Raw genomic sequence first — 82,009 nt, 5'->3', positions numbered from 1 at the left:
TTCCGATCTAGGAGAAAAGGTAATAAAGTTTTGTGAATTATTACAAGAAGAAACCAAAATAAAAATAGAATACTGGGATGAAAGGCTTTCTACAGTAGCAGCTGAGAGAACTTTAATAGAAGGAAATGTAAGAAGAGAAAACAGAAAAGGTGTTATAGATATGGTTGCAGCAGTAATAATTTTACAAGGATATTTAGATAGACAAAGAAATTTTTAAAATAGCTATAAAATTATAAACTTATGATATATAATATAAATAATAAATAAAAAAATCAGAGGTGAAGCAGATGCAAGAAAATATAATCAACTTAATAGACGAAAATGGTGTGGAAAGCGCATTTGAAATAATATTAACGCTAGAAGCTGAAGGAAAAGAGTATGCTATATTAGTTCCTGTAGAGGAAGAAGAGGCAGATGAGGCTTTAATATTCAGAATAGACCAAGATGAAGAAGGAGAAATATTAGTTCCTTTAGAAGATGATAAAGAATATGAAATAGTTGTTGATGTATATAATACATTAATGGAAGAAGAAGGATTAAACTTCGACGAAGATGAGCAATAATATATTAAAAACTACCTAGAAATAGGTAGTTTTTTTGTGAATTAAATTCTTAAAATATATCTTAAATGGTAAATATTTAAAAAGATAAGATACAGTGTAATTTATTTAATATAAGGAGAAAATATTTATTAAATAAAACATAAAAGGTAGTGATAAAATGAAAAAATTATTAGAACTTTTTTTATCAATTTCAATAATAATATTATTTGTACCAAGTATATACGCATTACAACATGAACAAACATATGAGATACCTAAACATAATAAAGTAGATAACATACTGTTAATAGGTAAAGATAGCTTTGATTCAAAGGGTCCTGCTAGGTCAGACACAATGATAATTTTAACCCTAGATAATTTAAACAAGTCTATTAAACTTACTTCATTAGCTAGAGATACACTGGTTAATATACCTAATAAAGGTAATGAAAAATTGAATCATGCATATGCATATGGAAAAGAAGAACTACTTTTACAAACGATAAATCAAAATTTCAAGTTAGATATAAAAGATTATGCTGTAGTTGATTTTATGTCTTTTATTGAGATAATAGACACATTAGGTGGAGTGGACGTAGAAGTTTATGAAAAGGAAATAAATCATTTAAATCAAATCATAAAATCTTCATATTGTTTAAATGAAGAAAATAGGGGCAAAATAAAATATATAGATAATTGTGGATTTCAAAACTTAAATGGTTATCAAGCTTTGGCTTATGCAAGAATAAGAAAAATAGACACTATATATAAAAGAGATGAAAGACAAAGAAAAATTTTAACTAATATAGCGTATAAATTATCAAATACACCTATAACTGAATATCCAGCTATAATAAAAAATATAGCTAAAAATATAGATGTTAATATTTCATTAGATAAGATAACTAAATTAGCTTTTTTATCTCACGAATTAGGTAGTTATGAAATAGAGCAACTGCAATTTCCTCTAGAGCAATATAGAGAAGAAGATAGGATAAATGGAGATGGGATGTATGTTGTTAAATGGAAAGAAGAAGAAAATTTAAAAGTATTACATGAATTTATATATGGAAAGTAGCATATGCAAAGAAATTATAATCCCTAATGTATTAAAATATTGACAAAACGTTCATTATCAACTAAAATAATTAATAAAGATTATCAATTGAAAAAATAAGGGTGATATTAAAATGAATACAATGGATATATTAAAAGATAAATTAAAAGAAACTGGGTTTAAAATTACTCCTCAAAGAAGAGCAATTGTAGATATACTTCTTAAGAATAGTACAGAACACTTAAGCAGTGAAGAAATATATGATTTAGTAAGAGTAGATTGTCCAGAAATTGGATTAGCAACAGTATATAGAACAATGCAATTGTTAGATGAAATTGGTGTAATATCAAAACTTAATTTAGATGATGGATGTATAAGATATGAAATAAGTTTAAATAAGAAAGATTGTCATAATCATCATCATCTTATTTGTAAGAACTGTGGAAAAATAATGGAAGCTAAAGAAGATTTACTAGATAATATAGAAAAAGAAATACAAGAACTATATAAATTTAAAATACTTGACCATGACGTTAAATTTTACGGATTATGTGGAGACTGTTCAAAGTAGCCAATAAAAATATAAGTCCTTATGGGCTTATATTTTTATTATAGAATAAATTATTGAACCGATTAAAAGTAATATGAATAATACTTCTAATATATTACTAAAAAAGCTACCTACTTTAAAGAATCCTAAAGAAATTTTTTTATTACTTATAGGATAAAAAAGAGGTATTCCTAATTTTGTAAATAAATCTCCTAAAAATATATGACTTGAAAAACTAATAGTTCCCAAAAATGCTAAATTAGATATATTAGTTATTAGTTCTATTTGTTTTAATAAAAAATATATTATAATCGTAGCAAAAAGACTATGAGAAAAACTCCTATGTTTAAGCCAAGGGAATGTAGATAGCATTAAACAAAAAATTGAAAAAGATATTTTTAAATTTATTAAATAAAGGCAGATTGCTAACAATATAAATATCAAGGATAAAAATACTTTTCTTAAAAAAGTATGACTTAATTTTGATTCTATAATTATAATTGCTATAAATGTAATTATAGAACTTAAGTAAAAATTATTATTTATTTTTAGAGATACAAAGAAAATTATTGTATTAATTAAATATATTATTGCTTTTAAGATAAATTTAGACACTTCTTTTTTTAGGAATATATCAGATACTATAGAATGAGACTCATCTAAATCTGGAAGTATTGAAAAAAAAGCAGAGAGTATAAGATTAAATATAGAAATAGGTATATTAAATAGTAGAGAAGCTTGAATAACACTTAAAACACCTATTGCACAATGGGTTTTTCCACGCATAAATCCTCCTAAATATTGTGTTTTATACTCAGAGAATAGCAGAATAGGATAACTTTGTCAAAATAATACAGTAAAGGTATTATAAATATGACTTAAATTATAGTAGAAATTATGGTACAATGATAATAACTGGTAAAGAGTGCGTGATTTGATATTATTTAAACAATAGAACGTGTTTAAATTTTAAGTAAAAACTGAATAGACAGAAGGAGATGATACAATTGTTCAAGAAAAACGCCAATAAAATAAAGATAATGGCACTGGGTGGGCTTGGTGAAATCGGTAAAAATATGACAGTTGTTGAGTATAAAGACGAAATAATTGTCATAGATGCTGGATTAAGTTTTCCAGATGATGATATGTTGGGGATAGATATAGTTATACCGGATGTAACTTATTTAATAAAGAATAAGGATAAAATAAAAGGTATATTTATTACACACGGACATGAAGATCATATAGGAGCGCTTCCATATATACTTAAAAAGGTAAATGTACCTGTATACGGAGCAAAACTTAGTATAGGGCTTATACAAGTTAAATTAAAAGAACATAAAATGAATAATGTTAAGCTAAACGTTATAACTCCAAAAGAAGTTATAAAGCTTGGGAACATGGATGTAGAATTTATAAGAAATAATCATAGTATGCCGGATGCTTGCTCTATAGCTATTCACACAGATCAAGGTATAATATTCCATACAGGAGACTTTAAAATTGATTTAACACCTATTAATGGAGAGGTTATGGATATTCATAGAATTTGTGAATTAAGTAAAAAAGGAGTACTTCTACTATTAGCAGACAGTACTAATGCTGAAAGACCAGGTTCTACTAAGTCAGAAAAGACTGTAGGGGCAGGGTTTGATGATTTATTTAGAAAAGCTACGAAAAGCAGAATTATAGTTGCTACATTTGCATCTAATATACACAGACTACAACAGATAATAAATACAGCGGAGAAATTTAATAGAAAAGTAGCAGTATCAGGAAGATCAATGATAAACGTAGTAAACGTAGCTACTGAATTAGGGTACTTAGAAATACCTGAAAAAATGTTAATAGACTTACATGATTTATCTAAATATGAAGATAATGAAATAGTTCTAATAACAACTGGTTCACAAGGAGAGCCAATGTCAGCTCTTGCGAGAATGGCAAGTGCAGAACATAAAAAAGTAGAAATAAAAAGTGGAGATTTAATAATAGTATCAGCTCATCCAATACCAGGGAATGAGAAATCAATATCAAAAGTAATAAATTCTTTATTTGCAAAAGGTGCAGAAGTAGTTTATGAAGATGAAGATATACATGTATCAGGTCATGCAAAGCAAGACGAGTTAAAATTGCTTCATAGATTAGTTAAGCCAAAGTTCTTTATGCCAGCTCATGGTGAATATAGAATGTTAAAAAAACATGCTGAATTAGCAGAAGAATTAGGTATGCCAAGTCAAAATATATTCTTAAATAAAACGGGAGATATTTTAGAAATAGATAGAAATTCTGCAAAAGTAGTTGGGACTGTACCAACAGGACATGTACTAGTTGATGGATTAGGCGTTGGAGATGTTGGGAATATAGTATTAAGAGATAGAAAACATTTATCAGAAGATGGACTTATGATAGTTGTTGTAACAATATCAAAAGAAAATGGAAAAGTTTTAGCAGGACCAGATATAATATCTAGAGGATTTGTATATGTTAGAGAATCTGAGGATTTAATGGATGCAGCTAAGAACATAATTAAACAAGTATTAAAAGAATGTGAAGATAAAAATATAAAAGAGTGGGCTTATTTAAAGAATAATATAAAAGAAAATTTAAAAGAACACTTATACCAAAAAACTAAAAGAAATCCTATGATACTTCCTATAATAATGGAGGTATAATTAACAAAGATTGAATATAATTTATTATATTCAATTTTTTTTTAGGAGGAATCTATGGGAGTTAACGATACAGCTATGAAGCTAGCTAATGAAATAAAAAATAGTAAAGAATATAAAGAATTTAGAAAATCTATGAAAGAAATAAAAGATGATAAAGATTCAGAGAAACTTTTAAAAGACTATAGAAATATTCAAATTCAAATACAAAGTTACTCTATAAAAAACCAGCAGATAGATAGAAAAACTATGAGCAAAATAGAAGGTACCCAAAATAGGGTAGCAAATAATAAAAAACTATGTAATTACTTAAATAGTGAACGAAAATTTACTTTAATGATGAATAACATAAATAAAATACTTGCTCAGGCTGTAGAAAAAGATTACAAATAACTATATAAATAATGGATAATATATAAATAAACAAAAGAAAGGTAATTTTATATGAAAATATTTATACTAAAAATTGACCTTAGAGCAAATTGGGTTCATTCTTTAAAAGAAAAAAGGATGGTAATAAAAAGTATAATGAAAAAACTTCAAAATACTTTTAACATTTCTGTTTCAGAGATAGAAAATCAAGATGTTCATCAAAGAATTACCATAGGGATAGCAGGAATTACCCTAGATTCTAGCCAATGCGACTCAGCAAAAGAAAAAATAATAAGCTTTATAGAATCAAATACAGAAGCTGAGATAATAGAAATTGAGGAAGAAACAATAAACTATTGAGCAATTAGTAAAATGATAAAAACAAAGATACAAAAGAAGGAATATCTGGTAATAAAGATATTCCTTTTTTAATATTACAAAAAATAACAATTATAAATGCCTTATATTAGCAGAAAATAAATACATATAAAAATTTATTAATAGGAGGTATGAATATGAGTAATAAAGGATCAAATAACAACGCAAGAATGGCTTTAAAACAACTTAGAATGGAAGTAGCAGCAGATTATGGTATGGACTATGAAGAAGCATTTGATATAATAGAAAATGCACACAGCAATGGAGCATTATCCCACCATTTCAAAACACTTGAAAATAGAAGGAATACATTTGCAAGTAAACCTAGCCAATCAGAATAAAAAATTTAAATAGTGAGAAAATAAGTTTAAAATAAATATTAAGAGGTGACAACTATGAAAAAATTGGCTAGTATAGTGGTGGCAATATTACTTGTCTTAATGCCTATGAATATGGCTTTTGCAAATGATAAAGGCGCACCAATAAATATCTCTTCAAAATCAGCTATACTAATGGATGTATCAAGTGGACAAATTTTATATGAAAAAAATGCCCATGATAAGCTACCTCCAGCTAGTGTAACTAAAGTAATGACGATGTTGTTATGTGTAGAAGCACTTGACTCTGGTAAAATAAAACTAGATGATAAAGTTCAAATAAGTGACACTTCAGCAGGCATGGGAGGAAGTCAAATATTCTTAGAACAAGGTGAAACGCAAGATGTAAATAGCTTATTAAAGGGTATTGCAGTAGCTTCTGCAAATGATGCTTGTGTAGCTATGGCAGAACATGTAGCAGGTAGCGTAGAAGGCTTTGTAGACATGATGAATGCTAAGGCACAAGAGTTAGGAATGAAAGATACTCATTTTGCAAATACAAATGGACTTCCAATTGATAACCATTATACTTCAGCGCATGATATTGCTTTAATGTCTAGGGAATTATTGAAACATGAGTCTATAAATAAATATCTTACAACATGGATGGATGAAGTTATAGTTGGTAAAAAACAAGTAAAAGTAGGCCTTGCTAATACTAATAAAATGATAAAGCATTATAAAGGCTCAACAGGAGTTAAAACTGGATTCACACAAGAAGCTAAGTATTGTTTATCAGCTTCAGCTAAAAGAGGAGAGACTCATCTAGTAGCAGCAACTCTTGGAGCTGAAACATCTCCAGAAAGATTTAAAGATGCTTCTGCTTTATTAAACTTTGGATTTGCAAATTATGAAAGTGTAAAACTATGTTCTAAAGATGATAATATGGCAACTCTTACATTAGATAAAGCAGAAGACAATAAAATAAATTTAATAGCTAAAGAAGATTTAACAGTTTTAATTAAAAAAGGTGGAAATAAAGATTTTACGAGAGAAGTAAAAATAAATGAAAATCCTAGTATACCTATTAAAAAAGGAACAATACTTGGTCAAGTTGAAGTTTACCAAGGTAAAAAAATGGTAGGTGCATTGGATTTAGTTAATACAAAAGATATAAATAAAGCAAGTTATTTACAAATGCTTCAAAGAGTAATAGATAGTATGCTTTAAAAAAATATAAATAAAAAAAGAAGTTTTCGAAACTTCTTTTTTTTATGGATAAATACATACTATAAATATTTTGATTATAATATTATTAATTGGTATAATAGTATTAAAATTGTAATTTAGGAGATGTAAATATGAACTTAAGTAATATATTAATAACCATAGTCGCGATAACAGTAGCTATATCTGTGCATGAGTTTGGTCATGCATATGTAGCACATTTATTAGGGGATGATACTGCTAAAATGGATGGAAGAATGACATTAGATCCGGCTAAACATATAGATCCAATAGGTCTTATTACAATGTTAATTTTTCATATAGGATGGGCAAAGCCAGTACCTGTAAATCCGAATAATTTTAAAAATTATAAAATAGGAAATATTTTAGTATCATTGGCAGGAGCTATAGGAAACATACTTGCAGCTATATTATGTGTGCTAATAATGAAATATGTTAGAATGGAAGCTATTCAAGATATCGGATATATGACAATGTTGTATAACGTAGGGTTTGCAGCATTTAATTTACTTCCAGTCCCACCACTTGATGGATGGGGTATAGTTTCATCATTTATCCCATATAAGTATAACGAAATAGTTTATAAATATGAAAGTATGAGTTACCCTATATTATTAATTTTAATATTTACAGGACTATACAGTATAATAGTATCTCCAATAAGGGATGTAATAATGAACCTAGTATGGTTATTTTATTAAATAATATAAGTTAAGAGGTAAACACATGAAATATAATATACAACTACAAGTATACGAAGGTCCTCTAGACTTATTATATGACTTAATTTCTAAACATAAAATAGATATAAAAGATATATCAATAATAGATATAACAAAACAATATATAAAATATCTAGAAATGTTAGAAAAAATGGACTTAGAAATAACTAGTGAGTTTATAACAATGGCATCTAAACTTCTTGAAGTAAAATCTAAATATTTGTTATATAAGCAAAAAGATGATGAAGAAGTAGAAGACCCAAGGTTAGAACTTATGGAACAGTTAGAGGAGTATAAAAAATTCAAATTAGCAGCAGAAAATTTAAAAGATAATGTTAGTTATGGAAATGAATTATTTTTTAGAAAAAAGGAAGAAATAGTTATAGATGAAAAAATAGATTTAGAAGAAATATCTCTAGAAGCTATAATGAACATACTTCCTCATATACTAAATGTTAAAAAATTAGAAGAAAAAGAAATAAAAGATGAAGGATTAAACAAAATAGTAAGAGGAAAAATTATATCAGTAGAAGAAAAAATCAGATATATAAGAAATATAATAAAAGAAGAAAAAGAAATCAGATTTACAAAAATAATACAAACTTGTGATAAAGATGAAGTAATAGCTATATTTTTATCGATATTAGAACTGATAAAAGCTAAAGAAATAGTAGTAGAACAAGACATATTTTTTGATGATATACTAATAAAGAAAAGCTCGGAGTGGTAAAATGAGACGTGAAGAAATAAAAAATATTATAGAGGCAGTTATGTTTGCATATTCAGAGCCTATAAGCATTGAGGAGCTAAACAACATAATCAATGAAGAGTTATCAAGAAAAGAAATAGAGTTGATGTTAAATTCATTGATAGATGAGTATAGAGAAAATAGTAGAGGTATACAAATAATAAAATTAGAAGATAAATATCAAATGACTACAAATAAAGATTATTGTGATTTTATAAAAAAAGTATTAGAGCCAAAGAAAAAGAAAAGTTTAAGTCAAGCTACTTTAGAGACTTTAACTATAATAGCTTACAAACAGCCAATAACAAAAGTTGAAGTAGAAGATATAAGAGGTGTTAAGTGTGATAGAGCTATACAAACTCTTTTAGAAAATGAATTGATAAAAGAAGCAGGAAGGCTTGAAAGAATAGGTAAACCTATAATATATAAAACTACAAATGAATTTTTAAAGTTATTAAGTATAGAAACTTTAGAGGATTTACCTCCTTTAGAAAACTATGAAGATAATAGCAATGAAAATAAATAAGAAAAATAGATTACTTTTATAGGTAATCTATTTTTTTATAGATAGTTATATAAAATTAATTTTAATAATAGTATACATAGCTATTTTTTAGAAGATAATAAGAGTATGAGATATAATGATATATTTGTAATTATTTTTTTCTTATCAATATTATTAGCATTATTTATATTGCCATTAGCATTAATACTCAAATCATATTTTAATATAATGCTTACATGTGATGTAAGTAATAATGATATAAATATTAAGCTTAATATAAAATATTTATTTAATTTAATAAATATAAAAGTACCAATCTACTCAAATAATAAAAATAAAAAAGTAAAAAACAAGAAAAATATAAAGGAGCTTATAAATAAAGGTATAAATAAAAAAGCAATAAAGATTGAAGACTTGAAAATAATTTATAAGGTAGTAAAAAAAATAAAAATACAAGAAATATATAGCGATATAAATTTTGGGAATGAAAATATAAATTTCACATGTTTTATATATGCATTTATAAATTGCATTTATGGAAATTTAATTAATATTATTAATCCAGAAAAGATTTACCTAAACGCTAACCCTAATTTTACAAAAAACTACATAAATGCAAGTATTAAACTACATGTAAAGCCAACAATTAAAGATATAACAAGTATGGCTATAGCGATATTTAAAATTTATAAAAAAACTAAAATGAAGAAAAAGGACGGTGGCGATAGTGAAATCAACAGGGTCAATACAAAGTCTTATGGAGACAACATTTGAAACAATTAAAGGTTCTATAGATGCTAATACTATAATAGGAGATCCTATACAAACTGATACTACAGTAGTTGTACCGATATCAAAAGTAACTATTGGATTTGGTATTGGAGGAGGAGAGTATTCTAAAGGATATGATGAAAAAAAATCAAAAGGAAATATAGAAGCGAAAGACGATACTAATTTTGCAGGAGGAAGTGCAGGAGCCATTTCTATACAGCCAGTAGCTTTTGTAGTAGTTGAAAATGGAGAAACAAGACTTATGAGCTTAGATAACAGTATCAATATGGTTGACAATATATTAGCGGTGACACCAAAGGTTATAGAAAAAATTCAAAAGTTGTCTAAGGAAAATACAGCTAATAAAAAAAATATATAATAAAAAACTATCTACAAGTCACTGCATTATACGGCATGTAGATAGTTTTTTATTATATAAATAAGTCTAAAATACTAAAGTTTTAAATTAAAACGATTTAAATAGATAATACTATATATGTATAGTATAATAAAAAAGAATACAAGTATGGAATCTTGATAGTAAAATACAAATAAAAAATTATTAATATATATTAAAGTGTAAAATACTATGGCATTGAGGTGAATATTATGGAAAATAACGAAATTTCTATGTTAATGATGGAGAATATGAATCATTTTACCAATTTAATAAAGATCGTAAATGATAAAAGATATAGCGGTAAAAAACTACTTACAGAGAGACAATTTTTTGCATTAGTTAGCATAAGAAAACATAATAAAATAGAGCTTAAAAATTTAAGTAAAGATTTATATGTATCAACTTCAAGTTTATGTATATTATTAAACAAACTAGTAGAACAAGGATATGTATATAGAGAAGAAGACTCAAAAGATAGAAGAAATACTTTTTACTGTATAACTGAAAAAGGAAGTGAAACTGTAAAGGATGAAATAGATAGATTCATAGCTATAATAGATGCAAAGATAGATAGATTAAACGAAGAGCAAAGGCATAAATTATTTAATTGTATGACTGAAGTAAAGTCTATAATGGAAGTGTTATATTAATACTAGGTATAATATAAAAAACATGTAACTACAAATCCAAGAAATAAAAATAAGTCGTTAGTTTTTAACGACTTATTTTTATTTCTTGGATTTAAAATTGAAGTTATCATGGTCAAAAATAATAACGGGTATATATACAGCGGTAGTCAATAATATAAAAGCAAGAATACTAATCAAGTCAAAATTTGAAAAACTATAATCATAATTAGCAAAAGTAAGTTTATTTAATAAAATTATAAATGAAAAATAAATCATACACATAATCAAGTTATCTCTTATAGCACTTTTATTAACTTTAAATTTTCTAACCTCAACCATATAAACATTAGCATAAATCAATAGAAGCCTAGAGAATATAAACAAGAAGTAAAGTATATTAGGAAATCTATATGGAATATACTTAAAAAATATTATCTCGCCTATAGAACAAATTAAGCTCCAAGAAAAAAACACATTGAATAATTGATACTGCTTAAAAAATAAGATAGCAATACAAATATAAGCACAAAATCTACCAATTCCAATAGGTAATGAGCTTAGCACATCATAATTACCCATGGATGCTATAGAGACTTGTTCAAAAACTATTTCTAAAATAATTAACCCACAAATTATTTTCTCCACAATATAGCTATAAGGTAGTAAATTTTTAGTTAGTTTAGGACAAAAATAAATAAATATAGCGAAAATCAATAGTATTATCAAATGTTCTTTAGAAAAAAGAAACGTATTGGCCATAAAATTCTCTCCTATGAATAGTTTTTATATATTTTATTTAAAAAATGAAGATTAATGTGAATAGTTTTTAATATATTATAGTATATTTTTTATTCAAAAAAAATAGAATCACTAAAAATATACAAACTAAAAAATATGAGTGTAACAAAATAGACTTAAAATAATAAATTAATAATATATGCTTTAAGACATTCTAAAATATCATTTTAAGGAAGTGGATAAGTTGAAAAAAGCTAACACTCAATTATGTGCTGATGCAGGGAGCAAGTACTGCCCATGTCATCTTGCATACTCAGGGGATTGTATAAAATGCCCGATTATATGTGGAAAGAAAACCTGTGATTGCTTATGGCAAGGAATATGTATATATAATGAACTACAACACAGCAAAAATACACCGATATGCGAAAGAAAAGAATCTCTTTGCAAAATCAAAGAAGTTTGTAATTTAGAAAATGATACTTTTTTGGTTAAAATACAAGTTCCAAGTAATATGCTAAGTGATTTATGTAGCCCGGGAGCATATGTATTAATAAAGAGTAAAGATAAAAATAAAGATATATTCAACACACCAATATCAGTTATGGATGTAGATTTCAGTAATTCTATCTTAGAAGTCGTAATAAAACCAAGGGGAATCAAGACTAAAAATATAATCAACTTCGATGAAGTGTGGGTTAAGGGGCCATATTTCAATGGTATATTTGGAATAAAACAAATCAAAGCTACTTATAAAACTAACACGGTAGTAGTATTAAACGGTTTATCGCAAGTTAATTCTATCAATATAGTAAAAAGATTGCTAGAAAACAAAAATAATGTAGAAGTATTTATTAATAATCAAGCGGCTATTTTAGACGTAGTAGTTGATAAACTAAAAGATTTAGGTGTTAATATCTATGATGTTAACTTGAATGAAGACAAAGATTTTTTAATAGACTATATAAGAAGAAATAATATAGAACTTGTATATAGTGGAGGTTGTGATAAATTTAATAAATATATAATGGATATTGTAAATTTAGTTGATGAAAATATTAATTTAGCTATTTCAAATAGCAATTTAATATGCTGTGGAGAAGGTGTTTGTGGTGCTTGTACTATAGATATAAATGGAGAAAAAGTAAAATCTTGCAAAGCACAAATAGATAGTAGAGTTTTTTTGAATTCTAAGAATTTATAGGGGGAATAAAATATGCCAAAAGTAATTGTGATCGGAGGCGGATGGGCGGGTTGTGCATCTGCCATATCTGCTAAAAAAGCAGGAGCTGAGGTTGTAATATTAGAAAAAACTGATTTATTATTAGGCCTTGGAAATGTTGGGGGAATAATGAGAAATAATGGTAGATATACAGCTACAGAGGAAGCAATTGCGCTTGGGGCTAAAGAGTTATTTGAGATTACTGATAAATATTATACTCATGAAAATATGGATTTTCCAGGGCATAATCATGCTACGATTTATAATGTTACTAAGATAGAAAGCCCTGTAAGACAAAAAATACGTGATATGGGAATAGAAATTAAATTCTTTAGTAGAGTTGTAGATGTTGAAATGGATGATAAGAAGATTACTGCGGTGATACTAGAAAATGGTGAGAAGATAAAAGGAGATGCATTTGTAGAAACTACAGGTTCAACAGGTCCAATGGGCAATTGTGTTAAGTATGGAAATGGATGTGCTATGTGTATACTAAGATGCCCATCTTTTGGTGGTAGAGTTAGTATAAGTGATAGATGTGGTGTTGAGGATATGCTTGGAAAAAGAAATAATGGTGATCCTGGTGCATTTAGTGGGTCTATGAAGTTATTAAAAGAATCATTAAGTGAAGAGATTCAAAAACAATTAAATGAAAAAGGATGTGCTGTAATACCTCTTCCAGAAGAATTTATAAATGAAGAAAAATTAGATATAAAAGTTTGTCAGCAATATGCACTACCTGCATTCGCCAATAACATAGTTTTAATAGATACAGGTCATGCAAAGCTTATGAGTCCTTTTTATAATTTAGAAAAACTAAGAATGATACAAGGGTTTGAAAATGCTTTAATTGTTGATCCCTATTCTGGTGGTAAGGGAAACTCTATTAGATATTTATCTGTAGCTCCACGAGATAATTATATGAGAGTAAAGGGTGTTAGCAATTTATTTGTTGCAGGAGAAAAATCAGGTTTTTATGTGGGTCATACAGAAGCTATATGCACAGGAAGTTTAGCAGGTCATAATGCAGCTAGAAATTGTGTAGGCATGTATTTATTGCAATTACCAACAAATCTTCTTATAGGTGATTTTATAGCTTATTCTAATAATGAAATGCATAAGCCAGATGGCGATACTCTTAGATTTACTTTTGCAGGAAGTATTTATTTCAATAGGATGAAAGAGTTAGATTTTTATACTATTGATAAAAATGTTATTGCTGATAGAGTTAAGAAAGCTAGCTTAGAAGGGATATATAATAAAATAATAATTAAATAATTAAAAACTGATGTATTAAGATAATTATAAAAAATTATTTTAATACATCTTTTTTTATAGTAAATTTATAAATATCTTAATAATATAAAAAATATATAAGTTTAGTCAAAGTATACTTGTATGCAAACTAAATTAAACCTGATATGTTGGAAAAACTCATGAAATAAAAAAATACTAAAAATAATTATTTGTTTTAAATTTACAAATACTAAACTTTGACTAAATTAATATAAACATAATTTGGTTAATTTGATTTAAGACTTTGAAAATAGGGGATTGTAAAGAAATAATAATAATAAAAAAAAAATAAAAAAACACTTGAAATATATATGATATATGAATATAATAAAAAAGGTCAGTTTAATAAAAGTAAATTTAAAAAATATATATGATAAATTTGTGAAATGAAAAAATGAAGGGAGGGGTTAAAATGACAGCTATAAATGAAGATTTTTTATATGAAATTAAATCTAGCCATAGCAATGCATATTTACTGGATGCACTAAAAAGTTATTCTCAAAAAAACATAGCATGTTTTGATGTACCTGGTCATGTTAGGAATCAAGGAGTAGACATATTAAATCAATATTTTGGAGAAGATATCATGAAAATGGATATAAATTCATCTCCTTTAATGGATAATGTAGCAAACCCGAACGGAGTTATAAAAAAAGCACAAAATTTATTAGCAAAAGCTTATTGTGCAGATGATGCATTTTTTATAACAAATGGAACTACAGGAGCAATACAGGCAATGATGCTAAGCGTTATAAATCCTGGTGACAAAGTACTTCTTCCAAGAAATATACATAAGTCGGTTATAAATTCACTTATACTTTGTGGAGGAGTTCCTATATTTATTCAACCAGAATTTGATAATAATTTGGGAATTAGTTTAAATTTAAACATAGATAAGGTTAAAGATAGTATAAAACATAATAATGATGCTAAAGCATTATTTTTACTTAATCCAACTTACTACGGTGCATGTGCTGATTTAGCAGAAATAGTGAGTATATGCCATAAAGAAAATATATTAGTTTTAGTGGATGAAGCACATGGAGCGCATTTTCCATTTAACGGAGACTTACCACCATCGAGTATGAACGTAGGAGCAGACATGTCTGCGGTAAGTATTCATAAAACAGGAGGAGCTCTTACTCAAGCCTCAGCACTTTTGATTAATAATAAAAATATAGATTCTAAAAAAGTTTTACAAACTATAAATATGCTTCAATCAACATCAGCATCATATTTACTAATGGCAAGTATTGACGGAGCAAGATATAATCTTGTGAATAATGGAGAAGAACAATTATCAAAAGCATTAAATCTATCTAGATATGCTAAAGGTAAATTAAATAAATTAAAAGGAATAAATGTTATTTCAACAGAGCTATTAAAAAATGATGGAGTAAAGTTTATAGATGAAACAAAATTATGCATAAATGTTAAAGAATTAAATTTAACAGGGCATGAAGTTTATGATTTATTATATAGAGAGTTTGGTGTTCAAGCAGAATTAGGAGATTTATATAATATATTAGCTCTTGTATCTATTGGAACTACTAAATGTGATATAGATAAACTTGTAAAGGCTTTGGATGTAATATCTAAGATCTATTGTAAAAATAAATCATTAAATAAAATTGAGATAAAGCAAATAAATCCAATTGTAAAGCTAAATCCTAGAAATGCTTTTTATTCAGATAAGGAAAGTGTTGACATAGAAAAATGCGTAAATAGAATTTGTGGAGAGTCTATAATGGCTTATCCTCCAGGCATACCTATAATTTCACCTGGAGAAATGATAACACAAGAAATTATAGATTATATAAATTTATTAAAAGAAAACAATGCACATTTAACAGATATGAAAGACAAGAGTCTTGAGACGATACTTGTCATAAAATAAGTAAAATAAATCCGTTTAGCTTATGCTACACGAGATATTTAAAGGAGATTGTAAATTATGAAATTCGAAACTTTAGGACGCCATATATTAGTAGAATACTACAACTGTGATGAGGAGATACTTAAAGACCCTAAGCTTATAGAAAAATACATGAATGATGCAGCATTAAATGCTAAAGCAACAATAGTTGATTCAGTTTTCCATCACTTTAACCCATGGGGAGTATCAGGAGCAGTTATAATTGCTGAATCTCATTTAACTATACACACTTGGCCAGAATATGGATATGCATCAGCGGACTTTTTCACTTGTGGAGATATAGATCCTTGGAAGAGTTTTGAATTATTAGAAGAATTATTAAAAGCTGAAAAAAGTGAATCAACAGAAATACCAAGAGGTTTAACAACAAAAATACAAAAATTTGCAAAAAAAGACTTAGGAATTATTACTCATAAGCCAGAAGCTATATAAATAAAGTGTATCTAAGTATGAATAAGTATTAAAATTATTAAGCATTATAATAATAAAGTTTTTGGAGAAATTTTAATATTAAAAACTAATGTTTAAATTATAAATATAAAAATAAAATAACATGGAGGACAAAAAAATGGAACTTTGGTATACGGAAGAGTGGACTGACAATGTACGTTTTTCAATAAAAGTAGATAAACATTTATTCAATGGACAATCGGATTTTCAAAGAGTAGATGTATTTGATAGTAAGGAATTTGGTAAATTTTTAACTTTAGATGGACTTATGATGGTAAATCATAAAGATGAATTTATATACCATGACATGATAGTTCATGTTCCTATGGCTACTAATATGAATATAAAAAATGTATTAGTAATAGGTGGAGGAGACGGAGGAACTGTAAGAGAGCTTACTCGTTATCCACAAATAGAAAAAATAGATATGGTTGAAATAGATAAGATGGTAGTTGATGTATCTAGAGAATATATAGATATATGTGCGTGTAAATTAGATGATTCAAGAGTTAATTTATACTTTGAAGATGGTGTAGCTTTTGTAAAAAATTCTAAGGATAAATCTTATGATTTAATAATTGTTGATTCAACTGATCCAATAGGACCTGGAGAAGGATTATTCTCAGTAGATTTCTACAATGATTGTTATAGAGTATTAAGTGATGAAGGTATACTTGTAAATCAAAATGAAAGTCCATACTTTGATTTCAATGCTAAAGAAATGAAAAGAGCTAATGAAAAAATAACAAGCTTATTCCCTGTAGCAAAAGTTTATCAAGCTCATATACCGACTTATCCATCAGGACACTGGTTATTTGGATTTGCATCTAAGAAGTTTGATCCTATAGAAGATCAAAATAGAGAAGCTTGGGAAAAGTTAAACCTAAAAACTAAATACTACAATAGCGATATACATACAGGAGCATTTATGCTGCCTCAATATGTAAAGGATATGTTAAATGAAAATAAATAATTTTTACCATATAAATACATTCATGGGTATGGATAACGAATATGACGAAGCTAATGTAGTAGTATTTGGAGCGGGATTTGATGGAACTACTTCAAATAGACCGGGAACTAGATTTGCAAGTAGCGCTATGAGACCAGAATTTTATGGACTAGAAACTTATAGTCCATTTCTAGGACTAGATCTAGAAGATTATAAGATATGTGATATAGGTGATTTAGAGCTAAGTATAGGAAATACTGATAAAGTATTAGAAGAAATATATGAAGGAACAAAAGAAATAGTAAGTGATAATAAGATACCTTTTATGATAGGTGGAGAACATTTAGTTACATTACCTGCATTTAAGGCAGTTCAGGAAAAATATGAAGATATCTGTGTGCTTCATTTTGATGCACATACAGATTTAAGAGAAGAATATAACAATAATAAAAACTCTCATGCAACTGTAATAAGAAGAATATGGGATATAATTGGAGATAATAGAATTTTCCAATTTGGTATAAGATCAGGAACAAAAGAAGAATTTGATTTTTCATTAAAACAAAATCATACTTATATGGAAGTAGGAAGTATAAATACTTTCGAAGACATAGTTAAGAAATTAGAAAATAAAAATGTATATTTAACTATAGACTTAGATGTACTTGATCCATCTATATTCTCAGGAACTGGAACACCAGAACCAGGTGGAGTTTTTTATAAGGAATTTGAAAATATATTTAAAGTACTAAAAAATTCGAATATTAAATTAGTAGGTTGTGACATAGTAGAGCTTAGTCCGGACTATGATAATACTAATGTTTCAACAGTTACAGCATGTAAAATATTAAGAGAACTAGCACTTGTGCTAAGCGATAATTATAATAAATAAACGAAGGAGAAAATAAAATGGCAAGACATTTATTTACATCGGAATCAGTAACAGAAGGGCATCCAGATAAGATCTGTGATCAAATATCAGATGCAATACTAGATGCATTACTAGAAAAAGATCCTTTATCAAGAGTAGCTTGTGAGACTACAGTTACTACAGGTTTAGTGCTTGTAGCTGGAGAAATAACTACTAACACTTATGTGGATATACCAAAATTAGTAAGAGAAACAGTAAGAGAAATAGGATACACTAGAGCTAAATACGGATTTGACTGTGATACATGTGCAGTTATAACATCTATAGATGAGCAATCAGGAGATATAGCTATGGGTGTTGACGAATCGTTAGAAAATAGAAGTAAAGAACAAATAGAAGATGAAATAGAAAAGGTAGGAGCTGGAGATCAAGGTATAATGTTCGGGTTTGCATGTAATGAAACAGAAGAATTAATGCCTTTACCGATATCATTAGCTCATAAATTAGCTAGAAGATTAACTGAAGTTAGAAAATCAGGATTATTAGACTACCTAAGACCAGATGGAAAAACTCAAGTTACAGTTGAATATGATGGAAAGAAAATAGTTAGAGTACACACTATTCTTATATCAACTCAACACGGAGAAGAAGTTGATAATGATACAATAAGAAGAGATTTAATAGAGCATGTTATAAAAGCTGTTATACCAGCTGAATTACTTGATGAAGAAACTATAATATACATCAACCCAACAGGAAGATTCGTTATAGGAGGACCTCAAGGAGATACTGGTCTTACAGGAAGAAAGATAATAATAGATACTTACGGTGGATACTCAAGACACGGTGGAGGAGCATTCTCAGGAAAAGATCCTACAAAGGTTGATAGATCTGCTGCATACGCTGCAAGATACGTAGCTAAAAATATAGTTGCTGCAGGACTTGCAGACAAATGTGAAATAGAGTTAGCTTATGCAATAGGTGTTGCTAAACCATTATCTGTATTTATAGATACTTTTGGAACTGGAAAAGTTGCAGAAGAAGTATTAGTTGAATTAGTAAATAAACACTTCGACTTAAGACCTGGAGCAATAATAAGAGATTTAGAATTAAGAAGACCTATATACAAGCAAGTAGCTGCTTATGGACACTTAGGAAGAACTGATATAGATTTACCTTGGGAAAAAACTGACAAAGCAGAACTATTAAAAAAAGAAGCATTAAATATAAAGTAATATAATAAAGAGATATTTATTACGAGGTTACTGAAAAAGTACCTTAATCTCAAAGAAGGCATAATATTTACATTAACATGTGAATATTATGCCTTTTTTATAGCACATAGGAAATTATATTCATTTTAAAACTGTGGATAAATATAAATTTCGTATATGTACTTCAAAAAAGTCTTCTTTATAGATATTCAATTGAAGACTTTTTTATAATACATAAATAACAATATAAAAATTTAGTATATAATAAAGGTAAAACATTCATAAAGATTAAAATATACTTAATAAAATAAAAATATTAAAGGATGTGTATATATATGGACATTACAGAAGTAAATTATAGAATGTTTGAAATATATGCTAGAGAGTATAAAAAACTTATAAATGAAAAAGAAGAATTAAAGATACGACATATAGAAAATAAAATGAAAGAAATTAGTGAAGAATTAACTAATTATGTAAAAGAGTTTTGTAAATTAGATGTAGAATTTAAACAAAACAGCTATGAAATACCAGATCCTATTAAGTACTTTATGGAAAATGGACAGCATCTAAACCCATATGATTATATAAATAACACATTATGGGAAGGATTTTGGAAAAAATGTAGTGGTAAAGATTTAGAATACTTTATATCGTACTTAGAATATCCAATAATATATTCCAAACATGAAAATTACTTAGATAATGAAAAAAACTTAATAAAAGTATTTAAACAAGAAACAGGTTTTTCAAAAGTCCCATATGGGATAGAATGCGCTCAAGTTATAAATGAGAAGTATTTTAAATAAATTAATAAATAATACAAAAAAAGTATAAAATCACTTCTGTTTCTGTCGTATATTATAAAATGAGTGTTTATAATATATCTATATGTATTAATTTGTATAATTAGGATAACTACAGATTATCGTAGATATAATTAATTAGAACATATAAGAGGAGGAAAAAAGTGAAGAAAAAAATTGCCCTAGCAACATTAGCTATGATACCTCTGGCAGTAAATACTGCACATGCATCAGCACAAACAGGTATAGTTACAGCTAGTTCTTTAAATATCAGAAGTGGACCAGAAACTAATTGTGCAGTTTTATTTACTGCTAAAAAAAATGATAAGGTTGATATAAATGAAACATCTAATGGATGGTATAAAATAAAAACAAGTTCAGGAAAAGAAGGATGGGCTTCATCTGCTTATATATCAAAGTCAAATAGTAATGATAACTCTAATGAATCAAATACATCAGAGTTAAAAAAAAGAGTTTTAATTAATGGGCTAAATATGAGAAATGGCGCTGGAACGAGTTACAGAGCTATAACTACTTTAAATAAAGGTACTGTAGTAGATGTAGTATCAGAAAGTAACGGATGGACAAAAGTTAAATATGATGGAAGATTGGGATATGTTTCTAGAGCATATTTAGAAGCAGTGAAACCTGAAAGTTCAAATAAAATTACTAAAGAAGTAAATATAGATAGTTTGAATGTAAGAAATGGACCGAATACTAGCTATGGAGTAGTTGGTAAGCTAAAAAAGTGTGAAAAAATAAGTGTATTATCAGAAAGTAATGGATGGTCAAAGATAAGTTACAATGGAAAAGAGGCGTATACATCTAGTAGATATTTAAAAGAGGTATCAAATTCTTCAAATCCGACACCAACACCAACACCAACACCACCGACACAACCATCAAATCCAGGTGAAGATACATCAGAAAATATAAATGGATCTACTGTAAATTATAAAGCATTAAGCTATACATTATATGATCATGTAAGTGTTCAACAAGAAAGAGCTAATATTGGTGCAAATGTTATAGATTCAAGTAAAGCAAGAAGCAGTCAAGTTATGACTACTTTTGCAATAAGAGAAAGTAGAGCATTTATACCAGCGAATAAAAATGATTTAGAATACTTCTTAAATCCAAATAATTTTACAAATAGCTCACAGGGAATGATGCAATTTTTAAGATTAGATAGCTATAAAGGTGGAATATCAGCTGATGAATTAAATTCATATTTAAATTCTCTATCTCAAGCTTCATCAGGAACTAATGTCTTTTATAATCAAGGTCAAGTATTTATAAATGCAGCACAAAAGTATAATATAGATCTTGCATATCTCGTTTCACATGCTATGTGGGAAACTGGTTATGGAAAATCTATATTGGCACAAGGGCAAACGATAACATCATTTAAGGGTAAACCTCTTGATGCGCCTGTTAAAGTTTACAATTTCTTTGGAATAGGAGCATTTGATAAAAGTGCTAATGTATCAGGAGCAGAAGCAGCCTACTCTAATGGATGGACAAGTATAGAGGCTACTATTGATGGTTCAGCTCAGTGGATAGCTCAAAACTACATAAAAAGTTCTAAGTACAATCAAAATACTATATACAAAATGAAATTCAATTATGATTATTCTTGGCATCAATATGCTACAGATGTAAATTGGGCAAATGGAATATCAGGTATAATGAATAAAATAGTTGGTATGTACGATACAAGAAGTAATTTAAATTTTGAAGTTCCAAGTTATAAAAAATAGTGTAACTATAATTTATTTTTAAAATATTAGATAAATTATAGAAAAATTTAAATAAGCATAGTAAATATCGGATATTGAGCATAGTAAATATGATTATATCCGATATTTTTATATACATATCTTAAAGAACTCTATTAGGCCAGATGCTTTCTTCGTTTAAAATACATATCTATATTATGTTCTTTTACTATGTTTTTTAGATTTCCAAAATTATAAGTAGCAAGAGCGTATTCTCTCATTTTATTGAAAATAAATTCTTCTTTAGGATTTTCAAACACAAGAAATGACTTCGCTATATCCCATGCTTTAGATTCTCTATCTATTAAATTTTTCTTTAAATTCAGCACCCCATTTTCTAATTCTAAAGGTAAATTTACCTTATGAAAATCTTCGCAGTTAACATCTATATCAAATTCAATTAAAGCATCTATGATATAAGATAGTATTGTAGCATATTCTTCTTTCGTTTTATATATATCTTTATCAAGTATATGACCAACTTCATGGGATACTACAAATTTAGCAATAGATTTTATAGAAGAAGGGCAAATAGCAATAATCGTATTATGATTATTTACAAATGTGAAGAAGTTATAGCAAAATGATAAAAAACTATTCCTAGAAGATAAAATTGTTTTTAGTCTAGGTAGTGCGCATATAGGAATATTTGCACTCTTAGAATAATAAATAAATATTCTTTTATCTATGTTAAGGCTTGATAAAGATTTCTTAAATAGTTTTTTTTCTCCTAACTCTATATAATAAAGTGCTATTTTTCTATAACTATTTGTATCAAAAGAAGTCATGCTAACACCGCCTTACATTATAGTCTTTTTATATAATATTAAAATATATATAATTTGTAGCTAATCCAAATTAAAATAGTATGTTTAGATATAATTGGGAACAAAATTATTTAATGGTAGCAATTAACCTATGATATAATATGTATTCTAAGGAAAGGAGGATTTTATGGAAACTATAAAAGAATACTTAGATAAATTAGAAATAAATAATAATATATTAGCAAAGCAATTAAAGGAAGTTTATATAAATAAAGTTACTTATTTTAAAGAAGATAAAATAGTTTATTTTTACTTAACATCAAAAGGTATAGTATCTTATGAACTTTTAGAAATGTTTAGAGAAGAGTTAAAAGAAAAACTAACTTATTTCAACGATATAAAAATAAAAATAAGATACACAGGTTTAGATAGAAAGAAAAATAAAGATATTATAAAGCTATATTGGATGAATATCATATATATATTAAAACAACTTTGTCCATCTATAGCAGGATGGTATAGACAAGTAGAGTATTTATGTATAGATGATTTACTAAAAATAAAGCTTCCTAAAGGTTTATTTTATGAAAGGCTGATAAAGCAAAATTTAGTTTACGTTCTTAAAAATATTTTAAGTGAAGAATTAGGAATTGACATTAATATAGTAATAGAAAAAGCTATAGATGAGGAAGTTAACATAGAAAAGATAATAAGAAAGACTGATAAAATAACAGAGGAAAGAATTAAAGAATTAGAGATTAGCTCTAAAGAAGTACAGCCCGAAGATGAGGAAGCAGCATATGTAATAAAAGCAGAAATAGATGAAGAGTTAATTTATGGTGATAATGTAAATGCAATGCTAGAAAAAATAAACACTTTAAATAATACTTCAGGAACTATTGCGATAATAGGTGAGGTTTTCGATGTTGAAACTAAAGAACTTAGAAATGGTAAAATATTATTAATAGCATCAGTTACAGACTACACAAGTTCTATAAGTTGTAAGCTTTTCTTAAATGATACTAATAAAGATGGGGTACTAGACCATGTTAAAAAAGGTTCATATTTAAAAATAAAAGGTGACGTTATGTATGATACTTATCAAAGAGAACTTACAATGACTATAAGTGGGATAAGAAATGAAGTTAAGATAGAAAGAGAAGATAGTAGTGATGAGAAAAGAGTAGAACTTCATGCACATACGCAAATGTCTTCAATGGATGCTCTATGTTCAACTAAAAAGCTAATAGAGCGTGCTGCTAAGTGGGGTCATAAGGCAATAGCTATAACCGATCATGGTGTAGTTCAAGCTTTTCCAGAGGCTATGAGTGCTGGTAAGGCTAATAATATAAAAATACTTTATGGAGTTGAAGGTTATTTAGTTGAAGATGATGCATGTATTATAGAAGATGCTAATGATAAAGAACTTTCACAAAGTTTTGTTGTATTTGATATAGAAACTACAGGCTTTTCTAACACTAATGATAAGATAACTGAAATTGGTGCTGTCAAAATAGAAAACTTTGAAATTGTTGCTAGATTTAGTGAACTTATAAATCCTCAAAAAGATATATCTTATAAGATACAGGAATTGACGGGAATTACTAATGATATGGTAGCAGATAAGCCTACTATAGAAGAAGTTTTGCCTAAGTTTATAGAATTTATAGGTGATAGTGTATTAGTAGCACATAATGCAGAATTTGATATGGGCTTTATAAATGAAAAATGTAGACAACAAAATATAGAATTTAATAACAAAAGTGTAGATACACTTACACTATCAAGGGTATTACTACCAAATTTAAAAAGGCATAGGCTAAATGTTGTAGCAAAAGCTTTGGGCGTACCTTTATTAAATCACCATAGAGCAATTGATGATGCAAAAGCTACAGCTCTTATATTTAGTAAGTTTCTAGATATGCTAGTTAAAAAGGGAGCTAAAACTTTAAGCGATGTAAATGAAGTACTTGGAAAGATAGATTATACAAAATTAAACACTAACCATATAACTTTAATAGCTAAGGATTATACAGGACTTAAGAATTTATATAAAATAGTATCGGATGCTCATATAAATCATTTTTATAGAGCGCCTAGAATACTTAGAAGTGTGCTAAATGAGCATAAAGAAGGGCTTATAATAGGTTCAGCTTGTGAGGCTGGAGCTGTATTTAAAGGCGTCAAAAAAAATGTAAGTGATGAAGAAATGGCAAAAATAATAGATATGTATGATTATATTGAAATTATGCCCATTGATAACAATAGATTTATGATCCACAAGGGTGAAGTAGAGGATGAAGAAGAATTAAGAGACTTAAATCGTAAGATGGTAGAAGTTGCTCATAAGTTTGGCAAAATACCAGTAGCTACTGGAGATGTTCATTTTCTAGATAAGCATGAAGCAGTGCTTAGAAAAATATTAAAGTACTCTCAAGGATTTAAAGCTGATGAAGAAGAAACTTACCTACAATTTAGAACTACTAATGAAATGTTAGATGAATTTAAATATCTAGGAGAAGAATTAGCTTACGAAGTTGTTATTGAAAATACTAATAAAATTGCAGATATGGTAGAAGTTATAAAACCAATACCGGATGATACGTATCCACCAGTAATAGATGGTTCAGATGTAGAACTTAGAGAAATGTGTTACGAAAAGTCTAAAAGAATATATGGAGATCCACTTCCAGAAGTTGTACAAGCAAGGCTTGATAGAGAATTAAATTCTATAATAGGTAATGGATATGCAGTGATGTATATCATATCACAAAAGCTAGTTACAAAATCTTTAAGAGATGGTTACCTAGTTGGATCAAGAGGATCAGTTGGTTCTTCGGTTGCAGCTACAATGAGTGATATAACGGAGGTTAATCCGCTTCCTGCTCATTATATTTGCGAAAATGCAGAGTGCAAGTATTCTTATTTCTATGAAATAGGAGAGTGGGGTTCAGGAGTAGATTTACCTAATAAGGATTGTCCAAAGTGTGGACGCAAGCTTAAAAAAGACGGACATGATATACCTTTTGAAGTTTTTTTAGGATTTGAAGGAGATAAAGAACCAGATATAGACTTAAACTTCTCAGGAGATTATCAGCCAATAATTCATAAATACACAGAAGATTTATTCGGTGAAGGGTACGTTTATAGAGCAGGTACTATAGGTACAGTAGCCGAAAAAACAGCTTTTGGATATGCGATAAAATATGTAGAAGAGAATAATATAAATGTTCCAAGTGCTGAAGTTTTACGATTAGCTAATGGATGTACAGGAGTTAAGAGAACATCAGGACAGCATCCAGGTGGAGTTATGGTTATACCTCATTACAAAGATGTATATGATTTTACACCAATACAGTATCCTGCTAATGATACATCGTGTGGTGTTATAACGACTCACTTTGATTATCACTCAATAAGTGGTAGAATACTAAAACTTGATATACTAGGGCATGACGTTCCGACCATAATCAGAATGCTTGAAGATATAACTGAAATAGACGCAACAAAGATTCCGCTAGATGACAAAGAGACGATGTCTTTATTTACATCAACGGATGCATTAGGAGTAACGCCACAGGAAATAAATTGTCCAATAGGGTGCCTTGCAATACCTGAATTTGGTACGAAATTCGTTAGACAAATGTTACTTGATACAAAACCAACAACATTTGCAGAACTTGTGCGTATATCAGGACTATCACATGGGACGGATGTTTGGTTAAACAATGCACAAGATTTAGTAAGAGATGATGTAGTTGGATTAAAAGATGTTATATCTACCCGTGACGATATAATGAACTACCTTATTTTCAAAGGACTACCTCCTAAGATGGCCTTTACTATAATGGAGAATGTAAGAAAAGGTAAAGGATTAAAACCAGAACATATTGAAACAATGAAAGAAAATGACGTTCCACAATGGTATATAGGTTCATGTCAAAAGATAAAGTACATGTTCCCAAAGGCACATGCCGTAGCTTATGTAATGATGTCATTTAGATTAGCATATTGTAAAGTTCATTATCCAGAAGCTTTTTATGCTACTTATTTTACAACAAAGGCAGAAGATTTTGATGCAGAGATAGTTGTAAAAGGATTGCCAGCTATAAAGTCTAAAATTAATGAAATAGAAAGCTTAGGAAATGATGCAACAACAAAGGAGAAGGGTATATTAACAGTTCTTGAAGTAGCTCTTGAAATGTATGCAAGAGGAATTAAGATACTTCCTGTTGATATATATAAATCGGATGCAAGTAAATTCCAAGTGGTAGGAGAAAAAACCCTGCTACCTCCGATGATAGCTCTACAAGGGGTTGGTGAAAATGCTGCTATTAATATTCAAAAAGAAAGAGATAATGGAGAATTTATATCTAAGGAAGATTTAAGAAAAAGAACCAAAATATCAAGGACGGTTATAGAAACATTAACAAATCATGGTTCATTAGAAAATATGAGTGATGAAAATCAATTATCATTGTTTTAATTAAATACATATACTATAAAAGTCGACACTTTAAAATACAGACGACTTTTATAGTATATTATGATATAATAAAGTTTAGAAATTGCAATCTAAGAGTGATGGTTTCTATACTAAAGAAGAAACCTACTTCCGATAAGGAAGGAGGTGGAAGTATGGAAATGCTAAAGTTATTATTAATCAATTCAGATACTGTAATATTTAGTATTATAGGATGTTTTATTTATGATAAACTAAAAAATCACTCTAATGGCGATAAGAGTGACTTTAAAAGATAAATGATTTTTATTACATAGAAATCACACTCTATCTCACTAGATTGTAATTTCTTTTTTTATTTTTATATATCTATATTATATCATAATTTAATTTATTTTAAACGACTTTTTATAAAACAATGAAAAATTCGATTATAAAAAATTACAAATGAATATTTTAAAAATCTTTTATAATCAAAATGATACTTTAAACAATGGATGTTTTGAGTTGATACGAAATGTTTCCCTAAGACTATTGCTTAAGCAAAATTATAACACTGATATTTTACATTAATTGGAAATGTTGATATAATTATATAAAAATAATAGGGAGAGTGTAAATTTTGAAATCTGAAAATGATTTAGTAAATATTAAAAAATGGATGCTTGTATGTGTTTTTTCATTTATATTTGCTATGGTTTCGTATATGTTAGTTTCACATATACAAAAAGCTATATTTATACCAGAGGATTACTTTATGTGGTTGTTTAATAAACCGGGGAATAGGCTAATATTTATTTTGCAAATATATTTTATCGTTTTTATAGGAGTAAAATACATATTTAATAATTTTTCAAAAAAATTAAATGAAATTATAAAAAAACATAAGTTTCTATTTTTACTGACAAACATAATTTTAATATATGCAATAATTGTAAATGTAAGTGTTATTCAAAAAGATAAAATAACAAATTATTCATTTTTAAAACCAACTGGAAAAACATATACATTAGAGGATATAGACTATGTAGAAACTGGAGTGCATGGAAAAGAAATTTCTTTAAGTAAAAGTAAAAATGAGTTTTATTATATTGTAAACTTTAAAGATAAAAGTTCTATAAATCTTAATGATACACTTGGTAGTATTGATGGAACTAAAGAGGAAATGGATACATATTTAGAAATTGAGATATTTGATAAATATATCGAGAAAAATAAAATAAAGAAAATAGCAAGCGACGAAAATATAGGAGTTATAGATTATGATAAAACATACGTAGACAGATTTAAAAGAATAATCAATTAACAAACTAAAAATTATAATTTAATGATAACGTTAAAAGTAAAATATAAATGGAACATAAAAATGTCACGATAGTGTGAATTAAGATTAACTTAATTTCACTATATCGTGACATTTTGAGTAACGGATGTACCTGACACGGTAGCGAAGGTATATCGTTGGCGACATGAGCAAAGTGAATTTTTTAAAATCTCTTAGTCCTATAAAATCTATAAAGGAAATCTTTCTCCAAAGATTTGCTAAGAGTAGCACTTTCTTGAAAATTTATAAAACTAATTTCTAAAGAAGACTTATTTATAGGAATAACCTTATGTATAAGCTTCAAGTTAACAATATAACTTTTATGAGTTGTAAAAAAATTAGGAGGTAGTCGTTTTTCTAAATCCTCAAAACTCTCATAAAATTTAATGACATCATGATCTTTAGTATATAAATTAATAGCCCTAGAATTTTTCTCAAACATAACGATATCATCAAAATTAATCATATGAATTTGCTTTCTAATTTTATATAAAAACAAAGTATCCTCAATAAAATTATTCTTAGCCAACTTATGAGAATTAACATGGTCAATAGCTATGTTTAAAGAATCTAATATTTTCTCTTTAGTAAAAGGCTTAACAATAAAATCAACAGGATGTACCTTAAAACTTTCCAAACTATAATCAGCAAATCCAGTAACAAAGATTATATGAACGTCCTTATCAAAAGCTATAATTTCCTTAGCGCAATCAATACCATTTTTATAAGGCATGTCAATATCTATTATAAGTAAATCTATTTTCTCATTTTTTATAAACTCAATAGCCTCTAGGCCGTTTTTAACCTTTTTTACATAATCAACAAAACCACATTCTTTAATTGTATTTTCTATATCATCTCTAACAGCCTTATCATCATCGCAAACTAAAACTTTTATCATAAAACCCCCCATACAATTTAAAAAGTATTTTCTCGATATCGTGAAATATAAACTTAAGTATTATCGTCACGATATCGTGAATCATATATATAATAATTCTACATCTGAATAAGTAAACAATTAGTATAATTAATATTTAGTGTAGTAGAGCTACCAGAACCTAAGTCTTATCATAAATATCAATTTAGCAGTATTTAGGAATTAAAATTGTAAATTCAGTAATAAATTCATCACTACTAGCAAAAATATGATAACCATATTTATCTAATATATTTTTAACTAAATAAAGACCGTACCCCTTATCTTGTCCATCCTTTGTAGAAAATCCTTCTAAAAATATATCATCTGTATTATAAATTTTAAATCCATTATTTTTTATAGAAATAACATATTGAAACTCATCTTCATATACAAAAAGCTTTATATATTTATTTTCTTTAGAAATATTAGACAAAGAATCAATGGCATTGTCTATAATATTAAGAAGAACAGAGCTCATATCATTAGGTTCTATAGCTAAATTATCTATAAAATCTTGTATATAAACATCAAAAGTAATGTTTTTCATAAGACATTCTTCATACTTTAAAGAAGCTATAGCATCTAAATAAGAAACTTTGCCATATCTAGATGTTTTAGACCTAAAACTATTTGAAATATTAGTTATATAGTTCTTTGCATCATCACTAAGCCCAGTGTTAAGCAAAGAATATACAACTTGCAAATGCTTTAAGTAATCGTGTTTTTGACTTCTCAATTTAGCTATTATATTATCTTTGTGCTTAATTTTACTAATTTGATTTTCAAGTTCACATTCTTTTAAATTATTGTCATCTAATAGTTTTATAAATTTAAATCCTATATAAAAACAAATAATTGCACATATAAAAGATATAAATATTTTAAATAATCCTATTAGTAGAAATTTAGAACGAAGATTAATTAAAGTTAATGCTAAAACATTTTCAATCAAATAAAACAGAATAATTGATATAGCTGTTGTAATTAAACATCTTTTTAATAACGATAATTTTTTATAAAAATTATATTTACTCCATAAAATATTAATTCCTATAAACAAAATTAAAATATATATAGGAAAACCAAAAATATTGTCCATAACTCACCCCTGATTTCTAACTTATATTAAGAGTATATCATTTATAAAAAAATATGTAAAAAGTGGAAATTTACAAAGAAACTATTAAAACTTGAATATAGATATATATATTTATGTAAAAAAGCCTTAAAAACTTGAAAAAGTGCAATTTGCTACATTTTTTAAAGAAATATATAATTAAGTTATTCAAAAGGAAGGAAGTGGTAAATATGAGGAATGATTTAAGTATAGTAATGAAATATATAAAAAGTTATAAGGCAAGGTCATTAGCAATAATACTTAGTATAGTACTTGGGACAGCTCTTATAGTAGGGGTAGGTACTTTGTCAAGAAGTGCTCAACAAGCAGATTTAGATAGAATGAAAAGAGAATGTGGTACACAGCATGTAAGGTTTAAAGATATAAATAAAGAACAATTAGAAATTGTAAAACAAGGAAATGACATAAAAGACATGAGTATAACATCTTATTATGCATCAAGTGATGTAGGTGAAAAAATACCTATAAATATACAACATGCAAGTGAAAACTATTTAACTAAAGAATCAAAGCTTTTAAAAGGGAGATTACCAAAAGGAAAAAATGAGGTTATTGTTGAAGAATGGATTTTAAATTGTTTAGGATTAGAGCCTAACATAAATCAAGAATTAACATTTAAATTATATGAAAAAGAAAAGCCAGAAACTTTTAAAGTAGTAGGAATACTTAGTGATAGATATACCGCAAAAAGTGTAGGCGTATGTGAAATGTTTATGAATTTAGATGAAGTAAATACCAATAAATTTGATGCATATGTAGAATTTTATGAAAACACTGACATAACTAAAAATATAAAAGAGATATCTAAAAAAGCTAAATTCAATAAAAAAGATAATATTAGGGAAAATAAAGAAGTTATATATGCTGTTATGGCAAATGGAGTATTAGATAAAGAAAGTAAAAATACCGCAATAGTTGTAAGTTTATTTGCGGGATTTGTAATGTATAGCATATATAGTATATCGATATATCAAAGAATTAGAGAATATGGAGTATTAAAAGCTTTAGGATCTACTAATTTTAAAATATTTAAATTTATGATATATGAATTATTAATACTTAGTTTATTAGGATTACCAATAGGAATATTAACTGGAATGGGTGGAGCACAAATTTTTAATAAACTATCAGGCAATATAAAATTTGAAGTTAATGGAGTAATTACTCCTTTTGTAATACCTGTTAATATAATACTTTTAGCAATAGGTTGCACACTTTCAGTTATTCTTATCATAAGTGTATTAACTTATATAAGAATAAGAAAAGTCTCAACAATAGATGCCATAAGAAAGAATTTAAGTAATAATAAAAAAGTAAAGAAAAATAGTTTTATAGTAAATAAATTAAGTAAATATATACCTATAACTAAAAGTGTGTCTATGAGAAACATATTTAGAGATAAATGTGGTCTTGTAATAATTGTTTTATCTATGAGTATAGGTGGATTAATGATTATAAAGGAAAACTATACAGCTAAAGAATATAAAGAAAGAATAAAAAATAGTGATTTAGAATTTTATAAAAATGGAGATTTTATTTTAAATACTAATAGTTTTTATAATTCAAATAGTGCTCTTAGTAAAGAACAAATAAAAGAAATAAAGAAAATAGATGGAATCAAAGAAGTCAAAATAGCAAGTATTTTACAAACAAGAATGGATATACCAAAAGAAAAATTTAAAGATTTGAACTATTATAAAGATCAAGATGAAAATTCTAAAAGAGTAAGAGGAGGACGTGAACTTTTAGAAAATAAAGAAAAAAATACATACACAATCAAACAGCAAATAAAAGGATATAATGATGAAATGATAAAATCATTAAATGATTATATAGTAAGTGGAAAAATAGATATAGAAAAAATGAAAAATAGTAATACAGTTGTATTGTATATGCCTCATACGTATAGTGATGGTGAATATAGTAATAAAATTACAGGTGGAGGTAAACCAGCTGTAGATATAAAAGTAGGAGATACAGTTAAAGTAAAATCGCCAAAAGGGAAAATGAAAACGATAGATGATGAAGCAAATTATTGGGATATGAAAGATGGAGACAACTATGATTATGAATACTATGAATTTAAAGTTGGAGCAATAGTCGATTATCCATTTGCAGATGATTGGATGTACTCTTGTGATAGTGGTATAGATGTTATAACAAGTAATGAATACATGGAAAAAATTACAGGAATAAATACATATAACTTAATTTATGCAAACATAAAAGAAGGAGCAAATTATAAATCTATAAATAAAAAATTGGGGAAAATAAGTAGTAAAACTCCAGGAACAACAACAAGATGTATGATAAAAGAAAAAGAAATTGACAAACAATCAGACGAAAAAATAAAAATGTCTAGGTATGGTATTATACTAGTTATATTTACAATAAGTATGTTTAATATAATCAATAATGTTAGTTACAATATAACATCTAGAACTAGTGAATTTGGAATGTTAAGAGCAGTAGGAATATCAAATGAAGATTTTAGAAAAATGATAATATATGAAGGATTATTGTATGGAATACTTTCAAGTATAACTGTAATAATACTAGGAATATTATTGCAAATTAGATTATACAATACATGGGGATTTGAATATGTTGGATTAGAATTTGAAATAGCTTATATAGATTATATATTAATAACTATAGCAAACATATTAATAGGACTATTTGCAACATATCTACCAGCAATAAAAATAAAAGAAAGCAATATAGTAGAAGCTATAAATATTATAGAATAGAGGGGTCATTATGGTAATACTTGAAACGATAAATTTAGGTAAAATATATGGAAAAAAAGAAACAAGTGTAAATGCACTTGAAAATGCAAACTTAAAAATAAACAAAGGGGAATTTGTAGCGATAGTAGGTCCTAGTGGAAGTGGAAAAAGTACCTTTCTACACATAGTAGGGGGATTAGAGCGACCAAGTAGTGGAACAATAAAAGTAAATGGAAAAGATATATGCTGTTTAAGTGATAAAGAACTAGCAAAATACAGAAGAAAACAAGTTGGATTTGTATTTCAACAATATAATTTAATACCAGTTTTAAACGTTAAAGAAAATGTAGAACTACCATTAAAATTAGATAACCAAAAAGTAGATGAAGCTTACATAAATGACCTTATGAATTTACTTGGAATAGGAGATAGAAAAACTCATCTACCAAGTCAATTATCGGGAGGACAACAACAAAGGGTAGCAATAGCTCGTGCATTATGTGCAAAACCAAGTATAATACTTGCAGATGAACCTACTGGTAACTTAGATACAAAGACTACAGAAGAAGTTATGAATTTACTTAAAACTTCTATAAAAAAATACAATCAAACATTAATAATGATTACTCATAATGAAAATATTGCTAAAAAAGCTGATAGAATTATATCTATAGTAGATGGAGAATTAAGTAGTATGAATACAAATGATAATGTATAGTAATAGAAAGAAACATTAATAGTATCATAAATTATTTAGAAAAATGTATATTTTATAAAAAAAGGAACTTTAAAAAAGTTCCTTTTTATATTGATAAATCACTAAGAAGCTTAACCGGAATTTGAACTTGAGTAACATACTCATCTTCGATAGCAGTCTCATAAATATCTATCTTATAAATCTCAATAGGATCCCCTAAAATTGTATATTTATTGATTTCAATGAATTTATAAAGCATATCAAAAATTTGACAATACTGTTTATAATCACCTTTGTAAGTATAAGTAACGTAATAACCTTCATCTAAAATGAAATTATAATTTGTAGCATTATCATCAAGCAAGCAAAATGTGTATTTATAACTATTGAAAATGTTATTGGAAATACGGCTAGAATCAAATATAGCACCGAAATTACTGTTTCCAAGAATATAGAATTTATCTTCAAACTTTTCGCTTAATCTTTGTATTAAATAATCAACATTTTCATCAAATGTAACATTAGAGTCAATAGTAAGAGCCTTCCTTTTATTTAAATATAAAAGCTCAATTCTATCAAAAGTAGTATGTTCTATACATTTATCAATAGAAGCTAACCTTTTTTTAAGAGATTCTTTATGAGTATTCAACTCTTCAACTCTTTTTTCAATAAGTTCAATTTCTTCATTAAGCATATTTTTAGTGCTCTTAATATTTCTATTTAGAAGATATTCCTTTATTCTTGGCATAGAAAAATCAAGACTTCTAAGCTCTCTTATTAGATTTAGATTGCATACATCTTTGATAGTGTACATTCTGTAATCATTAGTATCTCTTTTAGGATTTAAAAGACCTAGCTTTTCATAATATTTTATAGAATCTCTTCCAAGTTTATATATTTTTGAAAGTTCGCCTGTTTTATAGTATTTTCTTTTCAAATAATCACCACCAAAATAATTTTGAAATAGTTTGTTGACTTGTGTATTATACCATAGTTTATAGTTTTGTAGGTAGGAAAGAAAGGAGATGTTATCAAATGGAAAACATAAAAGATTTAAAATCGCAATTTAGAAAATACGTAATACCTTCAGTATCAGCAATGTGGGTATTTTCACTATATTCGATGGTAGATGGAATATTTGTAAGTAAAGGGGTTGGAAATGAGGCACTAGCTGCTGTAAATATATCAACACCATATATAAATACTATATTTGCATTGTCTATACTTTTTTCAACAGGAACAACTACTATAGTATCTATGGCTTTAGGCAATGGAGACAATAAAAAAGCAAATGAATATTTTACTTTAAATATAGTAGTAGTATCAATTTTATCAGCTATTATAGTTATATTGAGTTTATTAAATTTAGATAAACTGGCAATATTTTTAGGGGCTACAAGTTCGACTTTGCAATATGTAAAAGAGTATTTAGGAACAATAATACTATTTGTTGGATTTTACATAGTATCATATTCGCTAGAAGTTTTAATAAAAAGTGATGGTTATCCTCACCTTGCAACTATAGGTGTATTGATATCGGCAATAACAAATATAGTACTAGATTATATATTTGTATTAAAGCTAGGCTATGGAGTTGAAGGTGCTGCATTTGCAACAGGAATAGCTAGAATACTTTCTTTTTTATTTTTCTTTATACATTTTTTAAGAAAAAAAGGGAAATTACAATTTGTTAAGTTTAAATTTGATTTTTCTATAATAAAGAAAATAATATCAATAGGAATACCAGATTGTACAACAGAAGTTAGTATGGCTGTGGTCGTTTTAATTTTTAATATAAGTATATTAAAAATTATTGGAGAAGAGGCTTTGGTAAGTTATAGTGTTATTTGTTATATTAATACATTGGTTTTAACTACTATGATGGGAATTTCTCAAGGGATACAGCCAATTTGTAGTTATTATTATGGAAAGAACGATAAAAATGCAGTATTATCAATTCTTGATATGGCACTAAAAACGGTAAAGATAGCTTCAATAATCGCATTTTTAATAGTTGTTGTTTTTACAAATCAAATAGTTTCTATGTTTATAAGTAATGTAGATAAGCAACTATTTGACTATACAGTAACTATTTCAAGAGTATTCTCATTAGCGTTTTTAATAATGGGATACAATATAATTACCTCGGGATTCTGTGTTGCAGTAGGTGAACCAGTACTAGCGAGTATGGTATCTTTAGGAAGAGGAATAGTTGTTATAACGCTTAGTTTAGTAGCTATGATACTTTTGTTTGGAGGTAAGGGAATATGGATAGCAACCTTTGTATCTGAGTTAATTGTATTTGTTTTATCTAGAAATATATTAAAAAAATGCCAAGGCAATATTGAAGAAGAGTATATAGAGTTAAAAGTAGTGTAATAATATCTAAACTTATAATTAAAAAATATATAGGATAATTTATAAATAGGAACTTCATTTGAAGTTCCTATTTATAATTAGAGATATATACTCACGAAAAGATAACTGAGATAGTCAGCAAGTTTTCTTATATAGAAATGTGACTTTGTTACAGAACTTAAACTAAAAAAAACATATAATGGGAACATAACAACAAGTAGGAGGGACAAAAATGTTAAAGAAAAAAGCAATAGTAAATATTAATGAATGTGTAGCTTGTGGAAGTTGTGTTAAAGTATGTCCACTAAACATTATAACTATAGAAAAAGGTGTATTTGCAAAGATAAACATAGATAAATGTGTAGGCTGTGGAAAATGTGCAAAAGTATGTCCAGCATCTGTTATAGAAGTTCAAAAAATGGAGGTGGATAAATAATGAAAAAACAAAAAAAGACTTGGAAAGATTATATGTGGATAATAAGTGCAATGTACTTACTTTTAGGAATATTTAATATATTATTTGCATGGTTAGGTATGATATGTTTACTAGTTCCACTAATAATGTCTATAGGTGGTAAGGGAAAGAGCTATTGTAATAATTATTGTGGAAGAGGTCAATTATTAGATTTAATGGGAAATAAAATGAAGTTATCAAGATATAGAGATATTCCTAAATTTTTAAGAAGTAAAACTTTTAGATATGGATTTTTAGCATTTTTTATGATTATGTTTTCAAATATGATATTTAATACTTATTTAGTGTTTAAAGGTAGCAATGGGTTAAAAGAAGTTATAACTATACTTTGGACATTTAAAATGCCTTGGAACTGGGTCGAGGTTAGCATGGTTAATCCATGGGTAGCACAGTTTGCATTTGGATTCTTTAGTGTAATGGTTACATCTACAGTACTTGGTATAATAACAATGCTTTTATACAAACCTCGATCATGGTGTGTATATTGCCCAATGGGAACTATGACTCAAATGATATCTAAAGCTAAATATAATGATAATAAATAACAGATAGCCTTACTAAATGTAGGGCTATTATGTTTATGCTATGAGTTATAATGAAGTAGACTGAAATTTAAAAAATTTGCAACAGTAATTAATATATGTTATGATAGTATATAAAATAGTATATTTTGCAGAAACTAAGAGTGAGACAGATGTGCTCACTCTTTTGTTTTAAATACTAAACTGACAACTGAATAGGAGGTAAACAAATGAAAAAGAGTATAGAAGCTATAATCGAAGAAATGGTAGCAGAAATAACTGACCCACGTGGATTTGAAATCGTAGATGTAGAATACATTAAAGAGGCTGGTGAATACTACTTAAGAATATACATAGACAAAGAAGGCGGAATAGCTTTAAGTGACTGTGAAGAAGTAAGTAGAGCATTAAGTGAAGTTCTAGATGTAAAAGATCCTATAAAGGATAATTACTTCTTAGAGGTATCATCACCAGGGCTTGACAGACCACTTAAAAAAGATAAAGATTTTATAAGATATCAAGGTAGAGATGTTGAAATAAAATTATATACACCAATGAACGGATCAAAGCAATTTGAAGGCGAATTAGTTGGATTAACTGAAGATAAAAATATAAAAGTGATAATAGATGGAAACGAAGTTGAGTTTGGCAAAAAAGAAGTAGCACTTGTTAGACTTGCAATAAAGTTTTAGACGTAGCATAACAGGGAGGAAAAGTAAATGAATCACGAATTTATGGAAGCATTAGACGAACTAGAAAAAGACAGAGGTATAGATAAAGAGATACTTATAGATACTATAGAACAAGCACTTTTAACTGCATACAAGAAAAACTTTGGATCAGCTCAAAACGTTAGAGTTGAGTTTGACAGAGTCGGAGGAGGAGATATAAAAGTATTTTCTCAAAGAGTAGTAGTTGATGAATCGGATTTATATGATACTTTCTTAGAAATAGAGCTTAAAGACGCTAGAGAAATAAGCCCTAGCTATGAGTTAGGAGATATAATAGAGCATGAAGTAACTCCTATGGACTTTGGAAGAATAGCAGCTCAAACGGCAAAGCAAGTTGTTGTTCAAAGAATAAGAGAAGCTGAAAGAGATATAGTATACAAAGAATACATGGATAAAGAAAATGAAATAGTTACAGGTGAAGTAGCTAGAATGAATAAAAATATAGTTCATATAAATCTTGGGAAAATAGAAGCTGTAATGACACAACCGGAGCAAATACAAGGGGAACATTACAAACCAGGTCAACAATTAAAGGTTTATATACTAGAAGTGAAAAAAAGCAATAAAGGACCTCAAATCGTAGTATCAAGAAGTCATCCAGGTTTAGTTAAGAGATTATTTGAATTTGAAGTACCTGAAATATTTGAAGGTATAGTTCAAATTAAATCTATAGCTAGAGAAGCAGGATCTAGAACTAAGATGGCAGTTAAATCTATAGATGAAAAGATAGACCCAATTGGATCTTGTGTTGGTCCAAAAGGTTCAAGAGTAAAAAATATAGTTGATGAACTTGGTGATGAGAAAATCGATATAATAAAATATAGTGATGATCCAGCTGAATTCATATGTGCAGCTTTAAGCCCATCAAAGGTTGTTAAAGTAGATATAAATGAATCAGAAAAATCAGCTTCAGTTGTTGTGCCTGACTATCAATTATCATTAGCAATAGGTAAAGAAGGACAAAATGCAAGACTTGCAGCTAAACTTACTAACTGGAAAATAGATATAAAAAGCGAATCTCAAGCAGGAATACAAGCTCCTGTAAATGAAGATAACGAACTAGACGCTGAGTAATAAAGGAGGGGTATTCTTTGGAAAAGCAAAAAAAGATTCCTCAAAGAAAATGCATAGCTTGTCAAGAGAGAGACTCTAAAAAAGGCTTAATAAGAATTGTCAAGAATAAGGATGGACAAATATTTTTAGACCCAAGTGGAAAAGCAAATGGTAGAGGTGCATATATATGTAAAGATGTTGAATGTTTAAAAAAGGCTATAAAAACCAAAGCTTTAAATAAAACATTCAAAATAGAAGTACCTAATGAGGTATATGAAAATCTACTTAAGGAGCTTGAAGCTTATGAAAACTAATGAAGAAAAAATATACTCATTTTTAGGACTTGCAACTCGTGCAGGCAAGATGGTATCAGGAGATGACTCTACACTGCTTGAAATTAGACGAGGAAATGTAAAATTAGTTATAGTGGCTGATGATGCATCAGAAAATACTAAAAAATTATTTAAAGATAAATCATCATACAGAAATATACGATACGTATATTTTTCAACTAAACTACAATTAGGATTGGCAATAGGAAAAGCTCCAAGAGCAGCATTGGGAATTAAGGATGCAAACTTTGCTAACAAAATAATAGAATTAATGGAAGAACCAAAAATATAATAGGGGGTGATCTTGTGTCAAAAACAAGAGTATACCAAATAGCAAAAGATCTAGGAATGTCAAATGAAGACGTACTAGCTAAATTAAGAGAATTAGAAATAAATGCAGAAGATGAAAATACTGAATTAGAAGAAACTGAATTAGAATTAGCTTTAGAAATATTAAAAGGTGAAGTGGCTGTAACTAATGGATCAACTAGAGTAATAGATGGTAAATTAACAGTTCAAGAATTAGCTAATAAGTTAGATAAGTCTGCATCTGAAATAATAATGAAACTTATGAAAATGGGAACAATGGCTTCAATAAACCAAGAAATAAGTTTTGAAATAGGATCATTAGTAGCTAGCGAATATGGATTAGAAATAGTTATAGGTGGATCAGATGAAGAAGAAACAGAAGCAATAGATGCTTTAATGGAAATAGAAGAAGATAGAGAAGAAGATTTAGCACAAAGACCACCGGTTGTTACAGTTATGGGACACGTTGACCACGGTAAAACTTCTTTACTAGATGCTATAAGATCAACTCATGTAACTTCAAGTGAAGCAGGAGGAATAACTCAACATATAGGAGCTTCTGAAGTTGTAATAAATGATCAAAAGATAGTATTCTTAGATACTCCAGGACATGAGGCCTTCACATCTATGAGAGCTAGGGGAGCGCAAGTTACGGATATGGCAATATTAGTTGTTGCAGCAGATGATGGTATAATGCCTCAAACTGTAGAAGCTATAAACCATGCTAAGGCTGCTGGAGTACCTTTAATAGTTGCTATAAACAAAATAGATAAGCCAGGAGCAAACCCTGATAAGGTTAAGCAAGAATTAGCTGATCAAGGATTATTAGTTGAAGACTGGGGTGGAGAAGTTATAGCAGTTCCAGTATCAGCTTTAAAAAGAGAAGGTATAGATACTTTACTTGAAATGGTACTTTTAGTTGCTGAAATGGAAGAATTAAAAGCTAACCCTAACAAAAGAGCTGTTGGTACTGTTATAGAAGCAGAACTTGATAAAGGTAGAGGACCGGTTGCTACAGTACTTGTTCAAGGTGGAACACTTAAAGTTGGAGATCCAATAGTTGCAGGTGTTGCATGTGGTAAAGTAAGAGCAATGATAAACTCTAAAGGAAAAAGAGTTAAGACTGCAGGACCTTCTACAGCAGTAGAAATATTAGGTTTATCTGAAGTTCCACAAGGTGGAGATCAATTCGTATCAGTTCCGACTGATAAAATAGCTAGAAGTGTAGCTGAGAAGAGAACACAAATAGCTAGAGAAGAAATGTTAAAATCTAACCAAAGAATGTCACTTGATGATTTCTTCGATCAAATGGGTGATGCTGAAGTTAAAGAACTTAACATAGTTATAAAGGCAGATGTACAAGGTTCTGTTCAAGCTGTTAAGCAATCTTTAGAAAAATTATCTAATGATGAAGTAGCAGTTAGAGTAATACATGGTGGAGTTGGAGCAATAACTGAATCTGATGTTATGCTTGCTACTGCGTCTAATGCAATAATAATAGGATTCAACGTAAGACCAGTTCCAGGAGCAGAATTAATGGGACAAAAGGAAAAAGTAGATATAAGAAGTTACACTATAATATACAAGGCTATAGAAGATGTTCAAGCTGCTATGACGGGTATGTTAGATCCTGAATTCAGAGATGAAGATACAGGGAAAGCTGAAGTTAGAGAAACTTTCAAATTATCTGGAGTAGGTACAATAGCAGGATGTTATGTAACTAGTGGTAAGATATTCAGAGGATCTAAAATAAGAATAGTTAGAGATGGAATAATAATCCATGAAGGACAACTAGCTGCACTTAGAAGATTCAAAGATGATGTTAAAGAAGTTAACACAGGGTATGAATGTGGTATGACTTTCGTAAACTATAGCGATTTAAAAGAAGGCGATATAGTTGAAGGATATATAACTAAAGAGATAGAAAGAAAATTAAAATAGATATAAAAGAGGTCGATACTAATGGCATCATATAATAGAACTAGAAGAATAGCTGAAGAAATAAGAAAAGTTGTAAGTACAATGCTTATAAGCGGAATAAAAGACCCTAGAATAACATCTATGGTTAGTGTAACTGATGTTGAAGTTACAAATGATTTAAGTTATGCCTATATATATGTAAGTATATTAGGTGGAGACGAAGAATCTACATTAAAAGGACTAAGAAATGCAGTAGCCTATATAAGAAGAGAAGTAAGTAGAAACGTAAAGCTTAGACATACTCCTCAAATAATATTTAAAATTGATGATTCTATTAAAAACGGAATGTATATGTCTGATTTAATAAGAAAAGTTAATGAAAATAATAACAACGAAGTATCTTCTAATGAAGAGGAAAGCTTTGATGAATAATATAGATAATATTATTGAATATATAAAGGGAAGTAACGATTTTATCGTTACTTCTCATATTAGTCCTGATGGTGATAATATAGGTTCAACTCTTGGTATATATTATAGTTTAAAGAAACTAGGAAAAAACGTTTACTACGTATTAGATGATAATACACCACAAAATTTAAAATTTTTAGTAGAAGATATAAATATCTTAAAATCTAGTGAAATTGATTTGAAAGATTACAGTATAATAGCTCTTGATTGTGGAGACAAAAATAGAATATGTTTAAGTGATGAATTAAGAGATAATGCTAAAAAAATAGTATGTATAGATCATCATGCAAGTAATGATTCTTATGGCGATTTTAATTATATAGATGTACATGCATCATCTACTTGTGAATTAGTATATAATTTATTAGTTAGATTTAATGAAACTCAAAATATAGATTTTATAGATGAAACTACAGCTACAGCTCTTTATACTGGTTTAGCTACTGATACTGGTAACTTTGCATATTCAAGTACTCATCCAAGTAGTTTTGAAATGGCAAGGCAACTTCTATTAAAAGGTGCAAAGAGAGATATGATAATTCAAGCCGTATTCCAAAGTAATTCATATAATTATTATAAATTATTAGGAGAAGCTTTAAATACATTAGATATAGTTGATGGTAAAATTGCTAGTATAATGGTAACTAAAGAGATGCTAAAGAGAAATGAGATAAGCTTTAATGATGTAGACGGAATAACATCATATACAAGAGATATAGAAGGCGTAGAAGTTGGGATTCTTATAAAGGAAAAGAAAGAAAATGAAGTCAAGGTTAGTTTAAGATCGAAAAATTATGTAGACGTAAGCCTTATAGCTCAAAGCTTTAATGGTGGAGGACATGTAAGAGCATCAGGATGTACTATCTATGATAGTGTTGAAAATGCTAAGCAGAAGGTACTAGAAGCTGTATTAAAAACAATCTAAGGTGATGAAATATGAATAAAATTGTAAATATAATAAAACCTACAGGTATGACATCTCATGATGTTGTAAGTGCTGTAAGAAAAACCTTAAACATAAAAAAAGTTGGACATACAGGTACCCTTGACCCAGATGCGTCAGGGGTATTACCTATATGTATAGGAAAAGCAACTAAAGTAAGTGAACTTATACTTAATAAAGATAAATCGTATATATGTGAGTTGACTCTTGGTATAACTACAGATACTTATGATTCTTCAGGTGAAATAGTAGAAAGAGTAGAAAATTTCAATTTCACAAATGAAGAAATAGAAAAAGCATTTGATACTCAAAGAGGACATCTAAACCAATTACCACCGATGTATTCAGCATTAAAAGTAAATGGAAAAAGAATGTGTGATTTAGTTAGAAGTGGAAGGGCTGATGAGATAAATCTAAAAACACGCCCAGTACACATAAAAAAGCTTGATATATTAAGTATAAATGGAAATAAAATAATGTTTTACGTACAATGTTCTAAAGGAACTTATGTAAGAAGTATTTGTTTTGATGTAGGAAATGAGCTAGGATGTGGAGGGCATATGTCTTTTTTACTTAGAACAGCATCAGGCAAATTTAACTTAGAAAATGGTATAACATTAGAAGAATTAAAGGAATTTAAAGAAAATGACACATTAGATAAGCATTTATATGATATAGATTATGTACTATCTAATTTCAAATCTATAGTAATTCATCCAAATGCTGAAAAGTATTATATAAATGGTGGCATAATAGATGAAAGAAGGTTCTTAGAAAAGAACTTTGATGAAAATGATGAATTTGTAAGAGTTTATAGTCAAAGTGAATTTTTAGGAGTTGGAAAATTATCAAAAAAAGACAACATTGTAAATGTAAAAAGTGATAAACTATTTATAGTATAAAATAACTATAACGTGGTGGGGAAATCATTATGACTATTATAAAATCTATAAATGTAATAGATAATATAAAAAGAAGTGTTGTTACAATAGGAAATTTTGATGGCCTTCATAAAGGACATCAAGTTCTTATAAAAAAAGCGATAGATTATGGAAAAGAAAATAATATGAAAAGTGTTGTATTTACTTTTGAAAATCACCCAGCAAATTACTTTGTTTCTAATTCTATAAAAAATATTATTAGTAATAAAGAAAAAACACGTAGACTAAGAAAATTAGGTGTTGATATAATAGTAAGTGTACCTTTTGATGAATATATGACCAAGATATCGGCAGAAGAGTTTGTTAAAAATATATTGGTTAATAAGCTAGGAGCAGAGAAAGTCATAGTAGGATATGATTTTACATATGCTAGAAATAAAGAAGGTAACACTGATTTATTAAAAATGCTAGCTAAAAAACATAATTTTGAACTAGAGGTACTAAAACCTATAAAAATAGATGGGACAAGAGTAAGTAGCACGTATATTAGAAGTTTAGTTTCTCAAGGAAAGGTATCTCATGTAAAAAAATATTTAGGATATAATTATGAGATAGAAGGAAAAGTAATCCAATGTAGACAGCTTGGAAGAACAATAGGATTTCCAACAGCTAATATAGAAATAGATAAAAATATGATTACACCTAAAACAGGAATATATGCTACAAAAGTATATATAGATGGTAAAATATATTATGGAGCAACTAATATAGGGTATAATCCTACAGTAAATGGTAAAAGCCTATCTATTGAAACTAATATTCTAGAATTCAATGAAGAAATATATGGAAAAATCATAAAAGTTGAGTTTTTAGAAAGAACAAGAGATGAGAAGAAGTTTTCATCTTTAGAAGAATTAAAAAATCAGCTAGAAAAAGATACTAGTTATGTATTTGAAAAGTATATTTGCAAAACGAAACAATATATGATAAAATAATCAAGTAAATAAACCATTACTCGGCATTAGATTACTCCAATCAATGCTTAGTAATAGGCGATTTTAAAAATATGGAGGTAAATCACTATGATGATGAACAAAGCAGAAATAATGAAAGAATACGGAAGAGCTGAAGGAGATACTGGTTCTCCAGAAGTACAAATAGCTTTATTAACAGCTAGAATAAACGAATTAAACGGTCACTTAAAGACTCACAAGAAAGATCACCATTCAAGAAGAGGATTATTAAAGATGGTTGGTAGAAGAAGAAATTTACTAGCTTACTTAAAAGATAGAGACTTAGAAGGATACAGAGCGTTAATAGCTAAGTTAGGATTAAGAAAATAATAATTAACTTTATTATAAAAGAGAAGATATATATCGTCTCTTTTTTTTGTATATTCAATCATATAATTATGTTATATTTGGTCAAATTAGATATGACTAAATTTATATAAATAAGTAAATAATAAGTGAAACAAAAAAGATGTTACTGTTTATAGTGTACTTCAAAAATTATCAATATAAGGTAGTATATGACTTTTATGTTGTTAATTTCTAATATTTTTGATAATATAGTACGTAGGATGATAAAAACGGTTTTAAAAAAGAGGAGGCAAACATTAATGTTTGAACATAAAATATTTAAAATGGATTTAGCAGGAAGAGAATTCTCTGTTGAAATAGGAAAAATAGCTGAATTAGCTAGCGGAAGCGCAATACTTAGATATGGTGAAACTATGCTTATGGTAAACGTGTCTAAGTCAGGAAAGCCAAGAGATGGAATAGATTTTTTCCCTCTAAGTGTTGATTATGAAGAAAAATTATATGCAGTTGGAAAAATACCAGGTGGATTTTTAAAAAGAGAAGGAAGACCTTCAGAAAAAGCGATACTTACATCAAGACTTATAGATAGACCTATAAGACCTTTATTCCCAAAAGGATTTAGAAATGATGTACAAGTTGTAGCTACTGTATTATCAGTAGACCAAGATTGTACTCCTGATATCGTTGCCATGATAGGTTCATCTATAGCACTTTCAATATCAGATATACCTTTCAATGGGCCAACAGGTTCTATTTGTGTAGGATTAGTAGATGGTGCATTCGTAGTAAACCCAACTGCAGATCAAAGAGAAAAGAGTTCTCTGCACCTTGTGGTATCTGGAACTAAGGAAGCTATAATGATGGTTGAAGCTGGAGCTGAGGAAATACCAGATGCTTTAATGCTTGAAGCTATATTATTTGCACACGAAGAAATTAAAAAAGTTGTAGCATTTATAGAAACTATAGTAGCTGAAGTTGGAAAAGAGAAAATAGAAGTTAAATTACATCAAATAGATGAAGACGTTGAAAAAGCAGTTCGTGAATTTGCTACAGCAGATATGAAAGAAGCTGTAAAAACTATAGAAAAGCTTGAAAGAATGGAAAAAATGGATGCAGTAAAGGAAGCTACTTTTACTCATTTTGAAGAAATAGCTGATACATTTGGTGGAGATATAGAAGATACTCTTCATGCAATAATAAAGGAAGAAGTTAGAAAGCTTATAGTACATGAAAATATAAGACCAGATAACAGAAGACCAGATGAAATAAGACCAATATGGTGTGATAATGGATTCATACCAAGAACTCATGGTTCTGGATTATTTACAAGAGGTCAAACTCAGGTTATGTCAATAACTACACTTGGATCGCTTGGAGATGCTCAAATATTAGATGGCCTTGATGAAGAAGAAAACAAGAGATATATGCACAACTATAACTTCCCTGCATACAGTGTTGGTGAAGCTAGACCGTCAAGAGGACCAGGAAGAAGAGAAATAGGACATGGAGCTTTAGCTGAGAGAGCTTTAGTACCAGTACTTCCTTCAAAAGAAGATTTCCCTTATGCAATAAGAGTAGTTTCTGAAGTATTAAGTTCAAATGGTTCAACATCTCAAGGTAGTGTATGTGGTTCTACATTATCGCTTTTAGATGCTGGTGTACCTATAAAGGACATGGTAGCAGGTATAGCAATGGGTCTTATAAAGCATGATGACAAAGTTGCAGTATTATCTGATATACAAGGTATGGAAGATCACTTAGGAGATATGGACTTTAAAGTTGCAGGAACTGAAAAGGGTATAACTGCTATACAAATGGATATAAAAATAGCTGGTATAGATGAACAAGTTTTAAGAGATGCTTTAACTCAAGCAAAAGTTGGTAGAATACACATACTAAACGAAATGAGAAAAACAATATCAGCTCCTAAACCAGAATTATCAAGATATGCTCCTAAGATAGTAACAATGAGAATAAACCCAGACAAGATAAGAGACGTTATAGGACCAGGTGGAAAAGTTATAACTAAGATAATCGATGAAACTGGAGTTAAAATAGATATAGAACAAGATGGAGAAGTATTCATAGGTGGTATAGATCCAGAAATGATAGCACTTGCTCAAAAACGTATCAATGATATAGTTGTTGAAGCAGAAGTTGGTCAAATATACACTGGTAAAGTCAGCAGAATAATGAACTTCGGTGCATTCGTTGAAATACTTCCAGGAAAAGAAGGATTACTTCATATATCTCACATAGCACACGAAAGAGTTGCTAAAGTAGAAGATGTATTAAACATAGGTGATGAAGTAGAAGTTAAAGTGACTGAAATAGATGAAAAAGGAAGAATAAATTTATCTAGAAAAGTACTTTTACCAAAGCCTGAAAGAGTAGAGAAAAAAGACGAACAATAATATATAAATCAAGGAAGCTTTCTTTTAAAGGAAGCTTCTTTTTTTAAGTCATAAATATATAAACAAGCTAATAGTATATATAAAGAAATAATTTGTACATGTTAAAGTAAACAATCTTAAATTAGACATATATAATGTACAAAAAGAATTTTAGGGGGAAGATTTAATGATGATGATGGTAATTAATAAAAAGAAACTAAAGAAAATCATTATATCCTTGGTAATAGTTATATTAGCAGTAACGGGTATATTATTTATGATAAAACAAAATAAAAGTGAAACCACATTTAATTTATTTGATTCGGCAGATTTACCATACTACCAAGGAACAAAAGTACAAAGTGGATACGTTGCATTAACTTGCAACGTAGATCTTGGTTGGGAAAGTGAATATGTAGAAGGGATACTTGAAGTCCTAGAAAAAGAAGATGTAAAAATAACTTTCAATGTAACTGGAAGATGGGCGGAAAAAAATCAGGAATTATTGCTTAAAATTAAGGGACAAGGACATGAAATAGGTAATCATGGTCATAGACATTTAGACTATGCAGAGCTAACGTATGAAGAAAACTTAGAACAAATAAAAACATCTAAAAAAATAATAGAAGATATAATAAAAGAACCAACAAAATTTTTCCAAGCACCATCAGGTTCATTTGGTGAAGGCACAATGAAAGCAGCAAACGAATTGGGGTATACGTGTATAAAATGGGATATTGATACAATTGATTGGAAATATAGAGAAGAACCTGAAGTAATAATAGAAAGGGTTAAAAAGAAAGATATTCAGGATAATAGTATAGTGTTAATGCATCCAACAAAAGCAACAACTCAGTGTATAGATGATATAATTCAAATAATTAGAGACAAGGGATTAAAACCAGGCAAATTGAGTAATGTATTCTAAAATGAAAGTAATAAAGACGAAGTGTATATAATAAATAAAGCCACTAATTACTGTAGTAAGCTAGTTATTTTAAAATATACTTATAGTTGAATAAATATAGGTTGTAACTTATAATTTAATACATGTACATATAAATAATATATTATAAGTTAACATAAATATAAAATAAATGGAGGTTTAGTATGTATAAAACACATGTATTAGATAATGGCCTTACTATAATAGGAGAAGAGATACCGTACGTGAAATCTATTTCTCTAGGGTTATGGATAAATGCAGGGTCAAGAATAGAAGAGGAAAAAACAAGCGGAATATCTCACTTTATAGAGCACATGTTATTTAAAGGGACAAAAAATAGAACATCTAAAGACATAGCGAGTGAGATAGACAACCTAGGTGGTCAAATAAATGCATTTACAAGTAAAGAATGTACCTGTTACTATGTTAAATTATTAGATTCTCATATAGATATAGGTATAGATATATTAAGTGATATGATTTTGAATCCGTTATTTGATAAAATTGATATAGATAAAGAGAGACTAGTTATACTTGAAGAATTAAAGATGTACGAAGATTCACCAGAAGATTTAGCTTATGATTTATTGACAGAAAATATATATGCAGGTGACGGACTAGGAATGAATATTATAGGTACAACAAAATCACTAGATAACATAAATCAAGAAGAAATACTAAATTATTTCGGAAAATATTATGTTCCTAATAATTCTGTAATATCTATATCTGGTAATTTTAAATTTGAAGAAATGATTGAAAAGATAGAAGTAAAATTAAAAGATTGGCAAAGAAAAGAAGTTGAAATTAAGCTTGAAAAAGCAGAGTTCAAAAACTGCTTTATAACTAAAAATAAAGATACAGAACAAATAAACTTAGCTATGAGTTTAGAAGCAATTCCAACTGAAAATATTGAAGAAGTTTATGCATTAGCTGTTATAAATACCGTATTTGGAGGCAGTATAAGCTCTAGATTAATGCAAAAAATAAGAGAAGAAAAAAGTTTAGTTTACTCAATATATTCATCTCAAAGTTTATATCAAAAATGTGGAGAGTTGGGAATATTTGCAAGTATGAGTAACGAAAATCTGGAAGAAGTATATAATCTAATTATAGAAGAAATTAAAAACTTAAAACAAAATTATCTTACAGATAAAGAAATAAGAGAAACTAAAGAACAATTAAAGGGAAGCTATATATTAGGATTAGAAAGTACTAGCAGTAGAATGATGTCTATAGGTAAAGCTATGCTTTTAAACAAAAAGGTTAAAACTACAGATGATATACTTGACTGTATAGATAATGTAGATAAAAAAACAATAGAGAGTGTTATAGATAAAATATTCACCTTAGATAAACTAGGCGTATGTATAGTAGGTAGAGAAGTAGAAAAAATTAAGCTATAGTAGAATAACTATTGGGGGGATAAAAATGAACTTATCTGAAATAGCAGGTAAAGAAATAGTTAATTTAGTTACAGGAGAAAGACTAGGGGTAGTTGGAGAATGTGACCTTATATTAGATGAAACTACAGGAGATATACTGGCACTATTAATACCAAGAGAAAGAGGATTTTTTGGTATTAGAAAAGATAAATCAGTACTTGAAGTACCGTGGAGAAGTGTAAGAAAAATAGGGAACGACATGATAATAATAGAATATGACGGAGTATACTAGGGGGGAATATGGAAATTTTAGTTCAAAAATTTGGAGGGACATCACTAGAATCATATGATAAAATGAATGAAGTTTGTAAAATAATAAAATCATATAAAGAAGAAAATGAAGACTTGGGGTTAGTAGTAGTAGTTTCAGCTATGGGAAGAAAAGGTGCTCCATACGCAACAGATACTTTAATAAATTTATGTAGTCAAATAAATGCAGAGCCTCAAAAACGAGAATTAGATATTATAATGAGTTGTGGGGAGATAATATCAGGAACAATACTTGTTAATATGCTAAAATCAAGAAATATAGAAGCTATATTTTTAACAGGTAGTCAAGCTGGAATGATAACTACGAGTGATTTTTCTAATGCAAAAATAATCGATATAAAACCAGATAGAATTAAAAAGGAATTAAAAAATAAAAAAGTTGTTATAATCGCAGGATTTCAAGGAGCTACAGAAGATGGAGAAATAACTACCCTAGGAAGAGGTGGAAGTGATACTTCAGCAGTAGCAATAGGAAAATCTTTAGATTGTGATATTATTGAGATATATACAGATGTAGATGGTATAATGACTGCAGATCCAAGGATAGAGCCAGAAGCTAAAGTATTGAATTGTATAGATTATGAAGAAGTATTTCAAATGGCAGATAAGGGTGCCAAGGTTATACATCCAAGAGCAGTGAAGTTAGCTAAAAGTGCAAATATAACTTTAGCTATAAAAAACACCTTAAATCCAACTTTTGAGGGAACAAGAATTTGCTCAGAGTGCAAAAATAAAGTTATAGGATATGAACAAGAAGATGGTCTTATGACAGCAGTTGCTCATAAAGATAAAATAGCGCAAGTGAAAATTAAAATAAGTGAAGATATTTTTACTGAAATACTAAATGAAATAGAAAAAAATAGTATAAGCATAGATATGATAAATTTCTTCATAGAAGAGAAGGCTTTTGTTATAGAAGAAGAATCAGTACAATTATTAGAAAATATATTGAAAAAATTCGAAATAGAGTATGAAATAAATGAAAATTGCGCAAAGGTAACTTTAATAGGTGCTAGAATAAGTGGAACACCAGGCGTTATGGCAAAAGTAGCAAGAGCATTATCAAAATCAAAAATATCACTGCTTCAAACATCAGATTCAAGCATGACTATATCATGCTTAGTGAATAAGGACGATATGTCAAATGCTATACATGCAATTCATAATGAATTTTATCTAAAATAAAAATCTAGGGTAATACCTTCTTAAACTATATTTTAAAATACATTCAAAAATATTAGAGATAGATAGGAAAGACAAGTTATAATGTGAATTTTTTTGAATAAATTTGGAAATAATAATTTAAAAGTAGATTTTGAGAGGAGTATTACCGATGAGATATTATGAAGATAATATTAATTTTAATAATAACATAGAGTTTGAAAAAGAAGGTAACGATAAAAATAAAAACAAACCAGTTAAGAATCAATGTGACGAAGAACTAGACGATGAAAATGAAGAAATACAAAATATGAAACAAATGGGAATCCCTAGTATGCCTCCAAAGCCTTCAAAAGATATACAGTGTATAACTATAATAGGAGAAATTGAAGGTCACTATATAGGTAACCCTCAAAAGAAGGCAACTAAGTATGAACATATAATACCGATGCTTTACTCAGTAGAAGAAAGTCCTGAAATAAAAGGTGTATTAGTTATATTAAACACAGTAGGCGGAGATGTAGAAGCAGGTCTTGCTATGTCAGAACTTTTAAATAGTGTATCTAAGAAGGTAGTTACACTTGTTTTAGGAGGTAGTCATAGTATAGGAGTTCCTCTTGCAACGGCTGGAGACTACTCATTTATAGCACCAACTGCAACTATGATAGTGCACCCTATTAGAACTAATGGATTAGTCATAGGAGTGAATGAAACTTTTGAGTACTTCAAAAAAATGCAAGAAAGAATAGTTCAGTTTGTAATTAGGACTTCAGATATAGGAAGAGAAGAACTAGAAAAGATGATGCACTCTAAGGATGAACTTGTAAGTGATGTAGGTAGTGTTCTTATAGGTAAGGAAGCTGTGGAGTGTGGTCTTATAAATGAAGTAGGAGGACTTAAAGAAGCATTAAAGAAATTAAAAGAATTAATGAAAGAATCTGAAGAGGATAGTGAGAATTCTAAAGATAATAAATAAGATTTGTTCAAATAATATAATATATGATATAATTGAATAATATAGGAAAAGTGTTAGTGTTAAGGCATTAACACTTTTTGCTATGAGTAGGTTAAAGAAATTACAAATGAGAGGTGAGATGGGTGGCTAAAAAGAAAAAAAGCAAAAAGAAAGACAATAAATTAAGTTTTAATGCAGAATATCACAACTTAGTAACCGTATTTGTAGGTATATTTTTATTATATAGTTTAAATTCAAACTCTATGGGGTTAATAGGAAATATGATGCAAACACTTTTTAAAGGGTTATTTGGATCAATTTCAATTGTTATCCCATTTATAGTTATGCTGTCAGGTATACTTGGGTTCTTTGAAGGTAATGAATATATATATAGGTTAAAAAACACTAAAGTTTATTATGTGGGAATCGTATTTATATTTGTATTTTATGGATTACTAAATGCAAGAAGTTTACCAGTAGATAGTCCGCTAAATCCTGAAATGTTAAAGCCTGTAATGGAAATGGGAGTTAATGGAACAGGATGTGGTTTAATAGCTACAACTATAACATATTATATAAGTAAAATGTTTGGTATAACTGGTGGGTGGATGATAAGTATATTCATTCTTATAATAGTAGGGATGTTTACATTTAATATATCGTTAAAAGATTTAATATTAAACATAAAAGCCAAATCAAATAGTGCTAAAAATGGAAACCTTAATTTAAAAGATAAAGTTTCAAATATGAAAAAATCTGCTTTAGATATGATGACTGACGAAGTAGATGAAACTACTATGATTAAAAAAGAAGGTTTATTTAAAGGTCTTATGTCTAAAAAAAACAAAGGTCAAACTGAAGATCCAGTCTTAGATTTAGATAATGAAATCGATGAAGTAGATGATAAAACTATAAAAATAGTAGGATTTAACAAAGCAGAAGATGAGTACTTAGAAATATTAGAAGGGACTCAAAGTATGTCTGAGTTAGAGGTATTAAAAGAACTTCAAAACTTTAGTAAAGAAGAATATGAAGATGTTAAAGAACAGCCAATTAAAACATCTAAAACATATGATAAGGGAAAGACTCAAACAATAGATATAAAACCAGAAGCAAGTTATGAAAATTATAAGAAACCTAATGCTGAACTTTTAAATAAGATAGATAAAAAATCTGATGATAATGGTAAGAAAAGAGTATTGAAAAATGCATCATTACTAGAAAAAACATTATCAGATTTTGGAGTTGAAGCTAAAGTTAATCAAGTTACAGTAGGACCTACTATAACAAGATATGAAATACAACCAAGCCCTGGAGTTAAGGTTAGCAAAATAGTAAACTTAACAGATGATATAGCTTTAAGTTTAGCAGCTAAAAGCATAAGAATGGAAGCACCAATACCAGGTAAAAGTGCAATAGGTATAGAAGTTCCAAATGAAGATGCACAAATGGTTACGGTACGTGAAGTATTAGAAAGTGAGGAATTTAAGAAATTTGATTCTCCGCTTGCAATGGCTTTAGGTAAAGATATAAGTGGGAAAACTGTAATAGCTGATATAGGTAAAATGCCACACTTACTTATAGCAGGGTCAACTGGTTCAGGAAAAAGTGTTTGTGTAAATACTTTAATAAGTAGTATATTATACAAAGCTAAGCCAGATGAAGTTAAGTTATTGCTTATAGATCCAAAAGTTGTTGAACTTGCAAATTATAATGGAATACCGCATTTATTAATACCAGTAGTTACAGATCCAAAAAAAGCAGCTAGTGCACTTAATTGGGCGGTAGTTGAAATGAATAGAAGATATAAATTATTTGCAGATACGCAAGTAAAAGATATAAGTAGTTATAATGAAAAGGCAGAAGAAAAACTTCCTAAAATAGTAATAATAATAGATGAGCTTGCAGATTTAATGATGGCAAGTGCAAATGATGTAGAAGATTATATATGTAGGTTAGCGCAAATGGCAAGAGCAGCAGGAATGCACTTAATAGTAGCCACTCAAAGACCTTCTGTTGATGTTATAACAGGAGTTATAAAAGCTAATATACCATCAAGAATAGCATTTGCGGTTTCATCTCAAACAGACTCTAGAACAATCTTGGATATGGGTGGAGCAGAAAAATTACTAGGAAAAGGTGACATGTTATTTTATCCATTAGGTGCAGCAAAACCTATAAGACTTCAAGGTGCATTTATATCTGAAGGTGAATCAGAAAAAGTTATAGACTTTGTAAAAAGCCAAATCAAAGACGCGGTAAAATATGAAGATGACATAATGGAGACTATATCTAAAGTTGCTATAACTAAGTCTAGTGATGAAGATGATATTTTAAGTGAGGCTATAGAATTTATAGTTGAAAGTGGACAAGGGTCTGCATCAATGTTACAAAGAAAGTTCAAAATAGGATTTAATAGAGCAGCAAGGCTTATAGATTCTATGGAAGAAAGAGGAATTGTTGGAAAGAGTGAAGGAAGTAAGCCACGAAAAGTTTTAATGACCAAAGAAGACTTACAAAATGTAGAAGGTGAATAAAATTGGAAATTATAAAAGTTAAAGACGCACTAAAGCTTGAAAATGTAGTATTTATAGATGTAAGAACGGAATCAGAGTATAATGAAGATTGTATATTAAATGCTGTAAATATACCCTTGTTTAAGGATAATGAACGTGAAGAAGTAGGTACGTTATACAAGCATCATGGTAAAGATGAAGCTATAAAAAAAGGATTTGATTATGCATCATACAAATTAAAAGATTTGTATCTACAAGCAAATAGTCTGGCTAGTAAGCATGAAAATATAGTTATATATTGTGCTAGAGGTGGAATGAGAAGTGGATCTGTAGTAAATTTATTAACATCTTTAGGAGTGAAGGTATATCAACTTGATGGTGGGTATAAAGCTTACAGAAATTTTGTATTAGATTATTTAAAAACAATAATGGATACTAAAAAATTTATAGTGATTCATGGTCTTACAGGAGCGGGTAAAACAGATTTACTAAAAATGTTAGAAGAAAAAAATATAGATGATATAGATTTAGAAGGGTTAGCTAAAAATAGTGGTTCTACATTTGGATTCATAACATTTGATGAAAAGCCACCAAGTCAAAAAAGATTTGAGACGAGCATTTTCGAAAAATTATTTTTCTCAAAAACTGATGCTTTATTTATAGAAAGTGAAAGTAAAAGGGTGGGTCATGTATGCGTTCCGAATGAAATTTATGAAGCTATAATAAGAGATGGATATCACTTACTTTTAGAATGTAGTTTAGAAAATAGAGTAAATAGACTTTGTAGAGATTATATCTATGATAAGAATAAAGAACATATAGAAGTATTAAAAAATTGTATAAATAAGTTTACAAAAAGGCTTGGACATGAAAAGGTAAATAAATATATAAATCTATTGGAAGAAGGAAAATATGAAGAGTTAGTAGAAAAGTATTTAGTAGAATACTATGATCCTTTATATATGCATTCAGTAGAAAAATATACTTATAATAAAGTAATAAACTTTGATAATAAAGACAAAGCTTTAGATGAAGCTATAAAATTCCATGAGACAGCAACGGAAGGAGCAATATAATGTTAAAAATAGCACTAGAATCACTAGGATGTTCTAAAAACTTAGTAGATGCAGAAATAATGATGGGTATATTAAATAAAAAAGGATATAAATTAGTCGGAGAATTTTCAGAGGCTGATATAATAATAGTAAACACGTGTGGATTCATAGAATCTGCAAAACAAGAATCTATAGATACTATTTTAGAACTTGCAGAATATAAAACTACTGGAAACTTAAAAATACTTATAGTTACAGGATGTTTAGCACAAAGATATTCTGAAGAATTAAAATCGGAAATACCAGAAATAGATGCAATAGTTGGAACAGGAAGTTACCAAAATATAGATGAAATACTAAACGGATTGAAAGAAGAAAAGCATATAATAAGTCTTAATGACATAGAATTTGCTTATAATGAAGAACTTCCAAGATATATATCAACTCCAAGTCATATGGCTTACTTGAAGATAGGAGAAGGTTGTGATAATCATTGTACTTACTGCATAATCCCTAAATTAAGAGGAAAATACAGAAGTAGAAAAATGGAAGATATAATAAAGGAAGCTAAAGATTTAGCATCTAGAGGTGTTAAAGAAATTGTAGTTATAGCACAAGATACAACAAAATATGGTTGTGACTTATATGGTAAAGAAATGTTACCAGAACTTTTAGAAGAACTTGCAAACATAGAAGGTTTAAAATGGATAAGAATAATGTATTCATATCCAGAATCAATAACTGAAGAATTAGTAAAAGTTATAAAAAAATATGATAACATATGTAATTATTTTGATATGCCTATACAACATGCGAGTAATAGAATATTAAAGTTAATGAATAGAAGAACAACTAAAGAAGATATATTAGCAAAAATAGAAATGATAAGAACATATATACCAGATGCAACGGTTAGAACTACAATAATAGTAGGATTCCCGGGAGAAACTGAAGAAGACTTCAAAGAAGTAGTAGATTTTGCAAAGCAAGTTAAATTTGATAGATTAGGTGCTTTTGCATATTCAAGAGAAGAAGATACAGCAGCTGATAAATTACCAAATCACGTAGAAGAAGAAGTGAAAGTTGAGAGAAGAGATGCATTAATGTTAGTACAACAAGGAATATCTCAAGAACTTAATGCTAATAAGGTTGGAAATGTATATGAAGTATTAGTAGAAGAGCAAATAGAAGATAACGTATATATAGCAAGGACACAAGGGGATGCAGAGGAAATAGATAGTATAGTATATGTAAAATATAAAAATCAACTTAATGCAGGAGACTTTGTAACTGTAAAAATAAATAATGCATTAGAGTATGATTTAATGGGAGATGTAGTAGATGAACTTGCCTAATAAATTAACTTTATTTAGGATATTTTTAATACCGATATTCATATTAGTAATGTTGCTTAATGTACCAAATAAGTTTTTAATAGCTTGTATAATTTTCATAGTAGCATCAATAACAGACGCTATGGATGGACATATAGCTAGAAAATATAATCTAGTAACAGACTTTGGAAAATTTATGGATCCATTAGCAGATAAGTTATTAGTTATCTCAGCGCTGACGTGCATGATAGAAGTTGGACTTGTAGCAAGCTGGATGGTTATAATAATAGTAGCTAGAGAGCTTACAGTGAGCATACTAAGAGCCATAGCGGCAGCCGATGGGAAAGTAATAGCAGCTAGTGGTGGAGGGAAGTTAAAAACGATAAGTCAAATGGTAGCTATAATAGTATTATTACTAGGAGCGCAATTTGCAAATCCTCTATTAATGAATATAGGAGATGTATCTATCTTAATAGCTACATTGCTTACATTATATTCTGGATGGGAATACCTATCTAAAAATAAAAATTTATTTATGAATAGTAAATAGTTCAAAAAAGCAGTAAAGATAATTTAAATTATCTTTACTGCTTTTTATATAATTATAAAAATTACTAGTTTAGGAGAAGTTATAAAAGTGCATAAAAATATTATAAAACAATATTATTTGTAATAAAGTGGATATAAACAACAATTATATTTTAAAAATTGTATAAAAATATGAATAAAGGTTCATAAATAGAATTAGTATGGTAAAATTTCACTTATGATATTATTTATTTAAATAACTAAACAAAAAAATTGATTGAAAAAGTAAATATAAAATATCTTTTAGAATTGACGTAACTTAAAATATAGTATATAATTAATATATAGTAATAGAACAAATGTTTGCGATTTATATAGATGAAGGGATGAATAAATATGAGTATAGAACAAGATAAATTAAAAGCGCTTAATCAAGCACTAGGACAAATTGAAAAAGATTTTGGTAAGGGGTCAGTAATGAAACTAGGAGAGGCTACATCTATGGCAATAGATATTATACCAACAGGGTCTATAGGATTAGATATAGCAATCGGTATAGGTGGTCTTCCAAAGGGAAGAATAGTAGAAATATATGGACCAGAATCTTCGGGTAAAACAACAGTTGCACTACACTCTGTAGCAGAAGCTCAAAAACAAGGAGGTATAGCAGCGTTTATAGATGCAGAACATGCACTTGACCCAATATATGCAAAAGCATTAGGTGTAGATATAGATAACTTAATAATATCTCAACCAGATACAGGAGAACAAGCCTTAGAAATAGCGGAGGCACTTATAAGAAGTGGTGCTATAGATATAATAGTAGTAGATTCAGTTGCAGCACTTGTTCCGAGAGCTGAGATAGAAGGGGATATGGGAGATAGTCACATTGGTCTTCAAGCTAGACTTATGTCTCAAGCATTAAGAAAATTAACCGGATCTATTAAAAAATCAAATTGTGTAGCTATATTTATAAACCAATTAAGAGAAAAAGTTGGTGTAATGTTTGGTAATCCAGAAACAACAACTGGAGGACGTGCGCTTAAATTCTATTCTTCTGTAAGACTTGATGTTAGAAGAATAGATTCAATAAAACAAGGTGACAAAGTAATAGGAAGTAGAACAAGAGTTAAGGTAGTAAAAAATAAAGTTGCTCCACCGTTTAAGCAAGCTGAATTTGATATAATGTATGGAGAAGGTATATCTAAGGTTGGAGATCTATTAGATATAGCAGCTGATATAGATATAATTAAAAAATCAGGAGCTTGGTATGCTTATAATGAAATAAAACTTGGACAAGGTAGAGAAAATGCTAAAAAGTTTTTACTTGATAATACTGATTTATTAGATGAAGTAGATGAAAAGGTTAGAAAACATTACAATTTAGATGAAAATAAAGAAAATACATCGCAAGAAAATGATACATTATAATAATAAATCAATACACACCTCCTATTAACTTGACATGAGTTAGAAAAAATTATAAAATTAAGTAAAGATAGAATATCTAAATTTGATTTTATAGCAAAATATTCTTAGAAATATAAAAACAAAGGTATTTTGTTGTTATTACAAGACAGATTATGAGTATTTAATGATACTTTATTACATATCATAGTTGAGCTTGTGATTATAAAAATGATTTTAAAAAGGTTTAGAAAGTGACATTTTGGGATTATTAACAAAGGAGGTGGATGTCATAGATACTATAGTAATAATGTTAATAGCTGCAGCAGTAAGTGTTATAGCTGGATATTTTGTAAGAAAGAATATATCTGAAGCGAAAATTGGCCAAGCTGAAAACTTAGCCAAAGAGATAATAGATAAAGCGGCCAGAGACTCAGAGACAGTACAAAAGGAAAAACTATTAGAGGCTAAAGAAGAGATCCATAAGTGGAGAACAGAATCAGAGAGAGAAAACAAAGAAAGAAGAAATGATTTACAAAAGTATGAAAAAAGAGTAATACAAAAAGAAGAAGTACTAGACAGAAAGTTACAAAATTTAGAGTCAAAAGAAACTAGTTTAAATGACAGATTAAAAAATGTATTAAAAAAAGAAGATGAAATAGAAGAAATAAAAGTTAAGCAACTACAAAAGCTAGAGAGCATTTCAGGAATTACTTCTGATAAAGCAAAAGAAATAATTTTAACTAATGCTGAAAGAGAAGTAAGACGTGAGATGTCTATAATGATAAAAGAAATAGAATCTCAAGCTAAAGAAGAAGCTGACAAGAAATCAAGGGAAATAATAGGTTATGCCATTCAAAAGTGTGCGGCAGATCATGTTGCAGAAACTACTGTAACAGTAGTTAACTTACCTAACGATGAGATGAAGGGTAGAATCATCGGTAGAGAGGGAAGAAATATAAGAACATTAGAAACTCTAACGGGGATAGATCTTATAATAGACGATACTCCTGAAGCGGTAATTTTATCAGGATTTGATCCTATAAGAAGAGAAATTGCAAGACTTGCTCTTGAAAAACTAATAGCTGATGGTAGAATACATCCAGCTAGAATTGAAGAAATGGTTGAGAAGGCTAAAAAAGAAGTAGATAGTATAATAAAAGAGTTTGGGGAACAAGCAGCCTTTGAAACAGGTGTACATGGATTACACCCTGAATTAATTAGATTATTAGGTAGACTTAACTATAGAACTAGTTATGGACAAAATGTACTTAAACATTCTATAGAAGTTGCGCATATAGCAGGAATAATGGCAGCAGAAATAGGGGCTGATGTTAAGTTAGCAAAAAGAGCTGGATTACTTCATGATATAGGGAAATCTGTAGATCATGAAATGGAAGGTACACATGTTGAAATAGGTATGGACTTACTTAAGAGATACAAAGAGTCTAAAGATATAATACATGCTATGAGTACACACCATGGTGATTATGAACCACAAACGATAGAAGCTGTTTTAGTAACTGCAGCAGATGCTATATCAGCAGCAAGACCAGGTGCTAGACGAGAAACATTAGAAGCTTATATTAAAAGATTAGAAAAATTAGAAGAAATAGCTAACTCATATGAGGGAGTAGAAAAATCGTTTGCTATACAAGCAGGTAGAGAAGTTAGAATAATGGTTAAACCTGAAAATGTTAGCGATGAAGATATTCACTTAATGGCTAGGGATATGACTAAGAAAATTGAAGATGAACTTGAATATCCTGGACAAATAAAAGTAAGCATAATAAGAGAAACTAGAGCAATTGAATATGCTAAATAGATAAAAGAGAGGTTTTATACCTCTCTTTTTGTATATAAAGTAATAATAAGATTTGCAAATAAAGGTAAAAATTAAATAATAAAAATTAAGAAATAAGAGAAAAATATATACAAGTATGTAACATATGAAGTCATATAGTATATATGAAAACGTTTAAATTAATAATTAGTAAGTGTCTAAATTTATATAACAGATTCGAGGAAAGTTAGAAATTTATAAATATTTATAAAATAAATTAGAAATATAAGAAAGCTAAAATGGTAATAATAAATATAAAATTATAGAAGGGGTGAATTTATGTTAAATAAATTAGCTAAAAACCAGTATGTAAAAATAGTAAAAAGTAATGATAAGAAAAAAGAAATAGAATATGGTGTTGTACTTAATGAAATAGACAATAAATATGAAATAATGAGTGTTGGATTTGAAAATAAAAATGGACATTTCTTAGAATATCCAACTGATGTAGCAGATTTAGTTCAAACATATACTACACAAGATGCAATGTTTGATGAGGTAAAAGAAAATGAAGTAAGAAGAAAAATGAATAATTGGTTAGATAAAAATTATAAAAGTTAATTTATGTGGGAGAGTTATAAACTCTCCTTTTTATGATTAATTATTTTAAATATTAAAAGATAATGATTTATGTGAAAATTAAATAAATTAATTAAATAACCAAATATAGTAAATTATACTTTAAAATGATATAATTATTATTAAATAAGGGGGGAATATAAGATGAATAAATATATAAATATTAACTCTGATTTAGATGCCTTAAAGATAAAAGAAATTGAAACAATCTTTTATGATAATATACAAGAAGATGTAAATCTAATACCGAAAGTTACTCCTTTTAAAGGAATAAATACAGACATGTTGTATATAAAAGACAATAAAGTTTTATTTATAAAGTTTATGGATACAACAGAAGATTTGTTCTTTATATTAGAAGATGAGTTACTAGAAGTCATGAAGGAAGAAGCTGATTTATTAAGCTTAAAAATGAAACAACTAGATAAAAAAATAAACTACAATTATATATTTATAATGCCTTATGTAGAAATAGATAGTGATAATGAATTCAAAGAATTTATAGATAATCATATCTTAGATAAAAATAAGCTTAAAGAAATAATAAATGACAAAGAAATAATAAATGATTATTTAACAGATAGTAATAATGAAATAGATTTGAATTTATTCATGTTAGACATTTGTCCCGAATATTATATAATAAATGATAGAGTGCATTTAAATAAAAGGTTTAAAAAAATCTCATTTTATAATGATGATTATAAATACAGTGCAACTATATTAGAGAAAGAACAGTTAGCAGAGTCTATATCTATAAAATATGGCAATACTCTATTTAAAGGTGGATCAGGTACAGGAAAAACTACAATAATGCTATCAAGAGCTATAAAACTAGCTAGAGTATATCCTCATCATAAGTTTTTAATATTAACAGACTCAAAACAAATTTGTAATGAACTAAGAGAAAAGGTTGAATTATTATATAATACTAATAATAATTTAGAAATATATACTTATAGTTCATTTATATTTAAATTAGCTAAAAAATATAATCTAATAATAGATTACAGTTTACTAAAAAAAGATTATGAAAAAACTTTTAATAATTTAGTTAAGCAAGCTAAAAATATCATTAAAAATAAGAATATGTTTAAAGGAATATTTATAGATGAAGTAGAGAGTTTTACTAAAGATGAAATAGAATTTACTAGAGAATTTCTATATGAAACAAAATTCATATTCAATGTGTGTGTGTGTGAAGCTCTTAATATAAGTAGTGATTTGAATATATTTAAAGAAAATCTTGAAGATGTAGAATTTGAAGAAATTGTGCATTTGAAAAAAAATTATAAACAAAGTAATGAACTTGTTCAATTTACTAATAATTTTTCGAAAAATGCAAATAAATATATAAATGCATTAAGAGATAATAAAATACACAATGAATTTTACACAACAGAGCCTATAAGAGATGGAAATGAAGCTATAGATATAATAAAGGTAAATGACCTAGATGAACAAATAAGTTCTCTTATATTCGAAATAAAACACTTGAAAAATAAAAAAGGATTGGAGTATTCTGAAATAGGTGTACTATATCCTTATAATAAAAAGAAACTAAAAAACGGGAAAACCATATATTTCCAGTATATGTTAAAAAAAGCTTTAGAAGAAGCAGAGATACCATATATATATGCAGAAGAAAGTTTAACGAATATAAGCAAAAAACATGGAGTGACAATATCTAATATATATACTATAAAGAATTTAGAGTATAAAGCTTTAATAGTATGTGAATTAGAAATGTTATATAATCATACTATAAATGATAAAGAACAAAATTATCAAATAAATGACTTTGTAGGAGATTTAAATAAGGTATATTTAGCTATAACTAGGGCTTGTGATCATTTAAGCATAATAACCACATTTAATGGAAACTGTAGTGATATAATAAAGCTTCTTATAGAATCAAAATAAAAGAAGCACAAATTGTGCTTCTTTTATTAAGCTATGCGTGATGATATGAGTATATCAAATTTATTATTTGAGGAAAGTAAAGTAACTAAGTACTATTATTCCTAAAACTATTCTATAATAACCAAATATCTTAAAGTCATGCTTTTTAACATAATCCATAAGGAACTTTATAACGAATATTGAAACTATAAATGCTACAACTGACCCAGTACCTAAAGCAAACCATTCAAAGCCACTAAATGCAAAACCAGCTTTTAAAAGTTTTAGAGCACTAGCACCAAGCATAGTAGGAATAGCTAAAAAGAATGAAAATTCTGCAGCTACATATCTAGATGCACCAAGTAGTGTAGCACCTATTATAGTAGCCCCTGACCTAGATGTACCAGGTATAAGAGCTAAACACTGGAATAAGCCTATTCCAATTGCTAACTTATATGTAACCTGAGAAAAATTATTAAATTTAGGTCTTTTATTTTTATTTTCAATAAATATCATTATTATTCCATAAACTATAAGTGCTATAGCAACTGTAGTAGAATTGAAGAATAATCTATCTATATCATCTTCAAATGGAAAGCCTATAATTACAGATGGAATAACAGCTACTATGACCTTAAGCCATAAGTCTACAGTTTCCATTTTTTGTACTTTAGTTTTTGAACCATCAAATGGATTCAGCTTTTTAAAGAATATCGTAAGTACAGCAAGTATAGAACCGAACTGAATTACAACTAAAAAAGTACTAACAAAAGTAGATGAGAAATTAAGTTTTACAAATTCATCAACTAATATCATATGGCCAGTACTACTTACAGGTAGCCATTCAGTAATACCCTGTACGATACCTAAAAGAATAACTTTTAAAATTTCAATAAAATTTTCAAGCAAATTAATTACCTCCAATATAAATCATAATAAACGCAAATAAACGTCAACTTAGAGTATATCAAGAGTATTAATTACGTGTCAACTATAAGTAAACTAATATTACTAAAACACAGAAAATTATAGATGATAATATAAAAAAGTAGAAGGGAGTTACTATGACCAAGGCGATAGGATTAGATGATTATGAATATGAAGTTTTTAAAATGTTTTCTAAAAAACTTAATCCAACAACCAAACATGACTACTTATCCAAAATAACTGCATTTAAGGAGTTTATAGAAGATAAGGAACTTGTTTATGCTGACAAAGAAGATTGTACAAAATTTATAGAGAATGTAAAAGAAAACTATGCTAAATCAACTTCGGAAAAGATATATAGTTATTTACATAGTTTTTATAATTTTTTAAAGAAAGAAGAATATATAGAAATAAATCCATTTAGATATGTAGAAAAGCCTGAAGTAACAAGAATAAAAACTAAGGATGATGTACTCAGTATTCAGGAAATTAATAAGCTTATAGATACACTTTATAAGTTGAATGCAAGAGATAGAGTTATTATAGTATTTTTAGTTACGACAGGATGTTTATTAAATGAGCTTGTGAATTTAAGATGGAAAGATCTTATGGTAGATGATAAAAATAATTACTATACTAATTTAGGTAAAGGAAGAAAAGAAAGAATAGTAAAGCTTCATCCGTACTGCTTTAAATTAATAGAAGAATATAGAAGTTATTCAGGATTATCTGAGGTTATAATGCCTACTGAAGAATTTGTATTTACAACTCAAAAAAGTAACTCTATAACAGATAGAAACGTAAGACTAATAGTAAGGAAAGCTCTAGATTTAGCAGGACTTTCTCAGTATTCAGCAAAAGATTTTAGACACTCATTTGCAGCTATATCACTAAGGTTAGGGGCAAATGAAGAAGATATAAAAAAACAGCTCGGTTGGAGTGATAAATACTATGCAATAAGATACAAATATGTATTAAATTTTGTGGACAGTGAAAGTATAGATTACATGATTAATAAAGATAATATAATTATAAATAAAAAATAAAAATGAACATAAATCAAAAAAGGCTTGTTATCGTTCGTAAGATTTTATATAATTATCATATAATAAGACAGAAGGAAGGTACAAAACTATGATAGATAATAAATACACTACATATACAAATCCTTTAACAGATAGATACTGTAGTAAGGACATGAGTTATATATTCTCTCCACAATTCAAATTCTCAACTTGGAGAAAATTATGGGTTGCATTAGCAGAAGGTGAAAAAGAGTTAGGAATAAACATAACTGATGAACAAATAGAAGAATTAAGAGCAAATGTAGAAAATATAAATTTCGATGAAGCTAGAAAAATAGAAAAAGAAGTAAGACATGACGTAATGAGCCATGTAAAAGCATATGGATTACAATGTGATAAAGCTAAGGGAATAATACATCTAGGTGCAACATCTGCATATGTTGGTGATAATACAGACGTTATACAAATGAATGAAGCTTTAAAGCTTTTAAGAATAAAGCTTGTTAACTTAATAAACAACTTAAAAGAATTTTCTCTTAAGTATAAAGATATGCCTACACTAGGATTCACACATTTCCAAGCAGCTCAGCTTACTACAGTAGGTAAGAGAGCTACTTTATGGGCTCAAGATTTAATACTTGACTTAGAAGATATGAACTATAGAATAGACAATATGAAACTAAGAGGAGTTAAAGGAACAACTGGTACTCAAGCAAGTTTCGTAAGTTTATTTGAAGGTAATAGTGAAAAAATAAAAGAACTTGATAAATTAGTATGTGAAAAAATGGGATACAAATCTTCATATGCAGTAACTGGACAAACGTACACTAGAAAGTTAGATTATCAAGTTATAAGTGTACTATCAGGAATAGCTCAAAGTATGCATAAAATGACTAATGATATAAGACTTTTACAAAGTTTAAAAGAAATAGAAGAACCATTTGAAAAAAATCAAATAGGTTCATCAGCTATGGCTTACAAAAGAAATCCAATGAGAAGTGAAAGAATAGCATCATTATCGAAATATATAATAACTGAATCATTAAGCCCTGCATTAGTACAAGCTACTCAATGGTTAGAAAGAAGCTTAGATGACTCAGCAAACAAAAGACTATCTATACCACAAGCATTTATGGCAGCAGATGCTATAATTGAAATAGGAATGAATGTAACTGATGGATTAGTTGTTTATGAAAACATGATAAATAAGCACATAAACGAAGAACTTCCATTTATGGCTACAGAGAATATACTTATGGAAGCTGTAAAAAGAGGCGGAGATAGACAAGAATTACATGAAATAATAAGAGAATACTCTATGCAAGCAGCTTATAGAGTTAAACAAGAAGGTAAAGATAATAACTTAATGGAACTTATAATGAATGACGAAGCATTTAAGATGAGTAAAGAGGAAATGTTATCTATAATGGATCCTAAAAACTTTGTGGGTAGAGCTCCAGAGCAAGTTGTAGAATTTGTAACTGAGACTTTAGAACCAGCAATAGCAGACTTTAAAGAATGTATAGGATTAAAAGTAGATTTACACGTATAAATAGAAGCTGTTTATAAAAAGTGTCGATATAATCGGCACTTTTTTTATCTGAAAAAGATATGAAATAAAAAAATATATATGAATTAAATTCCTTCTTATTGCAAAAATTAATACCGTATTTAATCAAGACGTAATTATGATGGCACGAAATATAAATATATCCTCAAAATTAACGTTAGTAGTATTAGTACTTATGATATTTATATCAGTATTTGTTTTCTTGAAACTACACATTATCGTAAATTAATTGTAGTGAGTTTTTTAGTTTTATGCGGTGTTGCATTTAATCATATAATGTAAGTTATTAAAAGTATATTGTATTAATAAATATTTTATTGTAAACTAGAATTAAAAGAGGAAGTTAATAAATTAAATATCTGGGGTGATAGAATGAAGTGCATAGTGTCAGACACAATAGAGTTTTTATCTAAGACATTTCCAAAAATATATTCAAGTCTTTACTTAGAATATTTAAAGCAATATTCAACTGCATACAATGTTAATAAAACACAATTAAGAGCATTAATATTTATTAAAAATAATGGAGCTATAAGTATGACAGATTTATGTGCTTTTCTAAATATAGAAAAGGGTAGCTTGACTAGTATGGTAGATGATTTAACAGAAAAGGGATATGTTATAAGAACAAAGGATTTATCAGATAGAAGAAAATATCTAATAAGTATAACAGAAAAGGGAACAATACTTGCTTGTGATTTTATGGATAAGCTTAGTAATAAGTTAGAAGAAAAATTTTTGAAATTAGATGAAGATGATCGAAATAGATACATGGAAGCTATAAATACTTTACAGTATATTTTAAATAAAGAAGAATTTAATTAAAAAGCAACCTTATATAAGGTTGCTTTTATTATGTAGGAAGTAATCTGATATAAATACTAAGCTTCAACTATAGATACTTGAGAATTTTTAGTTAATGCAACATATTGCTCAAGACCTTCTTTTAAAAGTGTAGCAGCTTTGTATAAGTCTGATTCATTAAGAATATAAGCAAGTCTAATTTCATCACGACCTAGTCCAGGAGTAGCGTAGAATCCTTCAGCAGGACAAGTCATAACAGTTTCACCATCTTTATTAAAATCTGTAAGCATCCAAATTACAAAATCTTCTGCATTTTCTACAGGCAATTTTGCTACAATATAAAATGCTCCAGTAGGTTTTTCACATACAACACCATCAACCTTCATTAATTCATTGTATAAAACGTCTCTTCTGTGTTTATACTCTTCATTAACTTCTTTAAAGTAAGATGCTGGAGTTTTATATAATTCAACAGAACCAAGTTGCTCTAAAGTTGCAACACAAAGTCTTCCTTGGCATAATTTTAATATTTCAGCTATAAGACCTTTGTTTTTAGAAGCTATAGAACCTATTCTAGCACCACAAGCACTATATCTTTTAGAAACACTGTCTATGATAATAACTCTATCTTCAATTTCTTTTATATTTCCAAAACTTGTATAGTCAAGTCCATCATATACAAATTCTCTGTAAACTTCGTCTGCTATTATCCATAAATTATGTTCTATAGCTATTTGTGCTATCATGTAAATTTCATCTTTTGTATAAACAGCACCAGTTGGATTACCTGGATTAGAAAGTAATATACCTTTAGTCTTAGGATTAATTAGAGAACAAATCTTTTCTTTAGATGGTAAGTGGAACCCATCTTCAGCTTTAGTAGTAACTGGATTCACTTCTATATTTACGCACTGACCGAATCCATTATAGTTAGTATAGAATGGTTCTGGAACTAGTAAATTGTCACCTGGGTCACAAGTAGCCATCATAGTAAATAATAAAGCTTCACTACCACCATTAGTTACAAGTATATCATCACTGTCAAAATGCATATCATATGTAGTATAATAATCTTGAAGTGCTTTAATCAATTCTGGAATGCCATTAGATACAGCATATTCTAGAACGTTACTGTCAAAGTTTTTAACTGCGTCAAAGAATCCCTTAGGTGTTTTAATATCTGGTTGACCTATATTTAAATGATAAACTTTAATTCCTTTAGCTTTGGCATCAAGAGCATAAGGAACTAATTTTCTTATTGGAGAAGACTGCATAGCAGTTACTCTTTGTGAATATTTCATTTAAAGTACCCCCTGTTATTTTAACATAATTAGACTATGTTTATAAAATTTCTATCCAAGATTATAGTAGCATAATTAATTACAAAAATCATCACAAAGCAGTAATATACTTATATACAAGATATTAGTAAAAATTACAATAAAACTATAAATTCGTTTTTTATTTACAAAATATATAAAATATAAAATTCATTTATTATATATATAAGTTGCAATGAATGAAAAAAATAAAATATATCGAAATAAATTTCTTATAAAGAGAAAATATAATAGAAAAAGGTATTAGTAAGAGGAGTTAACTATGAAAGAAATAAGAATAGATAATATTAATAATGATATAGTCATAGTTGCAAAGGATAGATCTAAAAGACCTATGGATAAAGCTGCGACACAGACAGAAGAAGAAATTACTTTAGAATATGAAAAGGAATGTGTATTTTGCAGAGGAAATGAAAGTTATACTAAAAATGAAAGATTTAAAATAGAAGATGAAATAGGGTGGTTAGTAAAATCTGTAGATAATAAATTTCCTATTGTGGATTCATTGCCAGGGGAGATATATGGATTGCACGAGGTCATGATAGATACATATCGACATAATGGAAGCTTTTATAATATGAGTGAAGGTGAATTTGAAAATTTATTTACCATGTATAAGGATAGATATACTGCTCTGATGTGTGATGAAAAGATTAAATATGTAAGTATTTTTAAAAACTTTTTGAGAAAAGCAGGAGCTTCTTTAATTCACACTCACTCTCAGATAATATCATTGTCTATACTTCCTCCAGAAATCGAAAATGAAATAGCTATATCTAGAAAATATTATGAAGATAACAATGAATGCTTATATGAAAATATAATAAAAAATGAAATAGAATTTGGAAAAAGGGTAATTCATAATGGTAATTATTTCTTAGTTATAGTTCCTTATGCAACTAAGTATAGTGGAGAAATTAGAATTATATTTAAAGAAAAAATTAGTTTTGAAGAAATAAATAAAAAACATATAAGCGAATTATCAAGACTATTTAAAAAACTATTTAAAAATCTATATAATGTAAATGGATACAATCCTTTTAATTTATGCATCCACACTCATCCTCTAAAGGCAGAAACTAAAGATATTTTCAATGTACACATGCATATAATACCAAGAAAATATAGCTTTGGAGGATTTGAGCTGGGCACAGGTATATATGTATCATCAATGAATCCAGAGGAATTAGCAGAAAAATTAAAGTTTTAATATGTTCTGATAGTATATACAAATAATTGGGTAATATAAATTATATAAGAGTTTTACATAAATTAGGAGGAAGAAATGAAATTTATATCATGGAATGTTAATGGAATAAGAGCATGTGTCACAAAAGGATTTTTAGACTACTTTAAAGAAGTAGATGCAGATATATTTTGCTTACAAGAAACTAAACTTCAAGAATGTCAAATAGAACTAGATTTAGAAGGATATCATCAATATTGGAATTATGCAATAAAGAAAGGATATTCAGGAACTGCTATATTTACAAAGCAAAAACCTTTAAATGTATATTATGGAATGAATATAGAAGAACATGATAATGAAGGAAGAGTAATCACTTTAGAGTTTGAAGATTTTTACTTTGTAACAGTATATACTCCGAATTCTCAAAATGAATTAAAAAGGCTTGGTTATAGAATGATATGGGAAGATGATTTTAGAAATTATTTAGTAGAATTAGATAATAAAAAGCCGGTAATTATATGTGGAGATTTAAATGTTGCACACAACGAAATAGATTTAAAAAATCCTAAGGCAAATAGAAAAAATGCAGGATTTACTGATGAAGAAAGAAAAAAGTTGACTCAATTTATAGACGCTGGATTTATAGATACGTACAGATATTTTAATCCAGAAAAAGAAGGTGCATATTCTTGGTGGTCATATCGATTCAATGCAAGAAAAAATAATTCTGGATGGAGAATCGATTATTTTGTAGCATCTAAAAAAATAGAAGATAGATTGGTTAGTGCAGATATACATAATGAAACATTAGGTTCAGATCATTGTCCTGTAGAACTAGTTATAAAATAATGCCTAAAAAGATTAATAAAATTATTCATTTGATAATATAATGTATAGTGACATGTTTAATATATTATAAATCCAATCCCTAAAGGGAAGAGCGCACTAGGTTTATAGGTGTGTTTAACAATAGGGCAGGAGAACTAAAATCATAAGAAAAATAATTTTATAACAAGGGGGATATATTTATGAATTTATTAGCTCTTAAACAAAAGCTAGAAAAAGGAAAATCTTTAGGTGGCGATGTTATATATATAAAAGAAGATAATGTTTTGTATGGATTAGAGTGTGTATATGAAGACCAAGAAAATAAAAATATAACATTATTAAAATCAAAAGATGAGTCTATTAAAGTAGATGATTTTTTGAAAATTGTAGATGAATTATATGCTACAGTAGGAGATAAAGAAGTATTTATAGGGAATAATGAGTATACTAGAGGAAATAAAAAGGAAATAAAAAGTGTAGAATTTGCTCAGTATGAATTATTAAAAATGTTATTTATAAATGTAGAATAAATAACTTAATATAGAAATACTTACTAAAGATAAAAAAAGATAGACAACGTTGTCTATCTTTTTTTTTCTTTAGTAGTATCAATTAAAAATTGATTTGTCTTACCCATTTTATAGGCTAAATCAATAATTTCTTTATCCTCGTCACTTAACTCTCTATTTAATATCTTGCTAAATTCTTTAAATAATTTGTCATAATTAATTTGTTTCTTAGCCGGTCTTTCAACTGTTGATGATTTTACAGTTGTATATATATACACATCAGGCACAATGCTTGGATTATATATTCTAATAAAAACTTGAGCAGTATAAAATGCATCATTTAAAGCATTATGATATGACTTATCTTGATTTAATCCAAGTATTTGAATAGCATTTTGAAGGCCAATACTTTTACCAACGGGATTATCAAAATAAATAGAAGCATAATGTTGAATATTTATATATGACTTAGGAAGCGTTTTTGAAGGCAAATCATAATAGGTTATATTTCTATATAACTCTTTTAAATCGCCAGTTCCCCAAACGCATAAAATCGGATCTTTAGATGATATAAATTTTTTGAAATCCTTATATACTTGCGGAAAGTTAGGGGCATCTGCCACATCATTTAGAGTAATACCAGTCATTCTTCCTATAAAGGGATGTATACCTTTATATATTTGAGGCTTAACGTAACTATTGAAAGTATCAATTATATTAAAGTTACTATCTAATTTAATTGCGCCTATTTGAATTATTTCAAAAGGACATCTTTGATTAGATACTGTTTTATTAAGAATTTTATCGAATCCTTGATTGAATTCTAAATCAAAAACTATATATTCCATAACATTTCTCTCCTAAACTATCTTATCTTACGAATATAATGAATATATTCATTAATGTATTTATTAAAAAACATTAATATAAAAAAGTAAATAAAATACTTATTAGTATAGTATACCCTATATTTACAAAAATGTTAAACTATTGTGGCAAGTATTTAGAAAATAGTTAATAAAATAAAATTAATTTGTAAACAAAATAAAAAATATTGCGAACTTTTAAATGATAATATATAATAGGTATAAATAAAAACACGAACAAAAATATTTTTTATTTAGAAAATATAAATATAAATAAAGAGTATGTCAAAAGAAATTTTTGGGAATTTTAAAAATGTTATATGAAAATTCAAGGAGGAGTAATTGTATGAAAAAATTATTATATACAATAGAAAAACATAATCATAATGAAAAAGATCTTAAAGAAATTTTGAATAATAATAAGAACATAAAATTTGTTTCTTTAATGGGTGTAGATTTGGGAGGAAATGCAACTGACGAAAAAATACCAGTGCAATTATTTTTAGATGATATAAGTGGTTTTTTAGGATCAGCTATTCAAACTGATGGATCGAGTGTTGAACTTTACAATATAGCAACATTAAATAATGCTAAAGTTGATTTAATGCCTGATGTAGATTGTAAATGGTATATAGACTATAATTTTGAACATATCGATGAAGAACTTAATTTACCTATAGGTACTCTTAGAATTCCAGCATTTTTAATACATGAAAACAAAAAAGTATGTTCAAGGGGAATATTAAGAAAATCAGAAAAATATTTTAAAAAATCAATTTTAAAATTATTTGAAGAATATCCACATATGATAAAAAATATTGGAATAGAAGATGTGTCTAATATAGAAGATATAATATTAACTGCAGCTACTGAGTTAGAGTTCTGGGTAAATACACCTGAAGATAAAGCAGATTTAGAAAAGTTATATGTATCGCAAAGTTTAAAAGAACAATATTGGAAGAGAACTCATGGTATTATAAGAACTTGCTTAGAGAAAAGTTTAATATTATTACAAGATTTAGGTATAAGTCCAGAAATGGCTCATAAGGAAGTTGGGGGAATAAATAGTTCTATAAGTATAGATGGAAAAACAAATCATGCAATGGAGCAATTAGAAATTTCATGGAAATTTTCAAACCCACTACAAGCTGCAGATAATGAATTGCTAGTAAGAGAAATCGTAGAAGATGTATTTACATCAAATGGTTTGGAAGTAACATTTAAAGCTAAACCTATATACGGGGTTGCAGGTAGTGGAGGGCATACTCATGTAGGTGTTAGTGCAAAATTAAAAGATGGAAGTATAAAAAACTTATTTGCTCCAAGAGATATGAAAGAAGACTATTTAAGTGAAATAGGATATGGTGCACTTATGGGAATGCTTCATAACTATGAAGTATTAAATCCTATCGTGACATCATCTAATGATGGATTTAACAGACTAGTTCCAGGATTTGAAGCTCCTGTATGTATAGTTACATCGCTAGGGCATAACTACGAGGTAGCATCAAGAAATAGATCAGTGCTTGTAGGATTAGTAAGAGATATAAAAAATCCAAAAACAGTAAGATTTGAATTGAGATCACCAAATCCATTATCAAATACTTATTTAGTTATAGCTGGATGCTATCAAACTATGCTAGATGGTATAAAAGCAACAGCAAAAAGTCAACTATCAACGAAGGAACTTGAAAAAGAACTATCGAAAGATGTAGGTCAAGAAAGTTTCTATTTAGAAAAAAATAGAGCATATAGAGACGAAAATGATGTATTTGAACATTATACATTAGAAGAAAGAAACAATAGATTCTCAGTTCCACCAGCGACGGTTTATGAAAATCTTAATAATTTACAAAAATATGAGTATAAGTTAAGTTCTCTAAAACAAGGTAATGTATTTACAGATATTATAATAGACTCGTTTAAAATGGGAGCTTTAGACAAGTGGACAAAGGAATTACAAAATAGAATTATTAAAGAAAACATGGAAACTATAAGAGGTTGCGTAAAAATACACAATAAAGAAAATATGGATGCATTAGATGAAGTTGCATGGAATGCTATTTCAGATATAAAGTTTAATGTGATGAAAGATACATTAACTAGAAAATCATTATTCACTAGAATTAGAGAAGCTATAACTTGTGGTGATTATGAAGCTGTATCAAATTTACAGTTAGAATTAAAAAAAGAAATAGAAAAAATTCAACAATTATATATGCAATATATAAAAAATATATACTAAAAAAGAAGAGCTAAATGCTCTTCTTTTTTAGTATATATTTTAGATTAAATGATGACTCTCAAAATGACCAAGATAAAGAACGACAACAAATTGATATAATGATATTAAAAGGTATAATAATTGCATTAGTAGTTTTTGATACAAGAAAATACATAAAAAAACATAACATATTACATGAAACGGATAAATTCAATGAAAAAATCCTTTTAAATTAAAGGTTTTTTTATATTTAAAATATATAGGGGTAATCGGAAAAGTATGTGGAAAAAACTATAAAAATAAAAAGTAGTAATAAAATTTATAAAAAACGTCAATATTAATAAATAGTAATAAAAAGGAGTGATAAAAGCTATGAAAAAAACTATAAAAATGGTGATGATATCGATGATATTATCGATGATTTTTTTTGTCAGCAAAGACCACAGTATATATGCATTTAGTGAAGAAATAAATATAGACTCATTAATTGACAACAAAAAGAATCAGGAAGAACTGAAAAGTAAAATAAGTAATGTTGAACAAAATTTAGAAAGCAAGTCTCGGTATGCTAATGATGAAAATCAAGAAACTGAAATGGAGGTTGTAAGTATAAGTTTTGTAGAAGATAAGCCAGAATTAAAAAATTATTTAATCAATGAAGTAGCGTATATGGAAGAAGAAAAATTAGATTTAGAAAAGCAATTAGAAAAATGTATGATAGAAGGTATAAAAATAGAAAAATCAATAGAAGAAAACAAAAGAAAATATTTAGAAGAAAATAATTTGAGTTTTATATCAGGAATATGGCCAGTACCTTTATATACTGAAATCAGCTCTCCTTTTGGAAACAGGGTACACCCGATAACAGGAGAACGAAGTTTTCATAAAGGAATAGACATACCTGCACCTCAAAATACAGAGATAGTATCATCTGATGATGGCATAGTTATATTTTCTGGAGTTCAAAATGGATACGGAAATGTAGTTAAAATAAAACATTTTGATGGAAAAAATACTGTATATGCTCATAACACTTTAAATATAGTTAAGGAAGGCGATATAGTAAGGCAAGGTCAAGTGATTGCAAAAGTTGGTACTACAGGTAATTCTACAGGAAATCATCTGCATTTTGAAACTATAGTAAATGAAGAAAATCTAAATCCCATAAATACGGTGAAACAATAAATTGTGCTAAATACTCTAAATAGTAGCGTATTTAGTAGTAATGTATTAATGTTTAAGTAAAATTAATACATATAAAAAAGAAGGGTAATATACCCTTCTTTTTAGCATAGAATTAAGTATAATAAAGGATTAATTAAAATAATAGAGAACTTATAATTTAAAATAATTGAAAATTCAGAGAATTTACAAAAAGGAGGATTTCATGAAAAATAAATTTATACCAGATGTATTTGTGTATATGGTTGCTCCTATAATAGTATGTAATTTAATTAATGCTAAAAGCATGAGCTATATAATAGTGGCATTGATATTTTCTATATTTATTTATAGTTTTATAACTAGGAAAAGACAATTTAGATTAAATACGACAGGATTGCTATTTGCATTTGTATATATAGGTCTAAGTTTACTAAAGCAAGGTGTTGAATTAGATTTTATGAGGCATATATATGATATATATTTTTTCATATTAAGTTCAATAATATTAATAACATTAAAATTGTTTAACAAAAATATAATTCAACAAATATATATAGATGCACTAAGAGCTAATGGATATACTAGATCTTATATACGTAATTCTTTAAAAAAGAGTAATCTTCAGGATGAATTTGAAAAAGCTTCATCAATAGTAAATATACATTTATTATCTATGACATTTATTAAAGTATATTCTATAGCAACATATGGAGTGAAAAATTACTCAATTACAGCAAATTTAGAAATATTAGTTTGTATGCTATTTATAGTTGCTGAGATTTATATGATTTCTAGAATAATTCAAGAACATAAATCTAAAACTAAAAAAAAGGAAAATCTTAAACAAAATAAAAAACAAACTGGTTTTGCGGTTGTTAAAAATATAAAAAAAGAAAATAAAGAAAAAATTATATACTTAAATAAATATAAAAGAACTAATAAATAACAAGAAATTAAATCTTGTTATTTATTAGTTCAAGTACATAATCACCTATTTTATCATAATCAATAAGCTTTTTAAAATCTCTTATATTTGATTGCATAAAATCGAGTATAGACTCAAATTCGCCAGAAGCTAATTGATAAAATACATTTTTTAAATCATCTGCATCAGTATAAACAAAACCTATACCCTTATCTATTATAAATTTAGCATTTTCTATTTCTTGACCTACCTTGGGAACCTTAACTATGACTGGTGTTTGAGAATGAATACCTTCAAATAAAGTAGCCCCACCAGGTTTTGTTATCATAAAGTCGTAGTTTTTTATTAAATTATGCATATCATTTACATAACCTAAAACCTTTATATTAGATAAAGGTTTTTTTTCTGTAAGATACTTATATAATTTTACATTTTTACCTGTAACTATTGTTATTTCTATATTACCAGGACAATCTTTGATGAATTCATCAATCCAGTACATAAAATCATTATCTACATCAAACAATCCTCTTCCACCACCTAGTAATAATATTCTATATTTATTAGGGATATGAATTTTTTCATCAGTATAAAAACTCTTATTAATAGGTACACCAGTTGCCTTTATACATTTTGGAGAAATACCTTTTTGTACGAATCTATTTCTTATCTCACAAGATGGAACAAAGTACATACTAGTGTTAGGATATATCCACTCAAGGCTATCTACAACATCTGTAACAACTGTTAGAGTAGGTATGTCTATATCTGGATATTTAACTTTGAAATTATGAACACAACCAGCTGCTAGTGGAAACGTCGATATAATTAAATCAGGTTTTTTATCAAGAATATACTCTATAAGTTTAGGTGCATATAATTTATGAGATAAATTATTTTTTGAATAAAAAGACTTCTTCAAATAGTAGTAATAGTTATATAATACCGGTGTGTATTTAGTATTATTTTCATATAATTTAACCATTGGTTTGTTCATTTGGGGAATACTGGCACTTATAAAATTTTGTATTATAATATTACAAGTATTATCTTGTTCTAAAATGTAATCTCTAAGAGCATTTGCAGCACTTATGTGACCGGCCCCGAATTGAGCTGTAAGTATTAGTACTGTCTTGGATTTATTTATATCCATTAATTATTCACCTCTTCTAATGTCTCGTGTATAATTTAACTTTATAATGATAGTATTATACATCTATAAATTGATTTAATCAATAATAATAAAACTTATGACATTTAAGAAGGATATATTTGTATTAAGTGGAAACTTAATACAAGAGGTGGATGGTATGGGAGGAGTATGTAAAAAACATGATGAAAAAGAAAGTATAGAAAGTGATTTTATAGATATACTAAAACTCATTGTATACTCGAGCATAGGTATATTTGTATTTTTCATTCCTATAAAATCAAATGGACAATCATTAACCGTCATATATCATATAGCATATAAATTGCAATCTGATGCAAGACCCTTTTTACAAATATGTATAACTTTGTATGTAATACTAGGGTGCCTTAAACCAATATTCATAAATAAAGAGAAGAAAATAAATAGTAACAAAATATATATATATATTAGGTTATTTAGTATACTAATAATAGTAAATATATTTTATGGAAAAAATACAATGATATTTTTAGATGAAAATATATTATTATTAATGGATGAGTTAGTTCTAAATATAGCTACAGTATTTCCGTTAAGCGCAATATTTATTACATTTTTACTAGATTATGGATTTTTAGATATAGTAGAATCATATTTCCATAAAACAATGAAAAAAAACTTTGAATTAAGTGGGAAAACTTTGGTCAATATACTTATATATCTTTGTACTGATTGTTTTTGTGGAATGTTTATGACAAATAAATTATATAAATCAGGTAAAATAAAATATAATGAAGCTTGCATAATTATATTAAACTTTTCTATACTATCATTTCCTATGATTAATTATATATCTAAAGAATTGAACATAGATAATATGAATTTAATTATTATATCTACATTGATATTAATAATAAGTAATATGATTTTATGTAGAATTTATCCTCTAAATAAAAAGAAGAAATCGTATTATATAAAAACAAGCTATAAAGAAACATTACATAAAAAAGACAAGTTACGAAAAGCTATAAAAAAATATATTCAAAATAAAAATAATAAAAATATATTTAGAACAGTTATTGATAACTTAGAAGAAGCTTTTGCTATAATTATGAATTTAATTCCAGAACTAGTTATGATTCTATATTTAGGAAATATAATATTAAATAGTGAACTGATAGTAGAAATATTTAAATACATATTTTATCCTATAATAGAAATATTTAAAATTTCAGATAAAAATGAATTTAGCCTATTTAGTGTGAATTTATTTTATAATCGTATTATAGGTATAGATAGTGTTAATAGACATATTCAGTATACAACTAAATTTTTAATTGGAATAATAGCAATTTTAAGTTGCTCATCAATTAGTAGTAATATATTATACATAAAAAGTACAGAGATTAATATAACTAAAAAAGAATTTTTAGTATCCTATATACAAAGAATAGTTATTATAATATCTATTTACTCTGTAATGTACTATTTCTATAGAGGATATATATACGGTTAATCTGAGTATAAATTATATAAAATTATAAATAGGAGAGATTAAGATGCATAATGTGAAAATAATAGAAAAATATTTAGAAGAACTTTTATTTATTCCAAGCCCTACAGGATATACAAATGAAATCTCAAATTATATAAAAAGAGAACTTGAAGAAATGAATATCGATTATAAGATTTCAAATAAAGGAATAATAGTTGCAACGATACAAGGAAAAAATGTAGAAAAAGAAATCACTTTCTCATCTCATATAGATACACTAGGGGCAATAGTTACAGAAATAAAGCCAAATGGAAGGATATGTATATCACAAATTGGAGGATATATGATGAATTCCATAGAAGGTGAAAATTGTTTAATACACACTAGATCAGGAAATAAATATGAGGCAACATTACAAACGATAAGACCATCTATTCATATACATGGAAATGAAGCTAGAGAGTTACCAAGAGATTGTAAAAATTATGAAGTTATAATAGATGAAGAAGTTTTTACAAAAGAAGGTGTATATAATTTAGGAATTGAAGTTGGAGATATTATATCATTTGATACGAGAACTAAAATAACTAAATCAGGATTTATAAAATCTAGATACTTAGATGATAAAGCATCAGTAGCAGCTATATTATATACAATACAGTATATGAATTTAAATAATATACAGCCTAATAATACTATAAACTTTTTCTTTAGTAATTACGAAGAAGTAGGACATGGATCGTCAGCATTTATACCACAAAATACATCTGAATTTATTGCAGTAGATATGGGATGCCCAGGAGAAGGACAAAACTCCACAGAATATGATGTATGTATATGTACAAAGGATTCAAATGGCCCATATGATCATGAATTCATCAATAAACTAGTAGACATATGTAAGCAAAATAATATAAATTATAAATTAGACATATACCCTAATTATGGATCAGATGCTACTGCTGCATTAAAGTCTGGAATGGATGCTAAATTTGCACTGATTGGTCCAGGAGTATTTGCATCACATGGATATGAAAGAACTCATATTAAATCAATTGTAGAAACCATAAAATTAATAATAGCCTATATAACTAATTAAGATAAAATATAAATAAAAAGCTCTATTAAAATAATAATTATTTTAATAGAGCTTTTTATTTATGAAAATGAACTATTATGTTAAACAAAGTACTGTATTGATAACTCATGAATAAGTTAAATACACTGTTGTGTAAAAAATAATAATATGTTTTATGGAAAGGAGGCGTAGGATGAATACTCAATTTAAAAAAGAATGATATAAGGGAAGTAAATGAAAATTTAAATGAATTAAAAAAAGAATATAAAGTAAATGTAAAAACATAATGTATAAATATAAATTAGATTAAATTTATAAAATGATTTTAAAAATATTGCAATATAAAAAAAAAGTAGAAAAATAGTAAAAATATTAAGTATACTGTGATATAATATTAAGAACTAAAAAATAAAAGAAGAGGTATACTTATGAATAAATTAGCAGTAAGTTTATTTTTAATTGCTACTATTTTATTAACTATAGCATGTACAAATGATAACTTAAATCAAGATAGTATTATAGATGTTAAGCCATCTTCAATAGTCAATAATAACGATGAAATATATTTACAAAAAGAACAAATTACAATAAAAAATTCAACGAACTCACAAAAAACATCAAATACTATAAAAATACCTATTAATATAGTGTCTAAAGATAGAAATGATATTAAATATTTAGAGATTAAAGAAGGCAGTTCTCTTCAAGAAAAGATAGAAAAGATAATAAGTGCAATCTCTAGTGAGTGTTTCAACGGGTTACCAATGAAAATTACAGTTTATGGTAAGAACACTGCGAAGGTAGAGTTAATAGAACCTAAAGACTCAGATAATGCTACGGTTTCATGGAAAGATGATTATTTAAATGAATATACAAAAGAATATACTATAAACACTATAATAAAAAACATAATCCAAGAAGAATATAAAGGTGAATGGATAGAAAAGGTTCAATTATATTATGAAAATGAATTGATACAATTAGATTAAAAGCAGTATTAGAAACTATTTTGTTTCTAATACTGCTTTTTTAAATTAAGCTTATAAATCACCTTATTAGTGCTAAAGATA

General features: G+C 27.7%; 79 protein-coding genes. 69 read left to right on the top strand and 10 right to left on the bottom strand.

Going from position 1 to position 82,009, the window contains the following annotated elements:
- From ruvX to AC11VW_RS07405, 4 genes are all read left to right on the top strand, one after another.
- Window positions 1–217: Holliday junction resolvase RuvX (gene ruvX, locus AC11VW_RS07420; protein WP_484300767.1), on the top strand; the 217-nt coding region annotated here is incomplete at its 5' end.
- Window positions 218–287: 70 nt separating this feature from the next.
- Entirely contained in the window at window positions 288–563 is a 276-nt protein-coding gene (locus AC11VW_RS07415) for a DUF1292 domain-containing protein (protein WP_484300766.1), read from the top strand.
- A 157-nt stretch (window positions 564–720) separates the two neighbouring features.
- A complete protein-coding gene (locus tag AC11VW_RS07410) occupies window positions 721–1,620 on the top strand; it encodes an LCP family protein (RefSeq protein WP_484300765.1) in 900 nt (299 codons plus the stop codon).
- Window positions 1,621–1,732: 112 nt separating this feature from the next.
- The gene (locus AC11VW_RS07405; RefSeq protein WP_484300764.1) at window positions 1,733–2,170 is read left to right on the top strand and encodes a Fur family transcriptional regulator; all 438 of its coding nucleotides are present in this window, start codon (window positions 1,733–1,735) and stop codon (window positions 2,168–2,170) included.
- A gap of 27 nt (window positions 2,171–2,197) precedes the next feature.
- Here AC11VW_RS07405 and AC11VW_RS07400 read toward each other — a convergent pair whose 3' ends face one another.
- Window positions 2,198–2,935 carry a metal-dependent hydrolase gene (locus AC11VW_RS07400; protein WP_484300763.1) on the bottom strand — a complete coding sequence of 246 codons (738 nt, stop codon included), beginning with the start codon at window positions 2,933–2,935 and terminating at the stop codon, window positions 2,198–2,200.
- A gap of 212 nt (window positions 2,936–3,147) precedes the next feature.
- Here AC11VW_RS07400 and AC11VW_RS07395 point away from each other — a divergent pair, with 212 nt between their 5' ends.
- From AC11VW_RS07395 to AC11VW_RS07345, 11 genes are all read left to right on the top strand, one after another.
- Window positions 3,148–4,824: a ribonuclease J gene (locus AC11VW_RS07395; RefSeq protein WP_484300762.1), complete on the top strand. Its 1,677-nt coding sequence runs from the start codon at window positions 3,148–3,150 to the stop codon at window positions 4,822–4,824.
- Between the two features lie 54 nt (window positions 4,825–4,878).
- Entirely contained in the window at window positions 4,879–5,214 is a 336-nt protein-coding gene (locus AC11VW_RS07390) for a YlbF family regulator (RefSeq protein ID WP_484300761.1), read from the top strand.
- A 51-nt stretch (window positions 5,215–5,265) separates the two neighbouring features.
- Complete coding sequence (locus tag AC11VW_RS07385) at window positions 5,266–5,553, top strand: DUF503 domain-containing protein (RefSeq protein WP_484300760.1); 288 nt, start codon at window positions 5,266–5,268, stop codon at window positions 5,551–5,553.
- Between the two features lie 155 nt (window positions 5,554–5,708).
- On the top strand, window positions 5,709–5,912 hold the full coding sequence (locus AC11VW_RS07380; protein ID WP_484300759.1) for a CD1290 family small acid-soluble spore protein: 204 nt from the start codon (window positions 5,709–5,711) through the stop codon (window positions 5,910–5,912).
- A 54-nt stretch (window positions 5,913–5,966) separates the two neighbouring features.
- The gene (locus AC11VW_RS07375; RefSeq protein ID WP_484300758.1) at window positions 5,967–7,118 is read left to right on the top strand and encodes a D-alanyl-D-alanine carboxypeptidase family protein; all 1,152 of its coding nucleotides are present in this window, start codon (window positions 5,967–5,969) and stop codon (window positions 7,116–7,118) included.
- 131 nt (window positions 7,119–7,249) lie between these two features.
- Window positions 7,250–7,837 carry a site-2 protease family protein gene (locus AC11VW_RS07370; RefSeq protein WP_484300757.1) on the top strand — a complete coding sequence of 196 codons (588 nt, stop codon included), beginning with the start codon at window positions 7,250–7,252 and terminating at the stop codon, window positions 7,835–7,837.
- A 25-nt stretch (window positions 7,838–7,862) separates the two neighbouring features.
- Entirely contained in the window at window positions 7,863–8,588 is a 726-nt protein-coding gene (locus AC11VW_RS07365) for a segregation and condensation protein A (protein ID WP_484300756.1), read from the top strand.
- Window position 8,589: 1 nt separating this feature from the next.
- Window positions 8,590–9,132, top strand: a complete 543-nt coding sequence (gene scpB, locus AC11VW_RS07360) for an SMC-Scp complex subunit ScpB (RefSeq protein WP_484300755.1) — start codon at window positions 8,590–8,592, stop codon at window positions 9,130–9,132.
- A gap of 105 nt (window positions 9,133–9,237) precedes the next feature.
- A complete protein-coding gene (locus tag AC11VW_RS07355; protein WP_484300754.1) occupies window positions 9,238–9,885 on the top strand; it encodes a DUF2953 domain-containing protein in 648 nt (215 codons plus the stop codon).
- Complete coding sequence (ytfJ, locus tag AC11VW_RS07350) at window positions 9,839–10,261, top strand: GerW family sporulation protein (RefSeq protein ID WP_484300753.1); 423 nt, start codon at window positions 9,839–9,841, stop codon at window positions 10,259–10,261. The genes AC11VW_RS07355 and ytfJ overlap by 47 nt, the downstream gene beginning before the upstream one ends.
- Before the next feature lie 230 nt (window positions 10,262–10,491).
- On the top strand, window positions 10,492–10,932 hold the full coding sequence (locus tag AC11VW_RS07345) for a MarR family winged helix-turn-helix transcriptional regulator (RefSeq protein ID WP_484300752.1): 441 nt from the start codon (window positions 10,492–10,494) through the stop codon (window positions 10,930–10,932).
- A 78-nt stretch (window positions 10,933–11,010) separates the two neighbouring features.
- Here AC11VW_RS07345 and AC11VW_RS07340 read toward each other — a convergent pair whose 3' ends face one another.
- Window positions 11,011–11,670 (bottom strand): TMEM164 family acyltransferase, encoded by a 660-nt coding sequence (locus tag AC11VW_RS07340; RefSeq protein WP_484300751.1) that lies wholly within the window; start codon window positions 11,668–11,670, stop codon window positions 11,011–11,013.
- Window positions 11,671–11,884: 214 nt separating this feature from the next.
- On the opposite strand from AC11VW_RS07340, the gene AC11VW_RS07335 reads away from it, so the two are divergent.
- From AC11VW_RS07335 to AC11VW_RS07295, 9 genes are all read left to right on the top strand, one after another.
- A complete protein-coding gene (locus tag AC11VW_RS07335; RefSeq protein WP_484300750.1) occupies window positions 11,885–12,853 on the top strand; it encodes a 2Fe-2S iron-sulfur cluster-binding protein in 969 nt (322 codons plus the stop codon).
- 12 nt (window positions 12,854–12,865) lie between these two features.
- Entirely contained in the window at window positions 12,866–14,149 is a 1,284-nt protein-coding gene (locus AC11VW_RS07330) for an FAD-dependent oxidoreductase (protein WP_484300749.1), read from the top strand.
- Between the two features lie 430 nt (window positions 14,150–14,579).
- Window positions 14,580–16,064, top strand: coding sequence for an aminotransferase class I/II-fold pyridoxal phosphate-dependent enzyme (locus AC11VW_RS07325; protein WP_484300748.1), 1,485 nt, complete (start codon window positions 14,580–14,582; stop codon window positions 16,062–16,064).
- Between the two features lie 57 nt (window positions 16,065–16,121).
- The gene (gene speD / locus AC11VW_RS07320) at window positions 16,122–16,535 is read left to right on the top strand and encodes an adenosylmethionine decarboxylase (protein WP_484300747.1); all 414 of its coding nucleotides are present in this window, start codon (window positions 16,122–16,124) and stop codon (window positions 16,533–16,535) included.
- A 136-nt stretch (window positions 16,536–16,671) separates the two neighbouring features.
- A complete protein-coding gene (gene speE / locus AC11VW_RS07315; RefSeq protein ID WP_484300746.1) occupies window positions 16,672–17,526 on the top strand; it encodes a polyamine aminopropyltransferase in 855 nt (284 codons plus the stop codon).
- The gene (speB, locus tag AC11VW_RS07310; protein ID WP_484300745.1) at window positions 17,513–18,397 is read left to right on the top strand and encodes an agmatinase; all 885 of its coding nucleotides are present in this window, start codon (window positions 17,513–17,515) and stop codon (window positions 18,395–18,397) included. Before speE ends, speB begins: the two co-directional genes overlap by 14 nt.
- Window positions 18,398–18,414: 17 nt before the next feature.
- Window positions 18,415–19,611, top strand: coding sequence for a methionine adenosyltransferase (metK, locus tag AC11VW_RS07305; protein ID WP_484300744.1), 1,197 nt, complete (start codon window positions 18,415–18,417; stop codon window positions 19,609–19,611).
- A 314-nt stretch (window positions 19,612–19,925) separates the two neighbouring features.
- Window positions 19,926–20,399 carry a hypothetical protein gene (locus AC11VW_RS07300; protein WP_484300743.1) on the top strand — a complete coding sequence of 158 codons (474 nt, stop codon included), beginning with the start codon at window positions 19,926–19,928 and terminating at the stop codon, window positions 20,397–20,399.
- Window positions 20,400–20,560: 161 nt separating this feature from the next.
- On the top strand, window positions 20,561–22,156 hold the full coding sequence (locus AC11VW_RS07295; RefSeq protein ID WP_484300742.1) for an SH3 domain-containing protein: 1,596 nt from the start codon (window positions 20,561–20,563) through the stop codon (window positions 22,154–22,156).
- 134 nt (window positions 22,157–22,290) lie between these two features.
- Here AC11VW_RS07295 and AC11VW_RS07290 read toward each other — a convergent pair whose 3' ends face one another.
- Window positions 22,291–22,962 carry a hypothetical protein gene (locus AC11VW_RS07290; RefSeq protein ID WP_484300741.1) on the bottom strand — a complete coding sequence of 224 codons (672 nt, stop codon included), beginning with the start codon at window positions 22,960–22,962 and terminating at the stop codon, window positions 22,291–22,293.
- A gap of 166 nt (window positions 22,963–23,128) precedes the next feature.
- On the opposite strand from AC11VW_RS07290, the gene AC11VW_RS07285 reads away from it, so the two are divergent.
- The 3 genes from AC11VW_RS07285 (at window position 23,129) to AC11VW_RS07275 (ending at window position 28,709) form a co-directional block, all read left to right on the top strand.
- Window positions 23,129–27,427 carry a PolC-type DNA polymerase III gene (locus AC11VW_RS07285; protein ID WP_484300740.1) on the top strand — a complete coding sequence of 1,433 codons (4,299 nt, stop codon included), beginning with the start codon at window positions 23,129–23,131 and terminating at the stop codon, window positions 27,425–27,427.
- Window positions 27,428–27,579: 152 nt separating this feature from the next.
- The gene (locus AC11VW_RS07280; RefSeq protein ID WP_484300739.1) at window positions 27,580–27,702 is read left to right on the top strand and encodes a hypothetical protein; all 123 of its coding nucleotides are present in this window, start codon (window positions 27,580–27,582) and stop codon (window positions 27,700–27,702) included.
- A 323-nt stretch (window positions 27,703–28,025) separates the two neighbouring features.
- Window positions 28,026–28,709 (top strand): hypothetical protein, encoded by a 684-nt coding sequence (locus tag AC11VW_RS07275; protein WP_484300738.1) that lies wholly within the window; start codon window positions 28,026–28,028, stop codon window positions 28,707–28,709.
- Between the two features lie 181 nt (window positions 28,710–28,890).
- Here AC11VW_RS07275 and AC11VW_RS07270 read toward each other — a convergent pair whose 3' ends face one another.
- Window positions 28,891–29,628 carry a LytR/AlgR family response regulator transcription factor gene (locus AC11VW_RS07270; RefSeq protein ID WP_484300737.1) on the bottom strand — a complete coding sequence of 246 codons (738 nt, stop codon included), beginning with the start codon at window positions 29,626–29,628 and terminating at the stop codon, window positions 28,891–28,893.
- Window positions 29,629–29,812: 184 nt separating this feature from the next.
- Window positions 29,813–30,748 (bottom strand): sensor histidine kinase, encoded by a 936-nt coding sequence (locus AC11VW_RS07265; protein ID WP_484300736.1) that lies wholly within the window; start codon window positions 30,746–30,748, stop codon window positions 29,813–29,815.
- 209 nt (window positions 30,749–30,957) lie between these two features.
- Here AC11VW_RS07265 and AC11VW_RS07260 point away from each other — a divergent pair, with 209 nt between their 5' ends.
- Window positions 30,958–33,537 (top strand): ABC transporter permease, encoded by a 2,580-nt coding sequence (locus AC11VW_RS07260; RefSeq protein ID WP_484300735.1) that lies wholly within the window; start codon window positions 30,958–30,960, stop codon window positions 33,535–33,537.
- 10 nt (window positions 33,538–33,547) lie between these two features.
- Window positions 33,548–34,234, top strand: coding sequence for an ABC transporter ATP-binding protein (locus AC11VW_RS07255; protein WP_484300734.1), 687 nt, complete (start codon window positions 33,548–33,550; stop codon window positions 34,232–34,234).
- 85 nt (window positions 34,235–34,319) lie between these two features.
- Here AC11VW_RS07255 and AC11VW_RS07250 read toward each other — a convergent pair whose 3' ends face one another.
- The gene (locus AC11VW_RS07250; RefSeq protein ID WP_484300733.1) at window positions 34,320–35,150 is read right to left on the bottom strand and encodes a MerR family transcriptional regulator; all 831 of its coding nucleotides are present in this window, start codon (window positions 35,148–35,150) and stop codon (window positions 34,320–34,322) included.
- A gap of 98 nt (window positions 35,151–35,248) precedes the next feature.
- On the opposite strand from AC11VW_RS07250, the gene AC11VW_RS07245 reads away from it, so the two are divergent.
- The 27 genes from AC11VW_RS07245 to AC11VW_RS07115 all read left to right on the top strand — a co-directional run bounded on the left by AC11VW_RS07245 (window position 35,249) and on the right by AC11VW_RS07115 (window position 63,884).
- On the top strand, window positions 35,249–36,592 hold the full coding sequence (locus AC11VW_RS07245; RefSeq protein ID WP_484300732.1) for an MATE family efflux transporter: 1,344 nt from the start codon (window positions 35,249–35,251) through the stop codon (window positions 36,590–36,592).
- A 211-nt stretch (window positions 36,593–36,803) separates the two neighbouring features.
- Entirely contained in the window at window positions 36,804–37,007 is a 204-nt protein-coding gene (locus tag AC11VW_RS07240; RefSeq protein WP_484300731.1) for a DUF362 domain-containing protein, read from the top strand.
- Window positions 37,007–37,591 carry a 4Fe-4S binding protein gene (locus AC11VW_RS07235; RefSeq protein WP_484300730.1) on the top strand — a complete coding sequence of 195 codons (585 nt, stop codon included), beginning with the start codon at window positions 37,007–37,009 and terminating at the stop codon, window positions 37,589–37,591. Before AC11VW_RS07240 ends, AC11VW_RS07235 begins: the two co-directional genes overlap by 1 nt.
- Before the next feature lie 206 nt (window positions 37,592–37,797).
- On the top strand, window positions 37,798–38,259 hold the full coding sequence (gene rimP, locus AC11VW_RS07230) for a ribosome maturation factor RimP (protein WP_484300729.1): 462 nt from the start codon (window positions 37,798–37,800) through the stop codon (window positions 38,257–38,259).
- Between the two features lie 27 nt (window positions 38,260–38,286).
- A complete protein-coding gene (gene nusA / locus AC11VW_RS07225; protein ID WP_484300728.1) occupies window positions 38,287–39,372 on the top strand; it encodes a transcription termination factor NusA in 1,086 nt (361 codons plus the stop codon).
- Between the two features lie 17 nt (window positions 39,373–39,389).
- Window positions 39,390–39,665 carry an RNase P modulator RnpM gene (gene rnpM, locus AC11VW_RS07220; RefSeq protein WP_484300727.1) on the top strand — a complete coding sequence of 92 codons (276 nt, stop codon included), beginning with the start codon at window positions 39,390–39,392 and terminating at the stop codon, window positions 39,663–39,665.
- Window positions 39,655–39,975, top strand: coding sequence for a L7Ae/L30e/S12e/Gadd45 family ribosomal protein (locus tag AC11VW_RS07215; RefSeq protein WP_484300726.1), 321 nt, complete (start codon window positions 39,655–39,657; stop codon window positions 39,973–39,975). Before rnpM ends, AC11VW_RS07215 begins: the two co-directional genes overlap by 11 nt.
- 14 nt (window positions 39,976–39,989) lie before the next feature.
- Complete coding sequence (infB, locus tag AC11VW_RS07210; protein ID WP_484300725.1) at window positions 39,990–41,933, top strand: translation initiation factor IF-2; 1,944 nt, start codon at window positions 39,990–39,992, stop codon at window positions 41,931–41,933.
- A gap of 21 nt (window positions 41,934–41,954) precedes the next feature.
- The gene (gene rbfA, locus AC11VW_RS07205) at window positions 41,955–42,344 is read left to right on the top strand and encodes a 30S ribosome-binding factor RbfA (RefSeq protein WP_484300724.1); all 390 of its coding nucleotides are present in this window, start codon (window positions 41,955–41,957) and stop codon (window positions 42,342–42,344) included.
- Window positions 42,337–43,308 (top strand): DHH family phosphoesterase, encoded by a 972-nt coding sequence (locus AC11VW_RS07200; RefSeq protein ID WP_484300723.1) that lies wholly within the window; start codon window positions 42,337–42,339, stop codon window positions 43,306–43,308. Before rbfA ends, AC11VW_RS07200 begins: the two co-directional genes overlap by 8 nt.
- An 11-nt stretch (window positions 43,309–43,319) precedes the next feature.
- Window positions 43,320–44,228 carry a tRNA pseudouridine(55) synthase TruB gene (gene truB, locus AC11VW_RS07195; RefSeq protein WP_484300722.1) on the top strand — a complete coding sequence of 303 codons (909 nt, stop codon included), beginning with the start codon at window positions 43,320–43,322 and terminating at the stop codon, window positions 44,226–44,228.
- Window positions 44,229–44,257: 29 nt separating this feature from the next.
- The gene (locus AC11VW_RS07190) at window positions 44,258–45,202 is read left to right on the top strand and encodes a bifunctional riboflavin kinase/FAD synthetase (protein ID WP_484300721.1); all 945 of its coding nucleotides are present in this window, start codon (window positions 44,258–44,260) and stop codon (window positions 45,200–45,202) included.
- A 90-nt stretch (window positions 45,203–45,292) separates the two neighbouring features.
- Window positions 45,293–45,550, top strand: a complete 258-nt coding sequence (rpsO, locus tag AC11VW_RS07185; RefSeq protein WP_284132482.1) for a 30S ribosomal protein S15 — start codon at window positions 45,293–45,295, stop codon at window positions 45,548–45,550.
- A gap of 278 nt (window positions 45,551–45,828) precedes the next feature.
- Window positions 45,829–47,943, top strand: a complete 2,115-nt coding sequence (locus AC11VW_RS07180; RefSeq protein ID WP_484300720.1) for a polyribonucleotide nucleotidyltransferase — start codon at window positions 45,829–45,831, stop codon at window positions 47,941–47,943.
- Window positions 47,944–48,109: 166 nt separating this feature from the next.
- Complete coding sequence (locus tag AC11VW_RS07175; RefSeq protein ID WP_484300719.1) at window positions 48,110–48,850, top strand: polysaccharide deacetylase family protein; 741 nt, start codon at window positions 48,110–48,112, stop codon at window positions 48,848–48,850.
- A gap of 182 nt (window positions 48,851–49,032) precedes the next feature.
- On the top strand, window positions 49,033–50,274 hold the full coding sequence (locus AC11VW_RS07170; RefSeq protein WP_484300718.1) for a M16 family metallopeptidase: 1,242 nt from the start codon (window positions 49,033–49,035) through the stop codon (window positions 50,272–50,274).
- Window positions 50,275–50,299: 25 nt separating this feature from the next.
- Window positions 50,300–50,545 (top strand): YlmC/YmxH family sporulation protein, encoded by a 246-nt coding sequence (locus tag AC11VW_RS07165; protein ID WP_484300717.1) that lies wholly within the window; start codon window positions 50,300–50,302, stop codon window positions 50,543–50,545.
- Between the two features lie 8 nt (window positions 50,546–50,553).
- Window positions 50,554–51,768: an aspartate kinase gene (dapG, locus tag AC11VW_RS07160; protein WP_484300716.1), complete on the top strand. Its 1,215-nt coding sequence runs from the start codon at window positions 50,554–50,556 to the stop codon at window positions 51,766–51,768.
- A gap of 148 nt (window positions 51,769–51,916) precedes the next feature.
- On the top strand, window positions 51,917–52,720 hold the full coding sequence (locus tag AC11VW_RS07155) for a ClpP family protease (protein WP_484300715.1): 804 nt from the start codon (window positions 51,917–51,919) through the stop codon (window positions 52,718–52,720).
- A 122-nt stretch (window positions 52,721–52,842) separates the two neighbouring features.
- Window positions 52,843–55,236 carry a DNA translocase FtsK gene (locus AC11VW_RS07150; RefSeq protein WP_484300714.1) on the top strand — a complete coding sequence of 798 codons (2,394 nt, stop codon included), beginning with the start codon at window positions 52,843–52,845 and terminating at the stop codon, window positions 55,234–55,236.
- Between the two features lie 2 nt (window positions 55,237–55,238).
- A complete protein-coding gene (mnmH, locus tag AC11VW_RS07145; protein ID WP_484300713.1) occupies window positions 55,239–56,291 on the top strand; it encodes a tRNA 2-selenouridine(34) synthase MnmH in 1,053 nt (350 codons plus the stop codon).
- Window positions 56,291–57,625 (top strand): 30S ribosomal protein S12 methylthiotransferase RimO, encoded by a 1,335-nt coding sequence (gene rimO, locus AC11VW_RS07140; protein WP_484300712.1) that lies wholly within the window; start codon window positions 56,291–56,293, stop codon window positions 57,623–57,625. The genes mnmH and rimO overlap by 1 nt, the downstream gene beginning before the upstream one ends.
- The gene (gene pgsA / locus AC11VW_RS07135; RefSeq protein WP_484300711.1) at window positions 57,612–58,154 is read left to right on the top strand and encodes a CDP-diacylglycerol--glycerol-3-phosphate 3-phosphatidyltransferase; all 543 of its coding nucleotides are present in this window, start codon (window positions 57,612–57,614) and stop codon (window positions 58,152–58,154) included. Before rimO ends, pgsA begins: the two co-directional genes overlap by 14 nt.
- A 374-nt stretch (window positions 58,155–58,528) precedes the next feature.
- Window positions 58,529–59,563 carry a recombinase RecA gene (gene recA, locus AC11VW_RS07130; protein ID WP_484300710.1) on the top strand — a complete coding sequence of 345 codons (1,035 nt, stop codon included), beginning with the start codon at window positions 58,529–58,531 and terminating at the stop codon, window positions 59,561–59,563.
- Window positions 59,564–59,822: 259 nt separating this feature from the next.
- A complete protein-coding gene (rny, locus tag AC11VW_RS07125) occupies window positions 59,823–61,364 on the top strand; it encodes a ribonuclease Y (protein WP_484300771.1) in 1,542 nt (513 codons plus the stop codon).
- Between the two features lie 297 nt (window positions 61,365–61,661).
- Window positions 61,662–61,943, top strand: coding sequence for a hypothetical protein (locus tag AC11VW_RS07120; RefSeq protein WP_484300709.1), 282 nt, complete (start codon window positions 61,662–61,664; stop codon window positions 61,941–61,943).
- A 162-nt stretch (window positions 61,944–62,105) separates the two neighbouring features.
- Window positions 62,106–63,884, top strand: coding sequence for a DEAD/DEAH box helicase family protein (locus AC11VW_RS07115; protein ID WP_484300708.1), 1,779 nt, complete (start codon window positions 62,106–62,108; stop codon window positions 63,882–63,884).
- Between the two features lie 63 nt (window positions 63,885–63,947).
- On the opposite strand, the gene AC11VW_RS07110 is transcribed toward AC11VW_RS07115, so the two are convergent.
- Window positions 63,948–64,772, bottom strand: coding sequence for an undecaprenyl-diphosphate phosphatase (locus tag AC11VW_RS07110; protein ID WP_484300707.1), 825 nt, complete (start codon window positions 64,770–64,772; stop codon window positions 63,948–63,950).
- Window positions 64,773–64,927: 155 nt separating this feature from the next.
- On the opposite strand from AC11VW_RS07110, the gene AC11VW_RS07105 reads away from it, so the two are divergent.
- The 3 genes from AC11VW_RS07105 (at window position 64,928) to AC11VW_RS07095 (ending at window position 68,210) form a co-directional block, all read left to right on the top strand.
- On the top strand, window positions 64,928–65,836 hold the full coding sequence (locus AC11VW_RS07105) for a tyrosine-type recombinase/integrase (protein WP_484300706.1): 909 nt from the start codon (window positions 64,928–64,930) through the stop codon (window positions 65,834–65,836).
- A gap of 88 nt (window positions 65,837–65,924) precedes the next feature.
- Window positions 65,925–67,367 (top strand): adenylosuccinate lyase, encoded by a 1,443-nt coding sequence (gene purB / locus AC11VW_RS07100; RefSeq protein ID WP_484300705.1) that lies wholly within the window; start codon window positions 65,925–65,927, stop codon window positions 67,365–67,367.
- A 390-nt stretch (window positions 67,368–67,757) separates the two neighbouring features.
- The gene (locus AC11VW_RS07095; RefSeq protein ID WP_484300704.1) at window positions 67,758–68,210 is read left to right on the top strand and encodes a MarR family winged helix-turn-helix transcriptional regulator; all 453 of its coding nucleotides are present in this window, start codon (window positions 67,758–67,760) and stop codon (window positions 68,208–68,210) included.
- A 56-nt stretch (window positions 68,211–68,266) separates the two neighbouring features.
- Here AC11VW_RS07095 and AC11VW_RS07090 read toward each other — a convergent pair whose 3' ends face one another.
- Entirely contained in the window at window positions 68,267–69,490 is a 1,224-nt protein-coding gene (locus AC11VW_RS07090) for a pyridoxal phosphate-dependent aminotransferase (protein ID WP_484300703.1), read from the bottom strand.
- Window positions 69,491–69,791: 301 nt separating this feature from the next.
- On the opposite strand from AC11VW_RS07090, the gene AC11VW_RS07085 reads away from it, so the two are divergent.
- The 3 genes from AC11VW_RS07085 to AC11VW_RS07075 all read left to right on the top strand — a co-directional run bounded on the left by AC11VW_RS07085 (window position 69,792) and on the right by AC11VW_RS07075 (window position 72,076).
- Entirely contained in the window at window positions 69,792–70,739 is a 948-nt protein-coding gene (locus AC11VW_RS07085) for a galactose-1-phosphate uridylyltransferase (protein WP_484300702.1), read from the top strand.
- Window positions 70,740–70,814: 75 nt separating this feature from the next.
- Complete coding sequence (locus AC11VW_RS07080; protein WP_484300701.1) at window positions 70,815–71,567, top strand: exodeoxyribonuclease III; 753 nt, start codon at window positions 70,815–70,817, stop codon at window positions 71,565–71,567.
- A 179-nt stretch (window positions 71,568–71,746) separates the two neighbouring features.
- The gene (locus AC11VW_RS07075; protein WP_484300700.1) at window positions 71,747–72,076 is read left to right on the top strand and encodes a hypothetical protein; all 330 of its coding nucleotides are present in this window, start codon (window positions 71,747–71,749) and stop codon (window positions 72,074–72,076) included.
- A 53-nt stretch (window positions 72,077–72,129) separates the two neighbouring features.
- Here the strand turns inward: AC11VW_RS07075 and AC11VW_RS07070 are convergent, their stop codons facing one another.
- Window positions 72,130–72,903: a 3'-5' exonuclease gene (locus tag AC11VW_RS07070; RefSeq protein WP_484300699.1), complete on the bottom strand. Its 774-nt coding sequence runs from the start codon at window positions 72,901–72,903 to the stop codon at window positions 72,130–72,132.
- Window positions 72,904–73,267: 364 nt separating this feature from the next.
- On the opposite strand from AC11VW_RS07070, the gene AC11VW_RS07065 reads away from it, so the two are divergent.
- The 4 genes from AC11VW_RS07065 to AC11VW_RS07050 all read left to right on the top strand — a co-directional run bounded on the left by AC11VW_RS07065 (window position 73,268) and on the right by AC11VW_RS07050 (window position 77,255).
- Window positions 73,268–75,166 carry a type I glutamate--ammonia ligase gene (locus AC11VW_RS07065; RefSeq protein ID WP_484300698.1) on the top strand — a complete coding sequence of 633 codons (1,899 nt, stop codon included), beginning with the start codon at window positions 73,268–73,270 and terminating at the stop codon, window positions 75,164–75,166.
- 14 nt (window positions 75,167–75,180) lie between these two features.
- Window positions 75,181–75,381 (top strand): hypothetical protein, encoded by a 201-nt coding sequence (locus tag AC11VW_RS07060; protein ID WP_484300697.1) that lies wholly within the window; start codon window positions 75,181–75,183, stop codon window positions 75,379–75,381.
- A gap of 136 nt (window positions 75,382–75,517) precedes the next feature.
- Entirely contained in the window at window positions 75,518–76,330 is an 813-nt protein-coding gene (locus tag AC11VW_RS07055; RefSeq protein WP_484300696.1) for a M23 family metallopeptidase, read from the top strand.
- 202 nt (window positions 76,331–76,532) lie between these two features.
- A complete protein-coding gene (locus tag AC11VW_RS07050; RefSeq protein WP_484300695.1) occupies window positions 76,533–77,255 on the top strand; it encodes a hypothetical protein in 723 nt (240 codons plus the stop codon).
- A gap of 7 nt (window positions 77,256–77,262) precedes the next feature.
- On the opposite strand, the gene AC11VW_RS07045 is transcribed toward AC11VW_RS07050, so the two are convergent.
- Window positions 77,263–78,387, bottom strand: a complete 1,125-nt coding sequence (locus AC11VW_RS07045) for an MGDG synthase family glycosyltransferase (protein ID WP_484300694.1) — start codon at window positions 78,385–78,387, stop codon at window positions 77,263–77,265.
- A 157-nt stretch (window positions 78,388–78,544) separates the two neighbouring features.
- Here AC11VW_RS07045 and AC11VW_RS07040 point away from each other — a divergent pair, with 157 nt between their 5' ends.
- From AC11VW_RS07040 to AC11VW_RS07030, 3 genes are all read left to right on the top strand, one after another.
- The gene (locus AC11VW_RS07040) at window positions 78,545–79,882 is read left to right on the top strand and encodes a hypothetical protein (RefSeq protein WP_484300693.1); all 1,338 of its coding nucleotides are present in this window, start codon (window positions 78,545–78,547) and stop codon (window positions 79,880–79,882) included.
- A gap of 43 nt (window positions 79,883–79,925) precedes the next feature.
- Window positions 79,926–80,960, top strand: a complete 1,035-nt coding sequence (locus AC11VW_RS07035) for a M42 family metallopeptidase (protein WP_484300692.1) — start codon at window positions 79,926–79,928, stop codon at window positions 80,958–80,960.
- Between the two features lie 407 nt (window positions 80,961–81,367).
- Window positions 81,368–81,928, top strand: coding sequence for a hypothetical protein (locus tag AC11VW_RS07030; protein WP_484300691.1), 561 nt, complete (start codon window positions 81,368–81,370; stop codon window positions 81,926–81,928).
- Window positions 81,929–82,009: the final 81 nt, after the last annotated feature.

The organism is Romboutsia sp. (assembly GCF_056995035.1).
Note: the sequence above shows the minus strand (reverse complement) of the source record. Positions and strands in the feature narration are given on the sequence as shown.

Excerpts from the sequence above, each read along its gene's own strand:
- AC11VW_RS07290 (WP_484300741.1), bottom strand. The coding sequence starts at position 22,962 with ATGACTTCTTTTGATACAAATAGTTATAGAAAAATAGCACTTTATTAT.
- speE (WP_484300746.1), top strand. The coding sequence starts at position 16,672 with ATGGAACTTTGGTATACGGAAGAGTGGACTGACAATGTACGTTTTTCA.
- AC11VW_RS07375 (WP_484300758.1), top strand. The coding sequence starts at position 5,967 with ATGAAAAAATTGGCTAGTATAGTGGTGGCAATATTACTTGTCTTAATG.
- scpB (WP_484300755.1), top strand. The coding sequence starts at position 8,590 with ATGAGACGTGAAGAAATAAAAAATATTATAGAGGCAGTTATGTTTGCA.
- AC11VW_RS07245 (WP_484300732.1), top strand. The coding sequence starts at position 35,249 with ATGGAAAACATAAAAGATTTAAAATCGCAATTTAGAAAATACGTAATA.
- AC11VW_RS07120 (WP_484300709.1), top strand. The coding sequence starts at position 61,662 with ATGTTAAATAAATTAGCTAAAAACCAGTATGTAAAAATAGTAAAAAGT.
- AC11VW_RS07340 (WP_484300751.1), bottom strand. The coding sequence starts at position 11,670 with ATGGCCAATACGTTTCTTTTTTCTAAAGAACATTTGATAATACTATTG.
- AC11VW_RS07260 (WP_484300735.1), top strand. The coding sequence starts at position 30,958 with ATGAGGAATGATTTAAGTATAGTAATGAAATATATAAAAAGTTATAAG.
- AC11VW_RS07035 (WP_484300692.1), top strand. The coding sequence starts at position 79,926 with ATGCATAATGTGAAAATAATAGAAAAATATTTAGAAGAACTTTTATTT.
- metK (WP_484300744.1), top strand. The coding sequence starts at position 18,415 with ATGGCAAGACATTTATTTACATCGGAATCAGTAACAGAAGGGCATCCA.
- dapG (WP_484300716.1), top strand. The coding sequence starts at position 50,554 with ATGGAAATTTTAGTTCAAAAATTTGGAGGGACATCACTAGAATCATAT.
- AC11VW_RS07405 (WP_484300764.1), top strand. The coding sequence starts at position 1,733 with ATGAATACAATGGATATATTAAAAGATAAATTAAAAGAAACTGGGTTT.
- truB (WP_484300722.1), top strand. The coding sequence starts at position 43,320 with ATGAATAAAATTGTAAATATAATAAAACCTACAGGTATGACATCTCAT.
- rbfA (WP_484300724.1), top strand. The coding sequence starts at position 41,955 with ATGGCATCATATAATAGAACTAGAAGAATAGCTGAAGAAATAAGAAAA.
- AC11VW_RS07030 (WP_484300691.1), top strand. The coding sequence starts at position 81,368 with ATGAATAAATTAGCAGTAAGTTTATTTTTAATTGCTACTATTTTATTA.
- AC11VW_RS07075 (WP_484300700.1), top strand. The coding sequence starts at position 71,747 with ATGAATTTATTAGCTCTTAAACAAAAGCTAGAAAAAGGAAAATCTTTA.
- AC11VW_RS07050 (WP_484300695.1), top strand. The coding sequence starts at position 76,533 with ATGAAAAATAAATTTATACCAGATGTATTTGTGTATATGGTTGCTCCT.
- rimO (WP_484300712.1), top strand. The coding sequence starts at position 56,291 with ATGTTAAAAATAGCACTAGAATCACTAGGATGTTCTAAAAACTTAGTA.
- AC11VW_RS07060 (WP_484300697.1), top strand. The coding sequence starts at position 75,181 with ATGCTCTTCTTTTTTAGTATATATTTTAGATTAAATGATGACTCTCAA.
- AC11VW_RS07255 (WP_484300734.1), top strand. The coding sequence starts at position 33,548 with ATGGTAATACTTGAAACGATAAATTTAGGTAAAATATATGGAAAAAAA.
- AC11VW_RS07395 (WP_484300762.1), top strand. The coding sequence starts at position 3,148 with ATGATACAATTGTTCAAGAAAAACGCCAATAAAATAAAGATAATGGCA.
- AC11VW_RS07385 (WP_484300760.1), top strand. The coding sequence starts at position 5,266 with ATGAAAATATTTATACTAAAAATTGACCTTAGAGCAAATTGGGTTCAT.
- rimP (WP_484300729.1), top strand. The coding sequence starts at position 37,798 with ATGAAAAAGAGTATAGAAGCTATAATCGAAGAAATGGTAGCAGAAATA.
- speD (WP_484300747.1), top strand. The coding sequence starts at position 16,122 with ATGAAATTCGAAACTTTAGGACGCCATATATTAGTAGAATACTACAAC.
- AC11VW_RS07165 (WP_484300717.1), top strand. The coding sequence starts at position 50,300 with ATGAACTTATCTGAAATAGCAGGTAAAGAAATAGTTAATTTAGTTACA.
- AC11VW_RS07095 (WP_484300704.1), top strand. The coding sequence starts at position 67,758 with ATGAAGTGCATAGTGTCAGACACAATAGAGTTTTTATCTAAGACATTT.
- AC11VW_RS07370 (WP_484300757.1), top strand. The coding sequence starts at position 7,250 with ATGAACTTAAGTAATATATTAATAACCATAGTCGCGATAACAGTAGCT.
- AC11VW_RS07180 (WP_484300720.1), top strand. The coding sequence starts at position 45,829 with ATGTTTGAACATAAAATATTTAAAATGGATTTAGCAGGAAGAGAATTC.
- AC11VW_RS07270 (WP_484300737.1), bottom strand. The coding sequence starts at position 29,628 with ATGATAAAAGTTTTAGTTTGCGATGATGATAAGGCTGTTAGAGATGAT.
- AC11VW_RS07380 (WP_484300759.1), top strand. The coding sequence starts at position 5,709 with ATGAGTAATAAAGGATCAAATAACAACGCAAGAATGGCTTTAAAACAA.
- AC11VW_RS07190 (WP_484300721.1), top strand. The coding sequence starts at position 44,258 with ATGACTATTATAAAATCTATAAATGTAATAGATAATATAAAAAGAAGT.
- AC11VW_RS07410 (WP_484300765.1), top strand. The coding sequence starts at position 721 with ATGAAAAAATTATTAGAACTTTTTTTATCAATTTCAATAATAATATTA.
- AC11VW_RS07325 (WP_484300748.1), top strand. The coding sequence starts at position 14,580 with ATGACAGCTATAAATGAAGATTTTTTATATGAAATTAAATCTAGCCAT.
- AC11VW_RS07065 (WP_484300698.1), top strand. The coding sequence starts at position 73,268 with ATGAAAAAATTATTATATACAATAGAAAAACATAATCATAATGAAAAA.
- AC11VW_RS07170 (WP_484300718.1), top strand. The coding sequence starts at position 49,033 with ATGTATAAAACACATGTATTAGATAATGGCCTTACTATAATAGGAGAA.
- AC11VW_RS07240 (WP_484300731.1), top strand. The coding sequence starts at position 36,804 with ATGTTAAAGAAAAAAGCAATAGTAAATATTAATGAATGTGTAGCTTGT.
- AC11VW_RS07085 (WP_484300702.1), top strand. The coding sequence starts at position 69,792 with ATGAAAGAAATAAGAATAGATAATATTAATAATGATATAGTCATAGTT.
- AC11VW_RS07090 (WP_484300703.1), bottom strand. The coding sequence starts at position 69,490 with ATGAAATATTCACAAAGAGTAACTGCTATGCAGTCTTCTCCAATAAGA.
- AC11VW_RS07055 (WP_484300696.1), top strand. The coding sequence starts at position 75,518 with ATGAAAAAAACTATAAAAATGGTGATGATATCGATGATATTATCGATG.
- AC11VW_RS07215 (WP_484300726.1), top strand. The coding sequence starts at position 39,655 with ATGAAAACTAATGAAGAAAAAATATACTCATTTTTAGGACTTGCAACT.
- rpsO (WP_284132482.1), top strand. The coding sequence starts at position 45,293 with ATGATGAACAAAGCAGAAATAATGAAAGAATACGGAAGAGCTGAAGGA.
- AC11VW_RS07400 (WP_484300763.1), bottom strand. The coding sequence starts at position 2,935 with ATGCGTGGAAAAACCCATTGTGCAATAGGTGTTTTAAGTGTTATTCAA.
- AC11VW_RS07265 (WP_484300736.1), bottom strand. The coding sequence starts at position 30,748 with ATGGACAATATTTTTGGTTTTCCTATATATATTTTAATTTTGTTTATA.
- AC11VW_RS07175 (WP_484300719.1), top strand. The coding sequence starts at position 48,110 with ATGATGATGATGGTAATTAATAAAAAGAAACTAAAGAAAATCATTATA.
- recA (WP_484300710.1), top strand. The coding sequence starts at position 58,529 with ATGAGTATAGAACAAGATAAATTAAAAGCGCTTAATCAAGCACTAGGA.
- AC11VW_RS07235 (WP_484300730.1), top strand. The coding sequence starts at position 37,007 with ATGAAAAAACAAAAAAAGACTTGGAAAGATTATATGTGGATAATAAGT.
- AC11VW_RS07355 (WP_484300754.1), top strand. The coding sequence starts at position 9,238 with ATGAGATATAATGATATATTTGTAATTATTTTTTTCTTATCAATATTA.
- AC11VW_RS07200 (WP_484300723.1), top strand. The coding sequence starts at position 42,337 with ATGAATAATATAGATAATATTATTGAATATATAAAGGGAAGTAACGAT.
- AC11VW_RS07330 (WP_484300749.1), top strand. The coding sequence starts at position 12,866 with ATGCCAAAAGTAATTGTGATCGGAGGCGGATGGGCGGGTTGTGCATCT.
- AC11VW_RS07285 (WP_484300740.1), top strand. The coding sequence starts at position 23,129 with ATGGAAACTATAAAAGAATACTTAGATAAATTAGAAATAAATAATAAT.
- AC11VW_RS07070 (WP_484300699.1), bottom strand. The coding sequence starts at position 72,903 with ATGGAATATATAGTTTTTGATTTAGAATTCAATCAAGGATTCGATAAA.
- AC11VW_RS07390 (WP_484300761.1), top strand. The coding sequence starts at position 4,879 with ATGGGAGTTAACGATACAGCTATGAAGCTAGCTAATGAAATAAAAAAT.
- AC11VW_RS07365 (WP_484300756.1), top strand. The coding sequence starts at position 7,863 with ATGAAATATAATATACAACTACAAGTATACGAAGGTCCTCTAGACTTA.
- AC11VW_RS07045 (WP_484300694.1), bottom strand. The coding sequence starts at position 78,387 with ATGGATATAAATAAATCCAAGACAGTACTAATACTTACAGCTCAATTC.
- AC11VW_RS07155 (WP_484300715.1), top strand. The coding sequence starts at position 51,917 with ATGAGATATTATGAAGATAATATTAATTTTAATAATAACATAGAGTTT.
- AC11VW_RS07105 (WP_484300706.1), top strand. The coding sequence starts at position 64,928 with ATGACCAAGGCGATAGGATTAGATGATTATGAATATGAAGTTTTTAAA.
- AC11VW_RS07300 (WP_484300743.1), top strand. The coding sequence starts at position 19,926 with ATGGACATTACAGAAGTAAATTATAGAATGTTTGAAATATATGCTAGA.
- AC11VW_RS07080 (WP_484300701.1), top strand. The coding sequence starts at position 70,815 with ATGAAATTTATATCATGGAATGTTAATGGAATAAGAGCATGTGTCACA.
- AC11VW_RS07115 (WP_484300708.1), top strand. The coding sequence starts at position 62,106 with ATGAATAAATATATAAATATTAACTCTGATTTAGATGCCTTAAAGATA.
- AC11VW_RS07040 (WP_484300693.1), top strand. The coding sequence starts at position 78,545 with ATGGGAGGAGTATGTAAAAAACATGATGAAAAAGAAAGTATAGAAAGT.
- AC11VW_RS07345 (WP_484300752.1), top strand. The coding sequence starts at position 10,492 with ATGGAAAATAACGAAATTTCTATGTTAATGATGGAGAATATGAATCAT.
- speB (WP_484300745.1), top strand. The coding sequence starts at position 17,513 with ATGAAAATAAATAATTTTTACCATATAAATACATTCATGGGTATGGAT.
- pgsA (WP_484300711.1), top strand. The coding sequence starts at position 57,612 with ATGAACTTGCCTAATAAATTAACTTTATTTAGGATATTTTTAATACCG.
- nusA (WP_484300728.1), top strand. The coding sequence starts at position 38,287 with ATGAATCACGAATTTATGGAAGCATTAGACGAACTAGAAAAAGACAGA.
- AC11VW_RS07280 (WP_484300739.1), top strand. The coding sequence starts at position 27,580 with ATGGAAATGCTAAAGTTATTATTAATCAATTCAGATACTGTAATATTT.
- AC11VW_RS07415 (WP_484300766.1), top strand. The coding sequence starts at position 288 with ATGCAAGAAAATATAATCAACTTAATAGACGAAAATGGTGTGGAAAGC.
- purB (WP_484300705.1), top strand. The coding sequence starts at position 65,925 with ATGATAGATAATAAATACACTACATATACAAATCCTTTAACAGATAGA.